The organism is Actinomycetospora chibensis, assembly GCF_028737215.1.
Classification (GTDB): Bacteria; Actinomycetota; Actinomycetes; order Mycobacteriales; family Pseudonocardiaceae; genus Actinomycetospora; species Actinomycetospora chibensis.
In genome coordinates this window covers 167,273-278,894 of sequence record NZ_JAQZAM010000005.1, presented here as the reverse complement: position 1 = coordinate 278,894, position 111,622 = coordinate 167,273, and the positions used below count along the sequence as shown (strand labels likewise).

General features: G+C 73.0%; 112 protein-coding genes, 1 tRNA gene and 1 pseudogene (2 of these 114 cut by a window edge). 60 read left to right on the top strand and 54 right to left on the bottom strand.

The window, feature by feature from the left end:
• Nucleotides 1–43, bottom strand: partial view of a hypothetical protein gene (locus PH189_RS10065; protein WP_274188638.1) — the start only. It extends 206 nt beyond the left edge of the window; only the first 43 of its 249 coding nucleotides appear in the window; the start codon lies at nucleotides 41–43; its stop codon lies beyond the left edge, outside the window.
• 192 nt (nucleotides 44–235) lie between these two features.
• Here PH189_RS10065 and nth point away from each other — a divergent pair, with 192 nt between their 5' ends.
• From nth to PH189_RS10045, 4 genes are read left to right on the top strand one after another with little or no spacing between them, the layout of a single operon-like run.
• Nucleotides 236–922, top strand: coding sequence for an endonuclease III (gene nth, locus PH189_RS10060; protein WP_274188714.1), 687 nt, complete (start codon nucleotides 236–238; stop codon nucleotides 920–922).
• On the top strand, nucleotides 919–1,575 hold the full coding sequence (locus PH189_RS10055; RefSeq protein ID WP_274188637.1) for a TlpA family protein disulfide reductase: 657 nt from the start codon (nucleotides 919–921) through the stop codon (nucleotides 1,573–1,575). Before nth ends, PH189_RS10055 begins: the two co-directional genes overlap by 4 nt.
• Nucleotides 1,572–2,336, top strand: a complete 765-nt coding sequence (locus tag PH189_RS10050) for an NUDIX hydrolase (protein WP_274188636.1) — start codon at nucleotides 1,572–1,574, stop codon at nucleotides 2,334–2,336. The genes PH189_RS10055 and PH189_RS10050 overlap by 4 nt, the downstream gene beginning before the upstream one ends.
• Nucleotides 2,333–3,529: a MarP family serine protease gene (locus tag PH189_RS10045; protein ID WP_274188635.1), complete on the top strand. Its 1,197-nt coding sequence runs from the start codon at nucleotides 2,333–2,335 to the stop codon at nucleotides 3,527–3,529. The genes PH189_RS10050 and PH189_RS10045 overlap by 4 nt, the downstream gene beginning before the upstream one ends.
• Before the next feature lie 85 nt (nucleotides 3,530–3,614).
• Here PH189_RS10045 and PH189_RS10040 read toward each other — a convergent pair whose 3' ends face one another.
• The 4 genes from PH189_RS10040 to PH189_RS10025 all read right to left on the bottom strand — a co-directional run bounded on the left by PH189_RS10040 (nucleotide 3,615) and on the right by PH189_RS10025 (nucleotide 6,316).
• Nucleotides 3,615–4,463: an alpha/beta fold hydrolase gene (locus PH189_RS10040; RefSeq protein ID WP_274188634.1), complete on the bottom strand. Its 849-nt coding sequence runs from the start codon at nucleotides 4,461–4,463 to the stop codon at nucleotides 3,615–3,617.
• A 68-nt stretch (nucleotides 4,464–4,531) separates the two neighbouring features.
• Entirely contained in the window at nucleotides 4,532–5,011 is a 480-nt protein-coding gene (locus PH189_RS10035) for a phage holin family protein (protein WP_274188633.1), read from the bottom strand.
• A 179-nt stretch (nucleotides 5,012–5,190) separates the two neighbouring features.
• Nucleotides 5,191–5,652, bottom strand: a complete 462-nt coding sequence (arfB, locus tag PH189_RS10030) for an alternative ribosome rescue aminoacyl-tRNA hydrolase ArfB (protein ID WP_274188632.1) — start codon at nucleotides 5,650–5,652, stop codon at nucleotides 5,191–5,193.
• A 19-nt stretch (nucleotides 5,653–5,671) separates the two neighbouring features.
• Entirely contained in the window at nucleotides 5,672–6,316 is a 645-nt protein-coding gene (locus PH189_RS10025) for an acetate uptake transporter (protein WP_274188631.1), read from the bottom strand.
• A 201-nt stretch (nucleotides 6,317–6,517) separates the two neighbouring features.
• Here PH189_RS10025 and PH189_RS10020 point away from each other — a divergent pair, with 201 nt between their 5' ends.
• The 9 genes from PH189_RS10020 to PH189_RS09980 all read left to right on the top strand — a co-directional run bounded on the left by PH189_RS10020 (nucleotide 6,518) and on the right by PH189_RS09980 (nucleotide 13,376).
• Entirely contained in the window at nucleotides 6,518–7,258 is a 741-nt protein-coding gene (locus PH189_RS10020; RefSeq protein WP_274188630.1) for an oxidoreductase, read from the top strand.
• A gap of 199 nt (nucleotides 7,259–7,457) precedes the next feature.
• Nucleotides 7,458–8,585, top strand: coding sequence for a septum site-determining protein Ssd (ssd, locus tag PH189_RS10015; RefSeq protein WP_274188629.1), 1,128 nt, complete (start codon nucleotides 7,458–7,460; stop codon nucleotides 8,583–8,585).
• Nucleotides 8,582–9,850, top strand: a complete 1,269-nt coding sequence (locus tag PH189_RS10010) for a TadA family conjugal transfer-associated ATPase (RefSeq protein WP_337994144.1) — start codon at nucleotides 8,582–8,584, stop codon at nucleotides 9,848–9,850. The genes ssd and PH189_RS10010 overlap by 4 nt, the downstream gene beginning before the upstream one ends.
• Nucleotides 9,847–10,665, top strand: a complete 819-nt coding sequence (locus PH189_RS10005; protein ID WP_274188628.1) for a type II secretion system F family protein — start codon at nucleotides 9,847–9,849, stop codon at nucleotides 10,663–10,665. The genes PH189_RS10010 and PH189_RS10005 overlap by 4 nt, the downstream gene beginning before the upstream one ends.
• Nucleotides 10,662–11,366 (top strand): type II secretion system F family protein, encoded by a 705-nt coding sequence (locus PH189_RS10000; protein WP_274188627.1) that lies wholly within the window; start codon nucleotides 10,662–10,664, stop codon nucleotides 11,364–11,366. Before PH189_RS10005 ends, PH189_RS10000 begins: the two co-directional genes overlap by 4 nt.
• Before the next feature lie 42 nt (nucleotides 11,367–11,408).
• Entirely contained in the window at nucleotides 11,409–11,609 is a 201-nt protein-coding gene (locus tag PH189_RS09995) for a DUF4244 domain-containing protein (protein ID WP_274188626.1), read from the top strand.
• Complete coding sequence (locus PH189_RS09990) at nucleotides 11,606–12,097, top strand: TadE family type IV pilus minor pilin (RefSeq protein WP_274188712.1); 492 nt, start codon at nucleotides 11,606–11,608, stop codon at nucleotides 12,095–12,097. The genes PH189_RS09995 and PH189_RS09990 overlap by 4 nt, the downstream gene beginning before the upstream one ends.
• The gene (locus PH189_RS09985; RefSeq protein ID WP_274188625.1) at nucleotides 12,094–12,504 is read left to right on the top strand and encodes an Rv3654c family TadE-like protein; all 411 of its coding nucleotides are present in this window, start codon (nucleotides 12,094–12,096) and stop codon (nucleotides 12,502–12,504) included. The genes PH189_RS09990 and PH189_RS09985 overlap by 4 nt, the downstream gene beginning before the upstream one ends.
• A 227-nt stretch (nucleotides 12,505–12,731) precedes the next feature.
• On the top strand, nucleotides 12,732–13,376 hold the full coding sequence (locus tag PH189_RS09980) for a bifunctional DNA primase/polymerase (protein ID WP_274188624.1): 645 nt from the start codon (nucleotides 12,732–12,734) through the stop codon (nucleotides 13,374–13,376).
• A 349-nt stretch (nucleotides 13,377–13,725) separates the two neighbouring features.
• Here the strand turns inward: PH189_RS09980 and PH189_RS09975 are convergent, their stop codons facing one another.
• Nucleotides 13,726–16,044 (bottom strand): DEAD/DEAH box helicase, encoded by a 2,319-nt coding sequence (locus PH189_RS09975; protein ID WP_274188711.1) that lies wholly within the window; start codon nucleotides 16,042–16,044, stop codon nucleotides 13,726–13,728.
• 277 nt (nucleotides 16,045–16,321) lie between these two features.
• Here PH189_RS09975 and PH189_RS09970 point away from each other — a divergent pair, with 277 nt between their 5' ends.
• The 9 genes from PH189_RS09970 to PH189_RS09930 all read left to right on the top strand — a co-directional run bounded on the left by PH189_RS09970 (nucleotide 16,322) and on the right by PH189_RS09930 (nucleotide 29,596).
• Nucleotides 16,322–18,625, top strand: coding sequence for a sodium-translocating pyrophosphatase (locus PH189_RS09970; protein ID WP_274188623.1), 2,304 nt, complete (start codon nucleotides 16,322–16,324; stop codon nucleotides 18,623–18,625).
• Nucleotides 18,626–18,920: 295 nt separating this feature from the next.
• Nucleotides 18,921–19,859 (top strand): hypothetical protein, encoded by a 939-nt coding sequence (locus tag PH189_RS09965; protein WP_274188622.1) that lies wholly within the window; start codon nucleotides 18,921–18,923, stop codon nucleotides 19,857–19,859.
• A 181-nt stretch (nucleotides 19,860–20,040) separates the two neighbouring features.
• A complete protein-coding gene (gene topA / locus PH189_RS09960) occupies nucleotides 20,041–23,052 on the top strand; it encodes a type I DNA topoisomerase (protein WP_465251268.1) in 3,012 nt (1,003 codons plus the stop codon).
• A 101-nt stretch (nucleotides 23,053–23,153) separates the two neighbouring features.
• Nucleotides 23,154–25,127: a bifunctional MFS transporter/dTMP kinase gene (locus PH189_RS09955; RefSeq protein WP_274188621.1), complete on the top strand. Its 1,974-nt coding sequence runs from the start codon at nucleotides 23,154–23,156 to the stop codon at nucleotides 25,125–25,127.
• Between the two features lie 49 nt (nucleotides 25,128–25,176).
• The gene (locus PH189_RS09950; RefSeq protein WP_274188620.1) at nucleotides 25,177–26,439 is read left to right on the top strand and encodes a DNA polymerase III subunit delta'; all 1,263 of its coding nucleotides are present in this window, start codon (nucleotides 25,177–25,179) and stop codon (nucleotides 26,437–26,439) included.
• 103 nt (nucleotides 26,440–26,542) lie between these two features.
• Nucleotides 26,543–27,700, top strand: coding sequence for a serine hydrolase (locus PH189_RS09945; protein WP_274188619.1), 1,158 nt, complete (start codon nucleotides 26,543–26,545; stop codon nucleotides 27,698–27,700).
• 12 nt (nucleotides 27,701–27,712) lie between these two features.
• Nucleotides 27,713–28,198: an ArsR/SmtB family transcription factor gene (locus tag PH189_RS09940; RefSeq protein ID WP_274188618.1), complete on the top strand. Its 486-nt coding sequence runs from the start codon at nucleotides 27,713–27,715 to the stop codon at nucleotides 28,196–28,198.
• An 85-nt stretch (nucleotides 28,199–28,283) separates the two neighbouring features.
• Entirely contained in the window at nucleotides 28,284–29,114 is an 831-nt protein-coding gene (locus PH189_RS09935) for an alpha/beta fold hydrolase (protein WP_274188617.1), read from the top strand.
• A 119-nt stretch (nucleotides 29,115–29,233) separates the two neighbouring features.
• On the top strand, nucleotides 29,234–29,596 hold the full coding sequence (locus PH189_RS09930) for a hypothetical protein (RefSeq protein ID WP_274188616.1): 363 nt from the start codon (nucleotides 29,234–29,236) through the stop codon (nucleotides 29,594–29,596).
• A 5-nt stretch (nucleotides 29,597–29,601) separates the two neighbouring features.
• On the opposite strand, the gene PH189_RS09925 is transcribed toward PH189_RS09930, so the two are convergent.
• The gene (locus tag PH189_RS09925; RefSeq protein WP_274188615.1) at nucleotides 29,602–30,390 is read right to left on the bottom strand and encodes a carbon-nitrogen hydrolase family protein; all 789 of its coding nucleotides are present in this window, start codon (nucleotides 30,388–30,390) and stop codon (nucleotides 29,602–29,604) included.
• A 20-nt stretch (nucleotides 30,391–30,410) separates the two neighbouring features.
• Here PH189_RS09925 and PH189_RS09920 point away from each other — a divergent pair, with 20 nt between their 5' ends.
• Nucleotides 30,411–31,163 (top strand): arylamine N-acetyltransferase family protein, encoded by a 753-nt coding sequence (locus tag PH189_RS09920; protein ID WP_274188614.1) that lies wholly within the window; start codon nucleotides 30,411–30,413, stop codon nucleotides 31,161–31,163.
• Here the strand turns inward: PH189_RS09920 and PH189_RS09915 are convergent.
• Together PH189_RS09915 and PH189_RS09910 are read right to left on the bottom strand one after the other, a co-directional pair.
• Nucleotides 31,160–31,579 carry a DUF4395 domain-containing protein gene (locus tag PH189_RS09915; RefSeq protein WP_274188613.1) on the bottom strand — a complete coding sequence of 140 codons (420 nt, stop codon included), beginning with the start codon at nucleotides 31,577–31,579 and terminating at the stop codon, nucleotides 31,160–31,162. The genes PH189_RS09920 and PH189_RS09915 overlap by 4 nt on opposite strands.
• Nucleotides 31,576–32,001 (bottom strand): TlpA family protein disulfide reductase, encoded by a 426-nt coding sequence (locus tag PH189_RS09910; protein ID WP_274188612.1) that lies wholly within the window; start codon nucleotides 31,999–32,001, stop codon nucleotides 31,576–31,578. Before PH189_RS09910 ends, PH189_RS09915 begins: the two co-directional genes overlap by 4 nt.
• Before the next feature lie 155 nt (nucleotides 32,002–32,156).
• Between PH189_RS09910 and PH189_RS09905 the strand changes: the two genes are divergently transcribed.
• Together PH189_RS09905 and PH189_RS09900 are read left to right on the top strand one after the other, a co-directional pair.
• The gene (locus PH189_RS09905; RefSeq protein WP_274188709.1) at nucleotides 32,157–32,534 is read left to right on the top strand and encodes a hypothetical protein; all 378 of its coding nucleotides are present in this window, start codon (nucleotides 32,157–32,159) and stop codon (nucleotides 32,532–32,534) included.
• Nucleotides 32,535–32,582: 48 nt separating this feature from the next.
• Nucleotides 32,583–32,659 (top strand) — tRNA-Thr (locus PH189_RS09900).
• 22 nt (nucleotides 32,660–32,681) lie between these two features.
• Here PH189_RS09900 and PH189_RS09895 read toward each other — a convergent pair.
• Genes PH189_RS09895 through PH189_RS09860 form a run of 8 tightly spaced genes read right to left on the bottom strand, consistent with a single transcriptional unit; the run spans nucleotide 32,682 to nucleotide 37,034 of the window.
• Entirely contained in the window at nucleotides 32,682–33,017 is a 336-nt protein-coding gene (locus PH189_RS09895; protein ID WP_274188611.1) for a hypothetical protein, read from the bottom strand.
• The gene (locus PH189_RS09890; protein WP_274188610.1) at nucleotides 33,010–33,441 is read right to left on the bottom strand and encodes a tyrosine-type recombinase/integrase; all 432 of its coding nucleotides are present in this window, start codon (nucleotides 33,439–33,441) and stop codon (nucleotides 33,010–33,012) included. The genes PH189_RS09895 and PH189_RS09890 overlap by 8 nt, the downstream gene beginning before the upstream one ends.
• Nucleotides 33,326–34,264, bottom strand: a complete 939-nt coding sequence (locus PH189_RS09885) for a site-specific integrase (RefSeq protein WP_274188609.1) — start codon at nucleotides 34,262–34,264, stop codon at nucleotides 33,326–33,328. Before PH189_RS09885 ends, PH189_RS09890 begins: the two co-directional genes overlap by 116 nt.
• A complete protein-coding gene (locus PH189_RS09880) occupies nucleotides 34,264–34,803 on the bottom strand; it encodes a helix-turn-helix domain-containing protein (RefSeq protein WP_274188608.1) in 540 nt (179 codons plus the stop codon). Before PH189_RS09880 ends, PH189_RS09885 begins: the two co-directional genes overlap by 1 nt.
• Complete coding sequence (locus PH189_RS09875; protein ID WP_274188607.1) at nucleotides 34,800–35,027, bottom strand: hypothetical protein; 228 nt, start codon at nucleotides 35,025–35,027, stop codon at nucleotides 34,800–34,802. The genes PH189_RS09880 and PH189_RS09875 overlap by 4 nt, the downstream gene beginning before the upstream one ends.
• Entirely contained in the window at nucleotides 35,024–36,271 is a 1,248-nt protein-coding gene (locus PH189_RS09870; protein WP_274188606.1) for a hypothetical protein, read from the bottom strand. Before PH189_RS09870 ends, PH189_RS09875 begins: the two co-directional genes overlap by 4 nt.
• On the bottom strand, nucleotides 36,268–36,624 hold the full coding sequence (locus PH189_RS09865) for a WhiB family transcriptional regulator (protein ID WP_337994143.1): 357 nt from the start codon (nucleotides 36,622–36,624) through the stop codon (nucleotides 36,268–36,270). The genes PH189_RS09870 and PH189_RS09865 overlap by 4 nt, the downstream gene beginning before the upstream one ends.
• Nucleotides 36,621–37,034 carry a hypothetical protein gene (locus tag PH189_RS09860; RefSeq protein ID WP_274188605.1) on the bottom strand — a complete coding sequence of 138 codons (414 nt, stop codon included), beginning with the start codon at nucleotides 37,032–37,034 and terminating at the stop codon, nucleotides 36,621–36,623. The genes PH189_RS09865 and PH189_RS09860 overlap by 4 nt, the downstream gene beginning before the upstream one ends.
• Before the next feature lie 124 nt (nucleotides 37,035–37,158).
• On the opposite strand from PH189_RS09860, the gene PH189_RS09855 reads away from it, so the two are divergent.
• Genes PH189_RS09855 through PH189_RS09845 form a run of 3 tightly spaced genes read left to right on the top strand, consistent with a single transcriptional unit; the run spans nucleotide 37,159 to nucleotide 39,646 of the window.
• Nucleotides 37,159–37,995 (top strand): hypothetical protein, encoded by an 837-nt coding sequence (locus tag PH189_RS09855; protein ID WP_274188604.1) that lies wholly within the window; start codon nucleotides 37,159–37,161, stop codon nucleotides 37,993–37,995.
• Entirely contained in the window at nucleotides 37,995–38,861 is an 867-nt protein-coding gene (locus tag PH189_RS09850; RefSeq protein ID WP_274188603.1) for a hypothetical protein, read from the top strand. Before PH189_RS09855 ends, PH189_RS09850 begins: the two co-directional genes overlap by 1 nt.
• An 11-nt stretch (nucleotides 38,862–38,872) precedes the next feature.
• The gene (locus tag PH189_RS09845) at nucleotides 38,873–39,646 is read left to right on the top strand and encodes an SMODS-associated NUDIX domain-containing protein (RefSeq protein ID WP_274188602.1); all 774 of its coding nucleotides are present in this window, start codon (nucleotides 38,873–38,875) and stop codon (nucleotides 39,644–39,646) included.
• Here PH189_RS09845 and PH189_RS09840 read toward each other — a convergent pair.
• The 3 genes from PH189_RS09840 to PH189_RS09830 form a co-directional block, all read right to left on the bottom strand.
• A complete protein-coding gene (locus tag PH189_RS09840) occupies nucleotides 39,643–41,136 on the bottom strand; it encodes an RNA-directed DNA polymerase (protein ID WP_274188601.1) in 1,494 nt (497 codons plus the stop codon). The two genes, PH189_RS09845 and PH189_RS09840, sit on opposite strands and share 4 nt — an antisense overlap.
• 65 nt (nucleotides 41,137–41,201) lie before the next feature.
• On the bottom strand, nucleotides 41,202–42,548 hold the full coding sequence (locus PH189_RS09835) for an SMODS domain-containing nucleotidyltransferase (RefSeq protein ID WP_274188600.1): 1,347 nt from the start codon (nucleotides 42,546–42,548) through the stop codon (nucleotides 41,202–41,204).
• Nucleotides 42,549–42,635: 87 nt separating this feature from the next.
• A complete protein-coding gene (locus PH189_RS09830) occupies nucleotides 42,636–43,673 on the bottom strand; it encodes a rolling circle replication-associated protein (RefSeq protein ID WP_274188599.1) in 1,038 nt (345 codons plus the stop codon).
• Nucleotides 43,674–45,010: 1,337 nt separating this feature from the next.
• On the opposite strand from PH189_RS09830, the gene PH189_RS09825 reads away from it, so the two are divergent.
• The 7 genes from PH189_RS09825 (at nucleotide 45,011) to PH189_RS09795 (ending at nucleotide 49,429) form a co-directional block, all read left to right on the top strand.
• A complete protein-coding gene (locus PH189_RS09825; protein WP_274188598.1) occupies nucleotides 45,011–46,150 on the top strand; it encodes a glutathione-independent formaldehyde dehydrogenase in 1,140 nt (379 codons plus the stop codon).
• 79 nt (nucleotides 46,151–46,229) lie between these two features.
• Nucleotides 46,230–46,640, top strand: a complete 411-nt coding sequence (locus PH189_RS09820; RefSeq protein WP_274188597.1) for an ester cyclase — start codon at nucleotides 46,230–46,232, stop codon at nucleotides 46,638–46,640.
• Between the two features lie 52 nt (nucleotides 46,641–46,692).
• On the top strand, nucleotides 46,693–46,872 hold the full coding sequence (locus PH189_RS09815) for a hypothetical protein (RefSeq protein ID WP_274188596.1): 180 nt from the start codon (nucleotides 46,693–46,695) through the stop codon (nucleotides 46,870–46,872).
• A gap of 33 nt (nucleotides 46,873–46,905) precedes the next feature.
• A complete protein-coding gene (locus PH189_RS09810) occupies nucleotides 46,906–47,340 on the top strand; it encodes a TIGR03618 family F420-dependent PPOX class oxidoreductase (RefSeq protein WP_274188595.1) in 435 nt (144 codons plus the stop codon).
• A gap of 361 nt (nucleotides 47,341–47,701) precedes the next feature.
• Nucleotides 47,702–48,358 carry an SDR family oxidoreductase gene (locus tag PH189_RS09805; RefSeq protein WP_274188594.1) on the top strand — a complete coding sequence of 219 codons (657 nt, stop codon included), beginning with the start codon at nucleotides 47,702–47,704 and terminating at the stop codon, nucleotides 48,356–48,358.
• A gap of 6 nt (nucleotides 48,359–48,364) precedes the next feature.
• Nucleotides 48,365–48,553, top strand: coding sequence for a hypothetical protein (locus PH189_RS09800; RefSeq protein WP_274188593.1), 189 nt, complete (start codon nucleotides 48,365–48,367; stop codon nucleotides 48,551–48,553).
• 84 nt (nucleotides 48,554–48,637) lie between these two features.
• Nucleotides 48,638–49,429 (top strand): alpha/beta fold hydrolase, encoded by a 792-nt coding sequence (locus PH189_RS09795; protein WP_274188592.1) that lies wholly within the window; start codon nucleotides 48,638–48,640, stop codon nucleotides 49,427–49,429.
• A 591-nt stretch (nucleotides 49,430–50,020) separates the two neighbouring features.
• Here PH189_RS09795 and PH189_RS09790 read toward each other — a convergent pair.
• Nucleotides 50,021–50,641 carry a hypothetical protein gene (locus tag PH189_RS09790; protein ID WP_274188591.1) on the bottom strand — a complete coding sequence of 207 codons (621 nt, stop codon included), beginning with the start codon at nucleotides 50,639–50,641 and terminating at the stop codon, nucleotides 50,021–50,023.
• A gap of 568 nt (nucleotides 50,642–51,209) precedes the next feature.
• Nucleotides 51,210–52,988 (bottom strand): glycosyltransferase, encoded by a 1,779-nt coding sequence (locus PH189_RS09785; RefSeq protein ID WP_274188590.1) that lies wholly within the window; start codon nucleotides 52,986–52,988, stop codon nucleotides 51,210–51,212.
• A 581-nt stretch (nucleotides 52,989–53,569) separates the two neighbouring features.
• Here PH189_RS09785 and PH189_RS09780 point away from each other — a divergent pair.
• Nucleotides 53,570–53,890: an STAS domain-containing protein gene (locus PH189_RS09780; protein ID WP_274188589.1), complete on the top strand. Its 321-nt coding sequence runs from the start codon at nucleotides 53,570–53,572 to the stop codon at nucleotides 53,888–53,890.
• 257 nt (nucleotides 53,891–54,147) lie between these two features.
• Here PH189_RS09780 and PH189_RS09775 read toward each other — a convergent pair whose 3' ends face one another.
• The 3 genes from PH189_RS09775 to PH189_RS09765 form a co-directional block, all read right to left on the bottom strand.
• Nucleotides 54,148–54,810 carry a 3-keto-5-aminohexanoate cleavage protein gene (locus tag PH189_RS09775; protein ID WP_378014970.1) on the bottom strand — a complete coding sequence of 221 codons (663 nt, stop codon included), beginning with the start codon at nucleotides 54,808–54,810 and terminating at the stop codon, nucleotides 54,148–54,150.
• 726 nt (nucleotides 54,811–55,536) lie between these two features.
• On the bottom strand, nucleotides 55,537–56,430 hold the full coding sequence (locus tag PH189_RS09770) for a helix-turn-helix domain-containing protein (RefSeq protein ID WP_378014972.1): 894 nt from the start codon (nucleotides 56,428–56,430) through the stop codon (nucleotides 55,537–55,539).
• Nucleotides 56,431–56,523: 93 nt separating this feature from the next.
• Complete coding sequence (locus tag PH189_RS09765; RefSeq protein WP_274188587.1) at nucleotides 56,524–57,357, bottom strand: SAM-dependent methyltransferase; 834 nt, start codon at nucleotides 57,355–57,357, stop codon at nucleotides 56,524–56,526.
• A 391-nt stretch (nucleotides 57,358–57,748) separates the two neighbouring features.
• Between PH189_RS09765 and PH189_RS09760 the strand changes: the two genes are divergently transcribed.
• Entirely contained in the window at nucleotides 57,749–57,994 is a 246-nt protein-coding gene (locus tag PH189_RS09760; RefSeq protein WP_274188586.1) for a DUF397 domain-containing protein, read from the top strand.
• Between the two features lie 366 nt (nucleotides 57,995–58,360).
• Here the strand turns inward: PH189_RS09760 and PH189_RS09755 are convergent, their stop codons facing one another.
• On the bottom strand, nucleotides 58,361–59,116 hold the full coding sequence (locus PH189_RS09755) for a hypothetical protein (RefSeq protein WP_274188585.1): 756 nt from the start codon (nucleotides 59,114–59,116) through the stop codon (nucleotides 58,361–58,363).
• Between the two features lie 12 nt (nucleotides 59,117–59,128).
• Here PH189_RS09755 and PH189_RS09750 point away from each other — a divergent pair, with 12 nt between their 5' ends.
• A complete protein-coding gene (locus tag PH189_RS09750) occupies nucleotides 59,129–59,353 on the top strand; it encodes a hypothetical protein (RefSeq protein WP_274188584.1) in 225 nt (74 codons plus the stop codon).
• A gap of 658 nt (nucleotides 59,354–60,011) precedes the next feature.
• Here PH189_RS09750 and PH189_RS09745 read toward each other — a convergent pair.
• From PH189_RS09745 to PH189_RS09735, 3 genes and pseudogenes are all read right to left on the bottom strand, one after another.
• Nucleotides 60,012–60,308, bottom strand: a pseudogene (locus PH189_RS09745) (alpha/beta hydrolase); the annotation flags it as partial.
• 10 nt (nucleotides 60,309–60,318) lie between these two features.
• On the bottom strand, nucleotides 60,319–61,104 hold the full coding sequence (locus tag PH189_RS09740) for an SDR family oxidoreductase (protein ID WP_274188583.1): 786 nt from the start codon (nucleotides 61,102–61,104) through the stop codon (nucleotides 60,319–60,321).
• A 14-nt stretch (nucleotides 61,105–61,118) separates the two neighbouring features.
• On the bottom strand, nucleotides 61,119–61,481 hold the full coding sequence (locus PH189_RS09735; protein ID WP_274188582.1) for a nuclear transport factor 2 family protein: 363 nt from the start codon (nucleotides 61,479–61,481) through the stop codon (nucleotides 61,119–61,121).
• Between the two features lie 78 nt (nucleotides 61,482–61,559).
• Here PH189_RS09735 and PH189_RS09730 point away from each other — a divergent pair, with 78 nt between their 5' ends.
• Genes PH189_RS09730 through PH189_RS30460 form a run of 3 tightly spaced genes read left to right on the top strand, consistent with a single transcriptional unit; the run spans nucleotide 61,560 to nucleotide 63,831 of the window.
• The gene (locus tag PH189_RS09730) at nucleotides 61,560–62,354 is read left to right on the top strand and encodes a MerR family transcriptional regulator (RefSeq protein WP_274188581.1); all 795 of its coding nucleotides are present in this window, start codon (nucleotides 61,560–61,562) and stop codon (nucleotides 62,352–62,354) included.
• Between the two features lie 14 nt (nucleotides 62,355–62,368).
• Complete coding sequence (locus PH189_RS09725; RefSeq protein WP_274188580.1) at nucleotides 62,369–63,460, top strand: DNA alkylation repair protein; 1,092 nt, start codon at nucleotides 62,369–62,371, stop codon at nucleotides 63,458–63,460.
• Nucleotides 63,457–63,831, top strand: a complete 375-nt coding sequence (locus tag PH189_RS30460; RefSeq protein ID WP_378014971.1) for an MGMT family protein — start codon at nucleotides 63,457–63,459, stop codon at nucleotides 63,829–63,831. Before PH189_RS09725 ends, PH189_RS30460 begins: the two co-directional genes overlap by 4 nt.
• A gap of 123 nt (nucleotides 63,832–63,954) precedes the next feature.
• Here the strand turns inward: PH189_RS30460 and PH189_RS09720 are convergent, their stop codons facing one another.
• Both PH189_RS09720 and PH189_RS09715 read right to left on the bottom strand, forming a co-directional pair.
• Nucleotides 63,955–64,800: a class I SAM-dependent methyltransferase gene (locus PH189_RS09720; RefSeq protein ID WP_274188579.1), complete on the bottom strand. Its 846-nt coding sequence runs from the start codon at nucleotides 64,798–64,800 to the stop codon at nucleotides 63,955–63,957.
• A gap of 90 nt (nucleotides 64,801–64,890) precedes the next feature.
• On the bottom strand, nucleotides 64,891–65,511 hold the full coding sequence (locus tag PH189_RS09715; RefSeq protein ID WP_274188578.1) for a GNAT family N-acetyltransferase: 621 nt from the start codon (nucleotides 65,509–65,511) through the stop codon (nucleotides 64,891–64,893).
• Nucleotides 65,512–65,793: 282 nt separating this feature from the next.
• On the opposite strand from PH189_RS09715, the gene PH189_RS09710 reads away from it, so the two are divergent.
• Complete coding sequence (locus PH189_RS09710) at nucleotides 65,794–66,864, top strand: class I SAM-dependent methyltransferase (RefSeq protein ID WP_274188577.1); 1,071 nt, start codon at nucleotides 65,794–65,796, stop codon at nucleotides 66,862–66,864.
• 150 nt (nucleotides 66,865–67,014) lie between these two features.
• Here the strand turns inward: PH189_RS09710 and PH189_RS09705 are convergent, their stop codons facing one another.
• A complete protein-coding gene (locus PH189_RS09705) occupies nucleotides 67,015–69,999 on the bottom strand; it encodes an AfsR/SARP family transcriptional regulator (RefSeq protein ID WP_274188576.1) in 2,985 nt (994 codons plus the stop codon).
• Nucleotides 70,000–70,763: 764 nt separating this feature from the next.
• Here PH189_RS09705 and PH189_RS09700 point away from each other — a divergent pair.
• Entirely contained in the window at nucleotides 70,764–71,249 is a 486-nt protein-coding gene (locus PH189_RS09700; RefSeq protein WP_274188575.1) for a hypothetical protein, read from the top strand.
• A gap of 298 nt (nucleotides 71,250–71,547) precedes the next feature.
• Here PH189_RS09700 and PH189_RS09695 read toward each other — a convergent pair whose 3' ends face one another.
• Nucleotides 71,548–72,447, bottom strand: a complete 900-nt coding sequence (locus tag PH189_RS09695; RefSeq protein WP_274188574.1) for an alpha/beta fold hydrolase — start codon at nucleotides 72,445–72,447, stop codon at nucleotides 71,548–71,550.
• Nucleotides 72,448–73,060: 613 nt separating this feature from the next.
• Here PH189_RS09695 and PH189_RS09690 point away from each other — a divergent pair.
• Complete coding sequence (locus PH189_RS09690) at nucleotides 73,061–74,347, top strand: MFS transporter (protein ID WP_274188573.1); 1,287 nt, start codon at nucleotides 73,061–73,063, stop codon at nucleotides 74,345–74,347.
• Here PH189_RS09690 and PH189_RS09685 read toward each other — a convergent pair.
• A complete protein-coding gene (locus tag PH189_RS09685) occupies nucleotides 74,275–74,994 on the bottom strand; it encodes a GntR family transcriptional regulator (RefSeq protein WP_274188572.1) in 720 nt (239 codons plus the stop codon). The genes PH189_RS09690 and PH189_RS09685 overlap by 73 nt on opposite strands.
• A gap of 71 nt (nucleotides 74,995–75,065) precedes the next feature.
• On the opposite strand from PH189_RS09685, the gene PH189_RS09680 reads away from it, so the two are divergent.
• Genes PH189_RS09680 through PH189_RS09670 form a run of 3 tightly spaced genes read left to right on the top strand, consistent with a single transcriptional unit; the run spans nucleotide 75,066 to nucleotide 77,806 of the window.
• Nucleotides 75,066–76,295, top strand: a complete 1,230-nt coding sequence (locus tag PH189_RS09680; protein ID WP_274188571.1) for a CaiB/BaiF CoA transferase family protein — start codon at nucleotides 75,066–75,068, stop codon at nucleotides 76,293–76,295.
• A 31-nt stretch (nucleotides 76,296–76,326) separates the two neighbouring features.
• Nucleotides 76,327–76,947 (top strand): isochorismatase family protein, encoded by a 621-nt coding sequence (locus PH189_RS09675; RefSeq protein ID WP_274188570.1) that lies wholly within the window; start codon nucleotides 76,327–76,329, stop codon nucleotides 76,945–76,947.
• A complete protein-coding gene (locus PH189_RS09670; RefSeq protein ID WP_274188569.1) occupies nucleotides 76,940–77,806 on the top strand; it encodes an alpha/beta fold hydrolase in 867 nt (288 codons plus the stop codon). The genes PH189_RS09675 and PH189_RS09670 overlap by 8 nt, the downstream gene beginning before the upstream one ends.
• Before the next feature lie 73 nt (nucleotides 77,807–77,879).
• Here the strand turns inward: PH189_RS09670 and PH189_RS09665 are convergent, their stop codons facing one another.
• Nucleotides 77,880–78,713: a DUF427 domain-containing protein gene (locus tag PH189_RS09665; protein ID WP_274188568.1), complete on the bottom strand. Its 834-nt coding sequence runs from the start codon at nucleotides 78,711–78,713 to the stop codon at nucleotides 77,880–77,882.
• Nucleotides 78,714–78,829: 116 nt separating this feature from the next.
• Between PH189_RS09665 and PH189_RS09660 the strand changes: the two genes are divergently transcribed.
• On the top strand, nucleotides 78,830–80,230 hold the full coding sequence (locus PH189_RS09660) for an NAD(P)/FAD-dependent oxidoreductase (RefSeq protein ID WP_274188567.1): 1,401 nt from the start codon (nucleotides 78,830–78,832) through the stop codon (nucleotides 80,228–80,230).
• A gap of 9 nt (nucleotides 80,231–80,239) precedes the next feature.
• Here PH189_RS09660 and PH189_RS09655 read toward each other — a convergent pair whose 3' ends face one another.
• Nucleotides 80,240–82,171: an ABC transporter ATP-binding protein gene (locus PH189_RS09655; RefSeq protein ID WP_274188566.1), complete on the bottom strand. Its 1,932-nt coding sequence runs from the start codon at nucleotides 82,169–82,171 to the stop codon at nucleotides 80,240–80,242.
• Nucleotides 82,172–82,303: 132 nt separating this feature from the next.
• On the opposite strand from PH189_RS09655, the gene PH189_RS09650 reads away from it, so the two are divergent.
• Nucleotides 82,304–82,897 carry a dihydrofolate reductase family protein gene (locus tag PH189_RS09650; RefSeq protein ID WP_274188565.1) on the top strand — a complete coding sequence of 198 codons (594 nt, stop codon included), beginning with the start codon at nucleotides 82,304–82,306 and terminating at the stop codon, nucleotides 82,895–82,897.
• A 14-nt stretch (nucleotides 82,898–82,911) separates the two neighbouring features.
• On the opposite strand, the gene PH189_RS09645 is transcribed toward PH189_RS09650, so the two are convergent.
• Nucleotides 82,912–83,643, bottom strand: coding sequence for a TetR/AcrR family transcriptional regulator (locus PH189_RS09645; RefSeq protein WP_274188564.1), 732 nt, complete (start codon nucleotides 83,641–83,643; stop codon nucleotides 82,912–82,914).
• A 258-nt stretch (nucleotides 83,644–83,901) separates the two neighbouring features.
• On the opposite strand from PH189_RS09645, the gene PH189_RS09640 reads away from it, so the two are divergent.
• Entirely contained in the window at nucleotides 83,902–84,258 is a 357-nt protein-coding gene (locus PH189_RS09640) for a hypothetical protein (RefSeq protein WP_274188563.1), read from the top strand.
• Between the two features lie 48 nt (nucleotides 84,259–84,306).
• Here the strand turns inward: PH189_RS09640 and PH189_RS09635 are convergent, their stop codons facing one another.
• The 4 genes from PH189_RS09635 to PH189_RS09620 all read right to left on the bottom strand — a co-directional run bounded on the left by PH189_RS09635 (nucleotide 84,307) and on the right by PH189_RS09620 (nucleotide 88,142).
• The gene (locus PH189_RS09635) at nucleotides 84,307–84,480 is read right to left on the bottom strand and encodes a hypothetical protein (RefSeq protein WP_274188562.1); all 174 of its coding nucleotides are present in this window, start codon (nucleotides 84,478–84,480) and stop codon (nucleotides 84,307–84,309) included.
• A gap of 229 nt (nucleotides 84,481–84,709) precedes the next feature.
• Complete coding sequence (locus PH189_RS09630; protein ID WP_274188561.1) at nucleotides 84,710–85,663, bottom strand: ATP-binding protein; 954 nt, start codon at nucleotides 85,661–85,663, stop codon at nucleotides 84,710–84,712.
• A complete protein-coding gene (locus tag PH189_RS09625; protein ID WP_274188560.1) occupies nucleotides 85,660–86,004 on the bottom strand; it encodes an STAS domain-containing protein in 345 nt (114 codons plus the stop codon). The genes PH189_RS09630 and PH189_RS09625 overlap by 4 nt, the downstream gene beginning before the upstream one ends.
• Complete coding sequence (locus PH189_RS09620; RefSeq protein WP_274188559.1) at nucleotides 86,001–88,142, bottom strand: GAF domain-containing SpoIIE family protein phosphatase; 2,142 nt, start codon at nucleotides 88,140–88,142, stop codon at nucleotides 86,001–86,003. Before PH189_RS09620 ends, PH189_RS09625 begins: the two co-directional genes overlap by 4 nt.
• 173 nt (nucleotides 88,143–88,315) lie before the next feature.
• Between PH189_RS09620 and PH189_RS09615 the strand changes: the two genes are divergently transcribed.
• Complete coding sequence (locus tag PH189_RS09615; RefSeq protein ID WP_274188558.1) at nucleotides 88,316–88,735, top strand: YciI family protein; 420 nt, start codon at nucleotides 88,316–88,318, stop codon at nucleotides 88,733–88,735.
• Between the two features lie 15 nt (nucleotides 88,736–88,750).
• Nucleotides 88,751–90,034: an RNA polymerase sigma factor gene (locus tag PH189_RS09610; protein ID WP_274188557.1), complete on the top strand. Its 1,284-nt coding sequence runs from the start codon at nucleotides 88,751–88,753 to the stop codon at nucleotides 90,032–90,034.
• A 4-nt stretch (nucleotides 90,035–90,038) separates the two neighbouring features.
• On the opposite strand, the gene PH189_RS09605 is transcribed toward PH189_RS09610, so the two are convergent.
• The 6 genes from PH189_RS09605 to PH189_RS09580 all read right to left on the bottom strand — a co-directional run bounded on the left by PH189_RS09605 (nucleotide 90,039) and on the right by PH189_RS09580 (nucleotide 96,602).
• A complete protein-coding gene (locus tag PH189_RS09605) occupies nucleotides 90,039–91,322 on the bottom strand; it encodes an MFS transporter (RefSeq protein WP_274188556.1) in 1,284 nt (427 codons plus the stop codon).
• 169 nt (nucleotides 91,323–91,491) lie between these two features.
• Nucleotides 91,492–92,913, bottom strand: a complete 1,422-nt coding sequence (locus PH189_RS09600) for an MmgE/PrpD family protein (protein WP_274188555.1) — start codon at nucleotides 92,911–92,913, stop codon at nucleotides 91,492–91,494.
• Nucleotides 92,910–93,737, bottom strand: coding sequence for a cyclase family protein (locus tag PH189_RS09595; RefSeq protein WP_274188554.1), 828 nt, complete (start codon nucleotides 93,735–93,737; stop codon nucleotides 92,910–92,912). The genes PH189_RS09600 and PH189_RS09595 overlap by 4 nt, the downstream gene beginning before the upstream one ends.
• Complete coding sequence (locus PH189_RS09590) at nucleotides 93,734–94,600, bottom strand: HpcH/HpaI aldolase/citrate lyase family protein (RefSeq protein ID WP_274188553.1); 867 nt, start codon at nucleotides 94,598–94,600, stop codon at nucleotides 93,734–93,736. Before PH189_RS09590 ends, PH189_RS09595 begins: the two co-directional genes overlap by 4 nt.
• The gene (locus PH189_RS09585; RefSeq protein ID WP_274188552.1) at nucleotides 94,597–95,796 is read right to left on the bottom strand and encodes a CaiB/BaiF CoA transferase family protein; all 1,200 of its coding nucleotides are present in this window, start codon (nucleotides 95,794–95,796) and stop codon (nucleotides 94,597–94,599) included. The genes PH189_RS09590 and PH189_RS09585 overlap by 4 nt, the downstream gene beginning before the upstream one ends.
• A complete protein-coding gene (locus PH189_RS09580) occupies nucleotides 95,793–96,602 on the bottom strand; it encodes an IclR family transcriptional regulator (RefSeq protein WP_274188551.1) in 810 nt (269 codons plus the stop codon). The genes PH189_RS09585 and PH189_RS09580 overlap by 4 nt, the downstream gene beginning before the upstream one ends.
• A 161-nt stretch (nucleotides 96,603–96,763) precedes the next feature.
• On the opposite strand from PH189_RS09580, the gene PH189_RS09575 reads away from it, so the two are divergent.
• Together PH189_RS09575 and PH189_RS09570 are read left to right on the top strand one after the other, a co-directional pair.
• Nucleotides 96,764–98,152: an FAD-dependent oxidoreductase gene (locus PH189_RS09575; RefSeq protein ID WP_274188550.1), complete on the top strand. Its 1,389-nt coding sequence runs from the start codon at nucleotides 96,764–96,766 to the stop codon at nucleotides 98,150–98,152.
• Nucleotides 98,149–99,606 (top strand): dihydroorotase, encoded by a 1,458-nt coding sequence (locus PH189_RS09570; protein ID WP_274188549.1) that lies wholly within the window; start codon nucleotides 98,149–98,151, stop codon nucleotides 99,604–99,606. The genes PH189_RS09575 and PH189_RS09570 overlap by 4 nt, the downstream gene beginning before the upstream one ends.
• 67 nt (nucleotides 99,607–99,673) lie before the next feature.
• Here PH189_RS09570 and PH189_RS09565 read toward each other — a convergent pair whose 3' ends face one another.
• Nucleotides 99,674–100,312 carry a LysE family translocator gene (locus tag PH189_RS09565; RefSeq protein ID WP_274188548.1) on the bottom strand — a complete coding sequence of 213 codons (639 nt, stop codon included), beginning with the start codon at nucleotides 100,310–100,312 and terminating at the stop codon, nucleotides 99,674–99,676.
• Nucleotides 100,313–100,444: 132 nt separating this feature from the next.
• On the opposite strand from PH189_RS09565, the gene PH189_RS09560 reads away from it, so the two are divergent.
• Complete coding sequence (locus PH189_RS09560; protein ID WP_274188547.1) at nucleotides 100,445–101,620, top strand: serine hydrolase domain-containing protein; 1,176 nt, start codon at nucleotides 100,445–100,447, stop codon at nucleotides 101,618–101,620.
• 34 nt (nucleotides 101,621–101,654) lie between these two features.
• Here PH189_RS09560 and PH189_RS09555 read toward each other — a convergent pair whose 3' ends face one another.
• Entirely contained in the window at nucleotides 101,655–103,244 is a 1,590-nt protein-coding gene (locus tag PH189_RS09555) for an acyl-CoA synthetase (protein WP_274188546.1), read from the bottom strand.
• A 349-nt stretch (nucleotides 103,245–103,593) separates the two neighbouring features.
• Here PH189_RS09555 and PH189_RS09550 point away from each other — a divergent pair, with 349 nt between their 5' ends.
• Nucleotides 103,594–104,760, top strand: coding sequence for a TetR/AcrR family transcriptional regulator (locus tag PH189_RS09550; protein WP_274188545.1), 1,167 nt, complete (start codon nucleotides 103,594–103,596; stop codon nucleotides 104,758–104,760).
• 7 nt (nucleotides 104,761–104,767) lie between these two features.
• On the opposite strand, the gene PH189_RS09545 is transcribed toward PH189_RS09550, so the two are convergent.
• On the bottom strand, nucleotides 104,768–105,811 hold the full coding sequence (locus tag PH189_RS09545; protein ID WP_274188544.1) for an oxygenase MpaB family protein: 1,044 nt from the start codon (nucleotides 105,809–105,811) through the stop codon (nucleotides 104,768–104,770).
• Nucleotides 105,812–106,052: 241 nt separating this feature from the next.
• Here PH189_RS09545 and PH189_RS09540 point away from each other — a divergent pair, with 241 nt between their 5' ends.
• Entirely contained in the window at nucleotides 106,053–106,490 is a 438-nt protein-coding gene (locus PH189_RS09540; protein ID WP_337994142.1) for a DUF3099 domain-containing protein, read from the top strand.
• Between the two features lie 5 nt (nucleotides 106,491–106,495).
• Nucleotides 106,496–107,926, top strand: coding sequence for an MFS transporter (locus PH189_RS09535; RefSeq protein ID WP_274188543.1), 1,431 nt, complete (start codon nucleotides 106,496–106,498; stop codon nucleotides 107,924–107,926).
• A 4-nt stretch (nucleotides 107,927–107,930) separates the two neighbouring features.
• On the opposite strand, the gene PH189_RS09530 is transcribed toward PH189_RS09535, so the two are convergent.
• Nucleotides 107,931–108,431, bottom strand: coding sequence for a hypothetical protein (locus PH189_RS09530; RefSeq protein ID WP_274188542.1), 501 nt, complete (start codon nucleotides 108,429–108,431; stop codon nucleotides 107,931–107,933).
• Nucleotides 108,431–108,796 carry a nuclear transport factor 2 family protein gene (locus PH189_RS09525; RefSeq protein ID WP_274188541.1) on the bottom strand — a complete coding sequence of 122 codons (366 nt, stop codon included), beginning with the start codon at nucleotides 108,794–108,796 and terminating at the stop codon, nucleotides 108,431–108,433. Before PH189_RS09525 ends, PH189_RS09530 begins: the two co-directional genes overlap by 1 nt.
• Nucleotides 108,797–108,925: 129 nt before the next feature.
• Between PH189_RS09525 and PH189_RS09520 the strand changes: the two genes are divergently transcribed.
• Nucleotides 108,926–109,342 carry an ATP-binding protein gene (locus PH189_RS09520; RefSeq protein ID WP_274188540.1) on the top strand — a complete coding sequence of 139 codons (417 nt, stop codon included), beginning with the start codon at nucleotides 108,926–108,928 and terminating at the stop codon, nucleotides 109,340–109,342.
• Nucleotides 109,343–109,348: 6 nt separating this feature from the next.
• Here the strand turns inward: PH189_RS09520 and PH189_RS09515 are convergent, their stop codons facing one another.
• Nucleotides 109,349–109,990, bottom strand: a complete 642-nt coding sequence (locus PH189_RS09515) for a hypothetical protein (RefSeq protein ID WP_274188539.1) — start codon at nucleotides 109,988–109,990, stop codon at nucleotides 109,349–109,351.
• Nucleotides 109,991–110,143: 153 nt separating this feature from the next.
• On the opposite strand from PH189_RS09515, the gene PH189_RS09510 reads away from it, so the two are divergent.
• Complete coding sequence (locus tag PH189_RS09510; protein WP_274188538.1) at nucleotides 110,144–110,974, top strand: excalibur calcium-binding domain-containing protein; 831 nt, start codon at nucleotides 110,144–110,146, stop codon at nucleotides 110,972–110,974.
• A gap of 355 nt (nucleotides 110,975–111,329) precedes the next feature.
• Here PH189_RS09510 and PH189_RS09505 read toward each other — a convergent pair whose 3' ends face one another.
• Nucleotides 111,330–111,622, bottom strand: partial view of an NmrA family NAD(P)-binding protein gene (locus tag PH189_RS09505; protein ID WP_274188537.1) — the end only. The gene runs 574 nt beyond the window's last position; the window shows 293 of its 867 coding nt (coding positions 575–867); its start codon lies off the right edge, out of view; its stop codon occupies nucleotides 111,330–111,332.

Here is a 111,622-nt window from a genome sequence, read left to right as displayed (position 1 = left end):
CCATCACCAGCAGCGGGATGAGGATGGCGAGCCAGGCGGTCATGGTGTGCGCATCGTCGCGCACCGCCGGACGGCGTGCGGCAGCGGGGTCGCCCCGGCGTGTCGCGGGCGCCGTGCCCCCGACCTCCGGCGCCGAGGCGCGTCCTACCCTGGGTGGGTGAGCAGTGCTGCGCGCGCCACGGGCGGTGGCAAGGACGGTGAGAGCCGTCTCGCCCTGGTGCGGCGGGCGCGACGGATGGACCGCGATCTCGCGATCGCCCACCCCGACGCGCACTGCGAGCTGGACTTCACCTCGCCGCTCGAGCTGCTCGTCGCCACCGTGCTCTCCGCGCAGACCACCGACGTGACGGTCAACCGCGTCACCCCGGGGCTCTTCGCCCGCTACCCGGACGCGGCCGCGTTCGCCGGCGCGGACCGCACGGAGCTCGAGGAGATCCTCCGCCCGACCGGCTTCTTCCGGGCGAAGGCCGAATCGGTGACGAAGCTCGGCGCGGCGCTCGTCGAGCGCTTCGACGGCGTCGTGCCCGGGCGGCTGGAGGACCTCGTCACCCTGCCCGGCGTCGGGCGCAAGACGGCCAACGTCGTGCTCGGCAACGCCTTCGGCGTTCCCGGCATCACCGTCGACACGCACTTCGGACGCCTGGCCCGCCGCTTCGCCTGGACGACGTCCGAGGACCCGGTGCAGGTGGAGAAGGAGGTGGGTGAGCTCATCCCGCGCAAGGACTGGACGATGCTCTCCCACCGGCTGATCTTCCACGGGCGTCGCGTGTGCCACGCCAAGAAGCCGGCCTGCGGGGCCTGCACGCTGCGTCGCGACTGCCCGTCGTCGCAGACCGGCGAGACCGACCCCGTGAAGGCCGCCAAGCTGATCAAGGGGCCGGACGCCGACCACCTGCTGTCCCTCGTCGGCCTCGAGCGGTGACCCGCGCCGAGGTCCGGGCCACCCTCGTGGTCGTGGTGCTGGCCGTGGTCGGCGTGATCGCGCTGTGGCCCCGGGACACGGGGTCGTCGCTGCCGGGGGCGACCGACCCGAGCTCCGTGCTCCAGCCCGCCCCGGCCGCCGGGAGCGACGATCCCGCCGCCGTCGCCTCCGCCCGCGCGTCGGCCGCCCTCGCCCCCTGCCCGGAGCCGGTGCCGGGCGCGGCGCCCGTCGCCGCACTCTCCGGCGTGACGCTGGAGTGCCTCGGCGCGCCGGGTCCGGTCGACCTCGCCACCGCCCTGGCCGGGCGGGACACGCTGGTGAACCTCTGGGCGTCGTGGTGCGCGCCGTGCCGCGACGAGATCCCCGCGCTGGCGGCCTACACGACCCAGCCGGGCGCGGCGGCGGTGCTGGGCGTCGACGCCGCGGACCGCACGACGACCGCCCTCGCGCTGATGGAGAGCCTCGGCGCCCGCTACCCGTCGGTGAGCGACCCCGCGCAGGTCGTCGGGCCGAAGCTCGGCGCACCGCCGATCCTGCCCGCGAGCGTGCTCGTGCGCGCCGACGGCTCCGTGGTCGACATCCCGCCCCAGGTGCTGCGCACCCCCGAGCAGGTGCGCGCCGCCGTCGACGCCGCCCGGGGCGGTGCCGGGTGACCGACTCCCCTGACACCGATCCCGGCGCGGCCCCCGACTGGCTCGCCCCGCTGGCGGAGGCGTGCCGGCGCCTGGGGCCCGAGGACGTGCCGTTCCGCCGGCGCCTCGCCGGGACGGCGCCGAACGGGCGCAGCGCCGCGGTGCTCATGCTCTTCGCCGGCCCCGGGGACGCGCCCGAGCTGCTGCTCACCGAGCGCGCCGCCGAGATGCGCGCGCACGCGGGCCAGGCCGCGTTCCCCGGCGGGACGATCGACCCCACCGACGCCGGGCCCGTCGCCGCCGCGCTGCGCGAGGCGAACGAGGAGACCGGCCTCGATCCCGACGGCGTCGACCCCCTGGTGACGCTGCCGCCGCTGACGATCCCGGTCACCGGGTTCGCCGTGACGCCGGTGCTCGCGCACTGGGCGCGGCCGGTGCCGGTGCGGGTCGTGGACCCGGGCGAGACCGCCGCGGTGGTCCGCGTCCCGGTCGCCGCGCTCACGGATCCGGCGGCGCGGTTCCTCGTCACCGGGCCGTCGGGGTACGTGGGTCCCGCGTTCGCCGCAGGAGGACTGCTCGTCTGGGGCTTCACGGCGGGCCTGGTGGACTGGATGCTCACCCTGGCCGGGTGGGCGAGACCCTGGGACCGTTCCGATGTGCGCGACCTCGACGAGGTCTGGGCGCAGCGGCACGACCTGAGCGCCGGAACCACGGCAGTGACGTCCGGTCACGCCGCGCCGAGCGGGCCGGACGCGGCCGCCGAAGGAGGTCCGATCCGGTGAGCTGGGTCGACGTCGTCGTCGTGTTGCTCGCGATCGCCGCGGGCATCTCGGGCTGGCGCCATGGTCTCGCCGTCGCGGCGCTGAGCTTCCTCGGCGTGCTCGGTGGCGCGCTGCTGGGCCTGAAGATCGCTCCTGCGCTGGTCGACAACTTCGAGGGGACGACGTCGAAGATCGTCGTCAGCGTCCTGCTGGTCGTCGCGCTGGTCGCCCTGGGCGAGACGCTCGGGGTCTACCTCGGGCGCGCCCTGCGCGACCGGATGCGCCTGCCGGCCGTGCGCACCGTCGACTCGGCCTTCGGCTCGGTGCTGCAGGCGATCACCGCGCTCATCGTCGCCTGGCTCATCGCGCTGCCGCTGGCGAGCTCCTCGGAGACGGCGCTCGCGTCCTCGCTGCGCGACTCGCGCGTCCTGGCCGGCGTCGACTCGGTGATGCCCGCCCCGCTGCGCGCGCTGCCCTCCGAGCTGCGGGCCCTGTTCGACGCCTCGGGCTTCCCGGACGTCCTGAGCCCCTTCTCGTCGACCCCGATCGCCGAGGTGCCGCCGCCGGAGCAGGCGCTCGTCGAGGACCCCGTGGTGCAGCAGGCCCGTGCCAGCGTGCTCAAGGTGCGCGGGCGGGCGCCGTCGTGCCAACGGGCGCTCGAGGGCACCGGGTTCGTCATCGGCGAGGACCGGGTCATGACGAACGCGCACGTCGTGGCGGGCACCGACGAGGTGTCGGTGGAGGTCCCGACCTCCGACGGCGACTCCCGCACCCGCGCGGCCCGTGTCGTCTACTACGACGACGAGGTCGACGTCGCCGTGCTCGCGGTCCCGGGGCTCGACGCCGACCCGCTGGACTTCGACTTCGCGGGCGCCGAGACCGGCGACAACGCCGTGGCGCTCGGCTACCCGCTGGACGGCCCGTTCTCGTCGTCGCCGGCGAAGGTGCGCCAGCGCATCCAGCTGCGCGGCCCGAACATCTACGAGAGCGAGACCGTCACCCGCGACGTCTACACGATTCGCGGGCAGGTGCGGTCGGGGAACTCCGGCGGCCCGCTGGTCGACCCCGAGGGTCGCGTCATCGGCGTCGTCTTCGGCGCGGCGGTCGACCAGGGCGACACCGGCTTCGTGCTCACCGCCGACCAGGTGCGCCCGGCCCTCGACGCCTCGCCGGGCGCCACCGGCCGTGTGAGCACGGGGTCCTGCGCGGCGTAGGTCGGTATCAGCTGCGTGCCAGCCTGGGGGCCATCTGCTGACGTCCGATACAGCACGCCGATAGGGGCAGGGAAGCCTCCAACGATCACTCGTCGAGGAAGTCCAGCAGCGCGTCGGTGATGTGCTGGGGCGCCTCCTGGTGCGGGAAGTGGCCCACGCCGGCGAGCGTCCGGTGCACGTGCCCGGCGTCGCACCAGTGCGCCGAGGCGCGGGCGACGCGGTCGGGCACCCAGGGATCGGCGTCGCCGTGGATCTGGAGCACCGGCACCGTCACGCGCCGGTCCATCGCAGCCGCGTAGCGCGCCCCGTCGGGCCGGAACTGCGAGCGCACGCACCAGCGGAACCCCTCCAGCGCCGTGTGCGACACGCGGGGCGTCAGCATCGCGGCGCGATGGCGGTCGGCGACCTCGGCGAACTCCGGCGCCGACGCCCACCCGTCGCCCGAGCCCGCGCGCAGGAGATCGGCGACCCACGCGGCGTCGTCACGGCGGAGCCGGCGCTCGGGCAGACGCGGGGGCTGCAGCGACGCGACGATGCGCACCGCCGGCCCCCACGGACGACGACGGGCAGCGGCGCGCACGGCCCGCGGGTGCGGTGCCGCGACGGCCGCGATCCGCGAGACGACGCCGGGGCGCAGCGTCGCGAGCGTCCAGGCGACCGCCCCGCCCCACCCGGCGCCGACGATCGTCGCCTCGCGCGCCCCCAGCGAACGGACGAGGCCGGCGGCGTCACCGGCCAGGGTCCACAGGTCGTAGCCGCGGGGCGGGCGGTCGGACTCGCCGTAGCCGCGCAGGTCGGCCGCGGCGACCCGGTACCCGGCGGTCGCGAGGGCCGGGAGCTGGTGGCGCCAGGCCCACCAGAACCCGGGGAAGCCGTGGAGCAGGAGCACCAGCGGCCCGGACTCCGGACCCGCCTCGGCGACGTGCAGCTGCACGCCGTTCGCCGAGACGGTGCGGTGGGTCCAGGGCCCGGGGATCTCGACGGCGGACCCTGCGCCAGTGCTCAGGCGGCGTCGGCGCGGCTGCGGCGCAGGACCTCGACCGACTCCTTCGCGGTCTCGATCGTCCGCTCCGGCGCCTTGATCTTGCGGACCTTGAGGTAGCCGAGGAGGCCCAGGATGCCCGCGACGAGGATCATCAGCCCGAACGTCACGGCGTAGCCCGCCCACTGCTGGGTCGGCCAGATGAGGTTGAAGGCCTCGGACACCGCGATGAAGAAGAAGAACAGGCTGAACAGTGCGATCACGCCGGCGACGACGAAGAAGACGCTGCCCTGCACGCCCTTCTTGACCTCGGCCGTGATCTCGGTCTTGGCCAGCTCGACCTCGGCGCGCACGAGGGTGGAGACGTGGGTCGTGACCTCCTTGACCAGCGAGCCGACGGAGGCGTCGCCGTCCTGCCGCACGGGCTCGGCGTTCAGGGGGATCGAGGGCACGACCGGCGGGGCGGACGAGCCGCTGGCCGGCTGCTCGGGGCGGGTCACGGGCGCTCCTGCGTGGGTCGGTCGCTCGGGGTGGGGACGGCGAGCGGGTGCTGAGGTCGGTCATCGTGCCACGTCACCGGGTGTGCGCCGCGCTCCACGGCGCGCCGCCCGCTGATCACTTCTCGGCCCGGTCTTCCCCCTGACCGCCCGCGGTACTCAACGCGTTCCCCCGATGGGGGTCACTCCCCGTTCGGTCGACGGCGCAGTTCCTTCACTGCGCCCTGCCGGCGCTTGGCCTCCAGACGCCTGCGACGGGCGGAGCGGGAGGGTGACGTGGGACGACGCGCCGGTGGGGGCGGCGCCAGGGCGTCCCGCAGGATCGCGGCCAGGCGCTGGCGCGCGGCACGGCGGTTGCGTCGCTGGGAGCGGTCGTCGGACGCGACGACGGTGAGGACGCCGTCGTGCAGGCGCCCGGCGAGCCGTTCGAGCATCCGGGTGCGGTCCTCGTCACGCAGCGGCGCTCCGACCGGAACCACGGAGCGCAGGTCCACCGAGAGCTCGACCCGCGAGTCGGTGGTGTTCACGCCCTGACCGCCGGGCCCACCCGCGCGGGAGAAGCGCCAGTGCAGATCGGCGGCGGACAGCACGACGTCGCGGGTGACCACGAGGTCACCCGCGACGTCGTCGCCGGTCGGCTGCACGCCGACCAGGATGCCCGGCTCAGCTGCGCGGGCCCACCGGGAGCACGGTGCGGCCCCACGTGGCGTTGGTGACGACGGCGGCCGAGGCGTACCAGGCGATCAGCGCGCTGAGCAGACCGACGAACCCGCCGGCGGTGGCGATCGCGTCGACACCGGTGAGGTCACCGGCGGCCAGCAGCGCGAACGTGAGGAACAGCGTGGCGAACACACCCACCAGCGCGCCGGTGGTCCGCAGCGAGGCGAACAGCATGTAGAGCGTGAAGATCGCCCAGCCGAGGAGGAAGATCCCCGTCGCCGTGGTCACCTGGGCCTCGGTGACGCCGGAGGCCTCCATCTCGGGCTCGATGAACTGGACGTAGGCCGCGAAGGCCAGCCAGAACGCGCCGTAGGACGCGAAGGCCGTCGCGCCGAACGTGTTGGCCTTGCGGAACTCCCACATCCCGGCGAGGAACTGGGCGAGACCGCCGTAGAAGAGGGCGAGGGGCAGCACCAGAGGCTCGAGCGCCTCGGGGGCGAGCCCGGCGTTGAACAGGCTCAGCGTGAAGGTCGTCAGAGCGAAGGCCGCGAGACCGAGCGGACCCGGGTCCGCGAAGCTCGGGGTGGACTGGGCGGGGGCGGGGTCCGGTGCCGTCCGCGCGGTGCGTTCCTCGGTGGTGCTCGACATGGTCGCTCCTCTCGGGTGGCCCCACGGCGCTGTGGTGCCGATCACGTGGTCCACCTACTGCCCGGTTTCGTCATGCGGCTATGCGGGCTGCACTGACCGGACCGATACAGGTCCGTTCGGCGGTTGCTGATCAGACCGTTCGGCGGCATAGGGGAGGGCTGTGACGTGGCCGGTCGACGCGGTGCTGCGACGATCGACCTCGTGGCCGACCCGCTGGAGCCCCTGACCCGTCTGCCCGGCGTCGCCGCGGACGCCGACGCCGTCCGCGAGGCGCTGACGAAGGTGCACAACCACCGTGCGAACCGGCGCGGGTGGCCCGCGACGTCCGCCGAGGCCTCCGTGCGGGCGGCCCGCGCGTCGTCGAGCCTGGACGGCGGGTCGGCCGAGCTGCCCGACGACGGCCGGGTCACCGACCCCGTGCTCGCCGGCGCGCTACGGGTCGCCGAGGACCTCGACGGGCTGCTGGCGGCCTGGCGCTCGGCACCGCGCCAGGCGCTCGCGCGACTGCACATGCTCGCCGCAGCCGACCTGCCCGGGATCACCGACGACGACCTCGGCAGGCCCCGCCTCGACCGTGGTGTCGGCGAGCGTCTCGACGGGCTCGCCGGGCTGGTCACGGGGGGCACCTCGGTGCCGGCGCCGGTGCTCGTCGCCGTCGTGCACGGCGAGCTCCTCACCCTCGCGCCCTTCCCGACCGCCGGCGGTGTCGTGGCGCGCGCCGCCGCCCGGTTGACCGCGGTCGCCACCGGGCTCGATCCCAAGGGCCTCGCGGTCCCCGAGGTCGGCCACTACCGGGCGGAGACCGAGTACCGCGAGGCCGCCGCGGCCTTCGCCACCGGCTCGCCGGAGGGGTTGGCCCGCTGGTTCGCGCACTGCGCCGAGGCCTGGCAGGTCGGCGCGCGCGAGGGGCTCGGGATCGCGGAGGCGGCGCAGCCCGCCTGACCCGCTCCTGACCGCCCGGCGGCGCCGGACCGCCGCCCGGGCGCCGCGGCTGCGGCGTCCGGGTGCCTGCGCCCCCGAGCGCGGCACGCCGCCGTCCCCAGGCCCGTCCGCCGTCCCCAGGGCGGCGTCCGACGCTCCCTCCCGGTGCCCCTCCCGCGGCAGCGTTCTCGTCGACGGCGGGACGCGAGAGGGGTCACCGATGGCGGGGACGGGCGGGGCAGGCGGGGTGGGCGCACAGGGCCGACGGCGCGCGGTGGTGATGACCGACGACGAGGAGCTCCTCGACGAGGTGGTGCGGCTGGCCGCGGCCGCGGGGGCCGAGCTCGAACGGGTGCCGGACGCGGCGGGGGTGCGCCGGCGCTGGCACACCGCCGGGCTGGTGCTGGTCGACGAGGACGCGGCCCGGGCGCTCGGGCCGCTGCGTCCCGGACGCCGCGACGGGGTCGTGCTGCTCTGCCGGGGCGAGCCGCCGGGATCGGTCTGGGAGCGCGCCGTGGCAGTGGGCGCGGAGCACGTGGTGTCGCTGCCGGACGGCGAGCACTGGTTGATCTCGGCGCTGGCCGACACCGGCGCCCGCTCCTCGCCCGACGTCGGACCGGGCCGGGTGGTGGCCGTGGTCGGAGGACGCGGCGGCGCCGGGGCCTCGGTGCTCGCCGTGGCGATCGCGGGGCGGGCGAGCACGGGCGGGACGCGGGCGCTGCTCGTCGACTGCGACCCGCTCGGGGGCGGGATCGACCTCCTCGCCGGGGCCGAGGAGCTCGAGGGCTTCCGGTGGGGCGGGCTCGCGCTCGGCGGCGGAGGCGGAGGTCGGGTGTCCGCGGCGTCGTTGCACGAGGCGCTGCCCTCGCCCGACGGGATGCTGACGGTGCTGTCGTGCGATCGGCAGGGCGCCGGCCCGGAGCCCGACGCGGCCGTCGCCGTGATCGAGGCCGGTCGCCGGGCCGGTGACGTCGTGGTGTGCGATCTGCCCCGGCACCTGTCGGACACGGCCCTGGCCGTGGCCGACGCCGCCGATCTCGTCGTCCTCGTGGTGCCCACCGAGGTCCGCGCCGTCGCGGCCGCCGCCCGGGTCGCCGAGCCGCTGGCCGAGCGCGGGGTGCCGCTGCGTCTGGTCGTGCGCGGTCCCGCGCCCGGCGGCCTCGACGCCGACGACGTCGCCCGCGCCCTCGGGCTGGACGTGCTCGTCTCCGTGGCGCCCGAGCCGGGCCTCGCCCCGGCGCTGGACCGCGGCAAGGTCCCCGGCCTCCGGCGCGGTCCGCTGCAGGACGCCGCCACGGCGGTGCTCGACGCGCTCGACGCCGTGGCCGACCGGGGACGGGCGGCGTGAGTACCGCGCCGGCCGACCTCGTCGATCGCGTCCGCACCCGGCTGGTGAGCTCCGGCGGGCAGGCCGGGGTCGACGACCTGGCGGCCGCCGTGCGCGCGGAGGCCCGCGGCGTGGTCGGCGACGCCGACGTGCTCTCCGCCGTGCGGGGCCTGCAGCGCGAGCTCGTGGGCGCCGGCCCGCTCGAGCCGCTGCTGCGCGAACCCGGGACCTCCGACGTGCTCGTCACCGCCCCGGACGCGGTCTGGGTCGACCGCGGCGCCGGGCTCGAGCGCACGCCCATCCGCTTCCCCGACGAGGACGCGGTGCGCCGGCTCGCCCAGCGGCTCGCGAGCGCGGCCGGACGGCGCCTCGACGACGCCAGCCCGTACGTCGACGCGCGCCTGCCGGGATCGGGCGTGCGACTGCACGCGGTGCTCGCGCCGGTCGCCGCCGATGGAACGTGCGTGTCCCTGCGGGTGCTCCGGCCCGCCCGCCACGACCTCGCGACTCTGGCGGCCAGCGGCACGGTCGACGCGGACGGGGTGGCCCTGCTCCGCGCGGTCGTCGCGGCGCGGCTCGCGTTCCTCGTGGTCGGCGGCACGGGCTCGGGCAAGACGACCCTGCTCGCGGCGCTCCTCGGCGAGGTGGCGCCGAGCGAGCGCATCGTGTGCGTCGAGGACGCCGAGGAGCTGCGCCCGGCGCACCCGCACGTCGTGCGCATGGTCGCCCGGCCGGCGAACGTCGAGGGCGCCGGGCAGGTCCTGCTGCGCGACCTCGTGCGCCAGGCGCTGCGGATGCGCCCCGACCGGCTCGTCGTCGGCGAGGTGCGCGGCGCCGAGGTCGTCGAGCTGCTGGCGGCGCTCAACACCGGTCACGACGGCGGGGCGGGCACGGTGCACGCGAACGCGCCGCGCGAGGTCCCCGCGCGGCTGGAGGCGCTCGCCGCCCTCGGCGGGCTGGGTCCCGCCGCGCTGCACAGCCAGCTCGCCGCGGCGGTGCAGGTGGTGCTCCAGGTCCGACGCGACCGCGACGGGACGCGCACGCTCGACGCCGTCGGGGTCCTGCGGCGCCGCGACGGTGCCGGCGAGGTCGTCGTGGTGCCGGCCTGGACCCGGGGCGACGGCTGGGCGACCGGTCGCGCCGACCTCGGCGCGATGTTCCAGGAGCGGGGCGTCGCAGCCCCGTGGCTCGACCCACCCGACCCGCCGGCCCGGGCGTCCGCCACGGCACCGCGCGCGGTGAGCGTCGCCGCCGGCGTGTCCCTGCTGCACCGGGAGTCGGCGTGAGCGCCGCGGCGCTCCTCCTCGTGGCCGGCGCGCTGATCGCCTGGCCCGCGCCGGTGCCGGGGCTGCGGGCGGGCGGGGCGCTCCCCGGTCGACGGCGGGCACCGGGCCTCGACCACCTGCGGCCCGTGGTGGCACGACGCGGCGTGCTCCTCCCCGGCGCAGCCGTGCTCGGCGTGGTGCTCGCGGGCCCCGGTGGCGGCGTGGCCGCCCTCGCGCTCGCCGCGACGGTGCACCGCCGGCGGGCGGCGACGGGGGCCGAACGGGACCGGGCGGCCGCGGCCGCCGGGCTGGCGGAGGCCCTGGCGTCGTTCGCCGCGGAGGTCCGCGTCGGCGCGCCCCCGGCCGCCGCGGCCGGCTCCGCGGGGTCCGACGCCCACCCGGTGGCCGCCCGGGTCATGGCGCTCGTGGGCGCCACCGCGCACCTCGGGGGCGACGTCCCCGCGGCCCTGCGGGCGGCGCGGGCCCGTGAGCCGGTCGTCGCCGAGCACCTCGATCGCCTCGCCGGCGCGTGGGCTCTCGCCGAACGCCACGGGATCGCCCTCGCCGGCCCGGCGGCGGCGGTCGCCCGCGACCTCCGGGTCCGCGCGCGGGTCGCCGGCGGACTGCGCGCCCGCCTCGCGGGGCCGCGCGCCACCGCCGCCGTCCTCGCGGGGCTGCCGGTGCTCGGGCTGCTGCTCGGCGAGGGGATCGGCGCGCGGCCCTGGTCGGTGCTCACCGGGGGGCTGATCGGTCAGGTGCTGCTCGTGGTCGGCGTGGGCCTGGTCTGCGCCGGCCTCGCCTGGACGGAGCGGATCGTCGCGGGGGTGGCCCGGTGATCCCCGGGACCCTGGCGCTCCTGGCCGCGGCGGTGCTCGTGGCGCCGGGTCCGGTCACGGCGCACCACCGCACGGTCCCGCGCCGGTCGCCGCGGGCCCCGGCCCGGGAGGGCCTGGTGCCCGGCCTGGCACTGCTCGCGGTGGGCGCCGCGGCCGCGCTCGCGGGGGCGGGTGCCGCCGCGGTCGTCACGAGCGCCGCGGGCCTCGCGGTCATCGCCGTGCTGCCGCGCTGGCGGGCGCACCGGGCGAGGCCGCGCCCGGACCCGCTCGGTCTCGCCGGGGCGTGGGACCAGCTCGCGGCCTGCCTGCGCGCCGGACTCCCGCTCGACCGGGCGGCGCGCGCCGTGGTGCCGGTCCTGCCTGCGGCGGCCGGTGCGGCGCTTGGCCGCGTGGCCGACCTCGTGGCCCTCGGCGCCGACCCCGCCGCCGCCTGGTCGCCCGCGCTCGACGAGCCGGGCACGGCCCGCCTCGCCCGCGCAGCCCGCCGCTCGGCGCGCAGCGGGGCCGCGGTCGCCGACGTCGTCGAGGCCGTCGCCGCCGACCTGCGGGCCGAGGCCGCCGACGCCGTCGAGGCCCGCGCCGAGCGCGCGGGCGTGATGGTCACCGGGCCGCTCGGCCTGTGCTTCCTGCCGGCGTTCCTCGCCCTGGGCATCGTCCCGGTGGTGGTCGGGCTCGCCGGGCCCCTGCTGGAGCAGCGATGAGCCCGCACGCCCCGCCGGGGCGTGGGACGAGAGGAGAACCCCATGACCGCACGGACGACGACCTGGCGCCACCGGCTGGCCCGGCTGCGCGAGGACGACGACGGCATGTCCACGGCGGAGTACGCGATCGGGACCATCGCCGCGGCGGCCTTCGGTGCCCTCCTCTACACGGTGATCACCGGCGACTCGATCATCGGTGCGCTCACCGCGATCGTGCAGCGGGCGCTGACGAGCACGTTCTGATCGCCGGCCGCGCCGGGAACTCCGACACCGGCTCGGTCACCGTCGAGGCGGCGTTCGCGGTCGGCAGCCTCGTCGTGGTGCTCGCCGTGGTCCTCGCGGCGATCGGGGCGGTGGTGCTGCAGCTGCGCTGCGTCGACGCCGCCACCGAGGCCGCCCGCCTCGGTGCCCGCGGGGACCCGGACGCGGCCCGCCGGGCGGCGGCCCGCCTGCTGCCCGACGGGGCGGAGGTCGTCCTCGAGACCCGGGGGGACGACGTGGTCGCCCGGGTCCGCGCGGCGCCGTTGGGCTCGGCGCTGCCCGCGCTGCGGGTGGGCGCGGAGGCGGTGGCGGCGCGCGAGCCGTCGCCGGTCGCTCCCGTCGAGGGCCCCGAACCGCTGCCCGGCGAGCCGCCGGAGGCCGACGCCGCCGCGTCCCCGGCGCGGCCGGAGGACCCGGTCGCCCCGGCGTCGGCCTCCGCGGTGCCCACCCCGCCGGGCGGTGCGCGGTGAGCGGCACGGTGGGCGGTCGGGAACCGCTCGACGCCGGCTACGCGACGGTCTTCGCAGCCGCCGCGATCGGTGTCCTGGTGTGCCTCCTGGGCCTCGGGCTGCAGGTCGGGGCCGCGGTGCTCGCCCGGCACGGCGCCGAGACGGCAGCGGACCTCGCCGCCCTCGCTGGAGCCCGCGAGGCCGTGCGCGGCGCCGATGTGGCCTGCGCACGGGCCACCGAGGTCGCCGCCGGCAACGGTGCGCGGCTCGTGGCGTGCTCCGTCGAGGGCTGGACCGTGATCGTCGTCGCGGAGAGATCGTGCGGGTGCATGCCGAGCGTGTCCGGCGCCGCGTCAGGACGCGCCCGCGCGGGCCCCGTGGCCTCCGACGGCACCCCGTCCGGAGTCCTGGTGGTGTCCGGTGCGTAGCCGGCACGGGACGAGCGGAGCGCGGTCCCGGCTGAGCGGCGACCCCACCGGGCGTTCGAGCACGGTCACCCAGCTCAGCGTGCGCTCGCCCGCTCAGCGGGGCCGAGGGTGACGCTCGGCGTGTGATCACGGCCGATGGGCGATGACGGGTGGCGCCGTCACGTGCGCATGCCGTTACTGGGAACAGCACACCGGGAGCAGGAACACCGGGGCCACAGGAGGAACCGATGCAGTGGTGGGACAGCTACCGCGCCGTGTACGGCACGGAGCTCCGTGCTGAGGCCATGGTGCTCGCCGACCACGGCTGGGCCGTCGTGCCTGGCACCTTCCCGCAGGGCGAGGTGTGGAGCGGCTGCGCCGACGCACCGCAGGCGGGTCCGTGCCCGGTCCTCGACGACTGGGCGCTGCGGGCGTCCACCGACTGCAGCCAGATCGCCGAGTGGTGGTCGGGCCTGCCGTACTCGATCCTCCTGCCCACCGGGCTGACCTTCGACGTCCTCGAGGTCCCCGCCACCGTCGGTCGCCGCGCCGCCGCCGTCCTGCGGGCGCTCGGGGTGCCGGTGCCGATCGCGGCGACGCCCACCGGCGAGTGGCTGTTCCCCGTCGGCGCGGGCGAGCCTCTGCGTCCCGACCTCGCCGAGCGTGGCGGCATCTCGCTGCACGGCCGCGGCAGCTGGTTCGCCGCTCCGCCGTCGACCTACCCGCAGGGCTCCGTGCACTGGCGGGTCCGCCCGTCGGCGTGCGGCTGGAACCTCCCCGACCCGTTCCGCGTGCAGGACGCGCTGGCCGAGGCCGTCGCGCAGCGTCCGGCCGTCGCCGGCGGCGGGTCGACCTACCGCCTCGCCACCGTCGCGACCGGGGTCCGGTCCTAGGACCCCCGACGCGACACCCACCACAACTCCACACTCGGGTCCCCTCGGGGCGACGCCGGACCAGCGAGGCCCATCTGATGAGGGCCGCGCCCGCCGCCCCACCCGGATCCCGTGGCCGACGCGCCGGTGCACCCGCCGCGACCGGCCCGCGGTCCGGGCCAGCGGGGACCCCGCGGCGGTGGGCCGCCCGCGACGAGACCGTCGCGCGGTCCACCGCCGCCACATACCGCGCCGCAGGCCGGGTCGATGAGCTCCCCGGCCTGCGGCGTGACAGACCTCGCCGCGGGTCGGGACGGCCCCGAAACCCCCGACCCGCGGCGGAGCCCAACCCCGCCGGCGCGGAACCCGCTCAGCCCTCCGCGAGCCGGGTCAGCACCACGTCGAGCACCACGATCGCGCCGGCTTTGTCGAGCGGGTCGTTGCCGTTCCCGCACTTGGGCGACTGCACGCAGGACGGGCAGCCCGACCGGCACTCGCAGTCGGCGATCGCGGCCCGGGTCGCCGTGAGCCATGCCCGCAGGGCCTCGTGGCCCCGGTCGGCGAAGCCCGCGCCACCCGGGTGCCCGTCGTGCACGAACACCGTGGGCCGGCCGGTGTCGGGGTGCAGGGCGGTCGAGACGCCGCCGATGTCCCAGCGGTCGCAGGTCGCGACCAACGGCAACAGACCGATCGCCGCGTGCTCGGCCGCGTGCAGGGCGCCCGGCCAGCGCGACGGGTCCAGGCCCGCCCGCAGGAGCGCGTCCTCGGTGAGCGTGTACCAGACCGCGCGGGTGCGCAGGCTGCGCGCGGGCATGTCCAGCGGCGTCGAGTCGAGGATGCGCCCGGACGGGAGTTTCCGCAGGTAGCCGACCACCTGCTCGGTCACCTCGACGGTCCCCGCACAGACCTGGAGGTCACCGTGCGAGGCGCAGTGCTCGGTCTCCTCGACGGTGATGTCGATGACGGTGCGGGCCTGGGTCGTCCACTCCGGGTCCTCGGCGTGCAGGTGAGCGAGGCCGTCGTCGAGGTCGAGGGAGTCGACGACGTAGCTCTCGCCCTGGTGCAGGTGCACGGCGCCGGGGTGGACGGTCGCGGGGGCGGTGCCGGGGTCGACGGTGCCGAGCATCCGCCCGGTGTCGGACTCGACGAGGACGACCTGCTCGCCGCCGCTGCCCCGGATGTCGACGCCGGCGTGCGGGCGGTCGGTGGGGTGCGACCAGAACCAGCCGCCGCGCCGGCGCCGCAGCAGGCCCTCGGCGACGAGGTCGTCGACCACCGCCAGGGCGGCGTCGCCACCCAGGGACGCCACGTCCTCCCGCGTCAACGGGATCTCCGACGCCGCGCAGGCCAGGTGGGGCGCGAGCACGTAGGGGTTGGTGGGGTCGAGCACGCAGCGCTCCAGGGGCGCGCCGAGCATCGCCTCCGGGTGGTGCACGAGGTAGGTGTCGAGGGGGTCGTCGCGGGCGACGAGCACCACGAGCGCGTCGTCGCCCGACCGTCCCGCGCGCCCGGCCTGCTGCCAGAACGACGCCCGCGTGCCCGGGAACCCGGCGACCACCACGGCGTCGAGCCCGGCGATGTCGACCCCGAGCTCGAGGGCGTTCGTCGTCGCCACCCCTCGCAACGACCCGCTCAGCAGCGCCTGCTCCAGCGCCCGGCGCTCCTCGGGCAGGTAGCCCGCCCGGTACGCGGCCACCTGGGCCGCGAGCTCCTCGTCGATCTCCGCGAGCACCCGGCGAGCGCCGAGTGCCGTCAGCTCCGCCCCGCGCCGCGAGCGCACGAAGGCGAGGGACCGTGCGCCCTCCACGACGAGGTCGGCCAGCATCCGCGCCGTCTCCGCCCCCGCCGATCGCCGGACCGGCGCCCCGTTCTCGCCGGTGACCTCCTCCAGCAGCGGCGGCTCCCACAACGCGACCGCCCGGGCGCCGCGCGGGGACCCGTCGTCCGTGACTTCCGCCACGTCCAGCCCGGTGAGCACCGAGGCCGAGACGGCCGGCTCGGACACCGTCGCCGACGCGAGCACGAACGTCGGGTGCGCGCCGTAGCGCGCGCACACCCGTCGCAGGCGCCGCATCAGCAGCGCGACGTGCGAGCCGAACAGGCCGCGGTAGGTGTGGCACTCGTCGATGACGACGTAGCGCAGGCGGCGCAGGAAGGTCGTCCAGCGCCCGTGCCGCGGCAGGATCCCGCGGTGGAGCATGTCCGGATTCGTGAACACCCAGTTCGCGTGCTGGCGCACCCAGTCGCGTTCGGGGAGCGGGGTGTCGCCGTCGTAGGAGGCCGCGCGGACGCCGTCGACGCGGAGGTCCGCGACGGTGCGGAGCTGGTCCGCGCCCAGCGCCTTGGTGGGCGAGAGGTAGAGCGCGGTGGCCCGGGGATCGGCGTTGAGCCTGGTCAGGACGGGTAGCTGGTAGGCCAGCGACTTCCCGGACGCGGTGCCGGTCGCGACGACGACGTGCTCACCGGCGTGCGCCCGGTCGGCGGCGGCGGCCTGGTGGCTCCAGGGCCGCGCGATGCCGCGAACGAGGAAGGGTGCGCGGACGTCCTCGGGCACCCAGTCCGGCCAGCCCTGCGTGACGCCCTCGCGGGCGGGCACGAGCTCGGCGTGGGTCAGGGGGCTCTCGCCCTCGGGCGTCCCGGCGAGTACCCGGCGCAACAGCACGGAGCCCCGGCTCCGGCCGTCGAGCACGGCTCCGGTGGCGACTCCGGGCGCTCCGGGCAGCCCTTCGCCGTCCACGTCCGTCGAGCCTGGCACGCGTCCTCCCGTCAGCGCTCTCGTTCGTGAAAGACGTACACCTCACAGCCCGTGTGGGAACTGCTGTGCGCCCGGGTGAGGCCCACCTCCTACACTGCGGCACCTGTCCACCGCCCGCCGCGCCGGGTCGTGGCTGTGATCATCACGCGCCGCAGCCGCCGCGAGGCCTGGCCCGGCGCGTCGTGTTTGTCGGTGCCAACCGGGAGGCTGGATGCAAGCGTCCGTCCTCGCCGCGGGGATCACGTTCTCCGCCGGCGACAACATCGTGGTCATCGTGGTGGCGGCCGTGGCCGTCATCGCGCTGGCCATCGGCTTCGTCCTGCGCAGGCAGGTGCTGGCCGCCGACGAGGGCACGCAGGGAATGCGTGACATCGGCAAGGCGGTCCAGGAGGGCGCCAGCGCCTTCCTGACCCGTCAGTTCAAGACGCTCGCTCCGTTCATCATCGTCGTCTTCCTGGTGCTCTTCGCGCTGCCGGCCAACAGCACCGGTGAGCTGATCGGGCGCTCGGTGGCCTTCGTGGTCGGCGCGCTCTTCTCCATGTCGATCGGCGCGCTGGGCATGAACCTGGCGACGCAGGCCAACATCCGCGTCGCCGCGGCGGCCAACGAGCCGGGTGGGCGCGACAAGGGCGCGAAGATCGCGTTCCGCACCGGCGGCGTGGTCGGCATGGCCACCGTCGGCCTCGGGCTCTTCGGTGCCTCGATCGTCGTGCTCCTGTACGTCGAGGAGGCCCCGCGCGTGCTCGAGGGCTTCGGCCTCGGCGCGGCCCTGCTCGCCATGTTCATGCGTGTCGGCGGCGGCATCTTCACCAAGGCCGCCGACGTCGGCGCCGACCTCGTGGGCAAGGTCGAGCAGAACATCCCCGAGGACGACCCCCGCAACGCGGCGACGATCGCCGACAACGTGGGCGACAACGTCGGTGACTGCGCCGGCATGGCCGCGGACCTCTTCGAGTCCTACGCCGTGATGCTGGTGGCCGCGCTGATCCTGGGCTCGGTCGCGTTCGGCACGCTGGGCCTGACCTACCCGCTGATCATCCCGGCGATCGGTGTCATCACCGCGATCATCGGCGTGTTCATCACGCGCACCCGTGAGGGCGAGAACGCGCTGCGGGCGATCAACCGCAGCTTCTACGTGTCCGCGGTCATCTCCATCGTGCTCTGCACGATCGCCGCGTTCACCTACCTGCCGTCGAGCTTCACCGAGCTGCCCGGCGTCGACGCCGGCCGCATCGGCGACCTCGCCGCGGCCGGCAACCCGCAGATCATCGCGTTCGCCGCCGTCGCCATCGGCATCGTGCTGGCGATCATCATCCTGTCGCTGACGGGCTACTACACCGGCACCGAGACCCAGCCGGTCAAGGATGTCGGCACGAGCTCGCTCACCGGAGCGGCGACGGTGATCCTCGCCGGCATCTCGGTGGGCTTCGAGTCCGCCGTGTACACCGCGCTGGTCATCGGCGCGGCCGTCTACGGCGCGTTCCTGCTCTCGGGCTCGGTGTTCGTCGCGCTGTTCGCCGTCGCCCTCGCGGGCACCGGCCTGCTGACCACGGTCGGCGTCATCGTCGCCATGGACACCTTCGGTCCGGTCTCGGACAACGCGCAGGGCATCGCCGAGATGTCGGGCGACGTCACGGGCGCCGGTGCCGACATCCTGACCGAGCTCGACGCGGTCGGGAACACCACCAAGGCGATCACCAAGGGCATCGCGATCGCCACGGCGGTGCTCGCCGCGACGGCGCTGTTCGGGTCGTACAACGACGCGATCACCCAGGCCTACTCCGAGGCCGGGCAGGCGCTGACCGACATCTACAACGTGACCGCCCCGAACGTCCTCGTCGGCGTGATCATCGGTGCGGCCGTCGTGTTCATGTTCTCCGGCCTCGCGGTCAACGCCGTGTCCCGCGCCGCGGGGGCGGTGGTGTACGAGGTGCGCCGCCAGTTCCGCGAGAACCCCGGGATCATGGACTACTCCGTGCGCCCCGAGTACGGCCGCGTGGTCGACATGTGCACGCGGGACGCGCTGCGCGAGCTCGCCACCCCGGGTCTGCTCGCGATCCTCGCCCCGATCGCCGTCGGCTTCGGCCTCGGCGTCGGCCCGCTCGCGGGCTACCTCGGCGGCGCGATCGCGGCCGGCACGCTGATGGCGGTGTTCCTGGCCAACTCCGGTGGTGCCTGGGACAACGCCAAGAAGCTGGTCGAGGACGGCAACCACGGCGGCAAGGGGTCCGACGCCCACGAGGCGACGATCATCGGCGACACCGTCGGTGACCCGTTCAAGGACACCGCCGGCCCGTCGATCAACCCGCTGATCAAGGTCATGAACCTGGTCTCGGTGCTGATCGCCCCGGCCGTCGTCGCCCTGTCGGTCGGCGTGGACGCCAACCCGGCGGTTCGCATCACGATCGCGGTCGTCGCCGTGCTGGGCATCGTGGTGGCGATCTTCGTGTCGAAGCGCCGCTCGACCGCGATCGCCGACTCCAACACGGACGCCCCGGCGACCGCCCAGGCCTGACGGGCACAGCAGTACCGAGCGAAGGGCACCTTCGGCCGACGAGAGCGGCTGAAGGTGCCCTTCGCTCGTTGGCGGGACCTGATCACCAGGGCACGTCGCCGTCCCGGTCCACGATCCGCCCTGTCGGGCCGGCTCGATCAGCCCGGTACTCATGGCGCCACGCTGCGCCGTGGTGCGAACGTCGACGAAGCCCCGGAGGACGGCGTCGTCGGGATAGCGTGGTGGGGTTGCAGAGCGTCTGATCCGGGTGTCGGTACGCCCGTTCGTTCGAACGCATGTTCTAGGCTCCGTGGGCGTGGGGCAGCTGTCGTTCTGGTCGGCGGACGCCCGTCCGCGCGCCTTGAGCGATCTCGAGGGCCTGCTCTGCGGGCCGGGACGGGCCGAGCTCTTCGGTCGCGGGTCCCTGGCGCGGCTCATCGTGGTGCTGGGTGCGCCGCCGGAGCCCGAGGAGGACGACGATCACGACGAGCACGAGGCCGATGCCGAGTGCAAGGAGCCCGGTCCCAGTGCCAGCGTGGGGGCCACGCTGACGTCCAACGTCAGGATCGCCACCAGCTCGCGGGCGCGACACGCCGAGCCGGACGACGGGGCCGACGAGGACGACGACCCAGCGCCCGACGTGGACCTCGACGACCTGGCCTTCCTCGACCTCGACCCCGACGAGTTGGCCGCCCGGCTGGGGCTCCCCCCTGCGGACCCGGCGCCCGTTCTCGAACCGTCGGATCGAGAAAGCGGATTTCCTGACGTTGAGTGCAAGCGAGGACGCACGGCTTGCATCGACGCCGAGCCCCCCGACCCCACCCTGACCTGGCGCGCGCGGGCGGTGTGCTGCGCGCTCCGGGCCCGGGGGGTGCCGGCCGAGATCGGGCGCACCGGGGACGGTCGGCCCGAGGTCCGGACGGCCTTCCGTGCCGACCTCGTGGACCTCGCCCGCGCGTGGACGGCCGGGGACGGAATGAAGAAGGTGCCGGCGGAGTTCGAGCTGGACGGGCCGCGGCTGCGCCTGTGGGTGCTCGCGGCCGGTGTCCACGACGGCCGCGCGTACACGCTCGGGCTCGACCCCGAGGACCGTGGCACCGACGGCGACCTGCTCACGGCGAGTCGTCACCTGGGTCTGGGAGCGTCACTCCGCCCGCCGGCCCTCCGGGTCGTCGGCGCCCGCCGGCAGCGGCGTCTCGGCGAGCTCGTGGGGCGTCCACCCGGCGATCTGATCGACGGCATCTGGCCGGTGTGAGGCCCGCGACACCCTGCCGGTGCAGTCCGATCAGGCCGCTGTCCAGGGGCGATCGGTGTCCGGACCACGCCGTCCCCACCCGGGTGCGGGCGTGATGCGACCGGTCGCACCCGGAAGCACATTGACGGTGAGGCACACTGGCGACGGGTGGCGTCCCGCCACACGAACGACGAGACGAGGCATGTCCGTGGCAGCGAAGGGCTCGACGACGGCACGCAGCGCGACCACCGAGACCGCCGACACCACCGAGGTGGAGTCGACGGGACGGTCCGGCTCGCGCGCGACGTCGAGCACGAAGTCCGGCGGCAAGGGCTCCGGCGGTGGCCGGAAGACGGGCCGCGGGGGTGCGACCCCGGCCGGGGACGGCGGACGCCGTCTGGTGATCGTCGAGTCGCCCGCGAAGGCCCGCAAGATCGCCGACTACCTCGGCTCGCGGTACATCGTCGAGTCCAGCCGCGGCCACATCCGCGACCTGCCGCGCGGCGCCGCCGACGTCCCGGCCAAGTACAAGGGCGAGTCCTGGGCCCGCCTGGGCGTGGACGTCGACCACGACTTCGAGCCCCTCTACGTGGTCTCCCCGGACAAGAAGTCCACGGTGACCGAGCTCAAGGAGGCCCTCAAGGAGGTCGACGAGCTCTACCTCGCGACGGACGGCGACCGCGAGGGCGAGGCGATCGCCTGGCACCTGCTCGAGACGCTCAAGCCGAAGGTCCCGGTCCGCCGGATGGTGTTCCACGAGATCACCGAGTCGGCCATCCAGGCCGCGGCCGCGAACCCGCGCGACCTCGACCAGGACCTCGTCGACGCCCAGGAGACCCGCCGCATCCTCGACCGGCTCTACGGCTACGAGGTCAGCCCCGTGCTGTGGAAGAAGGTCATGCCGAAGCTCTCGGCCGGCCGCGTGCAGTCGGTGGCCACCCGCGTCATCGTCGAGCGCGAGCGCGAGCGCATGGCGTTCGTGTCCGCCGGCTACTGGGGCATCGACGCCCAGCTGCGGGCGACCGAGAAGAAGGACGAGCAGGCCCCGCGCAGCTTCAAGGCCGCGCTGACGTCGATCGACGGCGCCCGCGTGGCCACCGGTCGCGATTTCGACTCGCTCGGGCAGCTCAAGAACAGCGACGTCAGGCGCCTCGACGAGGGCGACGCCCGCCGGCTCGCGGAGGCGCTCGCCGACCGGGACTACACGGTCTCGTCGGTCGAGGAGAAGCCCTACACGCGCAAGCCCTACGCGCCGTTCATGACGTCCACGCTCCAGCAGGAGGGTGGACGCAAGCTGCGGTTCTCGGCCGAGCGGACGATGCGCACCGCGCAGCGGCTGTACGAGAACGGCTACATCACCTACATGCGTACGGACTCCACGACGCTGTCGGAGACCGCGATCAACGCCGCGCGCACCCAGGCCCGCGACCTCTACGGCGACGAGAACGTCGCGGAGAAGCCGCGCCAGTACACCCGCAAGGTGAAGAACGCGCAGGAGGCGCACGAGGCGATCCGTCCCGCCGGGGACTCCTTCCGGACCCCCGGGCAGGTCGCAGGAGAGCTCTCCGGCGACGAGTTCCGGCTCTACGAGCTGGTCTGGCAGCGCACGATCGCGAGCCAGATGCGCGACGCGCGCGGCACGACGATGAGCGTGCGGATCACCGGCTCCGCCGCCACGGGCGAGGAGTGCACCTTCTCCGCGTCCGGGCGCACCATCACGTTCCCCGGCTTCCTGCGCGCCTACGTCGAGACCGTCGACGAGGAGGCCGGTGGCGAGGCCGACGACGCCGAGAGCCGCCTGCCGCGCCTGGCCGAGGGTGACGGCTGCGCCGCGGAGTCGCTGGACCCCGAGGGCCACAGCACCAACCCGCCCGCGCGCTACACCGAGGCGAGCCTGGTCAAGACGCTCGAGGAGCGCGGCATCGGCCGTCCCTCGACCTACGCGTCGATCATCAACACGATCCAGGAGCGCGGGTACGTCTGGAAGAAGGGCGGCGCCCTCGTCCCGAGCTGGATCGCCTTCGCGGTCATCGGGCTGATGGAGGTCCACTTCGGCCGGTTGGTCGACTACGACTTCACCGCCGCGCTCGAGGACGAGCTCGACGGCATCGCCGCGGGCACCACCCAGCGCGAGACGTGGCTGTCGCACTTCTACTTCGGTGCCAACGGCAACGGGACCGTCAACGGGAACGGCGCCAACGGGCACGGCAGCGGCGTCGAGGACGCGATGTCGCAGGCCGGCGGTCTGAAGAAGCTCGTGGGCGACAAGCTCGAGGGCATCGACGCGCGCCAGGTGAACTCGCTGCGCATGTTCGCCGACGATCAGGGCCGCGACGTCGTCGTGCGCGTCGGTCGCTACGGCCCCTACCTCGAGCGGACGATCACCTCCGACGGCGAGGAGAAGTCGCAGCGGGCCAACCTGCCCGACGACCTCCCGCCCGACGAGCTCGACCTCGCGCTCGCCGAGCAGCTGTTCGCGACGCCGCAGGAGGGTCGCTCGCTGGGCACCGACCCGGAGTCGGGCCACGAGATCCTGGCGAAGGAGGGCCGCTTCGGCCCCTACGTCACGGAGACCCTGCCCGAGGGCGCCAAGGAGAAGCCGCGCACCGGCTCGCTGTTCAAGTCGATGACGCTGTCGGAGATCACGCTCGACGACGCGCTGAAGCTGCTGAGCCTGCCGCGGGTGGTCGGCACGGACCCGGAGTCCGGCGTGGAGATCACCGCGCAGAACGGGCGCTACGGGCCGTACATCAAGAAGGACAAGGACTCCCGCTCGCTCGACAGCGAGGAGAAGCTCTTCACGGTCACCCTCGAGGAGGCCCAGAAGATCTTCGCGCAGCCGAAGCAGCGTGGACGGGCCGCCGCCAAGCCGCCGCTCAAGGAGCTCGGCACGGACCCGGCCTCGGGCGAGCCGATGGTGGTCAAGGACGGCCGGTTCGGGCCGTACGTCACCGACGGCACCGGGGTGAACGCCTCGCTGCGCAAGGGCGACGCGGTCGAGTCCCTGACCGACGAGCGGGCCTCGGAGCTGCTCGCCGAGAAGCGGGCCAAGGACGGGATCAAGCCGGGCGCGAAGAAGGGCCCGGCGAAGAAGACCCCGGCCAAGTCCACGGCCAAGTCAGCCACGGCCAAGTCAGCCACGGCCAAGACGACGTCCAAGAAGGCGCCCGCCAAGAAGGCGCCGACGAAGAAGAGCGGCACGCCCAGCCGCTGAGGGCCTGAGGAGGTTCCCGGCGACCGCCGGATAATCTGGCGGTCACCGAGACCGGGAGGTGCCCCATCGCCGAGCCGACGGTCGGTGGGTCCCCTGCCGACATGACTGCCGATGCCGAGGCGTCCGCGTCCGCGACGCACCGGATCCGCAGCGTGCTCGCGATCCGGCCGTTCCGGCGGCTGTGGGCGGTGACGGCGGTCGCCAGCTTCGGCGACTGGCTCTCGCTGCTGGCGCTCACGGCCCTGGCGACGCAGCTGACCAGCGGCTACCAGGCGCAGAGCTTCGCGCTCGGCGGTGTGGTGGCCACCAAGCTGCTCCCGGCGCTGTTCATGGCCCCGCTGGGCGGGGTGCTGGCGGACAAGTTCGACCGCCGCACGGTGATGGTCACCTGCGACGTCCTCAAGGCCCTGCTCTTCCTGTCGATCCCGCTCGTGGGCTCACTGTGGTGGCTGTTCGCCGCCACCTTCCTCATCGAGCTCTGCGCGCTGTGCTGGATCCCGGCCAAGGACTCCTCGGTCCCGAACCTGCTCAAGCGCTCCGACCAGATCGAGACGGCCAACCAGCTCTCGCTGGTGATGACCTACGGCGTCGCGGTGATCAGCGCTGCCGCCGCGTTCGCGCTGATCTCCAAGTCGGGCAACATCGCGGGCTGGCACCCGAGCCCGACGACCACGGTGTACCTCGCGCTCGTCGTCAACGGCCTCGCAGCGCTGCTCACCGCGTTCACCGTCGCCTTCCGCATCCCCGAGATCTCGGGTCGCAGCGCGGAGCGACGGGAGGCCGCGCCGGGCCTGCTGGCGATGCTGCGCGACGGCGCGCAGTTCGTCTCGACGACGCCGCTGGTGCGCGGCCTCGTCGTCGGCATCATCGGGGCGTTCGCGGCCGGCGGGGCCGTGATCGCCAGCGCCCGGCTCTACGCCGCGAGCCTCGGGGGCGGCGACGCGGCCTACTCGGTGCTGTTCATCGCGCTGTTCAGCGGCCTCGCGCTCGGGATGGCGACGGTGCCGCGCATGGCACGCCGGATGCCGCACAACCGCCTCTTCGGCGTCGCCATCGTCGGCGCCGGCACCTCGCTGCTCGCCGTCGCGGTCGCCTGGCACCTCTACCTGGCGCTGGCCACCGTCGTCCTCGTCGGCTTCTTCGCGGGCACCGCGCTGCTCACCGGCCTGACGATCATCGGCGCGCAGGTCGAGGACGCCGTGCGCGGGCGGGTCGTCGCGTTCGTCCAGTCGATCGTGCGGGTCGACCTGCTGGCGTCGATGTCGGTGGTGCCGCTGCTCGTCGGGCTCGTGCAGTCGCGAACGCTGACGCTGTTCGGCCAGCCCGCACAGGTCGACGGCACCCGCTTCGTGCTCTTCGGCGCTGGCGTCGTCGCCGCGGCGGTCGGCGTGCTCGCCTACCGGCAGATGGACGACCGGCGCGACCGGACGATCCTCGCCGACGTCAAGCGCGCCCTGCGCCGCAGCCGCCACGGCGAGCCGGGCCTGCTCGTGGCCGTCGAGGGTGCCTCGCGCACCGACACCGACGTGCAGAGCGACCTGCTCGTGGCGTGGCTGCGTGAGCAGGGTGCCGACGTCGTGCTCGCCGGCCGCAGCGCCACCGACGCCGCCCGGGTGTCCGCGGCCGTCGGCGCCAGCGGGGTCGAGGGCCAGCGTGCCCGGGCCCTCGTGGCGGCCGCGGTGCGCGCCGACGTGCTCGCCGCCGAGGTCCTGCCGGCCCTGCGCGCGGGCCGGGTGGTCGTCATCGAGGGCTGCCTGGACTCCCCGCTGGCCCGGGTGGGCGACGAGCTCGACGCCGCCGACCTGCAGCGCCTCGGCGCCTGGGCCACGGGCGCGCTGCGTCCCGACATCACGGTGCTGCTCGACCGTGACCCGTCGGCCCACGACGCGGCCCCGGTGACCGGCGGGATCGTCGACACCTGGCAGGTGCAGCGCACGCTCACCGAGATGGCGGCCGCCGACCCCGGGCGCTACGTGCGCGTCGACGGGGACGGCACCCCCGACGTCGTCAGCGCCCGGGTGCGCGAGGTGCTCGCGCCGCTGGTGGCCCGCGCGCTACCTCCGAGCACCGGCTGAGCCACGAGAGCGCGGGCATGGCTCCGCCACGTGAGCGATCCGGGTCGCCATGACGACCCGAATCGCGCACGTGGCGAAGCCGTCGGGCTCGTGGGGCATCATCGACGGCGTGAGCGTGTGGTCGCAGGTCGTCGGTCAGCCCGTCGCGGTGGCCGAACTGCAGGCCGCCGCCGCGCAGGCCGCGCGGGTCCGGTTCTCCGACGAGCAGGGCGACGGCGTGGCCCCGGGCAGCGGCGGCATGACGCACTCCTGGCTGTTCACCGGGCCGCCCGGGTCGGGACGGTCGGTGGCGGCCCGTGCGTTCGCGGCCGCGCTCGAGTGCCCGGACCAGGGCTGCGGCGAGTGCCCCGCCTGCCACACGGTCATGGCCGGCACGCACGCCGACGTGCGTGAGATCGTCCCCGAGGGCCTCTCGATCGGCGTCAAGGAGGTGCGCACGACCATCGACGTCGCCGCGCGCCGCCCGACCACGGCGCGCTGGCAGATCGTCATCGTCGAGGACGCCGACCGGCTCACCGAGCAGGCGTCGAACGCGCTGCTCAAGTCGGTCGAGGAGCCGGCCGAGCGCACCGTCTTCCTGCTCTGCTGTCCGTCGGAGCACCCCGACGACATCTCGGTGACCATCCGCTCGCGCTGCCGCGCGCTGCGCCTGCGCACCCCGGCGCCGGAGGCGATCGCCGCCGTGCTCGTCGAGCGCGACGGCATCCCCGAGGCGGACGCGACGTGGGCGGCGTCGGTGTGCGGCGGGCACATCGGCCGCGCCCGCCGGCTCGCCCGCGTCCCCGAGGCGCGCGAGGAGCGCGACGCCGTGCTGGCGCTGCCCCGCGCGCTGAGGTCCGCGGCCGACGCCTTCGCCGCCTCGGACGCCATGGTGGGTGCGGCGGCCTCGGAGGCCGCGGCCCTCGCCGAGTCCCGCGACGAGGCCGAGCGGGAGGAGCTCGCGGTGTCGATGGGCGCCGGCGGCACCGGCAAGGGCACCGCGCAGGCCCAGCGCTCGGCCCGGGCCGCGGAGAAGGACCTCGAGAAGCGGCAGAAGAGCCGCACCACCCGCAACCGGCGCGACGCCCTCGACCGCGCGCTCGTCGACCTCGCGGGCTACTACCGCGACGTGCTGGCCCGGGGGCTCGGCGCGTCGGTCACCTCGACCCATCCCGACCGCGCCACCGAGATCGGCGCCGCGGCCCGCGACAGCACCCCCGAGGCCTCCCTCCGCCGCCTCGAGGCTGTCCTGGCCTGCCGCGAGGCCCTTGCGACGAACGTGAAGCCCGAGATCGCCATCGACGCGCTCGTGACGTCGCTGCGCGCCGGCTGAACGTCGTCACCCGAGGACGCCCCCCGCGACGCGGGGTGGCGTGACGACCTGTGCCCGGTGCTAATCTGTCGCTGTGCCGGAATCACGGAAAACCGTAATCACCGTGGGCGCGCTCGCCGCCGCGCTGCTCCTGCCGACGGCCTGCTCGTCGTCCCCGGCGATCGGCGGGGCGCCGCCGGAGGTGCCGACGGCGTCGGTCCCGGCCAACCCGCCGCGGCCCGCCGATTGCGCCCCGGCACCCGCCGCGAGCCCGACCAGTCCCGACGGCTGGCTCGGTCTGCTCGCGACGACGCCCGACGACGTGGCCACCGTGGTGGACGACGGGCGCGGCTCGGTCGTCTCGCACGCTGCCGAGCGACCGATGCCGCTGGCGTCGGCGGTGAAGATCGTTCATGCCGCGGCCTACGGCCGTGCCGTCGCCGAGGGGCGTCTGAGCCCCGACGAGCCGATCCGGCTGGGCGACTGGGAGGCCTGGTACCTGCCGGGCGACGGCGGAGCCCACGTGCAGGCGCTCGACACCCTCGGGATCCCGCGCGACCCCGCCACCGGCCTCGCGGCGGATCCGATACGCACGGTGCCGCTGTCGACGATGGTCGCGGCGATGGTGCAGTTCAGCGACAACGCCGCCACCGACTACCTGCGCGAGCGTCTCGGCGACGACGCCCTCGTCGAGGCCGCCGCGGCGGGCGGGTGGCAGGACCTCGACGTGCCTTCGGAGCTCGGCTCCCAGCTGGCGCTCGTCCGGCCGCAGGAGGCGCCGCCGGTCACGGCGCCGCGCGCCGAGCGGGCGCCGGTGGAGATCGCCCTGGCCCGGCGCTACGCGTCCGACCCCGCGTTCCGCGAGGACTCGCAGCGCGGTCTGGTGGCGCAGGCCTCGGACATCGAGGCGTACCTCCTCGAGAGTGAGCGCTGGGCGGAGTCGACGGCGGTCGGGTCCGCCGCGCAGCTCGCGGGGCTGTGGCGTGCGGTGATCAGCGGGTCGTTCGGCCCCGGCGCCGACGTCGCCCGCGCCCAGCTCGAGGTCGGGCGCCCGCGTCCCGACGGTCAGGTCCGGGCGGCCAAGGGCGGTTCCTTCCCCGGGATCGGGACGATGGTGCTCAGCGTCCGGCGCCCCGACGGCTCGCTCGGGATCGGTGTCGTGCTCGGGCGCGGCCTCGGGACCACGGCGGACCTGACCGAGGTCGGCGCGGCCCAGCTGCGCTTCCTCGCCCGCGCGGTGGAGGAGCCGGCGGAGCGCTCCCGCGTGCTCTGCGTGGCCTGAGACGATCCGGGAGTGGCCGACCCCGATCCCGACCCCGACGCGCGCCTCGAGGCCCTCGAGGCGCGCGTCGCGGCGCTCGAGGGTGGCCGAGTCCTCGAGGGCCGGCCCGAGTGGACCGGTGAGGCCGGCGAGATCGGCTACCAGGGACGAGTGCGGTTGCAGGAGGGCGCGGGCCCGGTGTCGTGGACGATCGCCTACGACGCAGCGGCGACCCTGGACCTCCCCGCCGGCCGGGTCGCCGAGGTGCTCGCCGCGCTCGGTCACCCCGTGCGCCTCGCCCTCGTCCGGCGTCTGTTGACGGGTCCTGCCGGCACGAACGAGCTCGTGGCGGCCGCCGAGCTCTCGTCGACGGGTCAGCTCTACCACCACCTGCGCACGCTGACCTCCGCCCGCGTCGTCGAACAGGACGGCCGGCGGTACCGGGTCCCGACGACGGGTGTCGTCCCGGTCCTCGTCGCTCTCCTCGCCGCGGCGGATCTCGGCGGCGCACTCCACTGAAGTGACTCCTTGAGGGCCTTGCACGCCTTACACTCGCTCTCCTACGGTAAGGCGTATACCGATACTTCAACCATGAGGAGGGGCCGTGCCGACCGAGACCGCCACCTGGGCCCTGCGCGACCGCGTCGCGCTGCCGACCGGGACGATCGCCGTCGACGTGCTGGGGGAGGACCGGCCGGGCACCCCGGTCGTCCTCACCCACGGGACGCCCTCGTGGTCGTACCTCTGGCGCCACGTCGCGCCGGCGCTCGCCCACGAGCGGCCGGTGTACCTGTGGGACCTACCGACGTACGGAGACTCCACCGGCCACACCCCGTCCGTCGCCGGGCACGCGCAGACCCTCGCCGCCCTCGTCGGCCACTGGGGACTGGACGCGCCGGCGCTCCTGGGGCACGACATCGGGGCGGCGACGGTCCTGCGCGCGCACCTCGTGCACGGCACCCCGGCGAGCGCGCTCGTCCTCGCCGACGCCGCCGTGCTCGCGCCGTGGGTCACCGCGACCGCCGCCCACATGCAGAAGCACCTCGACGTCTACGGGTCGATGCCGAACGCCGCGTTCACCGCGCTGATCGCGGCCCATCTGCGGACGACGTCGGCCACGGGTCTGGACAGCGAGGCCGAGCGGGCCTACCTCGAGCGCTATGCCGGTCCGGAGGGCCAGCGGCGCTATCTCGATCAGGTCGCCGGCTTCACCGAGGACGACACCCGCGACGTCGTCGCCCGCCTCAGCGAGGTCACCGTCCCGACCGACGTTGTGTGGGGCGCCCAGGACAGCTGGCTCCCGTCCACGGTCGCGACCACCCTGCGGGGCCACATCCCGGGTGCCGGCCTCCACACCGTGGACGGCACCGGCCACTTCCTCACCGAGGACGCGCCGGAGGCGTTCCTCGACGTCCTCGCGGCGGTGCTGCCGTGAGCCACGGGGAGGTACGGATCACCCTCGCGACCAGGAAACCCATGAACGTCACAGGCGTCTATACAGATGTCACACCAAAGCGTCGTCGCTCCGCGGCGACCGATCTGGAGCACTGCCCGATGAGCTCTGCCACGCGCCCCCTCCCCACCGACGTCACCCTCTCCGCGCCCCGAGAGACCGGCGACGAGGCCCGCGTCCTCGTGATCGCCGCCCGCCCCGACTCCAGCGGCCTCGCCGCCGCCGAGGTCCTGGCCGAGCGTGTCGGAGGCGCTGCCGCGCACTCCGGCGACGCCGAGCTCGGCACCAAGGCCGGCCGCGCCGCCCAGGTCATCGTGCTCGACCCCAGCTCGCTTCGCGCGAAGATGACGCGCGACCGCGCGTTCTCCGCGCCCGCCGGCGCGGCCGCCCGCCGCGACCTGCTGAACCGCCTCGCGCCGTTCCAGGACCGGGTCCGCTGGATGACCCGCCCGGCCGCGGCCTAGAGAGGCTAGAGCCGGCGGTTCGCCAGGACGGGGAGCGCGGCGCGGACGTCGGGAATCTCGTCGGGGTCGACATCGACCACGAGCAGCCCCGGCTCCGCGCCGAGCTCGTCGATGATCACGCCGAACGGCGAGGCCGCGAGGCTGTGCCCGACCCCGCGCGGGGCCTTGCCCGCGTCGATGCCCCGGCTGGCCGGGTCGGCCTGGTCGGTGGCGAGCACGAAGGTGGTCGCGTCCAGGGCCCGGGCGCGCACCAGCAGCTGCCACTGCTCGACCTTGCCGGGCCCCGCGCCCCAGCTCGCGGGCAGCAGGGTGACGGTCGCGCCCTGGTCGGCGAGCGCGCGGAACAGCTCCGGGAAGCGGATGTCGTAGCAGGTCGCGAGCCCGAGCGTCGTCCCGTCGACCGTGATCGTCAGCGGCTTGCTGCCCGGCGCGACCGTGTCGGACTCGGCGAACCCGAAGGCGTCATACAGGTGGATCTTGTCGTAGGCCGTGTCGACGCCGCGGCCGGTGATCAACAGCGTGTTGGTGACGCGGCCGTCGTCGGTCGGCGTGAACATGCCGGCGACGACGAGTACGCCGTTCTTTCCGGCGATGCGCCGGACCTCGCTCGCCCACGGGCCGTCGAGCGGCTCGGCGACGGGCTTCAGCGAGACGCCGAACCGGCACATCGTCGCCTCGGGGAACACGACGACCGTCGCACCCTGCTGCGCGGCGAGCGCGGTGTGGTCGGCGACGAGCTCGAGGTTCGCCGCCGGGTCGTCGGTGGCGAGGATCTGGGCCAAGGCGACGCGCATGTCCCGTGTATACCGGTGATGTGGACGCGACGGACTACCTGGCGCGGATCGGTGCCGCGGCCGACGACCCGCTGGACACCCTGATCGAGCGCCACATGATCGCGGTTCCGTTCGAGAACCTCTCGGTGCACCTGCCCGAGCCGATCGAGCTCGACGACGACGCGCTCCTCGAGAAGATCGTCGAGCGGCACCGGGGCGGCTTCTGCTTCGAGCTCAACGGGGCCTTCGCCTGGCTGCTCCGCGAGCTCGGCTACGACGTGACCCTGTGCTCGGCCCGCGTGGCGCGCAACGGCGGGGACGACGGGTACGGCCCGCCCGGCGACCACATGGCGCTCGTGGTGGACGTGCGGGGCGCGCGCCTGCTCGTCGACGTCGGCTTCGGGCGCTTCGCCGCCCGAGCCGTCGACCTCGAGCGTCGCGACGGGCAGCCCGACCGCACCGGGACCTACGCCGTGCGCGACGCCCCGGACGGCGAGCTCGACGTGGTGTGCGACGACACGGTGGTCTACCGCCTCGATCCGCGCGCCCGGCTGCTCACCGACTTCCTGCCACTGTCCTGGTGGCACTCGACCTCGCCGGAGTCGCCGTTCGCGCTCGGGCTGACCTGCTCCCGCCTCACCCGTGCCGGCCGCGTCACCCTCGCCGGCGACCGCCACATCGTCACCGGCGACGACGGCTCCCGCGAGGAGCGCACGGTGCCCGAGGACGAGCAGCTCGAGATCTACCGCGACGTCTTCGGCATCGTCCTCGACGCCGTCCCGACGGTGGGTTAGCGGGCCGCGCGGACCCGTCCGAGCAGGCCGTACACCTCGCACCCGAGGCAGAAGCCGAACGCCGCGTTGAGGAACGCCGCGGCCAGCGCGAACGCCGTCGCCACGATGCCCAGCACCGTCGCGCCGCTGAGGTACCCGATCGCCGCGACGGCGGCGAAGACCAGCCCGACCGCCTGCGAGAACCGCACCGGCGTCGCCTCCTCCCGCTCGCGCGGCGCGCCGAGGCGCGGCGCGAGCAGCGTCCGGTACAGCGCGCCGTAGGGAGACCAGCGCATCCCGGCGACCACCGGGATCGCGAACACGACGGCCTGCAGCGCGGCGAGCACCCCGCTACCGGTGAGCAGCACGACGGCCAGGACCACGGTCGTGACGGTGGCGGCGAAGCGCACTCCGCGCGGGTCGAGCCGCCCGGTCATCGGGTCTCCTCGAGGGACAGGGCCTGCAGGTCCGCACGGCGGGGGACGCCACCGACGCGCAGGAGCTCGGTGCCGGCGCGGTCGAACGCGACGGTGGTCGGGGTGCGCAGGACGTGGAGGACCCGGGCGATCCCGGGGTGCTCGGCGACGTCGACCTCGACGTGGCGGAGATCGGGGTGCTCGGCCGTCAGCGCGGTGAGCTGCTCGCGGGTGCGGGCGCACGGGGTGCAGACCGGCGAGGAGAGCTGGAGCAGGAGGACCCGGTCCGCGGGGTCGGGGTCGATCCCGGCGAGGTCCCAGCCGTTCCCGGTGCCCTTGCCCTGCGTGACCCGCCCGTCCCGGCGTCGGAGGACGAGCCCGGCGACCGTCGCGACGACGAGGACCCCGATCAGCACCGCGACCCCGGCCGCACTCAGCCCCACGACGACGGCAACCGCGTCCCGGCGCGCGGTTGTTCCCGGCCTCGCACTCCTCGGTGACGAGATCCGCGCTCACCGCGGGATCCGTCACCGAGGTCCGACGGTGTAGACCGGGTCCCGTGGCGGTGGCGACGGCGGCGACCTTCGTGTGGCTCGGGATGGTGCTGGCGATCTCGTTCCTCGAGGCGCCGCTCAAGTTCCGCGCGCCCGGCGTGACGACGGTGATCGGGCTCGGCATCGGGAGGCTGGTCTTCCGCGCGCTGAACGTGGCCGAGGGTGTGCTGGCCCTGGTCGTGGTGGCCGCCCTGCTCGTGGCCGGTGTCCCGGCGGGGCCCACGGTCGCCGTCGGCGTCCTCGTCGTGCTCCTGCTGGTGCAGCTCGGCGTCGTGCGCCCGCGCCTCAACCGCCGCTCCGACCGCGTGCTGGCCGGGGAGGACGCGCCGCGCTCCCGGCTCCACCTCGCGTACATCGGGCTCGAGGTGGTGAAGGTCCTGGCGCTGGTGGTGCTGGGCGTGCTCCTGCTCGGTGGGGCGTAGACCCGCCTCGTCCTCGGGCCGGGGCCCTGGCCTAGACTCCTTCGCACTGCCGCCTTAGCTCAGCTGGCCAGAGCAACGCACTCGTAATGCGTAGGTCTCGGGTTCGAATCCCGAAGGCGGCTCCACCCTGACCAGCAGGTTTCCCTCCTAGGAAGCCTGCTCCCGGTCGGCGTCGTTGCAGTTGTCGTTGCAGTTCTGTTCACGGGCCGCCTCGACGCCGGCGGCGAAGGACCGACGCATCAGCGACGCGAGCGTGGCGACCATGTGCGTCTCCCAGGCGGCCACCCACGTCAGGCAGCGACGCTCGTAGCCGCTGAGCTCGACGTCGGCGAGCGCCTCGAGCAGGACGGCGGTCTTGCGCTTGCGCTGCCGGTTGCGGTGGGTCTCGGCGTCCTCCCAGCGCTGCCGGAACAGCGAGCGGTCCTCACGGTCGTAGGGCGGCGTGAGCCGCAGCGGCGGCTCCTCGATCGGGCGCTCAGGCATCGTCGCCCCACAGCGCCGAGTCCATCCGTCGTGCCGCGTCGCGGGCGACCTCGGAGCCGATGTGCGTGTAGCCCTGCGTGGTCCGCACGTCGGAGTGGCCGAGGATTTCCTGCACCGCGCGGATGTGCACGCCCTGGGCCACGAGCAGCGTCCCCGCGGTGTGGCGCATGTCGTGGACGCGGACCTCGCGGACTCCGGCCTCGCGCAGGATCGTCTTCCACTCCGCCCAGTCCCGGCGCGGATCGACGGGGCGGCCGGTCTCAGTGGCGAACACGAGGTCCTGGTCCTGCCACTGCTCCCCGGCGCGTTCACGCTCGAGGTCCTGGGCCGGCCGCCTTGTGCTCGCGCAGCGCGGCGACGAGGCGGGTCGGCAGGGTGACCGTGCGCCGGCTCTTGCCCTTGGGTCGGCGGAAGACGAGCCCACCGCCGTAGCGCTGCGGGCAGGCCGTGGCGTGGCGCCGGCAGTCCTTCGGGCACGTCGGTCGGTGCAGGCGCTCGCCGCACACGTGCGCGTCGTCGCAGCCGTGCCGCCAGCGGTTGCGCTGGAGCTGCCACCAGACCTTCACGTCCCCGGTGTCGAGGTCGACATACTCCCAGCGCAGCCCGAGGGCCTCGCCCTGCCGCAGACCCGCCGACAGCGCGACCGTCCAGCGGGTCCCGTTGCGCAGCTCGGCCGTGGCCGCGAGGACCTTGCGGGCCTCGGCGAGGGTGAGCTGCTGCTGTTCAACCTCGGGTGACGACGGCGGGTCGACTAAGAGCGCGACGTTGCGGTTCACGTGCCCGCGCCGGTGAGCGATCTTGAGCGCGCGGGACAGGATGCGGTGGGTCTTGAGCACCATCGACGGCGCCCGGCCGGCGTCGAGCATCACCGCGTAGAGACGATCCAGGTGTTCGGGCGAGAGACGGTCGAGCCGGTGCCGACCGACGTTCGGGATGATCCAGTTCGTGGCCTGCGACCAGTAGGCGTCCAGCGTCTTCGGCGTGACCCGCTGCGGGGCGATCGTGTCGAGGTAGGTGGTCATCCACGAGGCGACGGTGGGCGCGCGGCCGGCCTTCTTGGTCTCGCCGCGCTCCCGGTCCTGCTCGAGCTTGCGGACCCGCTTGGTCACCCCGGCCTCGGTGGTGGCTTGCAGGTGCCGGCGGTCGAGCCGGCCGTCGGGCTTGTGTCCGACGGTCACGTAGCCGTGCCAGTAGCCGTCCGCACCCTCGAAGATCGAGGAACGCTGGTTGGGCTTGCGGGTGCCCATCACGCCGCGCCCTCGGAGAGCCGGGCCACGTAGTCGCGGACGGCCTGGTCGGGCACGCGCCGGCTGCTGCCGATCTTCACCGACGCGAGCTCGCCGACGTTCATCAGCCCGAAGACCCGCGAGCGGCAGATGCCCAGCAGCTCGGCGACCTCTTCGACGCGCCACAGGTACTTGGTGGTGTTCACGGTGCTGTCCTCCGGGTCGGACGGGCTGAGGTGCCCGAGGTGGTAGTGGGCGCGGTCGAGGTGGCCGGCGAGCGCCTCGAAGACGTCGCGGGCGTCGTTCAGCGCGGCGCGCGCCTGGCGCAGCGCGTGGATCGGGTCGCTGCCGCGGTCGTCGCGGTAGTCGACGGGATCGGCGGTGCGCAGCGGCCGGGCGATGTGCTCGAGGAGCTGCGGGAGCCGGTGCGCCAGGTCGGTCACGGCCCCGACGACGGCCGAGGTCTCGGACGCGGTCAGCGCGGCGCTCATCGCGGTGTGGTTGGCCGCGCGGACGGCGCCGGCCGCGGTCCCGACCTGCTCGGAGACGGTCGTCGTCATCGGGGCTCCTCCTCGGGGACGTCAGCGGCGCGGTCGGTGGCTGCGCCGAGCTGGTGGGCGAACTCCCCGGCGCTGCTCGACACCGCAGGCCCGAGGGTCGGGAAGGCGGCGAAGAGGAGGACGAGGGTCACGACGCCGGAGGCGAGCGCTGGCGCAGCGCGGCGGCTCTTGATGAGCAGGGCGGTGACGAGGCCGGCGATGATGACGATCGCGATCAGGTTCATGACTGGGCCCGCCGTCCATAGCGCTGGACGCGGTCGACGTACTCGCCGTACTCGCCCAGGTACGGCACGCGGATGCGCTCGCAGTCCCTGCCAAGTCCTGACAGGTAGGCGACGCCGGGATCGGCGTTGGCGTGCTCCTGGCCCAGCCGGCGGGCATCGGTGCCGTGGAGCATCTCCAGCGAGTCGGCCGGAACCCTGAAGCTCAGCCTCAGGGCGAACTGATCGCGGGCGTAGCCGCCACCCACCGCCGTGGCCTCGAAGCGCTGGGCCAGCATCAGCATCCGGAACGCGGCCTTCCGCCCCTCGCTCAGGAGCCGGAGAACCGCGGTACGGATACGGTCGCCGACCGGCACGCCCTCGCCCCGCTTGGGCTTCGGCAGCCCGTCCGCGGCCCGCAGCAGACCGGGGAACTCCTCGAGTGCGACGAGCACCGTGGGGCAGTCCGCCGAGGGCACGACCTTGTCTCGGCGCGGCGGGATGGTCGCGAGCCGGCGGTCCATCTCGGCCACCAAGTCCTCGAGCAGCACGGCGTGCGCGGCGATGTCCGCAGTGCCGGTGACCTGGTGAGCGCGGTGGATCGTGCCGTCCCAGGACCGACCGAGCAGCAGGCCGGTGATGTCCGAGCCGGCAATCAGGACGTCGGGCGCGGCGGCGAGCTGGGAGAGCAGCCCGTAGGTGAAGACCGACTTCCCAGAGCCGTTCATGCCCTGCACGGCCAGGTGCGCCGGGTCGGTGATGGCGTGCCCGAGCGTGACGCCGTCCTCGATGCGGCCCAGGACCACGGCCTCGCCTCCAGAGTGGACGACCGCCGGCGGGAGGCCGAAGTCGTCGCGCAGCGGGTCGGCGTCGAGCAGGTGCAGCCGAACCCAGCGCCCGGCGATCGGCTCGACCCGCAGCCCGTGGGCGCCGAGGGTGTGCGCGAGCCGGGGCCCGTTCTCCTTGGCCGTGAAGTCGCCTGGCTCCTGGCCGGGCAGCAGCTCCACAGTCAGCGAGGTAGGCGGGCCGACGCGGACCTCCCCGACGCGCGGTGTGCGGACGGTGACGCCGGCGGCGACCTGGACGTAGTGGCAGATGTTCAGACCGGCGCACGCCTCGCGGAAGACGCCGCGCATCACGTCGGCGTAGGCGACGATCGAAGCCTCGTACTCGCGGCGGGCCTGGCGCTCGCGCAGCCGCCCGAGGAAGCCAGGGCCGGCTCTGCTGCCGGAGAACCGCTCGAGGGCGTGGGTCTCGGACACGGTCACGCTCCCGTCTCCTGGCAGGTCGAGCAGAGCGATCCGTCGACAGCGGGCACGGGAAACAGCAGCGAGCAGGCCGCGCACGCCGGCTCCCGGTCCGCGATCGGGTCGGGGACCCCGGCGAGACGCTGGCGGCGGATGGCGCGCCGCTCGGTGGGCGTGGTGGCGGCCCAGATACCGACGTCTTGGCCGGTGTCGAGCGCCCAGGTCAGGCACTCGGACTGGACCGGGCAGCGCCCGCACACCGGCCGCACAGCGGAGAGGTGGCGGGCGACGATCGGCGCTGTGTCGTCCTCGGTGGGCGGGAAGAACAGCTCCGGGTCGGTGTCGCGGCAGGCCGCGCGCGTCTGCCAGCTCATGACGCCGCCGCCTCGGACTGCGCGGCCGCCTCGTTTCGTCGCTGGCGCGGGGTCGTGGACGCGAGGGCCCGGACCTCCTGGCACCGGTACCAGACCTGAGCCCCGGTGACGTTGCCGTTGCGGTCCTTCTTGTCCATCACGCCGATCTCAAAGCCGACCAGATCGACGGGCGTGGCCGGCGCGAGGTCGTCGGCCGGGGCGCGCTCGGCGACGAGACCGACCTTGATGATCTCGTTGGTGGCCCGCCCGAACTGCCGGAAGCGAGCGACGAGCTGGGCCTCCCACTTCGGCAACCCGTCCTTGGTGGTCTCCTGCCGGAACGAGTCCCCGAACGCGGTCTTGGGCTCGCAGGACAGGAACAGCAGCGACTCGAAGGTCGCTGCCTGGTCGATGGCGAAGTTCTGGATCACTGGAGCGTCTCCTCGTCGTTCAGGGGCCTAAACACTGCGGCGCAGCGCAGCCACCTGCGTGTGTAGGGGTCTAAACAAGCTAGCAGCCTCGACCCCCACTGGTACAGGCCCCTAAACTTGACCGGTGTCCGAGCCCGACGCCGAGGAGTTCCACGCCCTGCGGCGTGAACCCGACCCGATCATTCGGGGCCGGCGTGCGACCGAGCTGCTCGCGCTCTACCAGCAGCGCTCGACCGAGCTGGCGCGACTGCGCCGGGCCGCGATCGAGGAGGCCCGCGATCAGCTCGGCGGCAGCTACACCGAGGTCGCCAAGGCCTTCGGGCTCACCAAGGGTCGGATCACTCAGATCAGGCAGACTGCGCCGGTGCCGGAGCGGGCGTTCTACGGCGTCGGACCGATCACCATCGCCATCCCGGGCCGGGTCTTCCCTGGCCGGCGTGACCTCGTCATTGCCTCCGAGGACGACGAGACGGCCGACATCATGACCGCCGAGCTCCACCGGCTGGCGTTCCACAGCGAGCGATACCGCGTCGACCCCGAGCAGCCCTGGACGCCGGCCGGCGATGCCGTGGTCATTTGTGGGCCTGTCTCCGCGCCTGTCGGCGGCGAGCTGCTGGCTCGAGACCCCGTGCTCAGCTTCGTTCAGCTCGAGGGCGGCCGATGGGTGCTCGAGCGTCGCGACACAGGGGAACAGTTTGCCTCGCCCATCGACGACGATCGCCACGACGAGCGGGACGTCGCCTACCTTGCCCGCCACCAGGGCGATGACCACGTCATCGTGCACCTCGCCGGCGTTCACGCTCTGGGTTCGATAGCTGCTGCGACGCACCTTGCTGCCGGGTTGCAAGAAACGTGGCGCGAGATGGGGGAGACCTCGTTCTCCATGGTCGTCCGTGGAACCTTCGAAGATCAGAAGCCGACGCGCGTCGACGTGCTGGCCGGCCCCATACGGTGGAGCTGATGGCACCCCCGCACATCGAGTATGCCGTCCTGTCCGCGGGTGAGGGGGCAGGCCAAGACCGCTGCTTCACCGCCGACGGCCTCGTCGTCGTCCTCGACGGCGCGTCGGCCTACGACCCCAGCGTGAGCCCCGACGCTGGCGAGTATGTCGACACCCTCGGGTCGGTCTTGATCGAAGAGATCGTCCGCCACGAGGGCATCGACCTCCGGGACGCCCTCAGCCAAGCAATCCGTCATACCGCCGACAAGCTCGCGCTGATTCCCGGGAAGAGCCCCTCTTCCACTGTCAGCATCGCGCGGTCGGGCAGTGCGGGTGTCGATGTCCTAGTTCTCGGCGATAGTCCCATATCGGCGTACTTCACCGACGGTAGCCAACGCTCTATTATCCAACACCCGATGGACCATATCGCGCCCGAATTACGAGGTCGCTATAGGGACCGACTGGCAGCGGGGAGCGGCTTTGACGACGAGCATCGAAGTATTCTAGCCAGAATTCAACGTGCAGAGGCTCCCCTTCGCAACAGCGACGACGGCTACTGGATTGCCGAGGCGTCGGTCAACGCGGCTGCTTACGCCGAATGTATGCATATCGACTGGGGACTTCTCGACCTGCTCGTCGTTTCGACAGACGGCGCTGCTGGTGCCGTAGAAGAAATCCGAAAAGTCGAGCGAGAAGCCCTGACTAGCGGCCGTATCTTGAGCGTTCTTCAGGAACTTCACGACTGGGAGGAAGAGTGCGATCCAGACGGCCGAATGCGACCTAGATCGAAGCGCCACGACGATAAGACTGTGGCAGTGATGCTGACCGACGCGGTAGCGGGTCCGCTATCAGAAGCCGATCGAGGAGCAGATTCTTGCGAAGGTTAGCTGTCTACATCTTGATTGCAGTAGCGTCTGTCATCGCGCTGTTCTTTGTTACCGATGCCGTGCTAGCCGGCCTGCTGACGGGAGCGGTGACGGGGCTGATAATCCCGATCGGCGACCGGGTGTCGGGCAACTCCGGATATCTCAAGCTGAGCGCTCAGTCCGTGCGCTATCGAAAGCGGTACGTCAGATTATCGATCTCGTACCTGATTCGGATAGAGATCGACGGCAAGTACTTGCTCTTACGCGGAAGGCGGATACCCAATCAGTTCCAACCAGCCGGCGGTGTCTACAAGTTCAATCAAACAATCCGCGACAGGTTCAACTCGTGGGGCGTTCTGAGTGATAATCTAATTCCCATCGACGACGTTAGTGCAGACGACCTCCGTATCCGAATTCGCGGTCAGTATCTACCCCGTTTCATGAAATGGTTCGACAGCGGCAAGAACCGCGAAGTCGGCATCTGGAGAGAATTCTCTGAGGAGCTAATAGACACAGGAATCCTCTCGGCAGAGAACTTCAAGTCTATTAAGTTCGACTTCGTACGCAAACACGTCGATTCTCTTCAGTACAGTGAGTATTCCAACGGTCTCGAGATGCTTGTTGCGCACGTATTCGAGCTTCTCCCAACCGCCGGGCAAGTCCAAGAGCTCAGAGCGCTCAAACAGCGCGGCGGTACAGACGCTGCGCAGTGGTGCTCTGAAGATCGGATCCGAAGGAGAGGTGTCGAACCGGGTGAGTCGTACACATACTCCGTATCTCGAACCGCGGAGTGGCTCCTCTCCTAGAAGATCGGAGGGATGATGTCTTCCTCGTTGTGTACGACCCACTCAAATAGTTGCTGGTCCAAGAAGTTCGGTGCTACTAGCTGGGCCTTCTCGGTCGAAGAAAAGCCTCTACAGTTGGCAAGTGCGCCAGCAAGGTAGGGGCTCGTTAGTGAAGTTGAACCGTTAGCCGCCTCGCGCCACGTCGAGTCTTCCAACCGATGGTTGCACGCTAGCACCCACGCGGAATACGCCCTCAAGAATTCGGAGTTCGCATCTTTTGTGTTGCTCTTCGCCCAGTCAATTACCGCATTATCGGTCAGGAATCCACCGACCTCGATCACGTATAGCATCCAGACGCGCTGCCACTGTGAGAGGGGAAGGTAAATGACCAAGCTTTCGAGGGCGCTGCTGACCCGCTCATGATGCCGCGATTCAAGCGTGCGGAGGTAACGAGCAACCGCGGGCGTTAGCTGGGGCTCTGTTCTTACAATTGCTTCACACCACGGTATGGCGGTCGGGTCCTCGATCGTCTCTAGGAGGCCGAGCGCAGTCTTCGCATGGCGAACCACCTCGGCCCTTGCTTCGCCTTCTTGGTATTCCCGGCTACCGGAGCTCCAAAGATTGAGCATCTCCGTTGCTGTATCTCGGTGTTCCTGGGCCTCGTCAGGCTCGAACGTACTGTCGCTATAGAGGTCTCTGTCGATGAAAGCATCTCGAGCCCTCGCGACTGGACCTTGGAGGTTGGGACTTGCTTGGAACCAATCCGTGTAGTCGCTGATCGAGTCAGTTCTGGTCTTCCGCTCGTTCACGTGAAGTCCGAGTTGGCGGGCCTCGTCGTCGAAGATTTCCAGTGCCCGGACAGCGCGCTTGTCTCCAAGGGTGAGCAGCCGGAAGTCGTCCGAGTACCTGACGGACGTCACTCCCCGTGCGAGAATTCTGCGCTGGAGATCATCGGCATAGGCCTCCGCGACGGTCTCGCTCGCTTCGTTCACCTGCGGAATGCCAACATATCGTCCGCTTATCTCGCGCCAGAAGTTCTCCAACCAAGTGATGAGCTCGAAATGTCCGGCCCGACCTTTGAGGTGTTGACCCAGTTGATCGATGGGTATCGAACTGTAGAAGTTTGCGATGTCCGTAGTGACAACGTGACTGATATCGTTGCCACGTGATGTAGGAGCTTGCTTGAAAGTGCGGTAGGCTTCATCTCCGCGAACAACAGGGGGAAGGTAGGGCTTGATCTTCTCCACTGTCGCCCGGTAAAGAACCCGTTCTCTGAAGGGCACAAGGGCCACAGGACGGCGTCCGTAAGTCCACTTGTGAGCAATAAGGAGATCGCAGGACCGGAAGGCTTCATCGTCTAGGGCGAGCTGTTCGATGTGCTCGCTAACTAGGTCGACACGATCAGCCGCGAAGCGGTCGACGAGCGGCTGCGGGAGGAGGTCCGGCTCCCACTTGGTCTCCGCGGCCACCGCCGCGCGGACATCGAGCTGAGCTACCAAGCCAGCACTCATCTGAGGCACATCGCAGACCGTACTCGATCATCCGCTGTCGCTGCTACCGACCTACTAATCCCAGGTTACCCAATAACGATCACTTGTTGATGGTCTTTTGCTACACATACGCCATCTCGTACCGCGTATGCCTCAACGAAGTGACGGCCAACGTATGCGGTGGACTCCTTCCGTGTACGGCTTCCTTCGTCGCGTACTACCTGCCCGCGCAGCTGATTAGCGCGTTGCGCCTCGTCCCCCCTGTTGCGAACCTTCCAGTAGACGTCATAAGGCTCGGGGACGTTTGACCTGATGCTGAACTGGAGTTCCATCCCTCTCAACGCCATGTTGCCTTGCTTGCTGAGTGTGTAGCGTCGAAGGCCCCCGGACTTCTTTATCGCGCGGGCGGTGATGTGGAAGTCGAGACTGGGGTCGATCCGGACTGGGATTCCGAACGTACCGTCGATGCTCTGCTCATTGATGGCCGCTGTAATCGCCGCGGTCTTGTTTGATAGTTCGACCGGCACGCTAGTTTGGCGGAACTTGTCTCCGAACAGTTGTGCCCACTTGTCGACGCTCGAATCGTAGTCAGCCTCTTCGATCGCCTCATCGATCCACGACCGATAGAGACCGAGCTTGGCCTTGAAGTTCGTATAGAGGTCTGGGTCCCAGCGGTGATTGTATGTTTCGCCTGCGCAACTCGGATCGGCGATGTTTGGCATACTTTCGTGATCAGAGAGATGATCGTCCAGGGCGCTGATGATTGACCGGAGAGTGGCGGGGACACTCTCGTAGGATCGAATATCCTGCAGCAGGGCTATGTGACTAACGCGTTCCGCGAGCAAAATAGTGAGCACGACAGAGGCGACAGTGAAAGTGTTCTTGTAGTCCCGTAGGTATTTCATCAGACGAATCACCTTCACGAGATTGCCGCCTGTGATGCGGTCCTTCTCGTCGAGCCATTCGTTGAAGCCTTCAGGGTTTGTCAGCTCGTACCTGTTCTTGTTTCGGTTCGTGATGTAGTTTCCGCCAAGGCGTCGCAGGAAAGGTACTGCGTCGAGGTGGAATTCGTTTGCGTAGTCAACAAAAACGCAACGGGAGCGTCGATGCGCCATCGGAGCGTATACGGCGCTCGTGCCGAAGCTCTGATAGAGCCGTTCTACATAGTCTTTTGCTTCCCAGCTGGCATTCTCGGAGACCTCCACCAACACGTCAGCATCGAATTCGTCTGTTTGCCCCACTGGATTAATAATCGTCCCGTGAGCATATGATCCCTGCGGTATCAGCTCGACGAAGCGGTCCCCGAACTCGTCGGAGCGTTGCTGAAGGAAGTTGGAGATTGCCGTGACTCGACCGTCGAGCTGGTCGATGCGGCTTTGCCTGAGATTGACGGTCTGCTCTAGGAACGCGTCGAATCGATCTTCGAGAAGCATGTAGGCCTTACGGTCGCACCTAGTACTAACTACAACAGCGTAACTCGCGAGAGGATGCGATTCCTTCGTTGAACTGCCGGTCGGCGGTCATGTTCCACTAGCGGGCAACTGCGCGGGTTGAACGGCTCGCGAGCTACTCTGAATGCTTGCTGTGAGCGCCATTTGGGCTAACGCGCGGCTTACCTTGCCCGCGAAGGACGCGCCGTCGTTCACCGCAACCCAGCCGCGGTTGCCGTTGGCTAGGAGGTGCACGCGGGACCGCGACTTGCGCAGGTGAACCCTGCCGGTGGCCTGACAAGTACGAGGCTTCCAGGTGCAATGCGCGCGGCCCTGTGCACGGGCCCACCGGCGGGCGATCCGTCCAGCGTGGACGCCGTCTTCGGGTCGGACCGAGACAGTGCGGGTAGCGCGTTCTAGGTTCCACACGCCCCAAAAGCGGCCGGGGCCGGTGCCGGGCTCGCGCCACTCAGCGGGGACCTCGTGCTGATACTCCTTCGCCGCCATCAGGCCGTGCTTCGTGAAGTACGCCGCCACGCGGCGAGGGTCGGTGGCATGCAGACCTTCGGCGTAGTCCAGCGCCGTCCCGGCGAGCTCGTGGCGCCGCCGTTGCTCCGGGTCGGGATGGTCGACGACGCCGGCCCACGCCGCCGAGAGCCAGACCGCGAAGCGCTCCCCGGTCGTCTTCGACAGGCCGTGCGGGGGAGTGCAGAGCACGTGCACGTGCGGCGCTCCGCGACGCTGGAACTCCAGCTTCCACACGCAGGCCCAGTCCTCGCCCCACGCGCGCAGGTAGCGCTTGCGCAGCGCCTTCATGTGCCGCTTGAGCACCTGTCCCGTCGGGACGACGGCGAGCCAGTCGCCGGGGTAGGTCAGCGTGACCATGGCCGGGAGCCGGCCGTCTCGGTAGAGCGGCGTGTAGTCCAGCTCGCACAGCCGGCGCGTCATCCGCGCACGCGACTTACGCGACCACGCCGTGATCGACGACCGGGGCGGCGGCTTCTCCGGCCACTCGCCGGTGGCGATGTGCGCGGCGACGTCCTGGTCCACGTCCTTCACGTGAGCGTCGTGTGCCCGCTCGCCGGTGCGCTCCCGGCGAGACCAGTCATGGCAGGCGACGGCGAACATGCCCGGCCCGACCGTCAGCTCCCACCGCGGACCCTCCGCGAGCGTCCCCGCCTCCACAGTGACCGCGGGCAACATTGCAGCGGCGGCGTCGACGAGCTCGGGGGAGGGGAACCGGGGCGACCACAGCGACCCCGGGTCATCCGGAACGACCGACGTCGGTTCCTGGGCCTCCCGGCCCGATATGGCACATAGAACAAGCCCAGGCGGCCGGCCCTCGGCTGGCGCCGGGGCGGCGGCCGGGTCGGACGCGACCGGCTTCCGCCGGTCGCTCCTGTCTTCGACCCGCTGCGGCGGGCCGGCCACGCCTCCCACGGCCGCCACAGATGACAGCGAGGAAGCGGACGCGGGCGTGTACGAGCGCCACGGATCAGGCAGGGAGCGCCAGGACGACGGCCGGGTCATCGGACGCCGCCGGGACGCGTGGTGTTGCCCTGGTACTTCCTCCGGAGGCCAGGCGCTCCGCCCTGGACCCGGGCACCACCAAGGGAGGGGTCGACGTGGACGGGCAGCGGTGCGGCGGGGAGGTGGTCGCGGCGGCGTCTCTCCCTCGCCGGCGCTTCCGGGGTCTGACAGCCCGGACGCACTCCCGCAAGGGCCACGGCGGTGCTCGAGGCGTCACCGAGGACGGAGGGTGTGGCCCTTGCCCTCGCGCGCCCGAGCTGTCCGAGGCGACCCCGCGCCGCCGAGGGAGAGCCCCCGAAGCCGAGGCGTGCGGTGAGCAGACGGTTGTCGTTCCAATGGAGAACGTGGACCATGGCCGGCCTCTCGAGAAGGCCGACCGGAGCGCCGGAGTGGCGCGGTCAGGGCGTGCGGGGTCGCCGGCGGGAGGTCTCCCGTCGTTGCAGCAGTCGTTGCAGTTGTCCCGCGGATCGCCCTAGTTCAGGGGTGTAAACCGCGACAAGAACCCCAGCTCAGCGCCGGGATGGAACACCACGAGCGCGCCGAGCGGGTGCCTCGTAATGCGTAGGTCTCGGGTTCGAATCCCGAAGGCGGCTCCGTTCCCGCAGTTCAGACGACCTGTCGTCGATCTTGTCGGCTGCCCGGGTATGGGTCGTGGCCTCCTTCGGCAGTGCGGGTGCTGGTCAGAGGCTTCTTGCGTGGTCTCCGAGCACGTTCACGGAGACGTGTTCGCGTCGCAGGTCCTCGGGCTGCCCAGGACGGACACCCGAGTGCGTCGTGCCCCTCGCGGAGGGTCCGGGGTCGACAGGTGCCGGCACAGGTGACACTGTCGCGCGGTACATCGCCGCGCCGGACCCCGCGGAGCCAGTGGGGCCCCGCGTCGTCGCCGTAGCAACGGACGTTGAGCAGGCCCCTCTCCGAGGTAGGGAAGCTGCTCCATGAAGGCCCTGGTCTACGAAGGTCCCCGGTCCGTTTCGGTGAAGGACGTCCCCGACGCGGAGATCAAGAAGCCCACCGATGTCCTGGTGCGGATCACGACGACGAACATCTGCGGGTCGGACCTGCACATGTACGAGGGCCGCACCGGTCTGGAGTCGGGCAAGATCCTCGGTCACGAGAACATGGGCGAGGTCGTCGAGGTCGGCGCCGGTGTGGACCGGGTGCAGGTCGGCGACCAGGTGAGCCTGCCGTTCAACATCGGCTGCGGGTTCTGCGAGAACTGCGAGCGCGGCAACACCGGGTTCTGTCTGACGGTCAACCCGGGCACGGCGGGCGGGGCGTACGGCTTCTACGGCATGGGCCCGTACGCGGGTGGCCAGGCCGAGCTGCTGCGCGTGCCCTACGCCGACTTCAACTGCCTGATCCTGCCCGAGGACGCGCAGGACAAGCAGAACGACTACACGATGCTCTCGGACATCTTCCCGACCGGCTGGCACGCCACCGAGCTCGCCGGGATGCGCCCGGGCGAGTCGGTCGCGGTCTACGGCGGCGGTCCGGTCGGCATCATGGCCGCCTACTCCGCGGTGATCCGCGGCGCGAGCCAGGTGTTTGTCGTCGACCGCCATCCCGACCGTCTCAAGCTGGCCGAGCGGGCCGGCGCTGTCGCGATCGACGACTCGCAGGGCGACCCGGCTCAACAGATCCTCGACCTGACCGACGGGGTCGGTGCCGACCGTGGGTGCGAGTGCGTCGGGTACCAGGCCCATGACGCGCAGGGCAACGAGAACCCGTCGATGACGCTGAACTCGTTGTTCCAGGCCGTGCGGCCCACCGGGAAGATCGGTGTGGTCGGGTTGTTCCTGCCCGGTGACCCGGGCGGCAAGGACGCCGATGCGCAGGCCGGGCGCTACCCGATCGACTACGGCACCACGTGGTTCAAGGGCCAGGGCATCGGCAACGGCCAGGCCAACGTCAAGAACTACAACCGCCAGCTCGCCCAGCTGATCCACCGGGACAAGGCGAAGCCGTCGTTCATCGTCAGCCACGAGCTGTCGCTGGCCGACGCGCCGGCGGCGTACCAGAGCTTCGATGACCGGCTCGAGGGCTGGACCAAGGTCCTGCTCAAGCCGGCCGCCTGACGTCGGTGGTGCTGCACCGCGGGGTGACCCCGCGGCGCCGCCGCCCGCCCGATCCACCCCGGACCTCAGGAGCACCCACGTGAGCAGCAGAGACGACAACATCGCCACGCAGGAGAAGGCCGCCGAGCGGCTCAACGCCGGGGACGTCGACGCCGGGGTGGACATCATGTTCGCGCCGGACGCCGTCGACCACGACCCCGCGCCGTTCCAGGAGCAGGGCCGGGAGGGGTTCCGCCGGTTCTTCCACTACCTGGTCTCCGCGTTCCCGGACTTCACGATCACTCCGGAGCGGATGGTGGCCGACGACGACTCGGTCGCGTTCGCCTACACCCTCACCGGGACCCACCGCGGGGAGTTCGAGGGCGTCGCCGCGACCGGCAACTCCGTGTCGGTGCGCGGGCTGCAGCTCGGCCGTTTCGAGAACGGCCAGATCATCGAGCGCTGGGGCGCTACCGACATGGCGGGCCTGCTCTCCCAGCTCCAGGGCTGACGCCCACCACCGTGCCACGACGAGAGCCCGCGAATCCGGAGACGGGCTGCCGATGCCGGTCCTCGCCGTGGCCAGCGACCCGTTCGTCGGCACCGACAACGAGCGCGTCGTGCGCGAGGTCGCCACCCACGTTCGCACCGTGTCCCTCCCGTACGGCCACCAACTCGCCGAGGAGTGCCCCGCCGACCTGACCGAGGCGTATCCGACCTTCTTCGGCGGGCACGCGGCTTGATCCTCTACCCGCCTTCGCACGAGAGGAGCCGCCATGGCGGACACGAAGAACGGACCGGAGCTCCACCCGGTCACCGAAGAGCTCGCGAAGGGCAAGAACTTCGCAGCCGTCACCACGGTCCTACCCAGCGGCCGGCTGCAGACCCAGATGCTCTGGGTCGCGATCAAGGACGGCTCGCTGGTCCTCAACACCGAGACCCACCGTCGACGGTACAAGAACCTCCAGAAGGATTCCCGGATCACGGTGCTCATCCGGGACGAGGACGACCCGTATCGCTACGCCGAGGTCCGTGGACGTGTCGACCGCACCACCACTGGATCGGAGGCCCGCGAACACATCGACGAGATCGCGCACCAGTACCTCGGGTCCGACTATCCGCCCAACGGCATCAAGTCCGAGCGCGTGATCCTCTGGGTCACCCCCGAGCGCCAGACAATCATCGACCAGAGCAAGGACACGAGCGACTGACCCCGCCGGCCACGCGGGCGACGCCGTCCCGTGGCCGGGCGGCCGGAGAGGTCTGACATGAGTGCCTTCGGTGTCCGCGGCGGACGCATGGTCGATCCCGGGGGGAAGCCCCTTCCTCTCGCTCGGGATCAACCACGCCGACGAGACCAGCCTGCAGTAGTGACAACCGCTGCCACGGCTCGACGTCGCTTCGCAGTTTCACGTCAGGTCGGACCGGCGATTGCGGCGCAATCGGAAGGGGATTCCGGAGCAGAACTGCCCTGCTGGCCCCCGGCCGGGCTCCGCGACCCGGACCTGAACGACCAGTACAGCAACACCATCGCCGTTGCTGTCACCGCCCCTCGTCCGTGGAGGACATCCCGTGCAGCGAGTTCTGATCACCGGAACGGGTACCGGCTTCGGGCACGAGGTGGCAATGCGCCTCGCCGAGAAGGGCTTCGACGTCATTGCCGCCGTAGAGATCTACGCCCAGGTCCAGACCCTGAAGCGACAGGCCGGTGAGCGAGGCGTCGTCCTGCGGGTCGAGAAGCTCGACGTCACCGTCGAGGGCGACCGTGCGAAGGCCCTGGAGTGGGGTGTGGAGATCCTCGTCAACAACGCCGGCATCGGCGAGGGCGGGGCCACCGTGGACATTCCGGCCACCCACATCCGACACCAGTGGGAGGTCAATGTGACTGGACCCCTGCTGCTGACGCAGGGCATCGCGAAGCAGATGGCCGCCCGCGGGACGGGCCGCATCGTGTGGGTGTCCTCGAGGGAAGGGCTCAACGTCAATCCCTTCACGGGCATCTACTCCGCCTCGAAGCACGCCATGGAGGCGATCGCCGAGACCATGAAGCTCGAACTCCAGGAGTTCGGGGTCGAGGTCGCCACCGTGAACCCGGGCCCCTTCCTGACCGGGTTCAACGACAGGATGTTCCAGACCTACCAGAGCTGGGAGGACGATCCCACCGGACGACTGTTCGACTACTCGAAGCTCTCCTTCCCGCGGTCGCAGTTCGACCCGGAGCCGGTCTAAGCGACCATGACCGCCGTAGTCGCTGGTGAGGTCGCCACCTACCGCAACCTCGAGCCGAAGTCGATGCTCGACGAGACGAAGAGTCTCATCGAGGCGCCGTGGGACAAGAAGACGACCGACGACCTGGGCACGCGTCCGCCCCAGATTCAGGGCTCCTACGACATGGAGCCGGAAACACCGGTGTCGAGCAGCTGACTGTTCCGCGGGCGAGCCGCGGAGCACGGAAATCATCGACCGTCCGTCGGACCCGGAAGGTCTCGAAGAATCGTAGGAGTGCGCATGCCCGGTGCGGCGTTAAATCACGTGAGACGAGGGAGCGGCAGACCGCTGTTGCTCGTCCATGGTCTGGGTGCAGGGTGGCGATCCTGGTCCCCGATCCTCGACGAACTGGCCGAGCACCGTGAGGTGATCGCGGTCGACCTACCGGGGTTCGGCGAGACACCGCCGTTGACCGGCGAGGTCTCGATCGCCACCCTGACCGACTCCGTCGCGAACTTCATTCGCGAACAGGGCCTGGACGGGGCCTCTACTGTCGGCCAGTCGATGGGCGGCCGAATGGTGCTCGAGCTCGCGCGACGGGGCGTCGGTGGCGACACCGTGGCGTTGGACCCGGGCGGCTTCTGGAGCGACCGCGAGGTCGCTGTCTTCGGCGCCACGCTGCGGCCGTCGATCGCTCTGGTCCGAGCGCTGCGGGGCGCGCTGCCGACACTGCTCGGCAGCTCGGTGGGCCGGACCCTGCTGCTGGCGCAGCTCTCGGCGCGGCCCTGGGCGCTCTCCGGCGAGGTCGTGCTGCCGGACGTGCGCGGGCTGGCCGACTCCCCGTCGACCGGCGCCGCCCTGGACGCTCTGACCAAGGGACCCAAGCAGCAGGGAGCCCCGGCTGGCACAGTGCCCGGCCGGGTCACGATCGGTTGGGGTCGTCGTGACCTGGTGACCGTGCCGAGACAGGCCGCACGCGCCACGGAGCTTTTCCCCGACGCGATGCTGCACTGGTTCGAGCGGTGCGGTCATTTCCCACAATGGGACTCACCGCACGAAGCGATCCGACTGATTCTCGACAGCACCGGTTGAGGGATGACAAACCTCGTCGACCAGCCGGACGAGGTCGTGCAGTGACCCCCGCGGGCCTGTCGGCGTTACGGACGGTCGCCACCCCCGATCGGCCATGTGTCACGACGTGCGCGGCCGGACTCCGTCCGGCTCTCCGAGGAGCAGCAATCGCCACGTGGGAAAGGCCGCTGCCCCCATCAACGCCAGCGATACCCCCGTGTGTCGGCGGTGGCGTGGCCTCCATCGTGGCCTCGAACGGCGGAGCCCGGTGTCTACCGATGAGCACGGTGAACTCCTTGAGGTGCACCGATGGGCGCAGTGAGCATGCCGCTCACGGTGACGAAAGTCCTCGTAATGCGTAGGTCTCGGGTTCGAATCCCGAAGGCGGCTCCGCAGGTCGAGGGCCTGCTCCACCGCGTGGAGCGGGCCCTTCTGACGTGTTCGTGGCCTCCTTCGTGGCCTCTGCAGCACGTACGGTCCTTCGTGGCCCCTTCCCGAATCCGCCAGCGAGGCTCGATCAGCTGGCTCCCGAGCGGCTCCGCGCTGAGCGCTCGACCGCTTCCTCGGGTGGTGGGGTCCGAGCGCGACACGGAGCCGGAGACCCTTCTGCGATCAGAGCAGCCCGCGGGTGACGAGTTCGATCCCCTCGACGGTGATGCGATGCGCCCGGCCTGAACCTCCCGTGACCCGACTCCAGCTGCGGACCTCCACGGTCGGCTCGCTCGCGCCGTCGGTCCAGCGGCACGCGAAGCCCCCGTACATACCGGGGACTCCGACCCACATCGTCGCCTCCGGGTGCTCGACCAACGGCCCGACCTGAGGAGGACGCAGGCGCCGGCCCAGCCGCCGCGTCCGCACCTCGACCAGGGCGCGGAGGAAGATCTCGAGGTCGGCCACGGTCTCCTCGTCGATCTCCATCGCGGGGCGAGGACGGAGCTGCTCGGCGAGCACGACGTGACCGAGCCGGTGCGCCATCGCCTCGGCGGTCTCCCCGTCAGCGGTGCGCAGCGTGCGCCAGGCGCCGCGCGCGACGAGGTCGTCGACGACGTCGGGGTGCGCGCCCTGCATTGCGGCGTGGTGCAGCGGAGCCATCCCGCTCGTGTCGCCGACGCGGAGCGCATTGGCGCTCAGCGCGGACGGTAGATCGTCGTCGGTCCGGTCGAGGAGGGTCGCCACGTGGGCCCAGTAGCCCTGCTCGATCGCGTCGGAGAGGGCGTCACGCAGGGCCAGCACGTCGGGCCTGAGGTCGGAGCGTTCGATGACGGAGTCCCACGAGAGCCGAGTCCCGGCAGGAGCAGGTCGAACCATCGCACTCACCCTGTCCAACGACCACCACCCGGTCAATCTGTACCGCCGCAGCGTTGGCTTCGCTGAGGGCCTGGGTGAAGCGCGCCGGGTTGAGTGGAGGCTGTGGGGTGCTCCGGGGTCGGATCGATCCGACTGCTGTCCATCGGCGGGCGTTCGCGGCGGCCACCAGCTCGACGATGGTGGTTCTTGCTCGTCGGACGAGACCTCCGACGGCGCCCATGGTCCCGTACCTGTCGGCCGAGTGGTGGCCATGGGTCACCCGTCGAGCCCTCGGCGCAGCTCCGCGAGTCCCGCGAGGTCGTGTTCATTCTCGTGGTCCGTTCGCTGTCGGGGTGGGGGAGAAAGTCAGCCGGACCACGGGCTGAGCGCGCCCGAAGGTTGCAGGCTCGCTTGCACGGTGCAGTCGGCGCCGGCGGCGGACACTCACGGGCCCTGCCCGAGGGGTGGGGTGAAGGCTGAGCACGGATCGGGGGCTCCCGGCTGGTCGGCGATCTTAGGAGTCACGTGCGATGGCGGCGCGGTAGATGTCCTCGGTCTGGCTGGTGAGGACGTCGCGGTCGTGGCGGCGCGCGAGTTCTGGTCCGTGCGTGGCGGCGGCGGCGATGCGCTGCTGATCGGTGTGCAGCGCCCGCAGGGCGTGGGCGAGCGCGGCGACGTCGCGATCGTCCTGGCCGGTCGAGGACACGAGCATCCCGACGGTCGGTGGCACAACCTCGCGCAGTGCAGCGGTGTCGGGGCCGAGCACCATGGTGCCGACCGAGAGCGCCTCCAGCGCAGCGGTGGGTGCCGCTGCGCTCGGCGTGCCCGGCGCCACCACCGCGAGTCGCGCCGACGCCACCCGTGCGTGCCGCGCCGCGGGGTCCGCCTCGTCGGCGAACTCCACCCGTTGCGCGAGGCCAAGGCGAGCCGCGCCCTGCCGCAGGTCGCTCTCGTGGGGGCCTGTGCCCAGGAGCACCAGCTGTCCGGTGAGCCCGGGTGCAGCCAGCGCCCAGGCGTGCAGGAACAAGCTCGCGGCTGGTGCCCCACCATCCACAGGCCCGACAAGTACGACGATGTCCTCGCCGCGGGGTTCGGGAGCGACGTGCTGTGCCGCCACGTCGATGCCGCTACCAACGACCGCGACATCGGCCCGTACGCCCGCCCCGGTAAGCGCCGCACCCGCGGTTGGGGAGCAAGTGATCACCGAGCAGTGTGTCTGGATCGCCCACCACCGCAGGCCCAGCAGCGGTGCCCATCGGTCGGTCGGCGGCGGGGCGGGGAGCCACTGCGCCACCGCTACCACCGGTCGGCGGGTCCAGCGCGGTATGGCCAGTGAGCCGAGCGGGGCGATGAACTCCTCGACGACCAGGTCAGCCTCGACATCCCGAGCAGCGATGATCGCTGCTGCGGCGTAGGCCAGCAGCGCCCAGGGCCGGACCCGGCGGCATGGGCCCCAGCGCAGTCCCCCTCGCCGGTGGTGTCCGTCGCGGGCCCGATCGTCGAGGAGGCACGGACTCAGCACGGTGATCTCGTGGCCCGCGCCGGCGAGGCGACGGTTGATCTCGGCCGAGGCCGTCGCGTCCGTACCCGGGTCCCCGGGGCCGAGGTGCAAGACCCGCAGAATCGGAGCGGACAGGACACGGCGGGTCGGGTTCGCCGGCTCGACCTCGATCGTCGCGTGGACGTCCGCATCGACCAGGAGCGCACCGCCACCGCCCACCGTCGTACCCGGGTCAGCCGGGACGGCGGTGAGGGGGATACGGCCGCGTAGACGCCCGACGAGCAGCGGCAACCCGACGAGGACGATCCCGACGATGCCGACCGCGACGAGCCACGCCGGGACCCATGTCCGCGTGAGCGCGAGCAGGGCGACGACGGCGCCTCCGCCCATCAGGCGCCCGCGCAGGTTCCGCCGAGGCGGTGGGACGCGACGCGACCGGCACCGCCACCGCAGGAGCACGCCGACGAGCCCGGCCCCGGCGACCGCTCCGCCCGCCGCCCCGTACACCAGCCCAGGCGACTCGATCGGCTCGAACTCGGCGCCGACGGCGATGCCCTCGGCCAGCAGGACGGCGGCACCCAGGGCGCCGACGACCGAAGCGACACGAGCCCCGAGCGAGACGAGCCGCCACACCCCCGCCGCGGTGAGCCCCACGCCCCCGAGCACCAGGGCAGCAGACGGCGGGACCAGGAGCTCGGTCACGGGAACCGACGCCCCGTCCAACCCCACGATGGCCGGTGGGACGGTTCCCACCACGGCGACGATCGGCAGCAGCACCCGGATCAACGACATCGGCCCGACCAGAGCGCCATCTCCACCGACGGCTTGCCATCCGCCGGGACCACGGTCCGTTCGCATGCCCCGCTCCGCGCTCCCCGGCCGGTGGGCGGGCTCCGGGGCATCGGGCCCACGGCGAGGTCGGGTCAGCAGCCTCCGGGGGTCGAGGCCGCCTTGCCGCAGCCGTGGAGGTCGCGATGCAGCGGTGCCCACCGTAACGCTGCCCTTCCTAAGCGGGAGTCCGTCGTCGGAGCGGACGGGTGAGGTCGGGTCTCCGAGCGACCACTGCGCGGGCCGCCACGGAGACCCGACCTCGACGGGACACGGCGAGGGGCCGGCGCTCCCGTCGTGGGCGTATCGCCCATCAGCGGGCGAGCGTTACCGGACCGTGACCTTGTGGCGCCGTTCCGCACCCGGTTGGGCGTCGCTGCCTTCGGCGGCACCCCCGCCGGGCTTCGCACACCCACAGGACCGCCTGGCGGTCTTCCGGCAAATCCGCACACCCCGGTGCGAGCTCTCCGGCTCGGTCACGTGGGTCCTCTCCGCGGCGCACCACGGGAAGCCGAGTAGCCCACCTGTGGATCACCCCGAACACCGTGGTTGCGCACGTCGTCGGTGAGGTCGACGTGTCGATGGTCGGACACTTGCGCGACGAGCCAGCTGAGGTGGCGGCCGCTGGCGCGCTGAACATGGTGCTCGACGGCGCCGGCATCACGTACCTGGGTGCCGTCGGGATTTCCGCGCTGCTCGCCGAGCGTGACAGCGCGTCCGCGCGGTCCGGAAGCTTCTGCTCAGCGTCCATCGCACCAGCCGTGACCCGCCCGCTGGTGGCCTTGGGCCTGCTCCGCCTCCTCGGCGAGTACGACGACCTCGGTTCCGCTCTCGCGGAACTGATCTGCCACCGAGCGGCGCCGTGACGCGACTTCCCAGAGCGGGGCGATCGCCGCCCCCGGCACCGTCGGCGATCTATGGGGAGGGTCAAGGTGGGGCGTGGAACGCGGTAGGCCCGCAACGTCGGATCAGAAGGAGGGGTCGCAGCGACGCTGCGGGCCCTCTGTTCGTGATCGGCAAGGGGTTACGCGCGGCCCCCGGCGAACCTGTCATGCCCCAGGACTGTCACGTCTTGGCCGTCCGCATCGAGCTCCGCCACTGTGGCGCGGGGTGACGGACTTCCTCAGCGGGCCAATGCGTGGCGCACGAGCTCCTCGTTGCTGACGGCCCGCCTGGTGCCATCCGGGCCCTCGAGGGTGTCCTCGAAGCCGATCCGGGTGTCGAGGTCGATGCGCCGGGCGTACTCGAGGACGGGCCAGGCCCCGGCGTCCTCGCCGTGGAGCAGGATCGGAGCGGGTACCGAGCCGAGCGCCTTGAGGATGCGCCGCGCTTCGACGACTGCGATATCTGGAGCGGTCACGGTGACCTCGGCCACGACCCGGACCGTGCCCTTCGGCAGACCGGCCTTCTTGAGCTGCACGGCGTCGCCGGAGGTCCAGACACCCAGCTCCACCCCGATGCCCACCGCCTCGAGGGCGGCGCACACTCGCTGCCACCCGTGTTCGTGGACGTTGACCGAGGCGACGTCGGGGCGGGCGTGGGCGGGCAGGCGCCCCCATCGTCCGATGCTCTCGGTGCGGGCGACGGGATCGGGCTCGACCCACCGGGCGGTCGTGACACCGACCTCCGTCCGCGGCGCCGCGGCGCGGATCGCGCTGGTTACCGCCCCGATGGTGCCCGCGTCGAGACTCTCCCGGCCGTCCTGGTCGCGGGGGTGCACGTGCAGGCTGCGCACTCCCATTGCGGCCACCACGCGGGCGTCCCTGGCGAGATCACGGGGGGTCATCGGCACGGCCGGGTACGCATCGGGCGGGCGCGCACCGTTGGGGCAGCACTGAAGCACGTGACGTCACCTCGCCCTCGGCCGACCCCCGCCAGCATCGCCCCGGCCCGCCGGTGCAAGCAACGTCTGCATGTACCTCTGCACGCTAGCGGACCCAGGTTCTCCTTGGGGTACGCCGGGCGTCGTCGCCTGATCGCGCCCTCCAAGGCGTTCAGCTCAGAGCGAGCCGCATGGCCGGCACGGGGGACCGGGTGGAGTCGACATCGAGACGGCCATGACCTCGTGGCCGCACACCGCCGAGAAGACTCCACGCTGTGATCGCGCGGCTGCCGCGAAGACGTCGAGACCGACCAGATGCGAGTTGCCGTCGAGCGCGCACGTCAGCTCGACGAGTTCGGGTCGCCGAGTCGCGCGGTGGTGGCCGCTATGCGCGCCGCGCATGGCTACTCACCGCACCCGTCGGACGGCGGGGCGACTCTGTCGTGAAGGACACCACTAGGTGCGATCTCACATCGGAGAAGGATCGCAACCTACTCACCTCCGCGAGTGCCCCTGCTGTGCATGTGCATCTGAGATGAGCGTAACTATCGTCGTGTGCAGCTGCAAGCTCAGGGAAGCTGCCCGCGAGCGCTCTCTGCGTCGTGAGAAGATGGTTCCGGCCGCGGGCATCCACCCGATCTAGATGATCTCGGTCCCCGCTGGTGGCGGGTGTGGTCGCCAGATGACGGGTCAGAGGGTGGCGCGGGCTGCGGCCACGACGTCAGCGCTCTCGTCGGGGGTCAGCGCGGTCACGCTCAGCCGGTCGATCAATTCGAGGTAGGTCTCGACGTCTTCACGCTTGTCCACGTAGAAGGCGCTGGTGAGCTGCTCGAGGTAGACGATGTCGGGCAGGTCGGGCTCGGCGAAGCGCAGTAGCGTGAACGGCCCACCGGTCGCCACCTGGCCGCTGCGGGTGAAGGGGATGATCTGAACGGTCACCCGTGGTCGCTTCATCATCGACAGGAGGTGGTCCAGCTGGCTGCGCATCACTTCGGTGTTGCCCATGGTCCGTCGCAGGACCGCTTCGTCGATCACGACCCAGAAGTCGGGTGCGCCTGGATTATTGAGGAGATGCTGTCGCCGCATGCGTAACGCGACCCGCTCTTTGACGTCGGCTGGCTGTGCAACCTGACCCTGCTCAATCACGGCCTGGGCGTAGGCCTCGGTCTGTAACAACCCGGGGACGAATTGGGGCTCGTAGCTGCGGATCACCGATGCGGCCTGCTCCAAGCCGACGTACATCTCCAGCCAGCCCGGCATGACGTCGTTGTAGGACTGCCACCAACCCGGCTCGTTCGCCCGCCGGGCCAGGCCCAGGACGGCCTCCCGCTCCGCGTCCTCGGTCACCCCGTAGGCCGAGAGGAGGTCCACGACGTCGCGTTGCTTGAATCCCGTCCGCCCGAGCTCGAGCCGGCTGATCTTGGCTTCCGACCCTCGGATGAGGTCGGCCGCGGCGGCCCGACTCATGCCGCACTGTTCTCGTAGCCGCCGTAGTTGGGTGCCCACGAGGATGCGGAGCACTGTCGGACCGCCGCCACTCGCCCGCAGGCTCTGCTGGTGGCCGGGCCAACCCGCTTCACCGATGATGACCACCGCCCGTGTGCAAGGGTTGGCGAGAGTGTGCCAGATCAGGGTGGCTCGAGGCAGCAGGGCGCTGAATCGTGCGTCGGCCGGGCGTCAGGGCTTCCGGCCGATGCCCCCGATGACCATCTGGTGTGCGGGATTGTCCGGGTCGGGGAAGTCGAAGCTGGGTCGCCACTCGCTGCAGGGCACGAGGCCGGGTTCGACGAGCTCGAGCCCCTTCAGGAAGTCGGCCTGCTCCGCGGTGGGTCGGAAGCACCGAGAGCCCATGTTGTAGTCGTAGAAGATCTGGTTGAGCTCGCGGGCGCGTGGTTCGCCCGGGTCGGCACAGCCGGAGTGCACCAGGAAGCTGCCGGACGGGAGCCGGTCGCGAATCATCGCCACGATCCCGTGCGGGTTCTCCTCGTCTTCGATGTGCATCAGAATGCCACCGAGGATCACAGCAAGGGGCCGGCTCAGGTCCAAGAGCCGCTGGGTCTCAGGGTTCTCGAAGATGGCTTCTGGATCCCGCAGGTCGGCGGTGATCACGACGGTGTTCTCGTTGGCACTCAGCAGGGCTCGGCCGTTCGCGAGCACGATCGGGTCCTTGTCCACGTACAGGACCCGGGTGTTCGGGTTGATCTCCTGAGCGATCTCGTGGACGTTGCCGGCGGTCGGCAGGCCCGAGCCGATGTCCAGAATCTGGTCGATGCCGGACTCGCCCACGAGGAACCGCACGGCGCGGCGGATGAAGTTGCGGTTCGCCGCGGCGAGCAACGTCGTCTCGGGCACCGCGTCGATCATGGCCTCGCTGGCCACCCGGTCCACGTCGTAGTAGTGCTTGCCGCCCAGCAGATAGTCATAGACCCGGGCGATCGAAGGGACGGAAGTATCGATCACCCCTGCGGAGGGGTTCGCTCCTCCGGTCGCAGCCTGGCTCGGGTTGGTCATGGGCTCCGCCCTTCTGCTCATCAGTACCGACAGTGACCCTATCGAGCGACTCGCAGCGCTGGCACACCCTCGGCCTGGCAGGCACTGGAGGAACCGGCTGGTGCTCAACGACCACCCGCCCGTTCCCGGCCGAACCGTCAACGCTGGGCGACATCGATGACCTGGGCGCGGTGGCGGACCACGCGGCACCACAACACCAACCAAAGTTGCTCCGCTGACCCAGACCGGCGAGAAGGCGAAGGGGAAGACCATCCACCGCGTCCGGGGAGCACCCCGCCGCGTGCCAGTTGACACGTTGCGTCGCCGGATCGACGGTCGGTGCAATCGCAAACGAGCGCTCAGATGCACGCGCACCGGAACCGTGAGGCGCGGGTACCTCGGGAGGAGAGAGATGCCGCACGACGGAGCGGGGTCCGGACCGATCGCTGACGCCGGAGGACCGGTCCTGGCATGGCAGAAGAGCCGCCGCAGCAACCCCAACGGCGCGTGCGTGGAGATGGCCCGCATGCCCGACGGGCAGATCGCCGTGCGGGATTCGAAGGACCCACACGGTCCGATACTGACGTGTGCCGCGATGGAGATCGCCAGGCTGGTCGACGCGATCAAGGCCGGTGAGCTCGACGACCTGATCTCCTGACTCGGCCCGGCGCGGCTTCGCGGAGAAGCTCACACCAGCCGATGCCGCTCAGCAGCGCCGTCGAGGCCGTGGACCTGACGACGTGGCGGGCAACGACGCCAGGCGGGACCGACCGAGTGTTCGTCGACGGCGCATGCGCCAAGGTCAGGCGGTCTCGTCATCCCCCGGGGCAGGCGCTGTGGGCGGTGTTCTACCCCGAGGACGAGGTGCGAGTAGTTCGACCAGGACGAGCGGGTCGGCCTGGGGTCGGGCCTCCTGGGGTCGGGCCTTCTGGGTTTGGCCCTCGCGTTGAACCACCTTCCCGTGCGGACCTCTTCGAGCGCCCCGCACCCTCACGCGTCGGGGGCCCCTCGGCGCTCGGTGCGGTCACGAGGGCGTTGGGGTTGGTGCCCTGGTCGTTTCGCGGGCGCGCGGGACACCGACGGCGGAGACCAGGCAGAGTTCCACGCCCCGATCCACCGTGGCGACGGCTGCTTCGTGCCCGCGTCGTCCGAGACCGCACGACGCCGCGACGTCCACCTCGTGGCCCACCACGTTCTCGACCGCAGCCAGGATCGACCGGTGCTCCTTGGATGGCAGTCGCTCGTGAAGGAATCCCGCGACCAGACGCGTCCCGACCGGAAGCCGCAGCCGCCCGAGCGGCTCGTAGGCCCGCGGGTCGAGTGACGGTGGTTCCTCGCCGGCCGCGAGCGGGATGTGGACGTAGTCCAGAGGACGCCCGGTCGGCCAGCGCCGCGCGATCGCGTTGGCGAGCATCACCGCTGGGCCGGCATCCTCTGGGTGGGCGAGGGCCCGGTGCTGCAGGTCGCCGAGACACAGGTGCAGTCCGAACCGCGCGCCGAGCGGGGCGCGGCGGGCGAGCTCGGTGATGCCAGCGGCGAGCCACCCGGCGACCACCGGACGCAGCGACCCAGGTGCCATGGCGACGAGGACGAGCTCGAGTGGGATCTCGAGCTGGAAAACGACCTCGGAGCCGTCTGCTGAGTGAATTTCCTCGATCTCGCTGAGCAAGGCGTCGGTGAACGCCCGCCGGTACACGAGTCCGCCCCTTCGTCCCATCAGGAACGTCGCGAGGTCCAGGTCGCCGGGCAGCCCGACCTGGAACCTGAGATCGGCCGGCACAGTCCCCTCGGCATGCAGCGCGTCGAGGACTCGCCGACCGACTCGGTGGGGTTCGACGTGCTGGAGGTCCAGGTCGCGGCCCCGGAGGCGGTGCCCTCGACGGACACGAAAGTCGAGCACGTCGTCGTAGGAGGTCCAGTGGCCGTCCCGCCGGACATCGAGGTCGGGATGCGCGCGGAGGCTCTCGGCGATGTTGGCGATCCAGCGCTCGCGCTCGCCGGTCTCCCCGTCAGGTAGAGAGGTCAGCACACCGCCACACCGCTGGGCCATCTCGCGCATGGCTGCGTGGGCCGTGACCGCCGGCCAGCTTCCCACGAGATGCACACGCCGTGACATGGATAAAGGCTAGAAGGCACCTAACAGCTCAGGAAGCCTCCCACAAGACGCAACTCGTCGCGTGAGCGATCGCAGACCGTACGTGCCCGATCGCTCGAACGGGTAGCCAGGGTCCAGCTTCGAGGAGACCCATATCGCCCGCGACATGTTGCGCTCGCACGATGCCGCCGTCCGCCTCCTGCGCGCAGCGGAAGCTGACGCTGCACAGTTGCCCCTCGGCGCCGGACGGGTCACACGTCCAGAACGAGCGACCCCAGCCACGGCCTCGAAGATCATGACTGCAGGACCAGGACCTCCCGGCGGCGAGCGAACAAGTGGGTTCACGGCCGGCCTCGACGCCCGCGGCGTACGACCGACGCATCAGCGTCGCGAGCGTGGCGACCATGTGCGTCTCGCAGGCCGCCACCCACATCAGGCACCGACGCTCGTGGCCGCTCAGCTCGACCTGGGCGAGCGCCTCGAGCAGGGCGGCGGTCTTGCGCTTCCGCAGGCGGTTGCGGTGGTTCTCGGCGTCCTCCCCCTATCCGATCGCTGCGCCCCGGGCCTCCCATGCGGGGGTCTACATCGGCGCTGTGCGCACCACAGAGCCACCAACCCCGCATGTGTCAGGACCATCAAGCTGACGCCGGAGCCACGCCGCCCGGGCGGCGACGGCGTCCCGCGAGAGCACGGCGTGCGGGGCGACGACGTCGAAGCCGTGGAACCCGCCGGGCCAGACGTGCAGCTCGGCGCGGCCGCCCGCCAGCCACAGGCGACTCGCGAAGGCCACGTCCTCGTCCCGGAGGGTCTCGGCGGACCCGACGTCGACGAAGGTGGGCGGTAGGCCGGACAGGTCCTCCGCGCGGGCTGGTGCATGTCGTCTCCTCTCAGACCGTCGGGACGGTGCCGCCGTCGATCACGTACTCGCCGCCGACGACGGCCGCGGCCCGGTCCGAGACGAGGAAGCCCACCAGGTCCGCGATCTCCTCGGGGTGCGCGAACCGTCCCAGGGGCACGCCCCCGAGGGAGTCGAAGATCCGCTGCTTCGCCCCGTCCCGGGTGAGGCCGTCGCCCTCGGCGATCCGGTCGACGAAGTCCTCGTAGGCCTGGGTCTCGATCCCGCCGGGGCTGACGGCGTTGACCCGGACCCCTCGTGGGGCGAGTTCGTTGGCCAACCCCTTGCCGTAGGTGCGCAGGGCGGCCTTCGCCGTCGCGTACGCCAGGGACGCGTCGTACAGCGGCAGTTCGCGCTGGATCGAGGTGGTGTGCACGACCACGCCCGACCCGGCCTCGAGCATGGCCGGGAGCAGGGCCCGGTCGAGCCGCACCGCCCCCAGCAGGTTCAGGTTCAGCTCGACGAGCCACTGGTCCTCGGTGATCACCGCGAACCCGCCGGGCGGGGTCGAGGCACCTCCGACGACGTGCACCAGGATGTCGAGGGGGCCGCCGTCCTCGGCGAGACGAGCGGCGACGGCATCCGTGCCCTCGACGGTTGACGTGTCCGCCGCGACGAAGCGGTCGGGGCGGTCGTACCCGTCGGGCATCGTCCGGGCCGTCGTGTAGACGTCGGCCCCCATCTCCCGCAGCCGCTCGACCACGGCTCTCCCCGCGCCCTTCGAGCCCCCGGTGACGAGGGCCCGACGCCCGTCCAGACGATCACGATCGTTGCCCATGGTGTCGTCGTCCGTCAGGCGTCGTGGTTGGCGATGACGAGTTCGGCGACGCGGTCGTCCCGCAGCGTGAACCGATAGTCGAGCTCCGCGACGCCGCCCGGGAACGTGCCCTCGAGCCGCAGGACGGCCACGCAGTGGGTGTCGTCGATGCGGTGGGCGCCGATCTGTTCGGTCGTGTACGCGAACTCGGACCCGGCGTCCCGCAGGAACGCGTACACCTGCTCCGGGCCGCGGAAGGTCTCGCCCTGGTCGACGATCACCGCGTCCTCGGTGAGGCACGACCAGGAGGCGTCGGCGTCGCGGACGACGTGGGCGGAGAGGAAGTCGCGCACCGTGGTGGGGAGCGCGTCGGACTGGGGGGCGGTCTGCTGTGTCATGAGCCCACCGTGCGAGCTCGCGACGCGGGAGGGTCAAGCCGTGGACTCTCCCCCGGGGGGAGGGTCCACGCTGCAGGGGTGCTGACCATCGGCGAGTTCTCGCAGCTGACGCACCTGAGCGTGCGCACGCTGCGCCGCTATCACGAGGCGACCCTGCTCGAACCCGCCGTCGTGGACGAGTCCACCGGCTACCGCTACTACGGCGTGGACCAGATTCCGGCCGCGCAGGTCATTCACCGGCTCCGCGAACTCGACGTCCCGCTGAACGACGTCCGGCGGATCCTGCGGACCCCGGATCCCGAGGTCCGCGCGACGTTGGTCGCGGACCACCTGCAACGCCTCGAGGACGAGCTCGACCGCACCCGTAGCGCGGTCGTCTCCCTGCGCCGCCTGCTCCGGCCCGAGCCCGCGCCGCTCGACGTCGAGCTGCGCGCGGAGCCCGCAAGGACGGTCGCGGCGGTGGAGGGCGTCGTCGGGCACCACGAGGTGGAGAGCTGGTTCGCCGGGGCGGTGGCCGAGCTGGACGCGGCCGTCGGCCCCGCCGCGGCCGGGCCCCTCGGCGGCACCTACGACAACGCGCTCTTCCAGCAGGAGCGCGGTCACGCGCTCCTGTACCTGCCGACCGCGGCGCCGCCGCGCACCGGACGCGTTCACCCCGCGGACCTGCCGCCCGTGGAACTGGCCGTCACCACGCACGTCGGCGAGCACGACGGCGTCGAGGTCACCTACGGCCAGCTCGGGACCTGGGTCGTGGAGAACGCGATGTCGGTGGCCGGGCCGGTGCGGGAGCGCTACCTGGTCGGGCCGCGGGACACGCCCGACTCGGCGGCGTGGCGCACCGAGATCGGCTGGCCGGTCTTCCGGGTCGGCTGATCGTCGTGGGGGCCATGGACGAGCTGATCGACGCCGCGCTGATCACGCACCTCGCCGGGGCGCTCCGACGGGTCGGCGTCCGACCGGCGGCGCTCGAGGCGAGTCGCGTCGGCGCGGAGAAGCTCCGCCGGCGGGTGGACATCGTGCGCGACGCCCTCCTGGTCGATCTCCCGCCCTCGTACGACGGGACGTCCTCGGCCGTCCGCGCCGCCTTCGCGGACGAGACGTTCACCGGGTGGATGCTGTGGCCGGTCTCGGAGGCGGTCATCGACCGAGCTCTGGAGTCGGGGTCCGCGCGGAGTTTCGACGACGCACTGGACGTCCTCGCTCTGCTCACGACTCGACTCACTGCTGAGTTCGCCATCCGGAGCATGCTCGACGCCCGGTTCGAGCGGACGCTCGCAGTGGCCACGGGATGGACGAGCAGCGTGGACCTGCACGTGCGCCGGCTCGCAAGTGAGGGGACGCGCTCCCACCTCCCGTGGGCCAGGGGCGTTCCGGAGCTGGTCCGACGGCCGGGGGCCACCCGCCCCATCGTCGACGCGCTCTACACCGACGAATCGGACTACGTGCGCCGGTCGGTGGCCAATCACGTCAACGACCTGGCGCGAGATGATCCCGACCTCGCGGCCGACATCGTGGCGGGCTGGCTGGACCACCCCGACGAGAACACGCCTCGGGTCGCGCGTCACGCGCTGCGCACGTTGATCAAGAAGGGGCATCCGAGAGCCCTCGAGCTGATGGGGTTCGAGGGTGCCGATTTCCAGGTGGACGGGCCGTCGGTCACCGAGCACGAGGTCCCCGTGGGCGCGGAGGTCCGGTTCACCGCGCGGATCATCAACACCGGCACCGTCCCGGCGCGGACGGCGATCGACTACGTCATGCACTTCCGGAAGGCGCGCGGTGTGCTGCGACCCAAGGTGTTCAAGATCATGTCTCGGTCGATCGCGCCGGGTGCAGCTGTCGTCGTCGACACGTCGTACTCGTTCCGCGCTCGGACGACCCGGACCTTCCACCTCGGCGAACACGCGATCGAGCTGCAGGTCAACGGGCGGACCTACGGCCGCGACACCTTTCGACTCGTGGACCCGGAGGAGTCGTCGTGAGTGCGACGGAGCAGATTCTCGCGATCGTGGAGTCGATACCGGCAGGACGGGTGACGACCTACGGATCGATCGCCGACGTCGTCGAGGGCGCGACCGCGCGCAGCGTGGGGCACGCGCTCAAGACGGATGGTCACGCCGTGCCGTGGTGGCGTGTCGTCACCGCGGGCGGTCGCCCCGCTCCCGGTGCCGAGCAGGCCGCGTACGAGCACTTCCTCGAGGAGAAGACCCCTGTGGACACGGCCAGCAGTGGAGCCTTCTCGGTCGACGTCGCGGCTGCGATATGGCACATCCCGGGTCCGCCGTCACCTTCTGCGGGGTCGGATCGAGACGGTTTGTCTCGGGTTCGAACCCCGAAGGCGGCTCCACCCTGACCAGCAGGTTTTCCCCTGCAGGAGACCTGCGCCCGGTCGGTTCGCGCTTGTCGAGCAGGCGCTGGCGGCGGCTCCGGGCCCGGTCGCCGCCGCCCGCGTCCACCTCGTGCGCCTCGCCGTCCCCTACCTGCGGCGGGCCGTGACCAGCAGGTACTCGGCCTCGTAGGCCGTGCGGCCGGGGGTGTCCGTTCCGTTCCACGTGGTGAGGAACCGCAGGAAGGCCTCGTCGAGCTCGGCGACGCGGGCCGGATCGGACGACTGGTACTTGTACACCGCGATCGTCGGGCCGTAATTGCGCTTCCAGTACTCCCGGAACGCGAGCGGGTCGGGCGCGTGGTCCATCACGATCTTCTGCCGCACGGTCTGCAGGTCGGTGACGCGGTCGCCCAACAGCTCGGCGACGTGGCCCTCGTCCCCCCAGCGGGGCGGCGGGGTCGCGCCGGGCGGGGGCGGCGGCGCGAACGGGCCCATCGTCTTGAAGAGGTGCCCGATGAAGCCCTCCGGCGTCCAGTTGATCATCCCGATGGTGCCGCCGGGCCGGGTCACGCGCACCAGCTCGTCGGCCACGAGCTGGTGGTGGGGGGCGAACATCGCGCCCACGCAGGAGGTCACGACGTCGAAGCTGTCATCCTCGAACGGCAGGGCCTCCGCGTCCGCCTCCACCCAGTCGATCTCGACGCCCCGCTCGGCGGCGATCGCCCGTCCCGCATCGAACAGCTCGGGCGTGAGGTCGGACGCGGTGACGGTGGCTCCGCGCTCGGCGGCCGGGATCGCGGCGTTTCCGGTGCCGGCGCCGACGTCGAGCACCCGCTGTCCGGCCTGCACATCGCAGGCCCGGACGAGCTCGGGGCCGAGCTCCGGGATCAGCTCGGCGGCCACGGCGGCGTAGTCGCCGGAGGCCCAGAGCGCGCGGTGCTTGGCCTTGAGGGCGCGGTCGGCGTCGGTGGTGGTGGTCGTGGTGGTGGTCATGGTGGCGTCCTCCGTGAGGGTCGGTTCGTGCCGGGTCGACGGTGTCGGGGTCGTGCTCCGGGATGCTTGGATTGCGGTGAAATGTGCTGGTCAGGCGGCCGCTCCCGTGAGCAGGTCGGCGGCGTCGACGGACCACGGGTCGACCAGGGGCAGCGTCAGGGACAGCTCGGCGCCGTCGCGTTCGACGCCCTGGATCGGGAAGACCTTGCGCAGGAGCGCGCGCACGGCGTCGTTCTCCGCGAGGACCTCCGCGGAGAGCTCGCGCCACCCTTCCGCGACCGCGCGGTCGCGCAACGCGCGCAGCAGGAGCGTGCCGACGCCGCGGCCGTGCCAGGCGTCGACGACCTCGACGGCCAGCTCCGCCCGCCCGGAGCCGAGGCCGATGCACCGCGCGATCCCGATCGGTTCCCCCTCGGCGACCGCGACGAGCGCGACGTGGCGGCGCCCGTCGACGGCGGCGAGCGCCCGGCGCACCGCGGGCACCATCCGCGGGACCGGGGAGTGGAAGCGCAGGTAGCGGCTCTGGTCGGACAGCCCGGCGAAAACGACGTCGAGCACCTGCTCCTCGCCGGGGCCGAGCTCGCGCACGACGATCGTCGGGGGCCGTGGCGCCTCCCGGAGCTCGACGGGTCGCGGCACGCCGTGCTCGGCGGGGATACGCGGGCCGGTGTGCGGCTGCGGAGCGACGGTGGTCACGGTGGTCGTGGTCATGGTGGTTCCTCTCGGGTCGCGGACCGCCACGAGCGGGGTCCGGTCCCCGGACGGTGCGCGCCGGGTCCTCGGGAAGGTCTGCGGTCGCGTGAAATGGCCACGCCGCGGCGCCGGGTGCGGCCCCGCCACCCCGGCCCGGTGGTCCGGGCACGGGTCACGCGGCACCCGGCGAGGCCCTCGCACCCGCCCTGACCAGCACGTTTCACACGTGCCGAAGCGGCGCCGACAGCGCGCGCCGCACCCTCGGGACCGGACAGGGTCCGGACCACCGGGGAGGACGAGATGGGACAGGTACCGGTCACGGACACCCCGCAGCCGGGGACGGCTCCGGCGGGGGTCGTCGCGCCCGTCGTCGACCGCCACGGGCTGACGCACCTCGCGTACGGGTTCATGGCCTCGAAGGCGCTGTTCGCCGCGCTCGGGGTCGACCTGTTCAGCTGCCTGGCCGCGGGGGAGCGCACGGTGCCGGAGCTGTCGGCGTCCACGGGCGTCGCCGCCCACCGTCTGGCGACGCTGTTGCACGCGCTCGCCGGCGTCGGGCTGGTCGTCGCCGGGCCCGACGGCTACACCAACGCGCCGGCGGCGCAGCGCTACCTCGTCCGCGGGGCCCCGGGCGACCTCGGCGACTACTTCCGGCTCCAGGTGGCCCAGCAGGTCTATCCCGCGCTGCTGCACCTGGACGCCGGGCTGGCCGGGACGGGCGTGGCCTTCGACGCCTGGTCGGGGCTGCTCGCCGATCCCGGGGAGGCGCGGGTGTTCACCGAGGCCCAGCACGCGGGGTCGCTCGGCCCGGCCCGGCGGCTGGCCGATCGGCTCGCCCCCGCCGGCCCCTGCTCGGTGCTCGACGTCGGCGGCGGCAGCGGCGCGTTCTCGTACGCCCTCTGCGCCCGGGACCCCGGCGTCCGCGCGACCGTCCTCGACCTCCCCGCGGTGGTGGACGTCGCCCGCGAGTACCGGGAGCGGGCCGGTCTCACCGACCGCGTGACGCTGCTGGCCGCCGACGCGGTGCGCGACCCCTGGCCCGGCGGGCTGGACGTGGTGCTGATGTCGTACCTGCTCAGCGCGCTCGGCGACGCCGAGATCGATGTCGTGCTCGCCAAGGCCCACGCCTGTCTCCGCCCCGGCGGGCTGCTCGTCGTGCACGACTTCGTGCTCCACGACGACGCACCGGGTCCGGCCCCGGCGGCTCTGTGGTTCCTCCAGTACGTCGCGTCGCGTCCCGACGCGGTGTCGTTCTCGGGGGCCACACTGGCCGCGCGGCTGCGAGGCCACGGCTTCGCGCCCCGCCGCCCCGAGGTCCTCATCCCGGAGATCACCAAGGTGATCGTGAGCTCGACGGCGGTGCCGACGTGACCCATCCACCCGCGTCGACCCGTTCGCGATGACGGCGAACACCGTCACCGACGCGGCAGAGGACGCCGCCCGGCAGCGGCCCGGCCGGGGGCGCGGTCCCCGCTGACGCGGGTCGGTCGCGGGTCCGTCGGCTCATGGTGACGCGCCGGGTCACCGGCGGCCGGCGAGCGCGGAGGACCCGGGCGAGCCCGCCCGGGCCCACGCGGCGAGGCGGGCGCGCGCGAGGGCGACCGCCCCGGGACCGGTGAGCGCCGATCCCCGCCGGGCCGCGGCGGCGACGCCGTCGGCGCCGACGGCGGCGGCGGCCCGCTCGAACCGGCGCGCGTCGAGGGGCGACGGCTTGCCGGCCGCCACGAGGGCGTGGTGGAGCACGACGGCGTCCTCGTCGGCGCCGAGCCGGACGAGCAGCCGCACCACGTAGCGCAGGTTCAGCCACTGTTGCGTCCAGTCCCCGACGCGGTCCCAGTGATCGAGCACCACGGCGAGCGCCGCCGCCCCCGCCGCGGGGTCCGCGTGGACGGCCCGGGTGGCCGCCGCCTCCATCAGCGCGATGCCGTGCCACCAGAAGTTCCGCACCGAGGCGGCGAGCTCCGCGGCCTCGTCGAACCGGGCCAGCGCGCGTTCGGGGTCGGACTTCTTCAGCACCAGGCCGAGGGCGTAGTGCGCCATCGACAGCGCCGTCGGGTTGCCGGTGGTCAGGGCCACCTCGACCGACTCCCGCGCCGCGGCCATGCCCTGCTCGGGCGTGCGGAGCACCGCGCGGCACACCGCGACGTAGTAGAGGGTCCACACGAGCCGGATCGGGTCGTCGTCGGCCCGCGCGCGCCGCACCTCCGCCTCGTAGTGGCGCAGCGCCGCGACGGCGTCGCCCTCGTAGAGCGCGACATCGGCGAGGACGTCCCCGGGGTAGGCGATGCGGGCGGTGCCACGGCCCGGCGCCACGCCGCCCGCGCGCTCGGCCAGCGCCCTGGCTTCGGCGAACTCGCCGCGGTTCCAGGCGCCCCGGGCGGCGGCACCGATGGCCGCGACCCGCAGCGGGTGGTCGCCGTCCACCAGGTCGAGCGCGCGCTCGGCCCAGCGGGCCCACTCGTAGCCGACCCGCAGGTGCACCAGCTCGGACACCGACGTGACCAGCACCAGGGCGGTGTCGACGTCCCGGTCGGCGCCGGCCCGCTCGAACGCGGTGCGCAGGTTGTCGTAGTCGGGCAGGGTGCGCTCGACCCACGCCCGCTCGTCGGGCCCGTGCAGGGAGCGGCCGAGCTCCCCGGCCTGGGCGGCGAAGTACCGGGCGTGCGCCCGCCCGACCGCGTCGTCGGCCCCGGCCTCCCGCAGGCGCTCGCGGCCGAACGCGCGCAGGGTCTCCAGGACGACGTACCGGGAGCGCGCGCCCGAGGAGCGCACCGTCACCAGGGACTTGTCGACGAGACCGGCGAGCAGGTCCAGCGTGTCGTCCTCGGTATCGCCCGGCCCCCCGCACACGCCGTGCGCCCCGCCGAGGTCGAAGCCGCCGGTGAAGACCGACAGCCGCGTGAACAGCGCCTTCTCGGGCTCGGAGAGCAGCCGGTAGGACCAGTCGATGGTCGCCTCGAGGCTCTGGTGGTGGGAGAGGGTGCCCCGGCTGCCCAGGCGGAGGAGACGGCCGCGGTCGAGGCGGTCGGCCACCTCCGACGGGCTCATGACGCGCACCCGGGCGGCGGCCAGCTCGATCGCCAGGGGGAGGCCGTCGAGCCGGCGGCTGACCTCCGAGACCACGGCGGCGTGCTCGCCGTCGAGGCGAAGGTCCGGGCGCGCGGTGCGGGCGCGGTCGGTGAACAGCACGACGCCGTCGCCCGCGGTCAGGGGCGCCACCGGCACGAGACGCTCCCCCTCGACCGCGAGGGCCTCCCGGCTGGTGGCCAGGACCACGACCCCCGGCGCGTGCTGCACCAGCTGGTCGAGCAGCCGGGCCGCGACCGCCAGGACGTGCTCGCAGTTGTCCAGCACGAGCAGCAGCTCGCGGCCCCGCAGGTACTCGATCACGGTCTGCTCGATCGTGAGTCCCTGGCGCTGCTGCACCCGTAGCGCGACCGCCACCGCGTCGCTGACCGGCCCGTCGTCGTCGAGCGGCGCCAGCTCGCAGAGCCAGGCGCCGTCGGGGAAGCGGGACTGCTCTCGCACGGCGCACTCGACGGCCAGCCGCGACTTGCCGACGCCGCCGACCCCGGTCAGCGTCACCAGCGGGCCCTCGCGGAGGGCGGCGACGACGCGAGCCACGTCGGCCTCGCGGCCGACGAAGCTGGTCACCCGCCGGGGCAGGTTGCCCACGGTCGCGGCGGGAGCCGCTGGCGGGGGGCTCGGCGGGGCAGGGGCAGGGGCGGGGGCGGGGGCGCGCAGGGCGGGGGCCTCGACGGCCGGCACGGGCCCGGCGTCGCCCGCCAGGACCCGCTCGTGGACCTCTCGGAGCGCGGCTCCGGGGTCCGCGCCCAGCTCCTCGCGCAGCCGGCCCCGCATCTGCCGATAGGTGTCCAGGGCGTCGGCCTGCCGACCGCTACGGACCTGGGCGAGCATGAGCTGGCCGGCCAGGCGCTCGTCGAGCGGGTGGGCGCGCAGGGCCGCGGCGACCTCGACGACCAGGTCGCCGTGCCGTCCGGCCGCCAGTGCGGCGTCGTTGCGGTCCAGGCCGACCGCGAGGCGCTCGGCGGCCAGCGACGCACGGAGGCCCGCGAACCACGGGGTGTCGACCGTCGCGAACGGTTCCCCGCGCCAGAGCGCCAGCGCCCGGTCGTAGAGCGCCGCGGCGTCCGCGGGCCGGTCGGCCGCGCGGGCCTCGGCGACCAGCAGCCGGAAGCGGTGGAGGTCCACGGACGCCGGGTCGGTCGCCAGGACGTAGCCGGCGGGCCCACGGGTGATGCGCAAGCCCGGGACGTCGGCCAGGAGGTGGCGCAGGCGGGACAGGTAGGCCGAGAGGGCGTTGCGGGCCCGGTACGGGGGCCGGTCCGCCCACACGCGGTCGATGAGCTGGTCGCCGGTGACGGGACGGCCCACGTCGACGAGAAGCGCGGCGAGGACGCAGCGTTGCCGGGCGTGGCCGATGTCGATCTCGGCGCTGTCGACCCGGACACCGATCTCGCCCAGCAGCCGGAACTCGACGGCCATCGCGCCCACCTCCGAGCGCCGGGTCAGGGGCTCCGACCTCCCGTTCCTACTCCTCCGGCGTGTCGCTGACCAGGAGATTTCACGCGCAGCGCGGAGAGGCCGAGGAGCGCGTCACCACCGTAGGGGCGTCCGCACGCCCGTCCGGAGACCATCGACGGCGGACGTGCGCGTCGAGCCGGACCTCGGCGGCGATGCACCCCAAGCCGCACCGGGCGGAAAGCCCACATGGCGGAGAAGTGGGGTTCCGGCACGTCGTGACGCGACGGATGTTGCACCCTATTGAGGGAACCGCGGGGTCATTACCCACGGCTAAACCTCCCGCGACATGAACTGAACGCGATCAGCGACCAGCTCTCACGAGTGAATAGCGAGGTCTGAACCCTCGAACGCCCGCAACATGCAGTTACTCCGGGTGCCGATCACTTATCGGCGGCGTTACCGCCCCGTGACCTTCTCGTTGGGGCTGCGACGTCATCGTCCGGGACCGCCACACGCGGTCCCGATCCGGCGGTGGCTGTTGGGGGGCTCATGCGTCCGTGCCCGCGAGGGTCGGGCGGACCGACCACTGGGTGCGCCCGGGTTGCCCCCAGACATGTGTCCGTCCGTTCCCGAGGAGCTCCCTGATGATGAAGAAGTTCGGTGTCGTGACCGTTGGTGTGGCCGCCGGGTTGGTTGCCGCCGCCCCGTTCGCCTCCGCGCACGAATCCCAGCACGAAGGCCACGGTCAGCACGACGCTCACAGCAACGACTCCGCGTCGTGCAACGTGACAGGCGGTAGCGCTGCGGCCAACGGCGGGATCGGGGGCGATTCCCTGCTCGGCAACGTGCTCACCCAGACACCGGTGGGTGGCTCGAACGTCGGCAACATCGTCTGCAACGACATCCTCAACGGCAACCTCAGCGGCAACAACGCCGACGTCAACATCGGCGGCTCCGCTACCCCTGAGATCCCCGTGGTGACCCCCGAGCCGGAGGGCGACACCGGCGGCGAGCCGACCGATGAGACCCCGGTCGACGAGACCACGACCGACGAGACCACGACCGACGAGACCACGACCGACGAGACCACGGTCGACGAGACCACGGTCGACGAGACCACGGTCGACGAGACCACGGCCGACGAGACCACGGCCGACGAGACCACGGCCGACGAGACCCCTGACCGCGAGGGCGACACCGACGAGACCCAGGTCGACGAGCCCTCGGCCGAGGGGAACCCGGCCGAGGCGATCTCCTCGGACATCATCTAGAGGCAGAGCGACGGCGTGGTCACGCTTCGCGCCTCGTGCCCACGGGCCCGGCTCAGGCAGCGAGCCGTACCCGTGACGTCCTGGGCTCCGGTCGCCGCTCACCACGGCGGCCGGGGACCGAGACACTCCTGATCGCATCGGGCCTCGGGCCGGGGCCTCCCCGATCATCGAGGATGGTTCCGGTCCGAGGCCTGGCCCGGGCGACGTGCGCTCTTGCGGCTCCTGGCATACCGCGATGTCAGGGCCAAGCCACCGATGAAGGACCGACGCACACGTGACCACAGCACGTGACCTCGGCCTACGCGCCGAGGTCGGTGCGCGCCGCGAGATCGAGCAGCTCGCGGTGGAGCCGGCCGGGGTACTGCAAGGGCAGGAAGTGGCCACCGAGCAGCGAGACGAACCGGGCGTCGGGCAGGTCCCGGGCGGTCCGCTGGAGGTCGTCCGCGGCGGCGAGGTTGTCGAGGACGCCGGCCACCACGGTCACCGGGAAGGTGGCGAACGAGGTGTCCATGGGCTCCTGGTCTGCCGCGGCGAGGACGAGTCGGGAGTACCAGGTCCAGGGGTGGGTGGCGAACTCCTGGGCGACCGCGCTCGCGGCCCGCAGAGCCGGGGGAGCCGGGACGCCGGCTGCGGACACGAGGGCTCGGGTCGCGTCCAGGAGCGGGACCAACATCGAGACGCCGGCGGCCACCGGTGGGCCGACGAACCGCAGCGACCAGGCGCCGACCCGGCCCAGGGGCTCGCGCAGCTCGCGCAGCACGCCGGTGGGGCCGAACAGGATCCGGAACGGGTCCCCGGGCTGTCCGCCGACGGCCAGGATGCCGGCGACCCTCTCGGGGTGGCGCCGGGCGAACGCGAAGGCGACGTTGACCCCCACCGACCAGCCCAGGAGGAGCGCGCGGTCGATGCCGGCGCCGTCCATCACGGCCTCGAGGTCGTCGGCGTGGTCGTCCACCGTGATGTGTCCGGGGTTCGCGGGCAGCGCCGAGGCATCCAGACCACGGTGGTACCAGGAGACGGCGTGCACACCGCACTCCGGGTCGGTGAGCAGCGGCCACGCCGCGGGCGGGGCGCCCATCCCGTTGCTGATCACGACCGGGTAGCCCGCGACCTCGTTGTCCCAGCTTCGGACCCACGTGCCGTCTCTGCTGACGACGCCGGGCAGCGCCTTCTGGCCGGGCCGCGCCGGTGCGGTCATGAGGGGTTCCTGACGATCGGGGACGTCCCCGGGAGGTGCCCTCTCCGGGCGCGGTCGAACGCGTGGCGCCCCAAATGCGGCCGCCAGGACCAGCGCAAGTGCGTAGGTGGCCCAGGCCCGGCGTCCGAGTCGCCGCGACGTGCCACCCGCGTCGGGACATCCGGGCGGCGATCCACGTCATCGCCTCCTGGGCGTGGATCCGGCGGGCGTCCTGGTCGCGGCCGTCGCTCTCGCCGCGTCCGCGAGCGGTGGGGCACCGCGCGTGCGGGTCCTCGTGACCGCCGCCCTCGCTCCCGGCTCGATGGTGCTGCTGGCCGACGTGCGAGCTGGGCCGCGGGCTCCTTCCTCGTCGGTCGCTGACGAGGCCTCCGACGGCGAGTTGTGTATGCAGAGAGACGTGTCATCGATGCTGCAAGGGGCAGAGAGACCGATAGGCGCGTCCTGGGTATACAAGAGCCTTGCGTTCATGGCGTAGGTCACTGCACGCTGTCCCTCACGGAGCCCGTACGCCGCGGGACGGGAGAGGCAGGTCATGCGGCCCACCGAAGAGCTCGCTCCCTCGACCGATCGCCCGAGAACGGGGCTCTCCCCGGGCCGGACCGCCCTGGCGTGCATGATCGGGACGCTCGTCGAGATCTACGACTTCATCCTGTACACGTTCGTCGCCGCCCTCGTCTTCGGGCCGCTGTTCTTCCCGGGTGCGCAGCCGTGGCTCGGCACGCTCGCGGCGCTCTCGAGCCACGCGGTGGCGTTCCTCGTCCGGCCTCTGGGCGCCTGGGTCTTCGGTCGCCTCGGCGATCGCTGGGGGCGGCGCGGCGCACTCGTGATGTCACTGTCGCTGATGGGCGTGGCCTCGGCCGGGGTCGGCCTGCTGCCCACCTTCGCGGCCATCGGGGTGGCCGCGCCGGTGCTGCTGGTGGTCCTGCGCCTGGTCCAGGGGCTCGCGGTGGGCGGCGAGTGGGGCGGCGCGGTGGCGGTGGCCGTCGAGCACGCCCCGCCGTCGCGGCGGGTGCTCTACGGGTCGCTCCCGCAGGTCGGCTCGGTGCTCGGTCTCGCGCTGGCGGCGGCGTCCCTGCTGATCGTCTCGTCCTCGGTGGACGAGGAGACGTTTCTCAGCTGGGGCTGGCGTGTGCCGTTCCTGGCCGGATTCGTGCTCGTGGGGCTCGGGATGATCGTCCGACTGCGTCTCGAGGAGACGCCGGACTTCAAGCAGACCCGCGACGAGGTCCCACCGTCGTTCGCCGCGACCGTGCGGGAGGCCGGCCGGCCTATCCTTGCGATGACGCTCTCCTGGCTCGCGATCATCGTCGTGGTCTACGCCCTGATGACCGGCCTGCTCGCCTACGCGAAGACCTACGTCGAGGGCATCGACGCCGTCGACGTCCAGGTGGGCCTCGTCCTGTGCGGCCTGCTGCTCGTGCCCTACACGATCGGCGCCGCGCTGCTGTGCCGCCGGGTGTCGCGCGAGCGCCTCGTGCTCGTCGCCGGTGCGTTCGCGGTCCTCTGGGCGTTCCCGGCGTTCGCCCTGGTCAACACCGGTGAGCCGGCGCTGCTGTGGCTCGCGATGGCGATCGGGGTGGTGCCCTACGGACTGGGCAACGGTGCGCTCCCGTCGCTGATGAGCGACGTCTTCCCGGTGCGCCTGCGCTATACGGGGATCGCCGTGTCCTTCGCCCTGGCCAACGTCATCGGCGGGGCTCTGCTCCCGCTGCCGGCGCTCGCGCTGGTGCAGACCTTCGGCGGCTCGTCGGTCCCCCTCGCGCTCGCCCTGGTGCTCGGCGGACTCGCCACGGTCGTCGGCGTCGCCATGGTCCGGCGGCTGCCGCGTTACCCCGCGGGCTCGCCGGGCCCGGAGCTCGACACGTCCTCCGAGGGCTCCACCTCGGCGGCCTCGCGGTGACCGTCGTCGGCGCCGGCGGAGGGCAGACGCATCGCCTCGCGCGCCGCGAGGATGTGCGCCCGCATGAGGTGGCCCGCCCACGCGGCGTCGCCGGCCCGCAGGGCGTCCACCAGCTCGTGGTGGTGGGCCGCGCTGCGCACGAAGTCCTCCGGACGGAAGGCGCTGTAGCGCGCCGCGACCGCGGGGACGTCGAGGAGCCCGTGCACCATCGCCTCGAGGCGGGGCCGGTGGGTGGCGGCGGTCAGCGCGAGGTGGAAGAACCGGGCGTTCTCGGAGAAGGCGACGAGGTCGACCGAGGGCGCGGCGACCACGGCGTCGCCCTCCGCGCACAGCCGGTCCAGCGTCTCGAGGTCGTCCGGTCCCGCCGTCCCCGCGGCGAGCTCGGCCGCGTGCGACTCCAGGACCACCCGCAGGTCGAGGATCTCCTGCTGCATCTCGGGTCGCCAGCGGGCGACGCGGGCGGCGCGCCGCGGCGACACCTCGACCAGCGATTCCCCCGCCAGGCGCCCCAGGGCCTCCCGCACCGGGGTCCGGCTCACGCCGAGGCGCTCGGCCGACTCCACCTCGGGCAGCGGCGTCCCCGGGGCCAGGACCCCTTCGAGGATCTCCCGGCGCAGCTGGCGGTAGGCCGTGTCTGCGCGGTTCACCGCTGCTCCACGGCCCGACAGCCTATCGACAGTCCGGCACGGTGTGCCGACGGCGAGACAGGAGACCCCCGATGACCGCGTACGCCGCCGAGCCCGCCGCCGGCCCCCTCGGCGCCGGAGCCCTCCAGGGTGTCCGCGTCCTCGAGCTGGGCCAGCTGCTCGCCGGGCCGTACTGCGCGCAGCTGCTCGCCGACCACGGGGCGGACGTCGTCAAGCTGGAGGACCCGCAGCACGGGGACGTCATGCGGCAGTGGGGCCGGACGTTCGAGGGCCGCTCGCTGTGGTGGCCGATCGTCGCCCGCAACAAGCGGTGCGTCACCTGCGATCTGCGGACCCCCGAGGGCCGGTCGATCGCCCGGTCGCTGGCCGCGGACGTCGACATCGTGATCGAGAACTTCCGCCCCGGGACGATGGAGCGCTGGGGCCTCGACCACGAGACGCTCGCGGCCGAGCACCCCGGGCTGATCATGGTGCGGATCAGCGGGTACGGGCAGACCGGTCCCTACGCCCACCGCGCGGGGTACGCCTCGGTCGGCGAGGCGATGGGCGGGCTGCGGCACCTGGTGGGCGAGCCCGACCGGCCTCCCGGCCGCTGCGGTATCTCCCTGGGCGACTCGCTGACGGCGATGTTCGGCGCCCTCGGCGCGCTGTCGGCGCTCGAGCACCGCCGCCGGACCGGGCGGGGCCAGGTGGTCGACGCGTCGATCTACGAGTCGGTCCTGGCCGTCACGGAGTCGCTGATCCCGGAGTGGGTCCTCGCCGGGCACGAGCGCACGCGAACCGGCGCGACCCTGCCCGGCGTCGCGCCCAGCAACGTCTACCCGACCGCGGACGGCGGGAGCGTCCTGGTGGCCGCGAACATGGACACCGTCTTCCGCCGCCTGACGACCGCGATGGGACGCCCGGAGCTCGCCGACGACGAGCGCTTCGTGACCCACGGCGCCCGTGGCGCGCACGCCGCGGAGCTCGACGAGATCGTCGCCGAGTGGACCTCGGCCCGTCCCGCCGACGTCGTGCTCGCCCACCTCGAGGAGCACGGCGTCCCCGCGGGCCCGATCTACCGGGCCCGCGAGATGCTGGCCGACCCGCACTTCCGGGCGCGGGAGTCGATCGTGTCGATGGCCGACCCCCGTTTCGGCGAGCTCCCCATGCAGGGCGTGTTCCCCCGGCTGTCCAGCTCACCCGGGGAGGTGCGCTGGCTCGGTCCCGAGCTCGGCGAGCACACCGACGAGGTGCTCACCGAGCGTCTCGGCTACACGCCGGAGGCCGTGGCGCAGCTGCGCTCGGCCGCCGTGATCTGACCGGCCCGACCTCCGACGGGAGAGGACACCCATGACCGACGAGTTCACCGCCGCCGGCTACTCCAGCCACGACATCGGGTTCGGCCGCCGCGCCGCGATGCTGGTCGTCGACTTCCAGCGCGCCCTGACCGAGGGGGAGTACGCCCTCGGGCGCAGCCCCCACGTCCGCGAGGCCGTCGACCGCAGCGGCCCGCTGCTCGACCGCGCCCGGGCGCTCGGTGTCCCCGTGCTGCACACCGCCGTGGCCTTCGACGGGCCCGCCGACCTGGGGCGGTGGAAGATGCCCGAACTCGGGAAGATCACGCCGGGCTCGCCCGCCGCCGAGATCGATCCCAAGGTCTGGCACTCGTCGGACGAGCTGGTGATCAAGAAGGCCCCGTCGGCGTTCTTCGGCACGCCGGTGGCCTCGATGCTGAGGTTCTGGGACGTCGACACCGTCGTCGTCCTGGGGTGCATGACCTCCGGCTGCGTCCGCGCCACGATCGTCGACGCCTTCTCCCACGGTCTGCGCACGATCGTCGTCGGCGAGTGCTGCGGCGACCAGCAGGAGCAGGCCCACCGGGCCAACCTCGCCGACGTGGGCCGTCGCTACGCCGACGTCGTCGACGTCGACGCGGCCGTCCGCGGTCTGGAGGGGATCGCGGGTGCCTGAGGTCAACATCGACGGCCGGCGCCTGCACTTCGAGGTCCACGGTGCCGGCGAGGACCGTCCCCGGATGATCGCGATGGGCGGCTGGGGGACGTTCTGCCACGGCCGGCTCGGCGATCTCCCGCGCGCGGTCGTCGCGGACTTCGAGGTCGTCGTCTTCGACTACCGGGGCCTCGGCGAGAGCGACGACCGGCCCGAGGCCGAGGCCTCGACGCGCTCGTACGCCGACGACGTCGCCGCGCTGCTCGACCACCTCGGTGGTGGCCCCGTCCACGTCCTCGGGATGGTCGGGATGGGGGCGTGCGTCGGGCAGGAACTGGCGATCCGGCGACCCGACCTCGTGCGCTCGCTGTTCCAGACCGGGTCGTGGGCCTACGCCGACCCCGCCCTCACCGACCAGCTGACGATGATGCGCCGGGTGCACCAGGAGCTGGGCTTCGAGGCCTTCCAGATGCTCTGCGCCTCGCTGAGCTTCACCCCGGCGTTCTACGGCCGACACCGCCACCGTCTGCTCGGCCCCGACGGCGCGTGGGGCGACCTCGTGGGGCGCGCCGACGCCCACGCCCGGCTCGTCGCGGCCTGCCTGGACCACGACACCCGCGACCGTCTGGACCAGGTACGCGTCCCGTGCTTCGTCCTGCACGCGGGCCGCGACCCGATCACCACGGTCGACCACACCGGCCTCCTCGCCGACCTGCTGCCGGACTGCCACACCGAGACGTGGGCGGATACGTCTCATGTCATCGCCGGCAAGGAGCAGAAGCTCCGCCTCGATGCCCTGCTGCGGTCGTTCTACGACGGTCTCGCCGCGGTACCGGCTCCGGAGGCCGCCGTCGCGGCGCACCGCGCGTCGGAGGTCTGACGCCGCGGGGTCCGTCGGGCGTGGGCGATCCGCCGAGCACGACCCCGACGCACGGCGGTGCAGCGCAGCGCCGTCAGCTCCAGGGGGTGAGCGGGCGGTCGCCCCGCTCTCCGTCGACCACGATGTCGACGCGCTCGTCGAAGAAACAGACCATGTCGGTGACCGGGACGGCGTCGGGCCACGGGTCGGGATAGGTCCAGGCGACATCGGTCGGGGTGCCGTCGGCGTCTGCCGTGGCCCAGTACGACGCGACGCCCTTGTAGGCGCAGGTCGTCCGGGTGCCGCTCGGCCGGAGCAGGTCGAACCGCACGTCCTCGGGCGGCAGGTAGAACCGGACCGGCAGGCCCGTCTCGAAGAGCAGGCTCGGCCGTGAGCTCTCCGCGAGAACCGTCCCGTCGCGCTCGACGCGGACGTGACGGTCGCTGCGCAGGACGTCGATGCGGGCCAGCGGGTCGTGCGGATGGCCGATGACGCGCTGCGCCTCCTCGAACCACGCGTCGAACGCGTCCCAATCGAGGACGACGTGGTCGGCGAGATCGGGGTCCGCGAGCCGGAACGCCGCGCCGACCCGTTCCTGATGTGCGGTCCGCAGGGTGAGTACGTCGCCCTGCGCGGTGTGGTGGCCGAAGCCGGCTTCGGGCGTGAGCACCTCGGTCGCCGCGGCTCCCATCCGGACCGGCCCGCCGTGCGTGTCACCGTCGCCGGGGCGGCCGGGAACGAGCTCGGCGGCGACGTCGGTGATCGGCACGGCGTACTGCGGGACGACGCGCTGCGGCTCCCAGAGCAGCACCGCCCGTCGGGAGTCGACGACGGTCGTCCCGCCGATCACGGCTCGCACGTGCTTCGCCGTGGGGAAGTAGCGCAGCTCGGAGAGCCCGGACTCGAAGCGAGCGAGACGTGTCGCCATGGACGGATCCTGCTCGCGTCGCGCCGGCCCCTCAACACCTCCGGGTCGTCGACGTGCGCGATTCTCGGGGTACGACCCCGACGCGACACGGGGGTGGTGGGGCCCAGCCTCGCGTCATGGACGACGGTCACGTGGTGGTGTGCGGGGCGGGAGTGGTCGGGCTCGCGCTGGCGACGATGCTGGCGGGGGAAGGCCGGTCGGTCACGGTGCTGGAGGCCGACCCGGCGCCCGCCCCGGACGGTGCCGACGCGGCGTGGTCGGGGTGGCCCCGGCACGGGGTGGCGCAGTTCCGCCAGCCGCACTGTGTCTTCCCGCGGTTCCGTCACCTCTGCGACGAGGACCTCCCGGGCGTGACCGACGCTCTGCTCGCCGCCGGGTGCCGGTCGTTCGATCCCCTCGACACCGCCCCGCCGTCGCTCGGTGACCACGCCTCCCGGCCCGACGACGACCGGTTCCGGTGGGTCACCGGTCGTCGTCCCGTCCTCGAGGCGGTGCTGGCGTCGTGGGCCGAGCAGCAGCCGGGGGTGACGATCCGGCGCGGCGTGCGGGTCACCGGACTGGTCCAGGGCGACCGCGCGACGCGCGGCGTGCCCCGCGTCGCGGGCGTGGTCACCGACGACGGAGAGAAGCTGCGCGCCGATCTCGTGGTCGACGCGATGGGGCGCCGCACGCCCTCGGACGCCTGGCTCGCGGACCTCGGCGCGACCCCGCCGCCGCGCACGGCCGAGGACAGCGGCTTCGCGTACTACACCCGCTACTTCTCCGGCCCGCTCCCGGAGTGGCGCATCGGGCCCCTCGTGGCGCACGGGACGGTCACGCTGCTGACGCTCCCGTCCGACAACGACACGTGGTCGGTCACCGTGTGCGGCGCCTCGCGCGACGTCCCCCTGAAGAACTTGCGCGACCCCGTCTGCTTCGACCGCGTGCTGCACGGCTTCCCGATGCAGGGGCACTGGGTCGATGCCGACGCCCAGCCCGGGGTGGCGGTCATGGCCGGCGTGCTCGACCGCATCCGCTCCCTCGTCGTGGACGGCGCGCCGGTCGTCACGGGCTTCACCGCCGTCGGGGACGCCTGGGCCTGCACCAACCCCTCCGCCGGGCGCGGCATCAGCATCGGGCTGATGCACGCCCGGGCGCTGCGCGACACCCTCCGGGAGCACCCCGACGACCCGGCGGCCTTCGCGCCGGCGTTCCAGCGGCTCACCGAGGACCGGGTCGCGCCCTACGTGCACGCCCAGCTGCGGACCGACCGTGCCCGCGTCGCGGAGATGGACGCCCTGCGCCGGGGCGAGCCGGCGCCTGCCGGCGACCCCGACGAGGCCGCCTTCGCCGCGGCGGCGATGGAGGACCCCGAGGTCTTCCGGGCGCTCCTCGAGGTCGTCATGTGCCTCGCCCTCCCGGGCGAGGTCCTCGCCAGGCCACGCATCGCCGACGCCGTCGCACGGCGGCGCGGAGAGGCGCCCGCACCGCCCCCCGGCCCCGACCGACGCGACCTGGTGGCGCTGCTCGCCGCGTGACGAGCGGGCTCAGGCGGCGGAGGAATCGTCCGTGCTGCGGCTCGTGAGGACCTTGCCGTCGGTGAAGAGGACGCCGTCGGCGCACCGGGCCTCGACCGCGCCGGCGCCGAACTGCTCGGCGTAGAGCTGCGCGTACAGCCCCCCGCGCGCCAGCAGTTCGTCGTGCGTGCCCTGCTCGACCAGGCGGCCACGGTCGATCGCGAAGATCACGTCGGCGGCCAGGATCGTCGAGAGCCGGTGCGCGATCGCGATCGTCGTCCGCCCGGACATCACCGTCTCCAGGGCCTGCTGCACCAGGCGCTCGCTGGTGGTGTCGAGCGCGGAGGTGGCCTCGTCGAGCACCAGGATGCGCGGGTCGGCGAGGATCACCCGGGCGATCGCGATGCGCTGCTTCTCGCCGCCGGAGAGGCGGTAGCCGCGTTCCCCGACGACGGTGTCGTAGCCCTCGGCGAGGCCCTCGAGGTGCTCGGCGATGTTCGCGGCCCGGGCGGCGGCGCGGATTTGCTCGTCGGTGGCGTCCGGGGCGGCGTAGCGCAGGTTCTCGGCGACGGTCGCGTGGAACAGGTAGCTCTCCTGGGTCACCATCCCGACGAGGCCGGGCAGCGAGGCGAGGGTGAGGTCGCGGACGTCGGTGCCGTCGAGACGCACCGAGCCGGCGTCGACGTCGTAGAGCCGCGGGACCAGCGAGGAGAGCGTGGTCTTGCCCGCCCCGCTCGGCCCGACGACCGCCGCGAGCTGGCCGGGCTCGATGTGCAGCGAGAGGTCCTCGAGCGCCCACGGGCCGGGCTCGGACGGACGCCCGGGCTCGGCGTCGACGGGGTAGCGGAACCAGACGTCGCGGAACTCGACCTCGCCGCGCGCGTCCGCCTTGGCCAGGGGGCGCGCGTCGGGCCTGTCGCGCAGCTCCGGGACGAGGTCGAGATACTCGAAGATCCGCCCGAAGAGCGCCAGCGACGTCTGCACGTCGAGCGACACCCGCAGCAGGTTGACGATCGGGAACAGCAACCGGGTCTGCAGGGTGGTGAACGCGACGAGCGTACCGGCCGAGATGCCGGCGTCGCCGCGGGCGGCGAGCAGACCCGCCACCAGGTAGACCACGGCCGGGATCAGCGCGAAGAAACCGGTGACGACGGCGAAGAAGGACTGGCCGCTCATCGTCTGGCGGATCTGCAGGGTGGTCTGCCGGTGGTTCTCCGAGCTGTACCGCGCGACCTCGTGCTCCTGGCGGCCGTACACCTTGGCCAGCAGGACGCCGGAGACCGACAGGGTCTCCTGGGTGATCGCGCTCATGTCCGACAGCGAGGACTGGGTGCGCGCGGCGATCTTCCGCCGCACCCTTCCGACCCGGATCTGCAGCACGAGGAACACCGGCAGCAGCACGAACGCGACCAGCGACAGCTGCCACGACAGGGCGACCATCGCGATGACCGAGGCGACGACGGTGACGACGTTGCCGAGGATCGACGACGCGGTGTCGGTGACGACGGACTGGACGCCGCCGACGTCGTTGTCCAGCCGCGACTGGATGGACCCGGTCCGGGTGGAGGTGAAGAACCCGAGGTGCATCCGCTGCAGGTGGGCGAAGAGCTGGTCGCGCAGCGACTGCATGACGCGGTTGCCGAGCACGGTGGTCAGGTAGGTCTGGCCGATCCCGATCAGCGCGGAGACGGCGGCGATGGCGATCATCGCGCCGACCAGGGCTGTCAGTAGCCCGATCCGGGGCCCTCCGGGGACGAACAGGGCGTCGTCGAAGACGCGCTGGGTGAGGAACGGCGTGACCACGCCCAGCGCGGAGGTGACGAGGATGGCGAGGGCGATGAGCACCAGGCGCCCGCGGTAGGGGGCGAAGAGCGCGACCGCGCGCCGTCCCGTGGTGTCCTTGCCCGTGGTCCCGGTCGGTGTCGAGGGCTCGGCGGTCGCCTCGCTCCAGCGCTGCGCCATCTGCCCTCTTCTCCCGTCGTCAACCTCACTCTGCACCGCGGACGGGGGCGATGTCGAAACGAGGGTGGGTGCGTTCGTCGCCAGGGTGAGGGACCGGCACCGGGCCGGTCGCCCCGCCCGAGGGAGGCACCCATGACCGCGACCTACACCTTCGACGTCTTCTCCAGCCTCGACGGCTACGGCTCGTACGGAGGCGACGGCGACTGGGGCGGCTACTGGGGCAAGCAGGGTCCCGAGCTGCTCGAGCACCGCCTGGCCTCGTTCGAGGACGAGCACCGCATGGTCTTCGGCGCGACGACGTTCCGGCAGTTCGTGGCGATGCTGGCCGAGAGCACCGAGGAGTCGGAGGTGCGCGACCCGTGGGTCGACCGGATGCGCACCATGCCGATGACGGTGGTCTCGTCGACGCTGGCCGGTCCGTTCGACTGGCCGGACGCGACCGTCGTGAGCGGCGACGCCGTGGACATCGTCCGGCGGCTCAAGGAGGAATCCGATGTGCCGTTGCGTTCGCACGGCAGCCTGTCGCTGAACCGGGCGCTCATGGCCGCCGGCCTGGTCGACCGCCTCCAGATCACGATCTTCCCCGTGATCACCGGGAGGACCGGCACCGACCCCGTCCTCGGCGGTGCGGATGACTTCGACCTCGAGCTGCTCGAGCGCCGCACGCTCGACGGCGCCATCCAGGAGCTCGTCTACCGGCCCACGCTGCACCGCAGCGGACGTTGACGCGGGCCGGTCGCTCAGGCGTCACGGATCCGGGCGAAGCACTCGGGGTCGGGCGCGGGGCGGTGCTCCCAGCCCGACTCGCGAAGGTCGGCGAGCCACGACGTGGTGGCGATGATGGTCAGGATGCCGAGCCAGGTGTCGGTCATGCGCTCGAAGTAGGTGGGCGGACCGAGGATCGTCTCGGCGAACGAGTGGTGGCCGGAGGACGCCGCGACGACGAGCCGGCCCACCCGGTCCGGGTCGGTCTCGGGGCGCAGCAGACGCTGGTCGAGCGCGGACCGCAGGTGGGCGGCCGTCGAGCGCGCCCAGTCGCAGTACCAGGCGCGTTGTCGGTCGGCGAACTCCGCGGCCCCGGCCATCGCCCGGCTCCCGCCCCGCACGACGACGTCGTGGGTCCACCGGCCGACGTAGGCGTCGGTCTCGACGAGGAGCGTGCGCAGCGGGTCGAGCCCGCGATCCGCGATCATGCTGCGCACCACGTCCCAGGACTCGACTGTCTCGTCCATGAGGACGGTGGCGAGGTGCGCCTTCGAGCGGAAGTGGAAGTAGAGGGCGCCCTTGGTGCGTCCGGAGGCGGCGAGGATGTCCGAGAGCGAGGCCGCGTCGTAGCCGCGCTCGTCGAACAGGCGCGCGGCCTCGACCAGCAGGGCCTGGCGGGTCGTCCGGCCCCGCTTCTGGGGCGACGAGCCGGAGTCGGACCACCCGACGACCGGGACGTCCCACCAGGTCGTGACACCCGCGTTCATCGCGCTCACCCTCCCGCGGCTCCACCCGTCCACCGCTGGAGAACGTGACGGTAGTGCTCCGAAGCGGCCGGTTCCGGGGATATCGGTGGACAGCACGTGCCTCTCGGTGAGCGGTGCGGCGGGCCGGGGAGGACGCACCTCGCCTGTTCGGCCTAACGATCGCGGGGGGGTTCTGCTACAGCACGTCGCAAGAGCTCGGACCGTCGGACGATGCGAGGTGTCCGGGAACATCCCAGGGCCTCGCACCGTCACAGCGGCATGGAACGCGTGATGCCGCCCCGGCCCGGTCCCTGGGCACCCATGCCCCGATGGGTGCCGCAGGTGCCGGCCGGGCTGGGCGATCTCGGAGAGCTCGGCGAGCCCTTCGCGGCGAGCGCCTGGCACCACGCCGTGGCGATGGCGTCGGGCTGGAGGGGCGAGCCGACGGCGACGTCGGGCTGGGGCTACCCGCCGCCCACGGCGTACCGCGCCGTGCCCGTGCCCGTGCCCGTGCCCGTGCCGGTTCCGGCGCCGCGAGCCGCGCCCGTACCCGTCCCATCGCCGCGCCGGGAACCGGGCCGGCACACGGTGCCGCGCCTGCTCCCGACCCGGCCGATCGGGGTCGCCCACGCGTGACTCGGGCCGGTCCGCGCTTCGACACCGCTCCCGACGGCGGCGTCGAGCTCAGCGTCGGGGCGGAGGGTCGACCACCAGGAGCCCGACGGCGCGTCCGAGTCCGAGCATGCCCAGCAGCTCGGTGCAGTCCTCGACGCCGGTGGCGTGGGACGCGACGACGCGGGCGGCGGTGCGCTGGTCGTTCTGGTGCGCAGCCTGAGCCACCTCGTGGGCGTCGGTCACACGGTTCGCCGTGGGCGTGGACTTCGGTCCGGCTCTCACAGGGCACCGCCCTGGGCGACGGGCGAGGTCGTCGCGGCGCTCCGGCGTGGTGACGTGACGGTCATGAGGCTCCCTCGGTGTCGGGCACCGGCGTGGTCGCGCCGAGGAGCTCGCTGCCCTTCATCCGTCCCGAGAGGCGACATCCGGAGCGCTGGCTCCGGGCCGGGTCACCTCCGAGCTTACCCCGGGGTCACGCGGCGCTGATCTCCAGGCGGACGTGGGTGCCGTCGACGCCGGTCCAGAAGTGCAGCACGTCGCTGAGCTGCCGGGCGAGCCAGACGCCGCGTCCGCGGACCGAGCGGACGTCGGGGCGACGGAGCCCGGGCGTCGTGGTGGTCATGTGCCCGGTGTCGTGGATCTGGGCGACGACCTGCCCGGGCCGGGTCCACCAGGCCAGCGTCCCGCGGCCGGGACCGTGCTCGATGCTGTTGCTCACCAGCTCACCGATCGCGAGGACGAGCCCGTCGACCTGCTCGTCGCTCAGCCCGGCCTCCTCGCCGTGCCGCCTCGTGGCCTTCCGGACGCCTCGCAGGGCCGTGACGCCCTCGAACGTCGCGAGGTGGTTCGGCGGCCCGAGCGGGGGCGCGGGCGGGGCGGGGACGGACGCGAGGACCTGGTCCGGGGTGCGGTAGCGCGGGTTCGGGCTCGCGTGGGAGCCGTCGAAGAGCTCGGGGTGGTTCCAGTACAGGTAGCGCTCGGTGTCCTCCGAGGCGCCGGTGGCATCGCACAGGCAGACCAGCGTCACCGGCAGGCCGCTGAGGGCGAGGTTGCAGCTCGCGTCGACGACGCTCCAGAAGTCGGGTGCCGACGAGCGCGGACCGGGCCCGCCCACGGTGCTGCTGTCGCTGAGGACGAGCGCGGCGCGGCCGTCCGCCGTGAGCTCCCGGAGCCGGTCGGCCCGGCGGGAGGCCGTCGTCTGCCCGCTGTAGCTGTAGGGCTGCGCCGGCTCGCCGAAGACGACGTCGTCCGCCGCGCTCCCGAGCCGGCGTTCGAACGCGCCGCGGGCGGGGTCGTCGATGGCGGCCCAGACGAGGTCACCCCGCGTGAGCGCCTCGGTGAGCATGGGCGCCAGCGTCGCCACGAGGCCGTCGACGTCGTGGAAGAAGACCGCGAGGTGGCGGAAGGGGTCGGATGCCGTGGTCATGATGACGGTTCCTCCCGGTCGAGGACCTCGAGGCGGTCGGTGATCCCGAGCATGTCGAACATGCGCCGGGTCTGGCCGTGTCCGAGACGCACCGCGAGGCGGCGGTTCTCGTCGTCGGCGGCACCCTGGGCCAGCAGCACCAGGCGCACCCCGCAGGAGTCGACGTACTCGAGCGCGGCGAGGTCGAGCACGAGCACCGCGGGGGCCTCCGCCTCGGCCGCGGACACCTCGTCCTGGGCCCTCGGCAGCGTGTCGTTGTCGAGCTCCCCGGACAGGACGAGCTCCAGGCGCCCGCCGCAGGACGTGCGCGTCACCTGCAGGAGGGCGGCGTCCTCGCTCATGGCGCCGCCCGGATCACGAGGAGGGCGACGTCGTCGCGGAGCTTCCCGTCCTGGAACCCGGCGATCGCATCGAGGACGCCGTCGGCGACGGTGTCGGCCGATGTGTCGGCGAAGGAGGCGACGAGCGACGCCAACCGGTCGGGGCCGAAGAACCCCTCGGGTCCGCGGGCCTCGGTGACGCCGTCGGTGTAGAGCAGCAGGGCGTCGCCGGGGGCGAGCCGGACGTCGGCCTCGACGAGCTCGGGATCGGGGTAGACGCCCACCAGTGTGCCGGGGACGTCGAGCCACTCGACGTCGGCGCCGCCGCTGTCGCTCTCCGGCGGGGCGTGCCGCAGGACGATCCCCGGCGGGTGCCCGCCGTTGACGAGGGTGATCGTCACTCCGTCCGGGTCGACGGTCAGGGCCCCGTGCACCATCGTCGCGAACCGCGCGCGGGAGCCGCCCTGCCGCAGCATCGCAGCGTTGACCCGGCGCACGACGTCCGCGGGCCCGAACCCGTGACGCACCTCGGCCTGGACGGTGTGCCGGATGAGCGAGGTCAGCGCGGCGGCCTGCGGGCCCTTGCCGCAGACGTCGGCGACGGTGAGCGCCCATCGCCCGCGCTCGGGGTCCTCGTGGATGTCGTAGAGGTCGCCGCCGACGTAGACGTCGGTGAGCTCCGGGTCCGGCGGTCGGTAGCGGCCGGCGCACTCGACGCCCGGTACGTCGGGGAGCGCGCTGGGCAGCAGTGCCGTCTGGAGCGTGCGGGCGACCGTGCGCTGTTGCTCGTAGAGGGCGGCGTTGTCGATGGCGACCGCGGCGGTGGCGGCGAGCTGGCCGACGAACGTCAGGTCCGCCTCGGTGAAGCGCTCCCCGGACTCCGCGTGCACGAGCGTCAGGGCGCCGAGGCTGCGCCCGCGCACCAGCAGCGGCACGACGATCGCGGAGCGCAGCCCGATCGCCCGGATCAGCTCGAGGTGCGTCTCGTCCCGCGCGGACGCGACGAGCAGCTCGTCGGGCACGTCCTCCATGACGACCGGCACCCCGCTGCGGGCGACCTCGATGGCGCCGCCCGGGGCCTCCGGGTCCGGCGGATAGCGCCGCTCGAGCTCCTCGATGAACGCGATCTTCGCGGGGTCGAGGTGGGCGACGGTGACCCGCTCGACGCGGGTCCCGCGGACGAGGTGCACCGCGGACCAGTCGGCGATGCCCTTGACGACGAGGTCGCCGAGCTGGCGCAGGCGCTCCTCCACCGACAGCGGCGCCTCCATCAGCCGGCTCGCCTGGGCGAGGAACGCCATGCGGTCCCGCTCGCGTTCGGCGGCGCCGCGCGCTTCGAGCTCGGCCGTGTAGAGCCGCGCGCGGTCGAGCGCCTGGGCGCACAGTGCGGCCGCGGCCATGAGGAACTCCCGCTCGGACGTGTCGAAGGACCGGGGCTGGTAGAAGCTGAAGACCACGGCGCCGAGGTCGCGGTCCTCGACGAGCAACGGCAGGCAGGCGGTGGCCTGGTGCCCCTCGGAGACCCCGAGCGGGGCCATCTCCGGGTAGCGCGCGTGCCACTGGCCGGCGTCCTCCAGCCACACCGGGGCGCGGCCCAGGACGGCGTCCGACATCGGCCGCCCGCGCTGCAGCGGCACGCGGGCGAAGAGCCGGTGCGTGTCGCCCGGCCAGCCGTGGTGGTGCAGCGCCTCCATGACGTCGGAGCCCTCGGGGCGGCGGTAGGCGATGCACGAGTCGGCCCCGATGAGCGCGGCGGCCGTCGTGGTGGTCAGGCGTCCGATCTCCGCGGGCGTCGCGGCGCGGGAGAGCTGCTCGGTCAGCTGCTGGAACCCGGCGGTGCGGGCGCGGGAGCGGTCGCCGTCGTCGGGGGCCACGCGCAGCAGCAGCCCGGAGATGCGACCCGGGCCGACGCCGAGGGGCGTGCAGCGGATGACGTGTCCCGCCTCGTGGGGGACCCGGCTCGCCTTGCCGGACCGGTAGGCGGTGTCGAGGGCGTCGGCGAGCTCCGGGAGCGCCTCGCGCAGTGGTGTGTCGAGGTGGATCGCGCCGAGGACCTGCCGGCCGAGCGGGCTCAACGCTCCGAGGGCGTGGTCGTCGCCGGACGTCACGGCGAGCACGCCGGGAACTACGTCGAGTAGCTCATCGGCGCCGACGTTCACCCGCAGGACCCTATAGCGCACGGTGACCGGCGCACAGTGGCCCGATCGGTGACGAAGAGTGATTGTCTCAGGGCGCGGGAATCTGTCCGGGTCCCGTGTCGATCGGGGCCGACGGCGTTCGACCCAGGGGTGAGAGGGTCGAACGGAGGCCCTGCCGACCAGGGGAGAGAGCGATGAAGTACATGCTGATCATGCGGGCCACCGACGAGGCCTACGCGGCGATGGCGGATGTCGACATGACCGAGATGATCGACCTCATGGGCCGGTTCAACGACGAACTGATCCGGGCCGGCGTGCTGCTCGCCGCCGAGGGGCTCGACGACGCCGCGACCGGCGTGGTCGTCGACCACTCCTCCGAGCCTCCGGTCGTCACCGACGGGCCCTACGGGGAGACCAAGGAGCTGTTCGGCGGCTTCTACCTCCTCAACGTGTCGTCCCAGGAGGAGGCCGTGGAGTGGGCGAAGCGCCTCCCGGGCACCGGGAAGGGCTTCAAGACCGAGGTCCGCCGGGTCCCGACGATCGACGAGTTCCCGCAGGACAACGAGTGGATCCAGAAGGAGCGGGCGTGGCGCGAGGCCACGGGTCAGCTCTGATCACCTCGCCCCGAGATGGTCGACCCCACCGGCCGTGAGGCCGTCGCCGCCGTCTGGCGGATCGACTCCGCGCGGATCGTCGGCGCGCTCGCGCGCTACACCGGCGACTTCGCGCTGGCCGAGGACCTGGCCCAGGAGGCCCTGGCCGCGGCCCTCGTGACCTGGCCCCGCGACGGGGTGCCCGACAGCCCGGCGGCGTGGCTGCTCACCGCGGGACGCCGCCGGGCGATCGACGCGTTCCGTCGCCGCTCCGCCCTCGACGACCGGTACGCCGCCCTCGCCCGCGACCTGGGCGAGGGCGGCGCGGTCGCGGGCGGCGCGCCCTCCGACCCGGGGGAGGTCGACGACGTGCTGTGGGACCCGGACCAGATCGACGACGACGTCCTCGCGCTGATCTTCATCTCGTGCCACCCGGTGCTGTCCCGGGAGGCGAGGGTGGCGCTGACGCTGCGGGTGGTCGGCGGTCTCACGAGCGACGAGATCGCCCGTGCGTTCCTCGTCCCGACCGCCACCGTGCAGGCGAGGATCACGCGGGCGAAGAAGACGCTCGCGGCGGCCCGCGTGCCCTTCGGGGTGCCGCCGGCCGCCGAGCGCGCCGAGCGCCTCGGCGCCGTGCTCAGCGTCATCTACCTGATCTTCACAGAGGGCTCGACGGCCACCTCCGGGGACCAGCTGGTCCGGCTCGACCTCGCCGGCGAGGCGCGGCGCCTCGCCCGCGTGCTGGCCCGGCTCGCCCCCGACGAGCCGGAGGTCCACGCGCTGGTGGCGCTGCTCGAGCTGACCGCGGCGCGCTTCCCCGCCCGGACCGACCCGGACGGCGAGCCGGTGCTGCTCGAGCACCAGGACCGGCGTCGCTGGGACCGGGCGGCCGTCCGGCGGGGGCGGGCGGCGCTCGCGCAGGCGGAGGCGGCCGGGCGGGGCCTCGGCTACTACGGCCTGCAGGCCGCGATCGCCGAGTGCCACGCGGGGGCGGCGTCGGTCGACGAGACGAACTGGCCCCGCATCGTGCTCCTCTACGAGGCCCTCGGGCGGCTCGCGCCGTCCCCGGTGATCGAGCTGAACCGGGCGGTCGCGGTGTCCATGGCCGAGGGCCCGGGGGCTGCGCTGCCGATCGTCGACGATCTCGTGACCGCCCCGGCCCTCGCCGGCTCGCACCTGCTCCCGAGCGTCCGCGGGGAGCTGCTCATCCGCCTGGGACGCCACGACGACGCGCGCCGGGAGCTGGCGCGCGCCGTCGAGCTGTGCGGCAACGAGCGCGAGCGGTCGCTGCTGCGGCGCAAGCTCGCGGACCTGGGCTGATCCGTCAGACCTCTTCGACCGATCGCGCCGGGGTCTCCCGGCGCGCCGGCTCGCGGGTGGCGAAGAGCATCAGCAGGGCGCCGATCACGGCGAGCGCGCTCATCACGATGAAGCCGCTGGTGAACGTCCCGGTGGACGACACGATGAACCCCATCACGGCGGGCGCGACGATACCGGCGAGCGCGAACGCGGCGTCGGCGAACCCGGCGGCGCTGCCGGGCTGACCGGGCTCCGCGTCGATCGAGGCGACCCACCAGATGCCGCCGGTGACGAAGCCGAAGCCGACGCCGAGCGAGATGAAGATCAGCGCGACGGTCAGCGTCGGGTCGACGAAGACCGGGATCAGCGAGGCGCCGGAGAGCAGCAGCGCGCAGCCCATGATCGTGAAGCGGCTGCGGATGCTCTGCGTGCGGCGGTAGACCCGGTCGACCAGGAAGCCACCGACCAGCGCGCCGACGACGCCGGCGGCCCAGGGCGCGATCGAGAACGCGCCGACGGCCTTGATGGACAGGCCGTACGAGGTGGAGAGGAACTGGGGCAGCCAGTACATGAAGCCCCAGAACATGAACCCCCAGGAGAAGTACCCGACGGCGACGATCCAGAGGTTGCGGTTGGTGAGCAGCGAGCGCCAGTCGACGCTGCCGGACCGGTTCTCCGACTCCTCGATGTCCTGGCCCGCGGCGATGAACGCCCGTTCGGCCTCGTTGACCCGCGGCGACTCGGACGGGGTGTTGCGCAGCAGGCCGATGGCGACGGCGGCCCAGGCGACGCCGAGCACGGCCATGACCCAGAACATGCCGCGCCAGCCGACCGCGCCGATGAGGTTGGTGAGCACGGGGCCGGCGATGAGCAGGCTGCCCGAGACCGCGACGCCGCCGATGAGCGCCAGCGCGAAGCCGCGCTCGGCCCGGGGCAGCCAGCGGCTCACCGTGCGGGTGGCCGCCGGGAAGGCGGGCGCCTCGCCGGCGCCGAGGATGATCCGGATCAGCAGGAGGCCGACGAAGCCGCCCGCGAGCGGGACGAGCGCCGTGGCGATCGAGAAGATCGTGATGGCGACGAGCAGGACCTTCCGTGGCCCGAACCTGTCGACGAGGGGGCCGGACAGGAACGCGAAGACCATGTACCCGATCGCGAAGGCGCTCGAGATGATGCCGTACTGCGCGGTGGAGATCCCGAATTCCTGCTGCAGCGGCTGCACCGCGTACGAGACCGCCGACCGGTCGATGTAGTTGATGACGATGAGGACGACGATCAGAACGATCGTCGCCCACCGGAATCGTGTCTGCATCAGCGCACCTGTCGGTCGGGAATCCGGCACCGAAGAACTGTTCCGCCGAAGGGAACGTTCTCGTCATTGCTCGTCCATCGAGGTTCCCAAGACCGATGTTGCTGGTCAAGAGGCCAGCTCATGGTCGAGAGAACCGTTTCGCGCACTGTTCCTCTGGTGGGAACAATGCTCAGAGAAGCGCGCCCGTCCGGTTCATGAGATCGGTGACGCGACGACCGCCGCGCAGTTCCCGCACGGCGTCGACGACGGCGGGGACGTCCTGCTCCGGCACCGAGCGCACGGCGTTCGTGCGGAACTTCTCGGCGACCTCGTCGTCGCCCAGCGGCCGGTCGGGACCGCCCCGGTTGGCGACGATCCGCTCCGTCACCGACTCGCCGGAGTCGAGGCGCGCGGTGAGCACGGCGGGGAACTGGTGCGGGAAGATCGCGGTCGATTCCTCGTCGGCCACGCAGCGCACGCGCCCGGCGAGCGCGAGCCGGGCCGGGTCGGCCGCGGCGGTGTCGGTGAAGTCGTCGTGCGAGAGGCCGAGCCCACCGCCGCCGAGCAGCGCGGCGGCCACGGTGTAGGGACCGCTGAAGGCCGCGTGGTACCCGGACCGCGGCGCCGCCTTCTCCTCGGCGGGCTCGGCGATCGTGCGCAGGACGGGGGCGGGCGCGCCGAGCGTCAGCTCGACGACCCGCTCGGCGGTGATGCCGTCGGACCGCATCCGCAGCGCCGCGTCGATGCCCGCGTGGGTGAAGTGGTTGCAGGGATAGGGCTTGGTGAACACACGCAGGGTCTCCCAGTGCTCTCCGAGATCGTCGGTGACGCGCTCGACGTGGGTGCGCTCGCCGCAGAAGGCGCGCAGGAACCCGAACCGGCCCTCGAGCACGGTCGGCGGGCCGGTGAGGCCGTGCCGCGCGAGGTCGGCGGCGGCGACGCCCGCGTGGGCGGCCCACCCGCAGTGCACCCGCTTCACGGTGCCGCCGGTGCGGTTGGCCTCGATGATGCCGGCGCCGGTGCTCGCCGCGATGCCGATCGCCGAGGTCAGTCCCTCGGCCTCCAGACCCCGCAGCATCCCGGCGGCCACCGCCGCCCCGACGGCCCCGCAGATCGCGGTCGCGTGCTGGCCGTGCTCGAAGAAGACCGAGTTGCCCAGCTCCTCGTCGTAGCCCGCCATCCCGAGCCGGCAGGTCAGCTCGACGCCCACGGCCGCGGCGTCGAGGTACGCGGTGCCGGACGCGCCGACGGCCTCGGCGGCGGCGAGCGCCGCGGGCAGGACGGCCGCCGACGGGTGCAGCACCGACGGCAGGTGGGTGTCGTCGAAGTCGAGGCTGTGGGCCAGCGTGCCGTTGACCAGCGCCGCCGACGGGGCCGGGAGCCGGCGCCCGTCGGCGAGCGACGTCGCGGCGCCCGCCCCGCCCCACTCGGCGACGACGGCGGCGACGACCCGCGCCGGCTCCGCGTCGCGCGCGGCGAGGCAGTTGCCGAGCAGGTCGGCGGTGCGGGCGACGAGGTCGTCGCGGAGCGCGTCGGGCGCCCCGTGCACGGCGGTGCGGGCGGCGAAGGCGGCGAACTCCTGGGCGGGGGTGAGGGCCGGTGCCGGGCTCATGCCGCGACCACCGCGACGGGACGCACCGGCGACCCGGTGCCGCCGACGATGCGAAGCGGGGTCAGGACGAAGAGGAACTCGGTGAGCCCCTGCGCCGCGGCCTCCTCGAGCGCGAGGTGCTCGACGATGTGGATGCCGTGCTCGACGAGCAGGATCCGGTGCACGGGCAGCACGCGGTGCCCGTCGCCGGCCGGGATCTGCTCGAACGCGGTGGTGTCGGCGCCGGCGGCCACCACCCGGCGCTCGGCGAGCCACCGGGCGCCGTCCTCGGTGACACCCGGGACGCCGGTGTCGTGCCCGAGATAGGACGCCGCGTCCTCGAACCGGCGCGCCCACCCGGTGCGCACCAGCGCGGCGTCACCCGGACCGGGCTCCGCGCCGGCGCGGTGGGCGGCCGCGGCCAGGTCGTCGGCGGTGACGCCCTCCCCGGGGCCGAGCGCGTCGACCCCGCGCACGGCGGGGATGTCGAGCAGCACGCCGCGGGTGATCATCGCCGGGATGTGCTCGGCGCCGTGCTCGCTGTGGCGACCGCCCCGCTGGGCGGCCTCGGCGTCGATCCCGCCGTGCAGGCAGCCGTCCTGGCTGACGTGGGAGAGCGCGTCCACGTGGGTGCCGACGTGCCCGCCGGTGACGACGATCTCGTTGGACGCGGAGCCGCCGTCGGGGCGGACCATGTCGCCGTGGCGCCGGATGAGCGTCATCCGGAAGCCGGGGTGGTTCGGCGAGCACGGCATGCCCGTGAACAGCGGCTGCCCCAGCTCCACGGTGCGGGTGCCCGCGGTGACGGCGTCGATCAGGGCACGCGTGCCCGTGGCGGTCGTCATCGGTCCTCCTCAGTGAGGGTGTCGGGGAGGGTGTCGGGGAGGGTGTCGGCCTGGTGGAGCACGCGGTGGGCGCCGGCGACGACGGCGGGGTCGACGAAGCGGCCCCGCGCGTCGACCCACGCGCTCTCCCCGCGGCCGGTGGCGTCGGTGAGCGAGCCGAGCAGTGCCCGGGCGTCGGTGACCTCGTCGAGGCTCGGGGTGAACGCCCGGTGGACGGCCTCGACCTGCTTCGGGTGGATCACCGAGCGGCCGTAGAACCCCTGGTCGCGGGCCTCGCGGCTGTCGCGCTCGAGCCCACCGGGATCGGCGAGGTCGGTCCAGACGCTGGTGATCGGCGCGGCGATCCCAGCGGCCCGGCACGCGACGACGACACGCTGGCGCGCCCAGGCCAGGGCGTCCGGGCGCCGGACACCGAGGTCCGCGGCGAGGTCGGCCTCGCCCAGCGAGACCGCGACCACCGACGGGTGCGCCGTGGCGAGCGCGTAGGCCTGCTCGACACCGAGGGCGGTCTCCAGCAGCAGGTGCAGCGGCAGCCCGAGGCGCTGCGCGAGCTCCGCGACCGTCTCGGGGTCGCCGGCCTTGGGCACGCGCACGCCGTCGAGGTCGGTGCCGGTCAGGGCGGCGAGGTCGTCGGCCGACCACGAGGTGCCGACGGCGTTGACCCGCACCCACAGGGGCTTGGTCCGCGGCAGGCTCGCGGCCCGCACCGCGGCGTCGCGCGCGGACTCCTTCGCCCCGGCGGGCACGGCGTCCTCGAGGTCGAGCACCACGGCGTCGGCGGGCCCGGACAGGGCCTTGTCCAGAAGCTCCGGGCGGTGCGCGGGGACGTAGAGCCAGCTCCGCGCGCGCCCCGGGCCCGTCACAGCGCCCCCGCCGCCCGCAGTTCCGCCAGCCGGTCGGCGTCGATCCCGTGGCGGGCGAGCACCTCCGCGGTGTGCTCGCCGAGGCGCGGGCCGGCGGTCCGGACGCGGCCCGGGGTCTCGGAGAGCCGGAACGGCACGTTCTGTAACCGGATCGGGCCGAGCTCGTCGTCGTCGACGGTGACGACGCTGCCGAGCGCGGCATACTGCGGGTCGGCGAGGACGTCGGCGGCGGTGTAGATCGGGGCGACGGCGGCCTCGGCCTTCTCGAACGCGGCGACGACCTCGTCGCGGTCCCGCTCGGCGATCCACGCGCCGACGGCGTCGTCGAGCTCGTCGGCGTGCTGCGCGCGCCGGGCGCCGGTGGCGAACCACGGCTCGTCGATCAGTTCCGGCCGTCCCACCAGCCGCATCACGCGCTCCGCGATCGACTGCGCGCTGGTGGACACCGCGACCCAGCGGCCGTCGGCGCACTCGTAGGTGTTGCGTGGGGCGTTGTTGGACGAGCGGTTGCCGTGCCGGGGCTGCAGCTCGCCGAGCTGGTCGTAGGCGATGAGCTGGGGCCCGAGCACGGTGAGCAGCGGCTCGATGATCGCCATGTCGAGCACCTGGCCGCGGCCGGTCTGCTCGCGGGCCCGGAGCGCGGTCATGATCCCGAACGCCGTGGTCAGTGCGGCGACGCCGTCGGCGAGGCCGAAGGGCGGCAGCGTCGGGGGCCCGTCGGGCTCGCCGGTGATGGCGGCGAAGCCGCTCATGGCCTCCGCGAGCGTCCCGAAGCCCGGCCGCGAGGAGTACGGCCCGAACTGGCCGAAGCCGGTGACCCGCGCGAGCACGAGTCCGGGGTTGGCCTCGTGCAGCACCTCCGGGCCGATGCCCCAGCGCTCGAGCGTGCCGGGCCGGAAGTTCTCGATCACCACGTCGGCGTCGGCGGCCAGGGTGCGGAAGACCTCCTGCCCCTCCGGGGACGAGAGGTTCAGCGTGATGGCCTGCTTGTTGCGGCCGAGCATCTTCCACCAGAGGCCGACGCCGTCGCGCTGGGCGCCGTGGGTGCGCGACGGGTCGCCGCGCGGGTGCTCGATCTTGATCACGTCGGCCCCGTGGTCGCCCAGCATCGTCGCGGCGAGCGGCCCGGCGAACAGGGTGGCGACGTCGAGGACCTTGAGTCCCTGGAGAGCGCCTGTCGGAGGGGCATCAGTCATCCGGCATTCGTCCTTCCTGCTCCGCTGACCGGGGTGCGGCCCGGATCGCCGCCGAGGCGCCGGGAGATCTGGCCGGCGACGGCCACGACCCGGGGCCCGAGCTCGGTCGCGACGGCGTCGGTCATCCGGTAGCGCGGGCCGCACACCGAGATCGCCCCGAGGACGTCGCCGCCGACACCGAAGACGGGTGCGGCCACCGATCCGGCGTCGGCCTGGCGCTCGCCGGCCGAGACGGCCCAGCCACGGGCGGCGATGGCGTCGAGTTCGGAGCGCAGGGCCACCGGGTCGATCGGGGTGTGCGGCGTGAGCGACTCGAGCCCCGCGGCGAGCACCTCGTCGCGCTGCTCCGGGTCGAGGTGGGCGAGCATGCACTTGCCGGAGCTGCCCGCGTGCAGCGGGAACCGTCGGCCCAGCTCGACGGTCATCTTGATCTCGTGGAGGCCCACGACCTGATCGAGGTAGACGCGGCCGTGCGGCACCGGTGTGCTCAGGGTGGCCGTCTCGCGGGTCTCGTCACGCAGCCGGCGCAGCAACGGCAGGGCGGCCGAGCGCAGGTCCGACTCGCGCAGCGCCCGGGCCCCGAGCGCGGCGACGGACGGGCCCAGCCGGTACTCCCGGCTGACGGGGTCGAGGACGACCATGTCGCGGCCGGCCAGCGACTGCAGGATGCGGTGCACCACCGCCTTGCTCAGCCCGAGCTCCCGCGCGATGCGCGTGACCCCGAGCGTCGACGGCCCCTCCACGAACAGCAGCAGCACGTCCGCCACGCGCGAGGTCGACTCCGTCCCGCCTCCGGGCTCGGCCATGTCGCCATCCTCCGTACCGTTGGACGGAACGTAGCGTCGCTGCGTTCCGCGCCGGATGTCAAGCGCGACGTGCTGCTCTTGCCGTCGTCGTGCTGAGCTGCTGTCATGCGAAGCGAGGGCTTCGGGAGACTGTTTCTCTGAACGGAACGAGGTGAGCGCCGGTGGTGGACACCGACCTCGTGGTCGTCGGCGCGGGCGGCGGGCTCGCCGGCGCCCTGCGCGCGGCGGAGCACGGCCTCGACGTCGTCGTGGTCGAGGCCGACGAGCACTTCCGGCGGGGCAACAACACCGCGATGTCGACGGCGATGGTCCCCGGCGCCGGCACCCGCTTCCAGCGCGCCGCGGGGATCGACGACTCGCCCGCGCGTTTCCTCGCCGACGTCGACGCGAAGACCGCCGGCGCCGCCGACCCGGCGGTGGCCCGCGCCCTGACCACCGTGAGCGCCGAGCTGGTCGAGTGGCTCGCCGACGGGGTCGGCCTGCCGATCGAGCTCCCCGTGGACATGGACTACCCCGGCCACTCGGCCCGCCGGGTGCACTCGGTGCCCGGCCGGCACGGGTCGTCGCTGCTGCGGGGTCTGCTCGACGCGGTCACCGCGTCCGACCGGATCGATCTCCTGTGTCCCGCCCGCGCGGTCGGGCTGGAGGTCGACGACGACGGCGTGCGCGTCACCGTCGAGGACCCGCACGGCGGGCGCGAGGACGTCACCGCGCGGGCGGTGCTGCTGGCCACCAACGGCTACGGCGCCGACCCCGGGCTCGTCGCGCAGCACGTCGGCGAGATCGCCGACGCGACCTACCACGGCAGCGAGTTCGCCCGCGGCGACGGACTGCGCCTCGGTCGGTCGGTCGGCGGTGCCGACGGCTACCTCGACGCGTACCAGGGACACGCGGCGCTCTCGGCGGCGGCCCGCACGCTGGTCACGTGGACGACGGTGATGCACGGCGGCGTCGTCGTGGACGCCGACGGGCGGCGCTTCGCCGACGAGACCGTCGGCTACTCGGAGTTCGCCGCCCTGCTGGCCGCCCGCCCCGGCGCGTGCGGCTGGGTGGTGCTCGACGCGCGCATCGACGCCCTGTCGCAGGCCTTCGGCGACTACCGCGACGTCGCGGGGTCCGGCGCGCTGCGCTGGGCCGCCGACGCCGAGGAGCTGGCCGCGCGCCTCGGCGTCGCGCCCGAGGTGCTCGCCGGCGAGCTCGCCGACGCCGCGGCGGTGGCGCGCGGCGAGCAGACGGCCGACCGCGTCGGGCGCACCGCGGTCGAGGCGCCGCTGACGCCGCCGCTCGCCGCCGTCGAGATCGTGCCCGCGCTGTTCCACACCCAGGGCGGCCTGCGCGTCGACGAGCACGCGCGGCTGCTCGACCCCGCCGGCCGCCCCGTCGCGGGCGTCTACGCCTCCGGCGGGGCCGCGGTCGGGATGTCCGGCCACGGCGCCGCCGGCTACCTCGCCGGCAACGGGCTGCTGCCCGCCCTCGGCCTCGCCGTCCTCGCCGCCGACCACCTCGCCGGGGTCCGCCCCGCGCCCGCCCTCCAGGAGGTCCACCCGTGAGCCACGACCTGATCATCCGCGACGTCCGCGTCGTCCGGCCCGGCGTCGAGGACGTGACGCACGCCGACATCGCCGTCGACGGCGGCCGCATCACCGCGGTCGCGCCGGACCTCGGCACCGACGCGGCGCGGGTCGAGGAGGGCCGCGGCCGGCTGGCCTTCCCCGGTGTGGTCGACGCCCACCAGCACTGGGGCATCTACAACCCGCTGTCCGAGGACACCGAGACCGAGAGCCGCGCCTGCGCGCAGGGCGGCGTGACCACCTCGCTGACCTACATGCGCTCCGGGCAGTACTACCTGAACAAGGGCGGCGACTACGCCGACCTGTTCCCCGAGGTCCTGGCGGCGTCCGAGGGCCGGTCGTACGTCGACTACGCGTTCCATCTCGCGCCGATGCAGGCCTCGCACATCGACGAGATCCCCTCGCTGGTCGACGACCACGGGGTGACGTCGTTCAAGATCTTCATGTTCTACGGCGGCCACGGCCTGCACGGGCGGTCGAACGACCAGAACGACTTCCTCATGATTCCCGAGGGCGAGCGCTACGACATCGCGCACTTCGAGTTCGTCATGCGCGGCATCCAGCGCGTGCGCGAGGAGCGCCCCGACATCGCCGACCGCATCTCGCTCTCGCTGCACTGCGAGACCGCGGAGATCATGACCGCCTACACGCGCATGGTGGAGCAGGAGGGGCGCCTCACCGGCCTGGAGGCCTACAGCGAGTCCCGGCCGCCGCACTCCGAGGGCCTGGCCGTCACCATCGCGTCGTACCTCGCGCACGAGACCGGGCTGCCGACGATCAACCTGCTGCACCTGTCGTCGGCCAAGGCGCTCGAGGCGGCCCTGCTGATGGCGGGCACGTTCCCGCACGTCGACTTCCGCCGGGAGGTGACGATCGGCCACCTGCTGGCCGACGTCTCCACCGCCGACGGGATCGGCGGCAAGGTCAACCCGCCGCTGCGCCCGCGGGAGGACGTCGAGGCCCTCTGGCGCCACGTGCTCGACGGCGACGTCTCCTGGGTCGTCTCGGACCACGCGTGCTGCAAGGAGGCGACGAAGTTCGGCGACGACCCCGCGGACGTCTTCGCGGCCAAGTCGGGCTTCGGCGGCACCGAGTACCTGTTGGCCGGACTGGTGGGCGAGGGTCTCAAGCGCGGCCTGCCGCTCTCGGCCGTGGCCGCGCTGACCTCGTGGAACCCCGCACAGCGCTTCGGGCTGGGCAGCAAGGGCGACCTCGCGCCGGGCTTCGACGCCGACGTCGTGCTCGTCGACCCGGACACGTCGTGGACCGTCGACCCCGCGGGCTCGGAGTCGACGCAGGAGTACTCGCCGTTCCGGGGCCTGGAGATCGGCGCGACGGTCGACGCCACGTTCCTGCGCGGCGAGCGCATCTGGGCCGACGGGAAGGTGGAGGGCGCGCCCACCGGTCGCTACCAGCACCGGCCGACGTCCTGATCCCGGCGCACGTGGCGTCCACGGCCGGCCGGTCCGCGCCCTGGGTGTGCCGCGGCGTCGGCGAGGTCTAACCCGTCGCGCGGGAGGTCGTCGCGAGCCCGACGCCGAGGCCGACCATCGACACGCCGCCGGCGGCGCCGAGGGCGGCGAGACGCCGGGGCGAGCGCGCGAACCAGGCGCGGGCCGTGCCGGCGGACAGCGCCCAGACGCTGTCGAGCACCAGGCCGATCCCCACGACGACCAGGCCGAGCAGGAGGATCTGGGTGCCGATCGCCCCGGCCGGGTCCGCGAACTGCGGCAGGAACGCGACGAAGAAGAGCGCGCTCTTGGGGTTCAGCACGCCGACGACGACGCCGTCGACGAGGCACCGCCACCACGTCGGCAGGGCCGCGGGTTCCGGGCCGGTCAGCGCGCCGGTCGTCCGGTGGCGGTGCCGGATGGCGAGCACGCCGAGCGCGATCAGGTAGGCCGCCCCGGCGAGCTTCACGACGGTGAACGCCACCGCGGAGCGCTCGAGCACCGCGCCGAGACCGACGGCGACCGCGACCACCTGCACGGCGACCCCGGCGGAGTTGCCGGCCACCGAGCAGACGGCGCGACGCCGGCCGGCCACGAGGGCCCGCCCGACGGCGAACACGACGCTGGGCCCGGGGATCGCGATGAACACCACCGCGGCGACGAGGAACGCGAGGAGACGCTCGGACACGAGCCGAGCGTCGGGCACGCGCACCCCGGGCGTCGAGGGGTTTCGGCGCACGGCCCGTCGCCTCGGCCAGCTGTGTCCCGCACCACACTGTGCTAAGCCTGACCTCCCGGTAACCCGCTCCACGGAGGTCTCATGTCCACGACGATCGACGGCTCCGGCATCGACGCGGTGCTGCAGAACGCGGTCGACGACGGGGCGGTGCCCCACGTCGCGGCGATCGCCGCGGACGCCGACGGCGTGTTCTACGAGGGCGCGGCCGGGGTGCACCTCGGCGAGGGCGGCCCGGTGCCGGTGTCGACCACGACGCAGTTCCGGATCATGTCGATGACCAAGATGATCGCCACGACCGTGGCGCTGCAGCAGGTCGAGCGCGGCGAGCTGGACCTCGCGGCGCCGGTCGCGGAGTACGTCAAGGACTTCGACGACCTCCAGGTCCTCGACGGCTTCGACGGCGACACGCCCCGGCTCCGCGCGCCCCGCTCCCGGGCGACGGTCCGGCACCTGCTGACCCACACGTCGGGGCTGTCGTACTGGTTCTGGAACGCCGACATCGTGAAGTACGAGCAGGTCACCGGCCTCCCCAACGTGGTGCCCGGCGACATGGCCGCCTTCCGGGCGCCCCTGGTCGCCGACCCCGGCACCCGGTTCGAGTACGGGATCAACACCGACTGGCTCGGCCGCGTCGTCGAGGCCGTCGCCGGGACGACCCTCGACGTCGTCATCAAGGAGGGCGTCACCGGCCCGCTCGGGATGGACGACACGATGTTCGCCCTCGACGACGCCCGCCAGGCGAACAAGACGCCCGTGCACGTCAAGGGCGAGGACGGCACCTGGGTCTCGGCCGGCAACGTCCTGCCCGACGACCCGCAGTGGTGGGCGGGCGGGCACGGCATGCACTCCACCCCCCGCGACTACATCCGCTTCGAGCGTGCGCTGCTGCGTGGCGGGGAGCTCGACGGCGTCCGCATCCTGCGCCCGGAGACGGTGGACGCGGCGTTCAGCGACCAGCTCGACGGCGTGCCGATGCCCACCGAGATCGCCACGGCGGATCCGGCCATCACCGACACCCTGAAGCTCGGCGAGGGCTGGACCTGGGGCTACGGGCTGCTGCTGAACACCCGCGACATCCCCGGCGCGCGGCGCGCCTGGACCGGGGCCTGGGCGGGCCTGCTCAACACCCACTTCTTCATCGACCGCACGAGCGGCATCTGCGCGTCGATCTACACCAACTCGCTGCCCTTCATCACCGAGCACGAGGCCTGGAAGCTCTACCAGGACTTCGAGGGCGCTCTGTACGCCGCGCTCTGAGGCCCGTTCGGCCGCAGGGCCTCCGGGGGGCGCGTCAGGAGACCCCGCGGTCGGCCGCCTGCCAGTGCTCGGCGCGCAGCTCGCGCTTGAGGATCTTGCCGGCGCCGGAGATCGGCAGGGCGTCGCGGAGCTCGACGGTGCGGGGCGCCTTGTAGCCCGCGATCAGGCCCTTGACGTGTTCGCGGAGCGCGTCGGCGGTGGGCGAGGCGCCCGCGGCCGGCACGACCACGGCGTGGACGCGCTCGCCCCACTCGTCGTCGGGCACGCCGATCACCGCGCAGGAGGCGACGTCGGGGTGCTTGGCCAGCGCGTTCTCGACCTCGACCGAGTACACGTTCTCGCCGCCGGAGACGATCATGTCCTTGATCCGGTCGACGACGTAGACGTAGCCCTCGTCGTCCATCCGTCCGCCGTCGCCGGTGTGCATCCAGCCGCCGCGCAGGGCCGTCGCGGTCTCCTCGGGACGGTTCCAGTAGCCGAGCATGACGTGCGGGCCGCGGCAGACGATCTCGCCGACCATGCCGCGCGGGACCTCGCGGTCGTCCTTGTCGACGATCCGCACCTCGCTGTGCGGGGCGGCGCGCCCGGCCGAGCGCCGTAGCCGGTCGACGGCGTGGTCGGCGGGGGAGAACAGCGTCGCCACCGGCGAGAGCTCGGTCATCCCGTAGGCCTGCGTGAACTCGGCGGCCGGCAGGCGCTTCGCGGCGCGCTCGAGGACGGCCTCGGAGATCGGCGATGCGCCGTAGATGAGGTTCCGCAGGCTGCTCAGGTCGGCCTCGGCGGCCTCCGGGGCGTCGACCAGCATCTGGATCATCGTGGGCACGAGCAGGACGTCGGTGACCTCGTGGCGGGCCATCGCGTCGGCGACCCCGGCCGGCGTGAACATCGGGACGATCACGTGGGTGCCGCCCACGACGTTGCGCGCCACCCACGCGGCGCCGTCGGCGAGGTGGAACATCGGCGCGGCGTGCAGGAGGCGCCCGCCCGGGGTCATGAACGAGCCGGAGGCCGCGGTGCCGAGCGCCGAGGCGAGCAGGTTCGCGTGGCTGAGCACGACGCCCTTGGGCGTCCCCGTGGTGCCGCCGGTGTAGTAGATGCCGTAGGGCTCGGCGCCGCCGCGGCGCGCGTCCGGCACCGGCTCGTGCCCGGCGACGAGCGCCTCGAAGGACACCATCCCCTCGGGGACGTCACCGTCGCCGCAGTGGACGACGGTGCGGACGACCGGCGCGGCGGCCAGGACCGCGGGCACGGCCGGGACGAACGTGTCGTCGACGAGCAGGATCGCCGCGCCGGCGTCCTCCAGCGAGAACGCGATCTCCGCGGGGCTCCAGCGGATGTTCACGGGGGTGACGACGCCGCCCGCCCACGGCACCGCGAGCAGGTACTCGTGATAGCGGTCGGAGTTCAGCGAGAGCATCGCGACGCGATCGCCCGGGCCCACCCCGAGTGCGTGCAGCGCTCCGGCGAGGCGGGCGACGCGGTCGCGGCACTCCGCCCAGGTGCGCACGCGCTCGCCCGCGATCGTCGCGGGCCGCTCGGGGGTCTGCTGGACGGCGCGGTGCAGCGCCTGGGTGATCTCCATGGCCGGGTCCTCGGTCTCGGTGCATGCCGGGTCGTTGCCCACGCGATGTGAACCGTGATTAGCTTGCCGAGGAGTCAGTGAACCACGTCACGTGGGGGCGGGGAAGTGTCCGTACCCGACGGGAGGAGCAGCATGGTGCGAGCGCAGCGCACCTTCGGTGGCCTGCTGTCGACGGGGGCGACCGCCGGCGTGTACGGCCTCACTCCCCCGGAACGGGGGGCCGCGTGACCCTCACCGGGTGCGAATGGTCGTTCACATCGCGTGACGGTGTGGAGGACGGCGTCGTGCGCGCCGTCGAGCTGATCCGCGGGGCGGGCCGCCTGGCGGGGGGCACCTCGTTCCTCGAGCGCCGCAGCCCGCGCTTCGCCCCGCAGGGGCACGGGGACGGGCGGTGACGTCACCGGCCGCGCCGGTGCGCCGGCGGCCCCGGGACCGTCGCCGCCAGATCCTCGCCGCGGCGGCGGCCCGGTTCTGGTCGCTGGGCTACCACCAGGTCGGGATGGCGGACGTCGCGACGGCGGTGGGGATCGCGCCGAGCGCGCTGTACCGCCACGTCCGCGGCAAGGAGGAGCTGCTCCTCGCGATCCTGGACGAGCACCTGACCCGCATCGAGCGCCTGGTCGAGGAGTCCCCCGGTGATCTCAGCGGCGACCTCGTCGACGGCCTCGCCGCCCTGACCCTGGAACGCCGCGAGTTCGGCCTGCTCTGGGAGCGGGAGTCCGGGCACCTGCCCGACGAGGCGCGCCGCGCGATCCGTCATCGCCTGCGGGCGGTGGCGGGCGTCGTCGCCGCGCGCGGCGCCGAACCCGACCCGGCGACGGCCGACCTGCGGGCGTGGGCCGCGCTGTCGGTGGTGGACAGCCCGTCGCACCACCGCTACGAGCTCGACGACGCGCGCTTCCGTCGCCTGCTGGCGGCCGCGGCGCGGGCCGTGCTCGCGACGCCCCTGCCGCCGGCGGCCGGGCCCTCGGCGGACCCGCCACGGCCGGGTGTGCTCGCGCCGGCCTCCCGTCGCGAGGCCCTGCTCGCGGCGGCGACGCGGCTCTTCGGCGAGCGCGGCTACCCGGCGGTCGGCCTCGGGGACATCGGCGCCGCGGCCGGCATCGCCGGGCCGAGCGTCTACCGGCACTTCACGACGAAGCCCGATCTCCTGCTCCGCACCCTGCACCGCGGGAACGAGGCGCTGTGGCTGGGCCTGCACCACGCGCTGGGGCGGGCGCGGGACGCCCCGGACGCCGTGGCCCGGCTCGCCGCCGACTACACGGCCTTCGTCGCCGACAACCCCGAGATCGTCAGCGTCCTCGTCTCGCAGGTCATCCACCTGCCCACCCCGAGCCGCGACGAGCTGCGACGCTCGCAGCGCGACTACGTCGCCGAGTGGGTCGCGCTCCTGACCGCCGCGCGGCCCGGGCTCCCCGCGCCCGAGGCCCGGGTGCTCGTCCACGCCACGCTCGCGCTGATCAACGGCCTGACGCGGGTCCCCCACCTCGCCGTCCAGCCCGGCGCCCGGGCGCGGATCGCCGCCCTCGCCGAGGCCGTGCTGGCGGCGGAGGGATGAGTCCCCGTCAGGCGAAGTCCAGCACCGGCTCGCGGTGGGCCGGCGGGTAGGGCGCGGGGCCCTCCTTCCGGGCGCGGGCGGCGAGCAGCGCGGCGTACTGCTCGCGCGGCGTCGGCCCGTGCGCGGCGTAGGCCTCGGCCGGGGTCGACACGACCGGGGCGACCGCGGGGGTCCCGCGCAGCACCGGCTCCAGCACCGGCACCGTCCGCGGCGACGCGACCCGCAGCACCGCGAGCTGCAGGGTGGCGCTGGCCGCGAGCAGGCGGATGACCGGGCGGGTCACCGCGATCGCGAGGGCGTCGACGACGGCCGGCTGCGGCGTCCCCCCGAGGCGGCGCATCCAGCGGGGCAGGGTGGCGATCACGGCGTGCCGCGTCGCCGCGGTGAACAGGCGCCGCAGCGGCGCCGGCAGCTCGGGCGGCAGCACGATCGCGTCGGCGTCGAGCAGGAAGTCCATCATGCCCTGGGCGACCTCGGAGGCGATCAGCCGCGGCCGGTAGGCCTCGAAGTAGGCGCGGATGCCCTCGCGGGTGCGCGGCACGTCGGCGGGGTCGATGGTCTGGAACTCCGCCGCCCGGGCGCACTCCTCCCAGTACTGCTCCTCCTCGTGCGCGGGGAGCTTCCCGGGCCCGAACACCTCGTAGGTGTAGAGGATCGAGTGCCACGCGGTGAGGTGGATCCACAGCTGCGAGTCGGGGTCGTTGGCGTCGAACTCGCGCCCGGTGACCGGGTCGGTGCCGACCGCCCGCGAGTGAATCTTCATGAGCGTGTCCGCGGCCGCGAGCACGGAGGCGGTGTCGCCGAACTTCACCGTCGCGAAGTACTGCATGGTGCGGTCGTAGCGCAGCCGGGGGCGGGCCTGGACCTGCCCGGACTGCGCGACCGACGCGAGCAGGAACGGGTCGAGCTCCTCGACCACCACGGCGCGCAGGAAGCCGAGCGCCAGCGACGTCGGGTAGGACCACACCTTCCAGGTCACCGACTCCGGTCCGAAGAACCCGTAGTCGGCGTGCTGCGCCGTCCCGCGCCCCGACCGCCGCACGACACCCATGTCGACTCCCTCCGATGGTGATCTGCAACGGAAGGTAACAGTTACCTGAAGTAGGCCATACCTCGTGTCAGCCCAACTTCGGCGGAATCACCGCCGCGGGTGACCGGACCCACCGTCGGCCGGACCGGACAAGCGGATGCGTGCGGCCCGCGGCGGTGTTGATCCTGGTGCCGGCCCGAGATCGCACCGAGATCGACGGCCGGACGTCACCGGACATCGGGGTCCGGAGAGGGAGTGCGTCGTGCGACGTCACCACAACCCTGTCAGCACCAGCCCACTCAGCACCGGCACAGCCAGCACCGGCACAGCCAGCACCGGCACAGCCAGCACCGGGACAGCCAGCACCAGCCCGGTCCTCATCACCGGCGCGCCCGTCTCGCCCGCGGCCGAGTTCGCCGCCCGCAGGCGTCGCTACTCGCTCATCATGTCCCTGCGCATCCCCTGCCTCGTCCTGGCCGGGGTGCTGGCCCTCGGCTTCGGCTGGAGCATCGCCGCCGCCGTGATCGTCGTCCTGTCGGTGCCGCTGCCCTGGGTGGCGGTGCTCATTGCCAACGACGGCCCGCCGCGCAAGGCCGAGAAGGTCGCCCGCTACCGCCCGGACCGTGTCGTGGAGGCCCGCGACACGAAGGCGCTCGGGACGGGCATGGTCATCGACGTCCCGCCGGACCGGGCGGCCTGAGCCCGGTGGCCGGCGCGGGGTCCTGGGCCGAGCTGGCGGCCCGGGAGCACCGCGGGGCGATGGCGGTGCTCTCGGGCGGCACGCTGATGTTCGCGGTGGACACCTACATCACCGCGAGCCTGATGCCGTCCGCGGTCGCCGAGATCGGCGGCGAGGCCTTCTACGCCTGGCCCACCACGGTGTTCCTCCTCGCCGCCGTCGTCACGTCGGCGCTGGTCAGCAGGGTCCTCGCCACCGTGCCGGCCGCGCGCGCCTACCTCGTCGCCCTCGCCGTGTTCGCCGCCGGCGCGCTGGTCGGGGCGTTCGCCGGATCGATGGCCGTGTTCCTCGTGGGCCGGCTCCTGCAGGGCGTCGGCGGCGGACTGCTCGCCGGCATGGGTTACGCCCTGATCCGCGTCTCGCTGCCGCGCACGCTCTGGACGCGGGGCAGTGCGGTGATCGCCACGATGTGGGGCGTCGCGCTGGTCGTCGGCCCCGGGCTCGGCGGCGTCCTCGCCGGCGCGGGCCAGTGGCGCTGGGCGTTCGGGTTGCTCGTCGTCGCCGCCCTGGCGATCGCCGCGATCGTGCCCTCGGCCCTGCGGCGCACCCGAGCCCGCATCGCACCGGGCCCCTTCCCGCTCGGCTCGGTGCTCTACGTCGGCGCCGCCGCGGCGGTGCTCAGCGTCGCGGGACTCGCGGCGGACGTGCGCGTGGCGGGCGCAGGCCTCGCCGCCGCCCTGGTGCTGATCGTGCTGTTCCTGCGCCACGAGCGGCGCACCACCGCCGCCGTCCTGCCGCGCGCCACCTTCCGTCCGGGCTCGTCGCTGCCCTGGATCTACGGGCTGAGCGCCGTGCTCGTCGGGGTCGCCGGGCTCGAGGCGTTCGTGCCGCTCGTCGGGCAGCGCGTCGCCGGTCTCGCGCCGGTCGCCGCCGGGTTCCTCGGCGTCGCCCTCGGCGCCGGGTGGGTCGCCGGCGAGATCGTCAGCGCGTCCGGCCGGCGACCCCGGGGTCGGGTGCTCCTCGGCCCGGCGCTCCTCGCGGCCGGCACCGTCGTCGTCGCGGTCACCCTGTTCGTGCTCGACGGCCCGCTCGCCGCCGGGAGCTGGGGGGCTGTGCTCTGGGCCGCCGGGCTCGTCGCGGGCGGGATCGGCATCGGGACGGCCTGGCCGCACCTCGCCGCCGCCGCGATCGGGGGTGCCGACGACGACCCCGATCTCGACACCGCCGCCGGTGCGGCCCCCGACGAGAGCGAGGCCGACAAGGCCTCCGCCGCCGTGACGACCGTGCAGATGCTCGCCACCTCCGTCGGCACCGCGCTGGGCGGCGCGAGCCTCGCCCTCGGGGGCACCGACCCGCTCGCCTCGGCCCGCTGGCTCTTCGCGACGTTCGCCGTCGTCGCCGTTGTCGGTGCCCTCGCCGCCCGCCCCGCCGCGCGGGGCGTCCCGGACCGCGCCTAGCGCCCTACCGCAGGATCTCGACGAGCAGCACCCACGCGTTGATCAGGCCCGCGGCCAGGGCGAGCGCCACCGCGACGGGGAGCCAGTAGAGCCCGCCGAGGGACCCGGTGAACAGGCCGATCGCGGCGACCACGGGCGCGAGGGCGACGACCGCCGACGGCGCGAAGTTCGTCCCGAGCCAGGAGGCCCTCGACTGCTCGGGGGCGCGGGTGCCGGGCCGCGCCAGGACGCCGAGCGCGGGGACGACGACGGCGGAGATCGCCAGCAGCTCGATCCCGAGGGCGGCGTCGGACTGCCCGGGGACCAGCAGGACCAGCGAGAGGAACACCGGAAGCGCGAGCAGGATCAGGGCCTGGGCGGCCCTGCGGGCGATGCCGTGGCCGGCCAGGATCGTCTGGATGTTGATCGAGACGGCGACGAACAGCAGGCCGGCGAGCGCGGCCGCGGCCCCGGCCATGCCCGCGGCGAAGTCGGACCACGGCTCGGCGTCGTAGGCGGGGTCCACTACGGCAGCTTCTCGCGCATCGCCGTGGCCACCGCCTGCAGCGCGGAGAGCGGACGGATCATCACCGTCAGCCGGTCGATCGCTCCGCTGCCGTCGTGGTGGAGCAGGTCGATGCCCTCGAGCTCGCGGTCGCCGACGTGCGCGCGGAAGACCAGGACGTGCTCGTCGGCGCCCCCGCCGATCTCGGCGACGTAGCGGAAGTCCTCGAAGACCTCGACCACCGCCCGCAGGATCGGCGCCACGGCGTCGCGCCCCCGGTAGGGCGAGTGGACGACGGGGCTGTGGAACTCGACGTCGTCGGTGAGCAGCGCGATGGCGGCCTCGACGTCGCGGGACTCGATCGCCGATCGGAACGTCGTGCTCATGCGGGCCTTCCGGGGGGTGGTCGGGGCTCGTCGGCGACCAGTCGGGACGCCGGATTGGAGGAGGCGTGCAGCGGGAACAGCCTACGGTCGGACGAGATCGAAATCCGGGTCGCGGAGGTGGGGGCGCGCGTGGTCGAGGTCGACGCCGGAACCGACACGTTGCACCTCGAGGTGCCCGCGACGGCCGCCCACGTCGGACGGTTGCGCCGCGCCCTGCGCCGCTGGCTGACGGCGGAGCTCGCCGAGGGAGACGACGACGCCGTCGACAACCTGACACTTGCTGTCAGCGAGGCGCTCGAGAACGCCGCCGAGCACGCCTACGCCGACCGCGACGAGGCGGGCACGATGACGCTCGTGGCCTGTCGCGAGTCGGCGGCGCCGTACGCGGTGGTCATCACGATCTCGGACACGGGTACCTGGCGCGCCCCGTCGGCGGGCACCGGTTACCGCGGCCGGGGCCTCGCCCTCATCGAGGAGCTCGCCGAGAGCTGCACCGTGACGCCCGGCCCCTCGGGAACGACGGTCACGCTGCGGCACGCGGGCTGACCTCCGCTACACGACGTCCGGGAGACGCAGGTCGACCTGGAAGCCGCGGGCCCCGTGGTCGATCACGCCGCGGCACCGCACCGGGCCCGCGAGGTCGACGAGGTGGCGGTAGCGGGCGCTCATCGCCGCGGTGAGCTCGCCGACCCGGGCGCCGTCGAGGCGGACCTCCACCGCGTAGTCGCCGCGGTACCTGCCCCGGGTGACCGTCGACGAGCACAGCTCGACGGTCACCGACGTCGGCGGCCGGCCCGGGGCGTGGTGCCCGGCCAGGACGTCCTGGTGGTCCTCCTCGCGGGTCACCACGACCTCGCGCTCGGGCGCCAGGATCTCGTCGGTGTCAGCGGGTCGGTCGGCGGGCTCGTCGGGGGACGCGGTCCGCGGGCGAGGGTCCGGGGCGACGGTGAGGGTCCGGGCGCGGCGCGGGACGGGCACGGGAGCCGTGGGCGCGTCGACGGGAGGCGCCGGGGCCCCTCGCGGCGCCGCGGGCGTCACGGCGACGAGGGGCGCGCGGGACGGGGGGAACGGAGCCGGCGCGGGGGCCGGGGTCTGCCGCCGGGACCGGTCCACGAGCCACCAGACGCCGAAGGGCACGGCCAGGATCAGGCCGGTGGTCAGGAGCCACATCAGCACCGTCGCTACACCCGCCATGCCCGAATCCCTCCGCAGGACCCGCACCGCGCGAGCCGGACGTCGCTTCATCGTCGGGGGCGGGCGTTTCGTGACAGCACCTCCTGCGGGCGTAACGACCGACCCACCGGACCCGACAAGGCGGACGATCACTCCGGCTGAGGGGACGACGACGTGCGCACCGCCCACAAGGTCTGGTCCGGGATCGCGGCAGGCGTGTTCGGCCTGGTCGCGGTGACGGACCTGGCCGGTTCGTCCGTCCCGCCGGCCGGCGCCGTCGCGAGCTCCTCGACGCTTCCGGCAGCCGCCGGTGCGGCCTCTCCCGGCGCGATCCCGGCCGCCGCGCCGTCCGTCGCCCCGGCGGTGGCGGGCCCGGCCGCGGTGTCCGCGTCGGTCATCGACGTCATCGACGGCGACACGTTCCGGCTCGCTTCCGGCGACGAGGTCCGCGTGCTGGGCATCGACTCCTGCGAGGCGGCCACGCCCGGGGGACAGCGCGCCACCGCGGCAGCCCGGGCCCGCCTGCTCTCCGCGCCCGTGACACTCACGGCCGAGCCCGGCGTCGACCGCGACCGCTACGGGCGCATGCTGCGCTACGTCGGCGCGGGCGGCACCGACTTCGCGTCGTCGATGGTCACCCAGGACCACACCGCGATCTACACCCGCGGGCGCAACGACGCCTCGACCGCCGTGCAGTCGACGTTGCGCCGCCTCGACACCGACGGCCGGACCTGCGGCACGGCCGCACCCACCACGACGCCGCGGACCACCACGGCCACGCGCACCCCCGACGCCGACGTCGACCGCCCACGCACGCCACGCCCCGTGGCCCCGCGCACCGCGCCGCGCGCGGCAGCCGGCTCCTCGGGCGGCTCGTCGGTCGGTGGCGGGTACTACGCGAACTGCAGCGCGGCCCGTGCCGCCGGGGCGGCACCGCTGCGGGCCGGGGCGCCCGGGTACCGCGCGGCACTCGACCGCGACAAGGACGGTGTCGCCTGCGAGTGAGCGCCCCGCGAGTGACGGCTCAGCGGGGTGTGCGCTCCGGGTACCGCGGTGCGCGGGGCGCGGGAGTCCGCGGCGCCCGCGTCGAGTGGCTGCGCGCCCGCCGGGGTGTCGGTGACGTCGCAGGCGGCTCGACCAGCCCGAGGGCGGAGTCCGGAATGAGGGCCAGCTCCCGATTCTTGATCATCTTGCTGCCCTTCCTGTCGGACCCGGGCGCCGGAGCGTCCGAGTGGCTTCTCTCCAGTGAACGCCGTCGCCCCGGCGATCGTTCGATCGTGAGCCACGGGATCGATCAGGCGGAGGCGAACGAGCGGCGGATGGTCGGCCTCCGTGGACGAACGGTGACCGGACTGCTCACTCAGAGCAGCGGCCGCAGGTGCGCGTGCGCCCAGCCCGCGAGCGTGCTCGGCGTGGTGGTGAGCACCGAGCGCGGCTGCTCGGGCACGAAGCCGTCGCGCAGACCCGTCGACATGCCCACGATCGCCTCGACCTGCGCCTCGCCGAGCCCGACCGCACCCAGGCTCGCGCGCAGGTCGTCGTCGGAGATGCGCTCGGCGCGCACCGGGCGGCCGAGCGCGATGGTGAGGACGTCCGCGACCTGCGCGAACGTCAGGTCCTCGGGCCCGTGCACCGCCGCGGCCCCGCGCCCCA

Coding starts and splice junctions, on each gene's coding strand:
- PH189_RS10025 (WP_274188631.1), bottom strand. CDS start 6,316: ATGTCGAGCACCACCGAGGAACGCACCGCGCGGACGGCACCGGACCCC.
- PH189_RS09835 (WP_274188600.1), bottom strand. CDS start 42,548: ATGCTTCTCGAAGATCGATTCGACGCGTTCCTAGAGCAGACCGTCAAT.
- PH189_RS09880 (WP_274188608.1), bottom strand. CDS start 34,803: ATGACGACGACCGTCTCCGAGCAGGTCGGGACCGCGGCCGGCGCCGTC.
- PH189_RS09705 (WP_274188576.1), bottom strand. CDS start 69,999: ATGGCCGTCGAGTTCCGGCTGCTGGGCGAGATCGGTGTCCGGGTCGAC.
- PH189_RS09885 (WP_274188609.1), bottom strand. CDS start 34,264: ATGGGCACCCGCAAGCCCAACCAGCGTTCCTCGATCTTCGAGGGTGCG.
- PH189_RS09600 (WP_274188555.1), bottom strand. CDS start 92,913: ATGAGCCCGGCACCGGCCCTCACCCCCGCCCAGGAGTTCGCCGCCTTC.
- PH189_RS09865 (WP_337994143.1), bottom strand. CDS start 36,624: ATGAGCTGGCAGACGCGCGCGGCCTGCCGCGACACCGACCCGGAGCTG.
- PH189_RS09740 (WP_274188583.1), bottom strand. CDS start 61,104: ATGGGCAACGATCGTGATCGTCTGGACGGGCGTCGGGCCCTCGTCACC.
- ssd (WP_274188629.1), top strand. CDS start 7,458: ATGGCGGGGACGGGCGGGGCAGGCGGGGTGGGCGCACAGGGCCGACGG.
- PH189_RS09765 (WP_274188587.1), bottom strand. CDS start 57,357: ATGACCAACCCGAGCCAGGCTGCGACCGGAGGAGCGAACCCCTCCGCA.
- PH189_RS09995 (WP_274188626.1), top strand. CDS start 11,409: ATGACCGCACGGACGACGACCTGGCGCCACCGGCTGGCCCGGCTGCGC.
- PH189_RS09610 (WP_274188557.1), top strand. CDS start 88,751: ATGGTCGACCCCACCGGCCGTGAGGCCGTCGCCGCCGTCTGGCGGATC.
- PH189_RS09640 (WP_274188563.1), top strand. CDS start 83,902: ATGGAACGCGTGATGCCGCCCCGGCCCGGTCCCTGGGCACCCATGCCC.
- PH189_RS09595 (WP_274188554.1), bottom strand. CDS start 93,737: ATGACGACCGCCACGGGCACGCGTGCCCTGATCGACGCCGTCACCGCG.
- PH189_RS09775 (WP_378014970.1), bottom strand. CDS start 54,810: ATGACCCCCCGTGATCTCGCCAGGGACGCCCGCGTGGTGGCCGCAATG.
- PH189_RS09655 (WP_274188566.1), bottom strand. CDS start 82,171: ATGGCGCAGCGCTGGAGCGAGGCGACCGCCGAGCCCTCGACACCGACC.
- PH189_RS09660 (WP_274188567.1), top strand. CDS start 78,830: ATGGACGACGGTCACGTGGTGGTGTGCGGGGCGGGAGTGGTCGGGCTC.
- PH189_RS09830 (WP_274188599.1), bottom strand. CDS start 43,673: ATGTTCGCCGTCGCCTGCCATGACTGGTCTCGCCGGGAGCGCACCGGC.
- PH189_RS09625 (WP_274188560.1), bottom strand. CDS start 86,004: ATGAGCGAGGACGCCGCCCTCCTGCAGGTGACGCGCACGTCCTGCGGC.
- PH189_RS09545 (WP_274188544.1), bottom strand. CDS start 105,811: ATGGGTGTCGTGCGGCGGTCGGGGCGCGGGACGGCGCAGCACGCCGAC.
- PH189_RS09750 (WP_274188584.1), top strand. CDS start 59,129: ATGCAGCGCGTCGAGGACTCGCCGACCGACTCGGTGGGGTTCGACGTG.
- PH189_RS09930 (WP_274188616.1), top strand. CDS start 29,234: ATGAGCTCTGCCACGCGCCCCCTCCCCACCGACGTCACCCTCTCCGCG.
- PH189_RS09515 (WP_274188539.1), bottom strand. CDS start 109,990: ATGGCGGGTGTAGCGACGGTGCTGATGTGGCTCCTGACCACCGGCCTG.
- PH189_RS09955 (WP_274188621.1), top strand. CDS start 23,154: ATGACTGCCGATGCCGAGGCGTCCGCGTCCGCGACGCACCGGATCCGC.
- PH189_RS09560 (WP_274188547.1), top strand. CDS start 100,445: ATGTCCACGACGATCGACGGCTCCGGCATCGACGCGGTGCTGCAGAAC.
- PH189_RS09710 (WP_274188577.1), top strand. CDS start 65,794: ATGGGACAGGTACCGGTCACGGACACCCCGCAGCCGGGGACGGCTCCG.
- PH189_RS09665 (WP_274188568.1), bottom strand. CDS start 78,713: ATGGCGACACGTCTCGCTCGCTTCGAGTCCGGGCTCTCCGAGCTGCGC.
- PH189_RS09735 (WP_274188582.1), bottom strand. CDS start 61,481: ATGACACAGCAGACCGCCCCCCAGTCCGACGCGCTCCCCACCACGGTG.
- PH189_RS09815 (WP_274188596.1), top strand. CDS start 46,693: ATGCCGGTCCTCGCCGTGGCCAGCGACCCGTTCGTCGGCACCGACAAC.
- PH189_RS09525 (WP_274188541.1), bottom strand. CDS start 108,796: ATGAGCACGACGTTCCGATCGGCGATCGAGTCCCGCGACGTCGAGGCC.
- PH189_RS09680 (WP_274188571.1), top strand. CDS start 75,066: ATGACCGCGTACGCCGCCGAGCCCGCCGCCGGCCCCCTCGGCGCCGGA.
- PH189_RS09825 (WP_274188598.1), top strand. CDS start 45,011: ATGAAGGCCCTGGTCTACGAAGGTCCCCGGTCCGTTTCGGTGAAGGAC.
- PH189_RS09850 (WP_274188603.1), top strand. CDS start 37,995: ATGGCACCCCCGCACATCGAGTATGCCGTCCTGTCCGCGGGTGAGGGG.
- PH189_RS09690 (WP_274188573.1), top strand. CDS start 73,061: ATGATCGGGACGCTCGTCGAGATCTACGACTTCATCCTGTACACGTTC.
- PH189_RS09720 (WP_274188579.1), bottom strand. CDS start 64,800: ATGACCACCACCACGACCACCACCACCGACGCCGACCGCGCCCTCAAG.
- nth (WP_274188714.1), top strand. CDS start 236: ATGGACCGCGATCTCGCGATCGCCCACCCCGACGCGCACTGCGAGCTG.
- PH189_RS09905 (WP_274188709.1), top strand. CDS start 32,157: ATGGTGCTGGCGATCTCGTTCCTCGAGGCGCCGCTCAAGTTCCGCGCG.
- PH189_RS09580 (WP_274188551.1), bottom strand. CDS start 96,602: ATGGCCGAGCCCGGAGGCGGGACGGAGTCGACCTCGCGCGTGGCGGAC.
- PH189_RS09585 (WP_274188552.1), bottom strand. CDS start 95,796: ATGACTGATGCCCCTCCGACAGGCGCTCTCCAGGGACTCAAGGTCCTC.
- PH189_RS09630 (WP_274188561.1), bottom strand. CDS start 85,663: ATGACCACGGCATCCGACCCCTTCCGCCACCTCGCGGTCTTCTTCCAC.
- PH189_RS09980 (WP_274188624.1), top strand. CDS start 12,732: ATGCAGTGGTGGGACAGCTACCGCGCCGTGTACGGCACGGAGCTCCGT.
- PH189_RS09605 (WP_274188556.1), bottom strand. CDS start 91,322: ATGCAGACACGATTCCGGTGGGCGACGATCGTTCTGATCGTCGTCCTC.
- PH189_RS09695 (WP_274188574.1), bottom strand. CDS start 72,447: ATGACCGCACCGGCGCGGCCCGGCCAGAAGGCGCTGCCCGGCGTCGTC.
- PH189_RS09650 (WP_274188565.1), top strand. CDS start 82,304: ATGACCGCGACCTACACCTTCGACGTCTTCTCCAGCCTCGACGGCTAC.
- PH189_RS09925 (WP_274188615.1), bottom strand. CDS start 30,390: ATGCGCGTCGCCTTGGCCCAGATCCTCGCCACCGACGACCCGGCGGCG.
- PH189_RS09675 (WP_274188570.1), top strand. CDS start 76,327: ATGACCGACGAGTTCACCGCCGCCGGCTACTCCAGCCACGACATCGGG.
- PH189_RS09895 (WP_274188611.1), bottom strand. CDS start 33,017: ATGCCTGAGCGCCCGATCGAGGAGCCGCCGCTGCGGCTCACGCCGCCC.
- PH189_RS09795 (WP_274188592.1), top strand. CDS start 48,638: ATGCCCGGTGCGGCGTTAAATCACGTGAGACGAGGGAGCGGCAGACCG.
- PH189_RS09840 (WP_274188601.1), bottom strand. CDS start 41,136: ATGAGTGCTGGCTTGGTAGCTCAGCTCGATGTCCGCGCGGCGGTGGCC.
- PH189_RS09950 (WP_274188620.1), top strand. CDS start 25,177: ATGACGACCCGAATCGCGCACGTGGCGAAGCCGTCGGGCTCGTGGGGC.
- PH189_RS09810 (WP_274188595.1), top strand. CDS start 46,906: ATGGCGGACACGAAGAACGGACCGGAGCTCCACCCGGTCACCGAAGAG.
- PH189_RS09715 (WP_274188578.1), bottom strand. CDS start 65,511: ATGACCACGACCACCGTGACCACCGTCGCTCCGCAGCCGCACACCGGC.
- PH189_RS09615 (WP_274188558.1), top strand. CDS start 88,316: ATGAAGTACATGCTGATCATGCGGGCCACCGACGAGGCCTACGCGGCG.
- PH189_RS09800 (WP_274188593.1), top strand. CDS start 48,365: ATGACCGCCGTAGTCGCTGGTGAGGTCGCCACCTACCGCAACCTCGAG.
- topA (WP_465251268.1), top strand. CDS start 20,041: ATGTCCGTGGCAGCGAAGGGCTCGACGACGGCACGCAGCGCGACCACC.
- PH189_RS09915 (WP_274188613.1), bottom strand. CDS start 31,579: ATGACCGGGCGGCTCGACCCGCGCGGAGTGCGCTTCGCCGCCACCGTC.
- PH189_RS09645 (WP_274188564.1), bottom strand. CDS start 83,643: ATGAACGCGGGTGTCACGACCTGGTGGGACGTCCCGGTCGTCGGGTGG.
- PH189_RS09970 (WP_274188623.1), top strand. CDS start 16,322: ATGCAAGCGTCCGTCCTCGCCGCGGGGATCACGTTCTCCGCCGGCGAC.
- PH189_RS09760 (WP_274188586.1), top strand. CDS start 57,749: ATGCCGCACGACGGAGCGGGGTCCGGACCGATCGCTGACGCCGGAGGA.
- PH189_RS09785 (WP_274188590.1), bottom strand. CDS start 52,988: ATGTCGTTGATCCGGGTGCTGCTGCCGATCGTCGCCGTGGTGGGAACC.
- PH189_RS09875 (WP_274188607.1), bottom strand. CDS start 35,027: ATGAACCTGATCGCGATCGTCATCATCGCCGGCCTCGTCACCGCCCTG.
- PH189_RS09725 (WP_274188580.1), top strand. CDS start 62,369: ATGGACGAGCTGATCGACGCCGCGCTGATCACGCACCTCGCCGGGGCG.